The 114235-nt window shown below is 72.9% G+C and carries 100 protein-coding genes and 2 pseudogenes (1 of these 102 cut by a window edge); 68 read left to right on the top strand and 34 right to left on the bottom strand.

Translation table 11 applies throughout. The annotated features are described in order from the left end of the window. The 3 genes from thiC to ACYP53_RS08205 all read left to right on the top strand — a co-directional run. Nucleotides 1–1196 carry the 3' portion of a phosphomethylpyrimidine synthase ThiC gene (gene thiC / locus ACYP53_RS08215; protein WP_189913324.1) on the top strand. Its footprint begins 619 nt before the window's first position, so 1196 of the gene's 1815 nt are visible here — the last part of the coding sequence; its start codon lies beyond the left edge, outside the window; its stop codon occupies nt 1194–1196. 367 nt (nt 1197–1563) lie between these two features. Next, a complete protein-coding gene (locus ACYP53_RS08210; protein WP_459647038.1) occupies nt 1564–2634 on the top strand; it encodes a hypothetical protein in 1071 nt (356 codons plus the stop codon). Further along, on the top strand, nt 2624–4045 hold the full coding sequence (locus tag ACYP53_RS08205; protein WP_459647037.1) for a toll/interleukin-1 receptor domain-containing protein: 1422 nt from the start codon (nt 2624–2626) through the stop codon (nt 4043–4045). The genes ACYP53_RS08210 and ACYP53_RS08205 overlap by 11 nt, the downstream gene beginning before the upstream one ends. A 130-nt stretch (nt 4046–4175) precedes the next feature. On the opposite strand, the gene ACYP53_RS08200 is transcribed toward ACYP53_RS08205, so the two are convergent. Beyond that, nucleotides 4176–4562 (bottom strand): VOC family protein, encoded by a 387-nt coding sequence (locus ACYP53_RS08200; protein ID WP_189913327.1) that lies wholly within the window; start codon nt 4560–4562, stop codon nt 4176–4178. A gap of 222 nt (nt 4563–4784) precedes the next feature. Further along, a complete protein-coding gene (locus ACYP53_RS08195) occupies nt 4785–5621 on the bottom strand; it encodes a helix-turn-helix domain-containing protein (protein WP_459647036.1) in 837 nt (278 codons plus the stop codon). 101 nt (nt 5622–5722) lie between these two features. Between ACYP53_RS08195 and ACYP53_RS08190 the strand changes: the two genes are divergently transcribed. Continuing rightward, entirely contained in the window at nt 5723–6355 is a 633-nt protein-coding gene (locus tag ACYP53_RS08190; protein WP_189913330.1) for an NADPH-dependent FMN reductase, read from the top strand. Between the two features lie 43 nt (nt 6356–6398). Beyond that, the gene (locus ACYP53_RS08185) at nt 6399–7367 is read left to right on the top strand and encodes an aldo/keto reductase (protein ID WP_459647035.1); all 969 of its coding nucleotides are present in this window, start codon (nt 6399–6401) and stop codon (nt 7365–7367) included. A gap of 2 nt (nt 7368–7369) precedes the next feature. Here the strand turns inward: ACYP53_RS08185 and ACYP53_RS08180 are convergent, their stop codons facing one another. Then, nucleotides 7370–7972, bottom strand: coding sequence for a hypothetical protein (locus tag ACYP53_RS08180; RefSeq protein ID WP_459647034.1), 603 nt, complete (start codon nt 7970–7972; stop codon nt 7370–7372). Between the two features lie 263 nt (nt 7973–8235). Here ACYP53_RS08180 and ACYP53_RS08175 point away from each other — a divergent pair, with 263 nt between their 5' ends. Continuing rightward, nucleotides 8236–8736 (top strand): hypothetical protein, encoded by a 501-nt coding sequence (locus tag ACYP53_RS08175; RefSeq protein ID WP_459647033.1) that lies wholly within the window; start codon nt 8236–8238, stop codon nt 8734–8736. A 90-nt stretch (nt 8737–8826) separates the two neighbouring features. On the opposite strand, the gene ACYP53_RS08170 is transcribed toward ACYP53_RS08175, so the two are convergent. After that, on the bottom strand, nt 8827–10296 hold the full coding sequence (locus ACYP53_RS08170) for an alpha/beta hydrolase family protein (protein ID WP_459647032.1): 1470 nt from the start codon (nt 10294–10296) through the stop codon (nt 8827–8829). A gap of 304 nt (nt 10297–10600) precedes the next feature. Here ACYP53_RS08170 and ACYP53_RS08165 point away from each other — a divergent pair, with 304 nt between their 5' ends. Beyond that, nucleotides 10601–10909 carry a putative quinol monooxygenase gene (locus ACYP53_RS08165; RefSeq protein WP_189913335.1) on the top strand — a complete coding sequence of 103 codons (309 nt, stop codon included), beginning with the start codon at nt 10601–10603 and terminating at the stop codon, nt 10907–10909. Nucleotides 10910–10936: 27 nt separating this feature from the next. Here ACYP53_RS08165 and ACYP53_RS08160 read toward each other — a convergent pair whose 3' ends face one another. The 3 genes from ACYP53_RS08160 to ACYP53_RS08150 all read right to left on the bottom strand — a co-directional run bounded on the left by ACYP53_RS08160 (nt 10937) and on the right by ACYP53_RS08150 (nt 14936). Continuing rightward, nucleotides 10937–11839 (bottom strand): hypothetical protein, encoded by a 903-nt coding sequence (locus ACYP53_RS08160; protein WP_459647031.1) that lies wholly within the window; start codon nt 11837–11839, stop codon nt 10937–10939. A gap of 230 nt (nt 11840–12069) precedes the next feature. Continuing rightward, on the bottom strand, nt 12070–13527 hold the full coding sequence (locus ACYP53_RS08155; protein ID WP_459647030.1) for a metallophosphoesterase: 1458 nt from the start codon (nt 13525–13527) through the stop codon (nt 12070–12072). Between the two features lie 251 nt (nt 13528–13778). Continuing rightward, nucleotides 13779–14936, bottom strand: a complete 1158-nt coding sequence (locus ACYP53_RS08150; RefSeq protein WP_189913338.1) for a LacI family DNA-binding transcriptional regulator — start codon at nt 14934–14936, stop codon at nt 13779–13781. A 345-nt stretch (nt 14937–15281) separates the two neighbouring features. Between ACYP53_RS08150 and hisC the strand changes: the two genes are divergently transcribed. The 5 genes from hisC (at nt 15282) to ACYP53_RS08125 (ending at nt 20762) form a co-directional block, all read left to right on the top strand. Then, nucleotides 15282–16361: a histidinol-phosphate transaminase gene (hisC, locus tag ACYP53_RS08145; RefSeq protein WP_189913339.1), complete on the top strand. Its 1080-nt coding sequence runs from the start codon at nt 15282–15284 to the stop codon at nt 16359–16361. A gap of 273 nt (nt 16362–16634) precedes the next feature. Beyond that, nucleotides 16635–18047, top strand: coding sequence for an efflux RND transporter periplasmic adaptor subunit (locus ACYP53_RS08140; RefSeq protein WP_459647029.1), 1413 nt, complete (start codon nt 16635–16637; stop codon nt 18045–18047). A 2-nt stretch (nt 18048–18049) separates the two neighbouring features. Beyond that, nucleotides 18050–18853 carry an ABC transporter ATP-binding protein gene (locus ACYP53_RS08135; protein ID WP_459647028.1) on the top strand — a complete coding sequence of 268 codons (804 nt, stop codon included), beginning with the start codon at nt 18050–18052 and terminating at the stop codon, nt 18851–18853. Beyond that, nucleotides 18850–20064, top strand: coding sequence for an ABC transporter permease (locus ACYP53_RS08130; RefSeq protein WP_459647027.1), 1215 nt, complete (start codon nt 18850–18852; stop codon nt 20062–20064). The genes ACYP53_RS08135 and ACYP53_RS08130 overlap by 4 nt, the downstream gene beginning before the upstream one ends. An 11-nt stretch (nt 20065–20075) precedes the next feature. Beyond that, nucleotides 20076–20762, top strand: coding sequence for a hypothetical protein (locus ACYP53_RS08125; protein ID WP_459647026.1), 687 nt, complete (start codon nt 20076–20078; stop codon nt 20760–20762). Between the two features lie 154 nt (nt 20763–20916). Here the strand turns inward: ACYP53_RS08125 and ACYP53_RS08120 are convergent, their stop codons facing one another. Next, the gene (locus ACYP53_RS08120) at nt 20917–21486 is read right to left on the bottom strand and encodes a DUF6529 family protein (RefSeq protein WP_459647025.1); all 570 of its coding nucleotides are present in this window, start codon (nt 21484–21486) and stop codon (nt 20917–20919) included. 4 nt (nt 21487–21490) lie between these two features. After that, nucleotides 21491–22054, bottom strand: a complete 564-nt coding sequence (locus tag ACYP53_RS08115) for a COG4315 family predicted lipoprotein (RefSeq protein ID WP_229928228.1) — start codon at nt 22052–22054, stop codon at nt 21491–21493. 138 nt (nt 22055–22192) lie between these two features. Here ACYP53_RS08115 and ACYP53_RS08110 point away from each other — a divergent pair, with 138 nt between their 5' ends. The 4 genes from ACYP53_RS08110 to ACYP53_RS08095 all read left to right on the top strand — a co-directional run bounded on the left by ACYP53_RS08110 (nt 22193) and on the right by ACYP53_RS08095 (nt 24987). Beyond that, nucleotides 22193–22732 carry a hypothetical protein gene (locus ACYP53_RS08110; protein ID WP_229928229.1) on the top strand — a complete coding sequence of 180 codons (540 nt, stop codon included), beginning with the start codon at nt 22193–22195 and terminating at the stop codon, nt 22730–22732. A 143-nt stretch (nt 22733–22875) separates the two neighbouring features. Then, nucleotides 22876–23289 (top strand): hypothetical protein, encoded by a 414-nt coding sequence (locus ACYP53_RS08105; RefSeq protein WP_459647024.1) that lies wholly within the window; start codon nt 22876–22878, stop codon nt 23287–23289. Between the two features lie 249 nt (nt 23290–23538). Next, nucleotides 23539–24504 (top strand): methyltransferase domain-containing protein, encoded by a 966-nt coding sequence (locus tag ACYP53_RS08100; RefSeq protein ID WP_459647023.1) that lies wholly within the window; start codon nt 23539–23541, stop codon nt 24502–24504. A gap of 123 nt (nt 24505–24627) precedes the next feature. After that, a complete protein-coding gene (locus tag ACYP53_RS08095) occupies nt 24628–24987 on the top strand; it encodes a YciI family protein (protein ID WP_459647022.1) in 360 nt (119 codons plus the stop codon). Nucleotides 24988–24994: 7 nt separating this feature from the next. Here ACYP53_RS08095 and ACYP53_RS08090 read toward each other — a convergent pair whose 3' ends face one another. Next, complete coding sequence (locus tag ACYP53_RS08090) at nt 24995–25675, bottom strand: DUF4386 domain-containing protein (protein WP_459647021.1); 681 nt, start codon at nt 25673–25675, stop codon at nt 24995–24997. Nucleotides 25676–25779: 104 nt separating this feature from the next. Here ACYP53_RS08090 and ACYP53_RS08085 point away from each other — a divergent pair, with 104 nt between their 5' ends. From ACYP53_RS08085 to ACYP53_RS07980, 22 genes and pseudogenes are all read left to right on the top strand, one after another. Further along, nucleotides 25780–26505, top strand: coding sequence for a TetR/AcrR family transcriptional regulator (locus tag ACYP53_RS08085; RefSeq protein WP_189913349.1), 726 nt, complete (start codon nt 25780–25782; stop codon nt 26503–26505). A gap of 146 nt (nt 26506–26651) precedes the next feature. Further along, a complete protein-coding gene (aspS, locus tag ACYP53_RS08080) occupies nt 26652–27959 on the top strand; it encodes an aspartate--tRNA(Asn) ligase (protein ID WP_459647020.1) in 1308 nt (435 codons plus the stop codon). A 351-nt stretch (nt 27960–28310) separates the two neighbouring features. Then, nucleotides 28311–28775 (top strand): annotated as a pseudogene (locus ACYP53_RS08075) (sigma factor); the annotation flags it as partial. 244 nt (nt 28776–29019) lie between these two features. Next, nucleotides 29020–29808, top strand: coding sequence for a response regulator transcription factor (locus ACYP53_RS08070; protein ID WP_229928230.1), 789 nt, complete (start codon nt 29020–29022; stop codon nt 29806–29808). Between the two features lie 15 nt (nt 29809–29823). Beyond that, a complete protein-coding gene (locus ACYP53_RS08065; RefSeq protein ID WP_459647019.1) occupies nt 29824–31380 on the top strand; it encodes a sensor histidine kinase in 1557 nt (518 codons plus the stop codon). Nucleotides 31381–31553: 173 nt separating this feature from the next. Then, nucleotides 31554–32564: an LAETG motif-containing sortase-dependent surface protein gene (locus ACYP53_RS08060; RefSeq protein ID WP_459647018.1), complete on the top strand. Its 1011-nt coding sequence runs from the start codon at nt 31554–31556 to the stop codon at nt 32562–32564. A 237-nt stretch (nt 32565–32801) separates the two neighbouring features. After that, nucleotides 32802–33413: a Uma2 family endonuclease gene (locus ACYP53_RS08055; RefSeq protein ID WP_189913353.1), complete on the top strand. Its 612-nt coding sequence runs from the start codon at nt 32802–32804 to the stop codon at nt 33411–33413. Further along, nucleotides 33406–34782, top strand: coding sequence for an oxygenase MpaB family protein (locus tag ACYP53_RS08050; protein WP_459647017.1), 1377 nt, complete (start codon nt 33406–33408; stop codon nt 34780–34782). The genes ACYP53_RS08055 and ACYP53_RS08050 overlap by 8 nt, the downstream gene beginning before the upstream one ends. A gap of 386 nt (nt 34783–35168) precedes the next feature. Beyond that, nucleotides 35169–36713, top strand: a complete 1545-nt coding sequence (locus tag ACYP53_RS08045) for a cytochrome ubiquinol oxidase subunit I (protein ID WP_189913354.1) — start codon at nt 35169–35171, stop codon at nt 36711–36713. A 35-nt stretch (nt 36714–36748) separates the two neighbouring features. Further along, nucleotides 36749–37783, top strand: a complete 1035-nt coding sequence (gene cydB / locus ACYP53_RS08040) for a cytochrome d ubiquinol oxidase subunit II (protein WP_189913355.1) — start codon at nt 36749–36751, stop codon at nt 37781–37783. Nucleotides 37784–37787: 4 nt separating this feature from the next. After that, on the top strand, nt 37788–41348 hold the full coding sequence (gene cydD, locus ACYP53_RS08035) for a thiol reductant ABC exporter subunit CydD (RefSeq protein WP_459647016.1): 3561 nt from the start codon (nt 37788–37790) through the stop codon (nt 41346–41348). A gap of 190 nt (nt 41349–41538) precedes the next feature. After that, complete coding sequence (locus ACYP53_RS08030) at nt 41539–43206, top strand: sensor histidine kinase (RefSeq protein ID WP_308437517.1); 1668 nt, start codon at nt 41539–41541, stop codon at nt 43204–43206. 237 nt (nt 43207–43443) lie between these two features. Beyond that, nucleotides 43444–43857 (top strand): YegP family protein, encoded by a 414-nt coding sequence (locus ACYP53_RS08025; RefSeq protein WP_189913358.1) that lies wholly within the window; start codon nt 43444–43446, stop codon nt 43855–43857. Next, nucleotides 43847–44251, top strand: coding sequence for a hypothetical protein (locus tag ACYP53_RS08020; protein WP_189913359.1), 405 nt, complete (start codon nt 43847–43849; stop codon nt 44249–44251). The genes ACYP53_RS08025 and ACYP53_RS08020 overlap by 11 nt, the downstream gene beginning before the upstream one ends. Nucleotides 44252–44710: 459 nt before the next feature. Beyond that, a complete protein-coding gene (locus ACYP53_RS08015) occupies nt 44711–45745 on the top strand; it encodes a PstS family phosphate ABC transporter substrate-binding protein (RefSeq protein WP_459647015.1) in 1035 nt (344 codons plus the stop codon). Between the two features lie 170 nt (nt 45746–45915). Beyond that, nucleotides 45916–46512: a hypothetical protein gene (locus tag ACYP53_RS08010; RefSeq protein WP_459647014.1), complete on the top strand. Its 597-nt coding sequence runs from the start codon at nt 45916–45918 to the stop codon at nt 46510–46512. Between the two features lie 267 nt (nt 46513–46779). Continuing rightward, complete coding sequence (locus tag ACYP53_RS08005; RefSeq protein ID WP_459647013.1) at nt 46780–49464, top strand: hypothetical protein; 2685 nt, start codon at nt 46780–46782, stop codon at nt 49462–49464. 131 nt (nt 49465–49595) lie between these two features. Next, nucleotides 49596–50627, top strand: coding sequence for a phosphate ABC transporter permease subunit PstC (gene pstC, locus ACYP53_RS08000; RefSeq protein WP_189913363.1), 1032 nt, complete (start codon nt 49596–49598; stop codon nt 50625–50627). Between the two features lie 67 nt (nt 50628–50694). After that, a complete protein-coding gene (gene pstA, locus ACYP53_RS07995; protein WP_459647012.1) occupies nt 50695–51924 on the top strand; it encodes a phosphate ABC transporter permease PstA in 1230 nt (409 codons plus the stop codon). Nucleotides 51925–51962: 38 nt separating this feature from the next. Then, nucleotides 51963–53819, top strand: coding sequence for a phosphate ABC transporter substrate-binding protein PstS (locus ACYP53_RS07990; protein WP_459647011.1), 1857 nt, complete (start codon nt 51963–51965; stop codon nt 53817–53819). Then, complete coding sequence (locus ACYP53_RS07985) at nt 53816–54730, top strand: class E sortase (RefSeq protein WP_189913365.1); 915 nt, start codon at nt 53816–53818, stop codon at nt 54728–54730. Before ACYP53_RS07990 ends, ACYP53_RS07985 begins: the two co-directional genes overlap by 4 nt. A 23-nt stretch (nt 54731–54753) precedes the next feature. Then, on the top strand, nt 54754–55686 hold the full coding sequence (locus ACYP53_RS07980) for a phosphate ABC transporter ATP-binding protein (RefSeq protein WP_189913366.1): 933 nt from the start codon (nt 54754–54756) through the stop codon (nt 55684–55686). A 51-nt stretch (nt 55687–55737) separates the two neighbouring features. On the opposite strand, the gene ACYP53_RS07975 is transcribed toward ACYP53_RS07980, so the two are convergent. Beyond that, nucleotides 55738–56583 carry an HAD family hydrolase gene (locus tag ACYP53_RS07975; RefSeq protein WP_189913367.1) on the bottom strand — a complete coding sequence of 282 codons (846 nt, stop codon included), beginning with the start codon at nt 56581–56583 and terminating at the stop codon, nt 55738–55740. A 177-nt stretch (nt 56584–56760) separates the two neighbouring features. On the opposite strand from ACYP53_RS07975, the gene ACYP53_RS07970 reads away from it, so the two are divergent. Next, a complete protein-coding gene (locus ACYP53_RS07970; RefSeq protein ID WP_189913368.1) occupies nt 56761–56955 on the top strand; it encodes a hypothetical protein in 195 nt (64 codons plus the stop codon). Between the two features lie 35 nt (nt 56956–56990). Here the strand turns inward: ACYP53_RS07970 and ACYP53_RS07965 are convergent, their stop codons facing one another. Then, on the bottom strand, nt 56991–57383 hold the full coding sequence (locus tag ACYP53_RS07965; protein ID WP_189913370.1) for a DUF4267 domain-containing protein: 393 nt from the start codon (nt 57381–57383) through the stop codon (nt 56991–56993). A gap of 73 nt (nt 57384–57456) precedes the next feature. Beyond that, nucleotides 57457–58122 carry a hemerythrin domain-containing protein gene (locus ACYP53_RS07960; protein WP_459647010.1) on the bottom strand — a complete coding sequence of 222 codons (666 nt, stop codon included), beginning with the start codon at nt 58120–58122 and terminating at the stop codon, nt 57457–57459. A gap of 93 nt (nt 58123–58215) precedes the next feature. Between ACYP53_RS07960 and ACYP53_RS07955 the strand changes: the two genes are divergently transcribed. Continuing rightward, nucleotides 58216–61590, top strand: coding sequence for a BTAD domain-containing putative transcriptional regulator (locus ACYP53_RS07955; RefSeq protein WP_459647009.1), 3375 nt, complete (start codon nt 58216–58218; stop codon nt 61588–61590). A 142-nt stretch (nt 61591–61732) separates the two neighbouring features. Here the strand turns inward: ACYP53_RS07955 and ACYP53_RS07950 are convergent, their stop codons facing one another. From ACYP53_RS07950 to ACYP53_RS07940, 3 genes are all read right to left on the bottom strand, one after another. Next, nucleotides 61733–62404: a hypothetical protein gene (locus tag ACYP53_RS07950; protein ID WP_459647008.1), complete on the bottom strand. Its 672-nt coding sequence runs from the start codon at nt 62402–62404 to the stop codon at nt 61733–61735. Nucleotides 62405–62499: 95 nt separating this feature from the next. After that, nucleotides 62500–63378 (bottom strand): hypothetical protein, encoded by an 879-nt coding sequence (locus ACYP53_RS07945; protein ID WP_459647007.1) that lies wholly within the window; start codon nt 63376–63378, stop codon nt 62500–62502. Further along, nucleotides 63375–63920, bottom strand: a complete 546-nt coding sequence (locus ACYP53_RS07940) for an RNA polymerase sigma factor (protein ID WP_189913374.1) — start codon at nt 63918–63920, stop codon at nt 63375–63377. The genes ACYP53_RS07945 and ACYP53_RS07940 overlap by 4 nt, the downstream gene beginning before the upstream one ends. 87 nt (nt 63921–64007) lie before the next feature. Here ACYP53_RS07940 and ACYP53_RS07935 point away from each other — a divergent pair, with 87 nt between their 5' ends. From ACYP53_RS07935 to ACYP53_RS07905, 7 genes are all read left to right on the top strand, one after another. Beyond that, nucleotides 64008–64919 carry a serine/threonine-protein kinase gene (locus tag ACYP53_RS07935; RefSeq protein WP_459647006.1) on the top strand — a complete coding sequence of 304 codons (912 nt, stop codon included), beginning with the start codon at nt 64008–64010 and terminating at the stop codon, nt 64917–64919. Nucleotides 64920–64961: 42 nt separating this feature from the next. Next, entirely contained in the window at nt 64962–65849 is an 888-nt protein-coding gene (locus ACYP53_RS07930; RefSeq protein WP_189913376.1) for an LLM class flavin-dependent oxidoreductase, read from the top strand. 163 nt (nt 65850–66012) lie between these two features. Next, complete coding sequence (locus ACYP53_RS07925; RefSeq protein WP_189913377.1) at nt 66013–66624, top strand: hypothetical protein; 612 nt, start codon at nt 66013–66015, stop codon at nt 66622–66624. 107 nt (nt 66625–66731) lie between these two features. Continuing rightward, nucleotides 66732–67763 (top strand): ABC transporter ATP-binding protein, encoded by a 1032-nt coding sequence (locus tag ACYP53_RS07920; protein ID WP_189913378.1) that lies wholly within the window; start codon nt 66732–66734, stop codon nt 67761–67763. After that, nucleotides 67747–68676, top strand: a complete 930-nt coding sequence (locus tag ACYP53_RS07915) for an ABC transporter permease (protein ID WP_459647005.1) — start codon at nt 67747–67749, stop codon at nt 68674–68676. The genes ACYP53_RS07920 and ACYP53_RS07915 overlap by 17 nt, the downstream gene beginning before the upstream one ends. 11 nt (nt 68677–68687) lie before the next feature. Continuing rightward, nucleotides 68688–69605 carry an ABC transporter ATP-binding protein gene (locus tag ACYP53_RS07910; RefSeq protein ID WP_189913380.1) on the top strand — a complete coding sequence of 306 codons (918 nt, stop codon included), beginning with the start codon at nt 68688–68690 and terminating at the stop codon, nt 69603–69605. Between the two features lie 70 nt (nt 69606–69675). Continuing rightward, on the top strand, nt 69676–70392 hold the full coding sequence (locus ACYP53_RS07905; protein WP_189913381.1) for an ABC transporter permease: 717 nt from the start codon (nt 69676–69678) through the stop codon (nt 70390–70392). A 93-nt stretch (nt 70393–70485) separates the two neighbouring features. On the opposite strand, the gene ACYP53_RS07900 is transcribed toward ACYP53_RS07905, so the two are convergent. The 11 genes from ACYP53_RS07900 to ACYP53_RS07850 form a co-directional block, all read right to left on the bottom strand. Next, the gene (locus tag ACYP53_RS07900) at nt 70486–71724 is read right to left on the bottom strand and encodes a CynX/NimT family MFS transporter (RefSeq protein WP_459647004.1); all 1239 of its coding nucleotides are present in this window, start codon (nt 71722–71724) and stop codon (nt 70486–70488) included. A gap of 65 nt (nt 71725–71789) precedes the next feature. Beyond that, the gene (locus ACYP53_RS07895) at nt 71790–72521 is read right to left on the bottom strand and encodes a FadR/GntR family transcriptional regulator (protein WP_189913383.1); all 732 of its coding nucleotides are present in this window, start codon (nt 72519–72521) and stop codon (nt 71790–71792) included. Between the two features lie 160 nt (nt 72522–72681). After that, nucleotides 72682–73539: an HAD family hydrolase gene (locus tag ACYP53_RS07890; RefSeq protein WP_459647003.1), complete on the bottom strand. Its 858-nt coding sequence runs from the start codon at nt 73537–73539 to the stop codon at nt 72682–72684. A 109-nt stretch (nt 73540–73648) separates the two neighbouring features. Continuing rightward, a complete protein-coding gene (serS, locus tag ACYP53_RS07885; protein ID WP_189913385.1) occupies nt 73649–74923 on the bottom strand; it encodes a serine--tRNA ligase in 1275 nt (424 codons plus the stop codon). Nucleotides 74924–75486: 563 nt separating this feature from the next. Beyond that, the gene (pheA, locus tag ACYP53_RS07880; protein WP_189913386.1) at nt 75487–76422 is read right to left on the bottom strand and encodes a prephenate dehydratase; all 936 of its coding nucleotides are present in this window, start codon (nt 76420–76422) and stop codon (nt 75487–75489) included. Between the two features lie 134 nt (nt 76423–76556). Further along, entirely contained in the window at nt 76557–77828 is a 1272-nt protein-coding gene (gene efeB, locus ACYP53_RS07875) for an iron uptake transporter deferrochelatase/peroxidase subunit (protein ID WP_459647002.1), read from the bottom strand. A gap of 29 nt (nt 77829–77857) precedes the next feature. Beyond that, entirely contained in the window at nt 77858–79882 is a 2025-nt protein-coding gene (locus tag ACYP53_RS07870) for a copper resistance CopC/CopD family protein (protein WP_459647001.1), read from the bottom strand. A 13-nt stretch (nt 79883–79895) separates the two neighbouring features. Beyond that, nucleotides 79896–80387, bottom strand: a complete 492-nt coding sequence (locus ACYP53_RS07865; protein ID WP_189913389.1) for a copper chaperone PCu(A)C — start codon at nt 80385–80387, stop codon at nt 79896–79898. Next, nucleotides 80387–81055, bottom strand: coding sequence for an SCO family protein (locus ACYP53_RS07860; protein WP_459647000.1), 669 nt, complete (start codon nt 81053–81055; stop codon nt 80387–80389). Before ACYP53_RS07860 ends, ACYP53_RS07865 begins: the two co-directional genes overlap by 1 nt. An 82-nt stretch (nt 81056–81137) precedes the next feature. Beyond that, nucleotides 81138–81902: a YcnI family copper-binding membrane protein gene (locus tag ACYP53_RS07855; protein WP_459646999.1), complete on the bottom strand. Its 765-nt coding sequence runs from the start codon at nt 81900–81902 to the stop codon at nt 81138–81140. Nucleotides 81903–82086: 184 nt separating this feature from the next. After that, complete coding sequence (locus tag ACYP53_RS07850; protein ID WP_459646998.1) at nt 82087–82920, bottom strand: hypothetical protein; 834 nt, start codon at nt 82918–82920, stop codon at nt 82087–82089. Nucleotides 82921–83150: 230 nt separating this feature from the next. Between ACYP53_RS07850 and ACYP53_RS07845 the strand changes: the two genes are divergently transcribed. Next, nucleotides 83151–83789: an ATP-binding protein gene (locus ACYP53_RS07845; protein ID WP_459646997.1), complete on the top strand. Its 639-nt coding sequence runs from the start codon at nt 83151–83153 to the stop codon at nt 83787–83789. Nucleotides 83790–83860: 71 nt separating this feature from the next. Here ACYP53_RS07845 and ACYP53_RS07840 read toward each other — a convergent pair whose 3' ends face one another. Continuing rightward, entirely contained in the window at nt 83861–85156 is a 1296-nt protein-coding gene (locus ACYP53_RS07840; RefSeq protein WP_459646996.1) for a tyrosine-type recombinase/integrase, read from the bottom strand. A gap of 648 nt (nt 85157–85804) precedes the next feature. On the opposite strand from ACYP53_RS07840, the gene ACYP53_RS07835 reads away from it, so the two are divergent. From ACYP53_RS07835 to ACYP53_RS07810, 6 genes are all read left to right on the top strand, one after another. Further along, nucleotides 85805–86020 (top strand): helix-turn-helix transcriptional regulator, encoded by a 216-nt coding sequence (locus ACYP53_RS07835; protein WP_459646995.1) that lies wholly within the window; start codon nt 85805–85807, stop codon nt 86018–86020. A gap of 223 nt (nt 86021–86243) precedes the next feature. Continuing rightward, nucleotides 86244–87581 carry a DUF3631 domain-containing protein gene (locus ACYP53_RS07830; protein ID WP_459646994.1) on the top strand — a complete coding sequence of 446 codons (1338 nt, stop codon included), beginning with the start codon at nt 86244–86246 and terminating at the stop codon, nt 87579–87581. Between the two features lie 430 nt (nt 87582–88011). Beyond that, nucleotides 88012–88395, top strand: coding sequence for a plasmid mobilization relaxosome protein MobC (gene mobC, locus ACYP53_RS07825; protein ID WP_459646993.1), 384 nt, complete (start codon nt 88012–88014; stop codon nt 88393–88395). A 103-nt stretch (nt 88396–88498) separates the two neighbouring features. Beyond that, nucleotides 88499–90085, top strand: a complete 1587-nt coding sequence (locus ACYP53_RS07820) for a relaxase/mobilization nuclease domain-containing protein (RefSeq protein ID WP_459646992.1) — start codon at nt 88499–88501, stop codon at nt 90083–90085. Nucleotides 90086–90418: 333 nt separating this feature from the next. Then, nucleotides 90419–90679 carry a hypothetical protein gene (locus ACYP53_RS07815; RefSeq protein WP_459646991.1) on the top strand — a complete coding sequence of 87 codons (261 nt, stop codon included), beginning with the start codon at nt 90419–90421 and terminating at the stop codon, nt 90677–90679. Continuing rightward, nucleotides 90676–91653, top strand: a complete 978-nt coding sequence (locus ACYP53_RS07810) for an ATP-grasp domain-containing protein (protein WP_459646990.1) — start codon at nt 90676–90678, stop codon at nt 91651–91653. Before ACYP53_RS07815 ends, ACYP53_RS07810 begins: the two co-directional genes overlap by 4 nt. A 253-nt stretch (nt 91654–91906) precedes the next feature. Here ACYP53_RS07810 and ACYP53_RS07805 read toward each other — a convergent pair whose 3' ends face one another. Continuing rightward, a complete protein-coding gene (locus tag ACYP53_RS07805) occupies nt 91907–93271 on the bottom strand; it encodes a hypothetical protein (protein ID WP_459646989.1) in 1365 nt (454 codons plus the stop codon). A 224-nt stretch (nt 93272–93495) separates the two neighbouring features. Between ACYP53_RS07805 and ACYP53_RS07800 the strand changes: the two genes are divergently transcribed. The 8 genes from ACYP53_RS07800 (at nt 93496) to ACYP53_RS07765 (ending at nt 101058) form a co-directional block, all read left to right on the top strand. Then, a complete protein-coding gene (locus ACYP53_RS07800; RefSeq protein WP_459646988.1) occupies nt 93496–93927 on the top strand; it encodes an ATP-binding protein in 432 nt (143 codons plus the stop codon). Further along, on the top strand, nt 93924–94109 hold the full coding sequence (locus tag ACYP53_RS07795; protein ID WP_459646987.1) for a hypothetical protein: 186 nt from the start codon (nt 93924–93926) through the stop codon (nt 94107–94109). Before ACYP53_RS07800 ends, ACYP53_RS07795 begins: the two co-directional genes overlap by 4 nt. Before the next feature lie 348 nt (nt 94110–94457). Next, nucleotides 94458–96380 carry a nucleotidyltransferase domain-containing protein gene (locus tag ACYP53_RS07790; RefSeq protein WP_459646986.1) on the top strand — a complete coding sequence of 641 codons (1923 nt, stop codon included), beginning with the start codon at nt 94458–94460 and terminating at the stop codon, nt 96378–96380. Continuing rightward, nucleotides 96377–97507 (top strand): hypothetical protein, encoded by a 1131-nt coding sequence (locus tag ACYP53_RS07785; protein ID WP_459646985.1) that lies wholly within the window; start codon nt 96377–96379, stop codon nt 97505–97507. Before ACYP53_RS07790 ends, ACYP53_RS07785 begins: the two co-directional genes overlap by 4 nt. After that, nucleotides 97485–98279: a 3-oxoacyl-ACP reductase FabG gene (gene fabG / locus ACYP53_RS07780; protein WP_459646984.1), complete on the top strand. Its 795-nt coding sequence runs from the start codon at nt 97485–97487 to the stop codon at nt 98277–98279. The genes ACYP53_RS07785 and fabG overlap by 23 nt, the downstream gene beginning before the upstream one ends. Before the next feature lie 43 nt (nt 98280–98322). After that, on the top strand, nt 98323–98754 hold the full coding sequence (locus tag ACYP53_RS07775; protein ID WP_459646983.1) for an NUDIX hydrolase: 432 nt from the start codon (nt 98323–98325) through the stop codon (nt 98752–98754). A gap of 231 nt (nt 98755–98985) precedes the next feature. Next, the gene (locus tag ACYP53_RS07770) at nt 98986–99924 is read left to right on the top strand and encodes a hypothetical protein (RefSeq protein WP_459646982.1); all 939 of its coding nucleotides are present in this window, start codon (nt 98986–98988) and stop codon (nt 99922–99924) included. A 114-nt stretch (nt 99925–100038) separates the two neighbouring features. Next, nucleotides 100039–101058, top strand: coding sequence for a hypothetical protein (locus tag ACYP53_RS07765; RefSeq protein ID WP_459646981.1), 1020 nt, complete (start codon nt 100039–100041; stop codon nt 101056–101058). Nucleotides 101059–101442: 384 nt separating this feature from the next. On the opposite strand, the gene ACYP53_RS07760 is transcribed toward ACYP53_RS07765, so the two are convergent. Beyond that, on the bottom strand, nt 101443–102414 hold the full coding sequence (locus ACYP53_RS07760) for an LAETG motif-containing sortase-dependent surface protein (RefSeq protein WP_308437515.1): 972 nt from the start codon (nt 102412–102414) through the stop codon (nt 101443–101445). A 181-nt stretch (nt 102415–102595) separates the two neighbouring features. Between ACYP53_RS07760 and ACYP53_RS07755 the strand changes: the two genes are divergently transcribed. From ACYP53_RS07755 to ACYP53_RS07740, 4 genes are all read left to right on the top strand, one after another. Continuing rightward, the gene (locus ACYP53_RS07755; protein WP_189913393.1) at nt 102596–102826 is read left to right on the top strand and encodes a hypothetical protein; all 231 of its coding nucleotides are present in this window, start codon (nt 102596–102598) and stop codon (nt 102824–102826) included. Nucleotides 102827–102846: 20 nt separating this feature from the next. After that, nucleotides 102847–104154: an amidase gene (locus ACYP53_RS07750; protein ID WP_459646980.1), complete on the top strand. Its 1308-nt coding sequence runs from the start codon at nt 102847–102849 to the stop codon at nt 104152–104154. Nucleotides 104155–104227: 73 nt separating this feature from the next. Next, complete coding sequence (locus ACYP53_RS07745; RefSeq protein ID WP_459646979.1) at nt 104228–104833, top strand: TIGR03086 family metal-binding protein; 606 nt, start codon at nt 104228–104230, stop codon at nt 104831–104833. Nucleotides 104834–105199: 366 nt separating this feature from the next. Continuing rightward, a complete protein-coding gene (locus ACYP53_RS07740; protein WP_189913396.1) occupies nt 105200–106021 on the top strand; it encodes a protein phosphatase 2C domain-containing protein in 822 nt (273 codons plus the stop codon). A gap of 109 nt (nt 106022–106130) precedes the next feature. Here ACYP53_RS07740 and ACYP53_RS07735 read toward each other — a convergent pair whose 3' ends face one another. Both ACYP53_RS07735 and ACYP53_RS07730 read right to left on the bottom strand, forming a co-directional pair. Then, entirely contained in the window at nt 106131–107090 is a 960-nt protein-coding gene (locus ACYP53_RS07735) for a pirin family protein (protein ID WP_459646978.1), read from the bottom strand. A 171-nt stretch (nt 107091–107261) separates the two neighbouring features. Continuing rightward, nucleotides 107262–107765: an SseB family protein gene (locus tag ACYP53_RS07730; RefSeq protein WP_373313668.1), complete on the bottom strand. Its 504-nt coding sequence runs from the start codon at nt 107763–107765 to the stop codon at nt 107262–107264. 213 nt (nt 107766–107978) lie between these two features. Between ACYP53_RS07730 and ACYP53_RS07725 the strand changes: the two genes are divergently transcribed. Continuing rightward, nucleotides 107979–109808 (top strand): acyl-CoA dehydrogenase, encoded by a 1830-nt coding sequence (locus tag ACYP53_RS07725; RefSeq protein WP_189913397.1) that lies wholly within the window; start codon nt 107979–107981, stop codon nt 109806–109808. 349 nt (nt 109809–110157) lie between these two features. Then, a complete protein-coding gene (locus tag ACYP53_RS07720; protein WP_189913398.1) occupies nt 110158–111465 on the top strand; it encodes a M18 family aminopeptidase in 1308 nt (435 codons plus the stop codon). Between the two features lie 115 nt (nt 111466–111580). Here the strand turns inward: ACYP53_RS07720 and ACYP53_RS07715 are convergent, their stop codons facing one another. Then, a complete protein-coding gene (locus ACYP53_RS07715) occupies nt 111581–113395 on the bottom strand; it encodes an NHL domain-containing thioredoxin family protein (protein WP_459646977.1) in 1815 nt (604 codons plus the stop codon). A 332-nt stretch (nt 113396–113727) separates the two neighbouring features. After that, nucleotides 113728–114219, bottom strand: a pseudogene (locus tag ACYP53_RS07710) (GNAT family N-acetyltransferase); the annotation flags it as partial. Between the last annotated feature and the right edge of the window lie 16 nt (nt 114220–114235).

The following is a 114235-nucleotide window of genomic DNA, read 5'->3' as shown; positions in this document are numbered from 1 at the left end:
CCGCCGTCACCTCCTCGATCGAGGAGGAGGTGGAGAAGATGACCTGGGCCACCCGCTGGGGCGCCGACACCGTCATGGACCTCTCCACCGGCCGCAACATCCACACCACCCGCGAGTGGATCCTGCGCAACTCCCCCGTGCCGATCGGCACCGTGCCGCTCTACCAGGCCCTGGAGAAGGTCGACGGCAAGGCCGAGGAGCTGAGCTGGGAGGTCTACCGGGACACGATCATCGAGCAGTGCGAGCAGGGCGTCGACTACATGACCGTCCACGCGGGCGTGCTGCTGCGCTACGTCCCGCTCACCGCCCGCCGCAAGACCGGCATCGTCTCGCGCGGCGGCTCGATCATGGCCGCCTGGTGCCTGGCGCACCACCAGGAGAACTTCCTCTACACCAACTTCGAGGAACTCTGCGACATCCTCGCCGCCTACGACGTGACCTTCTCGCTCGGTGACGGCCTGCGGCCCGGCTCCATCGCCGACGCCAACGACGAGGCGCAGTTCGCCGAGCTGCAGACCCTCGGCGAGCTCGGCCGGATCGCCCGCGAGCGCGACGTCCAGGTGATGATCGAGGGCCCGGGCCACGTCCCGATGCACAAGATCAAGGAGAACATGGATCTCCAGAAGGAGATCTGCGACGAGGCGCCGTTCTACACCCTCGGCCCGCTCACCACGGACGTCGCCCCCGGCTACGACCACATCACCTCGGGCATCGGCGCCGCGATGATCGCCTGGTGGGGCACCGCGATGCTCTGCTACGTCACGCCCAAGGAGCACCTGGGCCTGCCCAACCGGGACGACGTCAAGACCGGCGTGATCACCTACAAGATCGCCGCCCACGCCGCCGACCTCGCCAAGGGCCACCCCGGCGCCCAGGAGTGGGACGACGCCCTCTCCGACGCCCGCTTCGAGTTCCGCTGGGAGGACCAGTTCAACCTGGCCCTCGACCCGGAGACCGCCCGCGCCTTCCACGACGAGACCCTCCCCGCCGAACCGGCCAAGACCGCCCACTTCTGCTCCATGTGCGGTCCCAAGTTCTGCTCGATGAAGATCTCCCAGAAGATCCGCGACGAGCACGGCGACGGCGCGACCGCCGTGGCCTCCGGCTACGACGCCGAGGCCGAGGCCGGCATGCAGGCCATGTCCGAGGAGTTCAAGGCCCAGGGCAGCCGGGTCTACCTCCCCCTCGCCGACTGACACCCCCGCACGGCCCGAGGATGGGCGCCGCTTCACGAGGCCGACGGCCTCCGGGAGCGGCGTCCGTTCGGTTTCCGGTTCGGGCCCTGACGGCGATCGAGGTGGACGATGCGTTCTGGCGAAGGCCCTGCGCTCCGGAGGTGCCCCTGCCGAGCGTCCGGCCTCTGATATTTCGACAGTGCGTCGCTCCGGCCATCGGTCTCTGCCATGCTGTGGACCGAGTGTGACGAGACGTTGGACCATGCCGGGGCGTGCTGACCATGCGTCAGGCATGTGGGGTAGGAAGGCTGATTCCTTGGCTGATGGGACCGCGCGCGGCGAGGGTTTAGCAGGCCTCGTTCCGCAGTCGAGCAGGCCCGTCGTAGCGGTGGTCGGAAGCACCCCGACGGGGGATTCCGAGCGAGCTGACGGCAGTGTTTCGGCCGCACGGGCCGCCGAGGAGATCGGTGCCGCCCTCGCCGTGCGGGGATGCGAGCTGATGGTCTATTCGAGCTCGCCCGCGTTCCTGGAACACCATGTTGTCACCGGGTACCTCGCCGGGGCGCCGATCTCGGCCCGGTCGATCCGGGTGCGGCCCCCGTTCGACCATCCGCGTATCGACTTCGCGCAGATGGACCAGCACGAGGAGGCCTTCGAGGTCCGCCATGAGGCCGGGGAGGACTGGGAGGTCGCCTTCTACCGGTCGCTGAGCGAGGTGCAGGGGATCGTCCTGATAGGCGGCGGCCGGACCACCCTGGTGACCGCGATGGTAGGACTGGCCTTCGAGATACCGCTGGCGCCGGTCGCAACCTTCGGCGGTGGCGCGCGCAAGGCCTGGGAGACGCTCGGCAGGGTTCGCAACCAGGCTACGGAGGACGAGATCTCCGATCTCGGGGCCGGCTGGCGGCCCGGTTCCGGTGAGCGCGTGGTGGAGATCCTGCTGGAACAGCACCGCCGTCGGCTCACGCAACAGCGGCAGCGGGAGGAAGGCCGTCGGTCTCAGGCGCGGCGCGCGGGTCTGGGCCTCCTGGTCGGAACGGTGATGTTGCTGGCCGCCCTGGCGACGATCCCACTCACCTATGCCACCACGGGCAGCGCTTCGCTGAACCTGACCGCGCTCATCCTGGGCTCCTTGCTGGCGGCCATCTCCGGGGCCATCACCAGGACCTCGGTCGACCGCGGTGGCGACTGGTACCGAGCCTCCGCTCTCGGTATGGCCGCCGGTGCGGTGGCCTTTCTGCTCTTCGTGACGGCGCAGTTGGCCACATCGCCGGACATTCTGGCCGGACCCGGCGCCAGAAGGCTGCTGTTCTTCGTGGTGTCCGTCGGTTTCATCGCGGGATTCACCTCCGATGCGGTCTACGCCAAGCTGCGGCAGCAGGACGTCCTCGACATGTCCGGGTTGAATACGTCAGTGACCTCCCCGACGGCCGCGGAGGAGGAACCGGGTGGGCGCTGACCGCGCACTTGCCGAGCGGCCCACCGTGTTCCTGAGCCACCGCTACCGGTCCGCAGACGTCAACCTCTTCTTCTGGCGCATCATCAGTGAGGTCCAGGAGGTGGCGTTCCGGGTCGACGAGGGCACCATGTTCACCAGCGTCACCCGGCTAGAGCGGCTGATCCGCGATGCCGACGGTTTCGTCGGCGTCTATCCGCTTCCGGGGGATTCCCAGGAGTCCTGGGACCTGGCGGAGTTGCGCCAGGAAGCCCGTTACTTCCTGCTGGAACTCGGCATCGCCATCCGCGCCCAGCGGCCGGCCATCGTGTTCTGCGACCATCGCTATCGGCGTCTGATGCAGTCGCCGCCGAGTGTCATGGTGATCGAGTACGACCCGCAGGAGATCTCGGATGCCTCGGATTCGGCGTTGGTCGCCAGGGTCAGCCGGGCCTACCGGGCCTTCGTCGAACGGCTGAGCCTCGCGATGGGCATCAGGAGGAAGGCGCGGGCTCACCAGGCCGGAAGGGTAGGACTGCTGCTGTCGCGCGAGTACCAGCCGGAGGTCCGCGAAGCCCTGGAACAGGTGCTGAACGATACGGCGTGGGAGCCCGCGCCGTTACCCTGGCCACCGAGGTTCGACCCGGAGCTGATGACCCGGCTGCGTAGGCTCGACTGGGCGATCCTGGCCCTAGACGACCCGGCGGCGCAGATGACGGCGGGCTTCGTCCTCGGGCACGGTGTGCCGCTGCTGCCGATGCTCCACGAGCGGAACGGCCCCCAGGCCGAGACCGCCGAGGAGGTGCTGTTCGGGGAGTCGGAGGTTGGGCACCGCAAGGCGATGCTCCGGTGGGAGTCCGAGGCGGATCTGGTGCCGGCGTTCCGCACGCATCTGAAGGTGATCGGTCAGCAGCCGCGCTACATCCGGGACGCCGGCCAGGCGGCCGAGTACTTCGCGTCGGCCAGCAGGCGCAAAGAGCAGGTCTTCCTCAGCTATGCGCGCGAGGACAGCGTGGTGGCGGCGGAGTTCAGCACTCTGCTGCGCGGCTCGTTCCAGAAGGTCTTCGACTACCGGGTGCAGGGTGCGATACGAGCCGGTGCGAACTGGATGGCCGAGCTCTCCGACGGGCTCTCCACCAGCGCGATCGGGGTGCTGCTGTTCTCGTCCAGTTACTGGCAGAGCAAGTGGTGCACCATGGAGGCGGAACGGCTCTACCGGGCCCACATCGAGGGCCGTGCCCGACTGCTTCCGGTCTGCCTGGAACGAACCGCGGTGCCGGAGCCGTTCAGCGGGCTCCAGTACCGGGCGCTGTACCAGTCGAGCGCCGAGGACATCGTTGCCGAGCTCGTGCGCGAGTTCCCGCTCGCCGAGTCGCTGGAGGCGGTCGCTCTGCCGGACTCCCGGCGGCCGCGCGTGGAGAACTTCGGGGACTGAAGCAACCGATGGAGTCAGTGCCCGGGGCAACCGGCGCTACCTCCCCCTCGCCGACTGACACCCCGCACCACTGAAGCGCCGCCCCGGGGGATTCCCGGGGCGGCGCTTCGGGGTTGTGGGGCCGGGGCGGTCAGGCGGTGGTGTCCTGGGGGTACCAGCGGAGTTCGACGGTGTTGCCGTCGGGGTCGCGGACGTAGAGGGAGGTGGCGGTGCCGCGGGCGCCGTAGCGGGGGACGGGGCCTTCGAGGACGGTGAAGACGCCGGAGTCGATGACCTGCTGCCAGTCGAGGGGTTCGACGGTGAGGCAGATGTGGTCGACGTTGGACTCCTGCCGGGGGCGGCTGGTCAGGTCGATGATGGTGTCGGCGGTGACGCGGACGGACGGGAAGGACACCTTGCCGGCGCGCCACTCGTCGACGCGGACGGGCTCCAGGCCGAGGAGGCCGGCGTAGAAGGCCAGGGAGCGCTCGACGTCCGAGACGTTGAGGACGAGGTGGTCGAAGGCTATGACGCGCACGGTGGGTCCTTGGGTGGGACGGGGGACGGCGGGGGCGGTCCCACGCGGTCGGTGACGGGTTCCATGATCCTCCGGTCCGAAGGTCGGATCAACACATGATGACCGTGCGCTCGTTGAGCGGGATTCGACGATCGAGGGGCGGACGGCGTGCTGGAACGGCTGGAGGTCGAGGTGGGCGGCGAGGTGGGCGGCGCCGGGGGGTGAAGCCGCCCACGGGCGGGTTCAGGAGATGGCGCGCAGGCGGGGCGGGGCCGGGGTGAGCAGGCGGTCGAGGTGGGCGGCGGTCTCGTCGTCGGCGGGGAGCAGGACCAGGAGCTGCTGGGAGTCGTCGGGCAGCTCCAGGGTCTCGCGGTGGAGCCGGAGTTCGGGGCCGGCCGGGTGGTGGAGGCGCAGTGGGCCGCGCCGGGGGACGAGGTGGTTGCCGAGGCGGCGGGTGAACTCGGGGCCGGCGAGCGGGGCGAGGTCGGTGCTGAGCCACTCGGAGGCTTCGGCGGTGGGGCCGATCCAGAGGTCGAAGGCCTGTTCGTCGGCGATGTCGTCCCAGTCGGCGAAGAGGGTGCGGGCGCGCGGGTCGGTGAAGACGTAGCGGGTGAGGTTGGGGGCCGGGGTGTCGAGCAGGCCGGCCGCGCCGAGGACGGTCGCGTAGCCGCTGGTGTGGGCGAGGACGTCGCCGAGCCGGTTGGTGACGGCGGCGATGCCGGGTTCGAGCAGCCGCAGGGTCTCGCGGACGGTGGGGCGGATGTCGCGGGGTGCGGGGACGGGCCGGGTGCGGCCGGCGCACGCGCCGCCGGTGATCTTGGTGAGGTAGCGCAGGTGGTTGCGTTCGGCGGGGTCGAGGCTGAGGGCGTCGGCGAGCGCGTTGACCACGGGGGTGGAGGGGTTGCGGTCCCGGCCCTGCTCCAGCCGGGTCAGGTACTCGACGCTGATGCCGGCGCGGACGGCCAGATCGGAGCGGCGCAGTCCGGGTGAGCGGCGGCGGCCGTGGTCGGGCAGTCCCAGCGTCTCCGGCTGGATGCTGTCGCGCTTGGCGCGGATGAAGTCCCCCAGTGGTGTCCCCATATGACGAGCGTACGACTCGGGCCGACGCGGAGGGTGGCCCTGCGGGGGCCAGCCTGGGCACGGTCTGGTTGGGGCCCGGGGGCGCGCCGAGAGTGGTGGCCATGGAGACGAACGCCAATGAGCAGCAGAGCACGAACAAGCAGCAGGGCGCGCACAAGCTGGTGATCATCCTCGGCAGTGTCCGGGAGGGCCGCTTCGGCCCGGTGGTGTCCTCGTGGGTGGCCGAGCAGGCCGCCGCGCACGGCGGCTTCGAGGTCGAGGTGGTGGACCTCGCCGAGGTCGAGCTGCCACTCGAACTGCCAGCCGCCTCACCGAAGTTCGCGGGCGACGGTTACCCCCGTCCGGCCGGGATGGCGAGGCTGACCGAGGCCCTGGAGGGCGCCGACGCCTTCGTCGTCGTCACGCCGGAGTACAACCACAGCTACCCCGCCTCGCTGAAGGCCGCCATCGACTGGCACTTCACCCAGTGGACGGCCAAGCCGGTCGCCTTCGTCAGCTACGGCGGCGCGGCCGGCGGCCGGCACGCCGTCCTGCACCTGGAGAACGTGCTGACCGAGCTGCACGCGGTGACCATCCGGGACGGCCTGGCCTTCCCCAACTACTTCACCGCCTGGACGGACGGCCGTCCGGACGACCCGCAGGCGCCCGGCTACGCCAAGGTCCTGCTCGACCAACTGGACTGGTGGGCGGGCGCGTTGAAGAACGCCCGGGCCGCCTCGCCGTACCCGGCGTGAAGCCCCGCGAGGGAGGAACGGAAACGAGGGAGGAGCAGGAGCGATGGAGTACCTGAAGCTCGCCGGTACCGACCTGGAGGTCAGCCGGATCGCGCTCGGCTGCATGGGCTTCGGCGGCTCGGGCGGCGGGCACAACCCGTGGGCGCTGGACGAGGAGGCCGCGGCGCCGGTCTTCCGGCGGGCGGTGGAGCTCGGCATCACCTTCTGGGACACCGCCAACGTGTACGGCGGCGGCGCCTCGGAGGAGCTGGTCGGCCGGGCGGTGCGGCGCTACACCCGGCGGGAGGACGTCGTCCTGGCGACGAAGGCGGGCCTGCCGATGCACGACGGCCCGGGCGGTTCCGGGCTCTCCCGGCGGGCGGTGCTGGAGCAGGTCGACGGTTCGCTGGCGCGTCTCGGCACCGACCACATCGACCTCTTCCAGCTGCACCGCTTCGACCCGGCGACCCCGGTCGAGGAGACGGTGGCGGCCCTGCGGGAGGTGGTCGACGCGGGCAAGGTCCGGTACGTCGGCGCCTCCTCGATGTGGGCCTGGCGGTTCGCCGAGCTGCGGCACGCCGCCGAGCGCTCGGGCGGCCCGGACTTCGTGTCGATGCAGCACCAGTACAGCCTGGTGCAGCGGGAGGAGGAGCGGGAGATGTTCCCGTTCCTCGCGGACCGGGGCGTCTCCAGCCTGGTGTGGTGCCCGCTGGCCTCGGGCCGGCTGGCCCGCCCGTACGGGGAGCGGACCGCCCGCTCGGCCGGGGACCCGGTCGCCCGGCGGTTCTTCGGGGACGTGGACCGGCCGATCGTGGACGCCGTCCAGGACGTGGCCGCCGCCCGCGGGGTGCCGATGGCGCAGGTCGCGCTGGCCTGGGTGCTGCGCAACCCGGTGGTCGCCGCCCCGGTCGTCGGCGCGACCCGCCCGGGCCACCTGGACGACGCCGCGGCCGCCGTGCGGCTGCGCCTGACCGACGCCGAGGCGGCGGCCCTGGAGGCGGCGTACACGCCCCGCCTGCCGACCGGTTTCTGAGCTCAACGGGCGGTGCGCCGGCGGTAGTAGTGCACGGTGAGCACCGCGAGCAGCGGCCCCCAGGCGGCCAGCGGGAGGTAGCCGATCCAGAACACCACGGTCTGCCAGCCGTGGGTGATGATCCCGTCCCGGTCGCCCCGGATGGTCAGGCCTTGCGCGAACATCACCATCGCGTACGGGAAGACCATCAGGGCCGCCGAGCCCAGCCCGGCCGGGACGACGGCGGCGAGCACCGGGACGGGGCGGCCGCCGAGGACGGGGAGCCGGCGCGGCCACACCTCGCCCCAGCGGGCGACCAGGCCGAAGCAGAGGAAGGCCAGGGCCTCGCTGACCACGCTGAGGGCGAGGATGTACGCCCAGCCGCCGTCGAAGGAGGCCGGGTCCCGGTCCGGGGGCGTCGGGCCGTGGTCGAGCAGCGGCAGGCCGAGGATGAAGCCGCCGATCCGCCAGAGGCAGGAGGGCAGGACGGCCAGGGTGATGGCGTACGCGGTGCGGACGGCCCAGCGCGGGACGCCGGGCGCGGGTGTGCCGTGCAGCCGTTCGGCCAAGGTCGGTGCCGCGGTCGGTCCTGCAGTGGTCGGTGTCGCGGGCGTCGGTGCGTTCATGGGTCCGCCTCCGGTTCGGGGGGACGTCCGTCGTCCGCCGTCCGCCTTCGACGGTCCCGGAGATCCGGGGCGGGGGCGTCCTCGCCGGAGGTGAACCGGCTCCCCCTGGCGGGGGAACGGGCCGGTGCCGCGCGGGCGGAGGCGGCGGGGGGCCGGGTAGTACCCCGGTATGACGCCGGATCGGGCTCCCCGGTGTGACGAGTGGGAGGGGGCCGGCGCGGGAGGGTACGGGCACCGACCGAACGAGGCTGAAGGAGCCGAGCATGTCCCCGATCCACCGTCAGGTCAGCGCCGACATCCGTGCCGACGTCCGTGTCGCCGTCCGGGCCGGGCTGGCCCTGCCGGCCGCCGCGGTCGGTGCCGTGCTGGTGCTGGCCGGCCGGCCCGGGCGGGCCGCCCGGTGGCAGGCGCGGGTGTCGGGGGGCCGGGGCTGGACCGGCGGCCGGGTGCTGGCCCGGGCGGGCCTCGGGCTGCCGCTGGACGCGCTGGCGCTGCTGGTCACGGGGTACGCGCTGTTCAACTCGGTGCGGAACTTCGGCTACCCGCTCTGGTACCTGGGCACGGACTACCACCAGGCCTGGGGCGGGCCGACCATGGCCGGGGTCTGGGCGGTGCACGCTACGGGCTGGGCGCTCTGCCTGTTCCTGCTGCTGCGCTGGCCGGTGCGGTGGATCGCGCGCGGCCAGCGGGCGCTGACCGTACGGCTGTCGGACGGCGGCTCGCCGGCCCCGGCCGCCCGGGTGGCGGTTCCGGCGACGGCGTGACCGCTGCCCCGGCCCCGGCCCTGGCCCCGGCCCCGGCCCCGGCCCCGGCCCCGGCCCCGGCCCCGGCCCCGGCCCTGGCCCTGGCCCCGGTCAGGGCAGCAGGAGCCCCCAGGACAGGGCCCAGGGTGTGAACAGCGCGGCGGCCAGCAGCAGGGCGCCGAGCCGGGCCCGGTCGAGGCCGGGGGCGGTGGCGAGGGCGGCCCGCCGTCGCAGGGCGGTGCCGGCGGCGACGACGGCCGAGCCCAGGGCGACCAGGGCGAGCAGCTGCACCGCCAGCCAGACCACCGGGCGGCCGAACAGCACCGGGCCGGGGAACATCGCGGCCGTGACCACCAGGAAGAGCAGGTAGCCGAGCCCGCCCAGCAGCGCGGCGGTGCCGGTGGCGGCGGCCCAGCGGGCGGCGCGCGGCAGGGCGTCGGGGCGCGGCCCGCGGCGGATCCGGCGGGCGGCGCCGGTCAGCGCGTAGCCCGCGAAGCCGGTCAGGCAGAGCAGGGTGGCGACGGCCTGGAACCAGGTGGACTCGTACCAGCGCAGCGGGGCGAGCTCCCGGCTGCGGGCGTCCTGGTGCGGGGCCGGGTCCGCGGATGCGTTGGGGAGGGTGGTGGCGAGCCGCTGGATCCAGGCGGCCTCGGTCTCGGCGTAGTCCGCCGGCAGCCGGTCGGGCCGGTCGTACCCGGCGTCGTCGGTGACGTGCAGGTTGTGCCGGACACCGGGGACCGTCCGCAGCGTGTAGTGGGTGTTGCCGGCCCGGTCGAGGGCCTGCCGGATGATCGCGGCGCTCTCCTCGGGGGCGGCCTCGCGGTCGAGTGCGCCCCACTCGGCCAGGACGGGCTGGTGGATCCGCTCCCACACCGGCACCGGGTCGTAGCCGGCCTCGGGGAAGAGCCTGGCGGCGGACAGTACCCGGACCGACGTGTCCGGCAGCGCGGTGCGCAGCGAGCCGGTGACGCCGGCGTGGCGCAGGTACCCGTCGTACGCCCAGGCCTGCTGGCGGGCCGGGGTGAGGCCGACGGCGCCGGCGGTGACCAGGTAGGCGACGTCGGGGGAGCGGGTGGCGGCGAGCGAGACCACCCAGGCGCCCTCGGAGAGGCCCCACAGGCCGACCCGGTCGGGCGCGACCTCCGGCCGGGCGCGCAGCAGCCGGACGGCGGCGAGGGCGTCGTCGGCGAGCTGCCCGTAGTCGCGGTGGGTCATCGAGTAGCCGTCGGTGCGCTTGTCGAAGACCAGCGTGGTGATGCCGCGCCGGGCGTACGCCTCGGTGGCCGACCGCAGTTCGCCCAGCGGGCCGGGGCCGGCTCCGGGGATCAGGACCAGCCCGGGGCCGCGCTGCCCGGCCGTGGCGGTGGGCGGGGCGGTGGGCGGGGTCAGCACCAGGCCGTGCAGGACGGTGCCGCCGGCGCCCGCGAAGTCGACCCGGGTGGCGACCGGGTCGCCGGAGCCGGTCGCGGCGCCGGCCCGTCCCGCCCCGGGGAGCAGGACGGTCAGGGCTGCCAGGAGCGCGGTGACCAGCAGTGTCGTCGGTGCGGTGGTGCGCAGTGGCCCGTGGCGCCCGGTGCTCATCGCGGTCCTCCCCCGTGTCCGGTGTTCTCGGCGGGTCCAGCTTGTCCTGGCCAGGGGTGGTCGGGCGATGGTGGCCGCACCCCGACCGGGGGTGGGGAAATCCCCCGGTCGGTACGGGAACTGACGCTGTGACGGGCGATGACGGGCGGCGACGGGCGGTGGTTGGGCCGTACGGGTGAGCCCGGGAAGATCGGGGCGGTGCCGGTGGTTGGGCCCCGAAGACAGGCCAGGCCAGGACAAGGCCGGGCCAGGCCAGGACAAGGCCAGGCCAGGACCGGGCAGGACTCGACGGACGGGGGACGGGATGTCGGAGCGGATCACGGCGATCGCGCGGTTGCGGGCGAAGGCCGGGCGCGAGGCGGAGATGCGGGAGCAGGCACGGACGATGGTGGGGCCGAGCCTGGCGGAGCCGGGCTGTCTGTCGTACCGGAACTACGTGGACCCGGAGGATCCGGGGGTTCTGGTGGTCGTGGAGGAGTGGGAGTCCCGGGCGGCGTTCGACGCGCACCTGGCCAGCCCGCACCTGGCGCGGTCGCTGGACCGCACGGCCGAGCTGCTGGCCGGTCCGCCGGAGTTGCGGGTGCTGACGGACGTGCCGGAGCCGACGCCGTAGCACCGGGGCCACGGCGGGGGATCGGGCTCAGGTGACGTCGTCGGGCCCGGTGAACGCGGGCGGGGTGTAGCCGGGCCCGGTGAAGTCGGGCGGGGTGAACGCGGCGGAGCGGTGGGTGCGGCCCTCCGGGTCGGTCAGTCCGTCCGGGCCGGGGCTGGTGAAGGAGGGCGAGCTGTAGCCGGGGCTGCTGAAGTCGGGCCCCTCACCGGCTCGGGCCTCCTCACCGGCATGGCTCTCCTCGCCCGTGCGGCCCTCCGCCGCGGCGCGGGGCTCGGGGACGGCGGCTCCGGGCACCGGGGGGAGTGCGGCGTGCAGGTAGGGCAGCAGGCCGCGGTCGCGCAGGGCGGTGCGCCACTCGGTGCGGGCCGCGGCGAGTTCGGCGGCGAGCGCGGGGTCGGTGCCGGCCGGGGCGGCGGTGCCGTCGCGTATGGCGGTGAGGAGGAGGCCGACCATGCCGATGGCCATCGCGGCGACGCCGGCGGCGAGCGCCACCCAGCCGGCCGTGACCAGGGAGCGGGCGAGGACGAGGTCCGGGTCGGCGGCGCGCAGCAGGTAGCCGATGAGCAGCAGGAACACGGCGGCGGCCCAGGCCAGGATCGGGGTGAGCACGGTGAGGACGGGGAAGAGTCCGGCGCCGCCGTTGGCGGAGCGCAGCTGGGTGAGCAGGCCGGGGGCGGTGGGCTCGACGCCGGGTGGTGGTGGGGGTGTGGCGCGCAGGCTGTCGCGCAGCCGGGTGTAGTGCGCGTACTCGGTGGCGGCCGCGGCGTTGACGCCGTCGGCGTCGCGCAGCGCGCGGATGCGCAGTTGGTCGCCGGTGAGCGCGCCGGGGGCGCGCAGGGCGGTGAGGACGGTGCGGTCGCGCAGGGCTTCGGCGAGGAGGCGCTCGTACTCCGGGCGGTCCTCGGCGAGCAGTGGCGGGGGGTTGGACATGGGGACCCCGTTCGTGCGGACCCCGGTCCGCTCCGCCCCGGGGGCGCGGGCGCCCTCAGGACGCCGGAACGGGCCGCGGAGGCGGGCCGCCGGACGGGCGGCCGGGTGTGGTGTGCCTCATGGTAGGGGCGGGTGCACCCGGGTCGACAGTCGGTTTCCGGAATTTCGCGCCCCGGGCCGCGCGCGTGCGACGGCCCGGGGCGCCGGGAACAACTGTTCGGCGAGGGGTCTCAGTTGACGGGCAGACGGGCGACGAGCAGCCGGCCTTCCATGGTCACGCCGCCGTCCATGGCCACCGCGAGGTCGTCCGCGTACACGTACGGTCCGGGGATGTGCGGCGGCTGGCCGTCGTCCGCGTGCACCGCGCCGGTGAGGTACGGGATGGGGCTGTGCCCGTGCACGATCCGGGTGCCGCCGTAGGTGTCGAGCAGCTCGTGGACGGCCATCGGCCCGGCGTCGCCGCGGAAGGCGAACCGCTTGGTGAAGCGGCGGAAGCAGTCCCACCACTCGTCCACGCCGGCGTCGGCGAGCAGGGCGTGCACGGCGTCGTTGACGTCGGGGATGGACTCGCCGTACTCCAGGTACGCGGTGGTGTCGGAGTGCAGCAGCAGGTGGTCGTCCTCCAGCGCGATGGCGGGGAGCCGGGACAGCCAGCTGATGTGGTGCGCCTCCAGGCGGTCCAGGTCGTTCTGCTGGCCGCCGTTGAGCCGCCAGGCGGCGAGGAAGGAGGCGGTGCCGGCGGTGGACTGGACCGGCTCGTCGCCGTACTTGGCGGCGCCGAGGAAGAGCAGTTCGTGATTGCCCATCAGGGCGCGGCAGTAGCCGCCGGCCGCGGCGGCCTCGGCGGCGAGCTGCATGACCAGGTCGATGACGCCGATGCCGTCGGGGCCGCGGTCGGTGAAGTCGCCGAGGAACCAGATCCGGGCGCGGCCGGCCGACCAGTGGCCGTCGGCGTCGATCAGGCCCTGGTGGTGCAGTTCGGTGCGCAGCTCCTCCAGGTAGCCGTGCACGTCGCCGACGACGTAGACCGGGCCGGGCGGCTCGCCGGGGCCGGGGGCCGGGTACGGGTAGGTGGGGGCGGAGGGGTCGGGCAGCGGCGGGCCGAGCTCGATGGTCGGCGGGTCGTCGCGGCCGTCGCGGGCGTCGATCTGGAGGGCCGGGGAGGGCTGGTCGGGGAGGGTCGGCTCGTAGCCGGCGCGGTCGTCGTAGCCGCCGTTGCCGCCGTTGTCCTCGTAGGCCGCGTGCTCCTGGTAGGTCGCCCGGTCCTGGCCGCCGTCGTACCCGGCCTGCTCCTGGCCGTCGTACCCGGCCTGCTCCTGGGCGTCGTACGCCGCGTGCTCCCGGCCGTCGTAGGCCGGGCGTTCCTGGTCCCCGTAGCCGGGGCGTTCCTCGTACCCGGGCCGGTCCTCGTAGCCGGGGTGGTCCTGGTGCGAGAACGCCGCGGACTGGTCCACCGTCTGGCCCTGGGCGTGCACGGTGTGGCCCTGGCCCTCGGCCGTCCAGTGCTGTTCGAGGTAGCGGGCGCCGCCGTAGCCGCTGTACGTCTCGGCGTCGTACGGGGTGCCCTGGTAGCCCTGGGCGGGCTCGGGTTCGTAATAGGTGCCGTAGGGCAGCACGTCGAGGTCCGGCTGGTGGTTGGGGCCCGAGTGGGGGTGCTCGGGCCCGGGGAAGCGGTCCTCGGGTGTCATTCGCCCATCATAGGAAGACCACTCTCCCGGCGTCGTCACCTGGTGGGCATCCAATCCTCCGGAGCGTCAGCCGGGCGGCCCCGCAAGGTCCGTTTTGTCCCGGCTCGGTATGGTCTCGTCAGCTCTGGTCGGGCTGCTTTCGTGCTCGTCCGGCTCCGGTCGGTGTCCGGCCGGGGGCCGTCGGGGTGCCGGCCGGGCCCCGCCCCGGACGCCGGTCGGCGTCCCGACGGCGCCGGCCGGCGACAACGGGTCTAGACCTCGCCCGGGGGGCGGGGCGGGCTGACGGTGGTGCGCGGGCTCCGGCGCTGGGAGGACGCGCGGACGATCAGTTCGGTCGGCATCAGGGTGCCCGGGGGCGGTCCGGTGCCGGCGGTGCGGAACCGGGGCGGGAAGAGCCGGGCGATGTCGACGCCCGTCCCGGAGTCCACGCCCTCGATCGCGTCGATGAGCAGGTTGACCACGGTGGTGCCGATCTTGCGCGGCTTGAGCGAGAGCGTGGTGATCGGCGGCTCGGTGGTCGCGTAGACGTCGCTCTCGCTGCAGCAGACCAGCAGCAGGTCCTCCGGCACCCGCAGGCCGTACCGCCGGGCGGCGGCGAGCAGGTCGGTCCCGTTGGGGTCGAACAGCCCGTAGACGGCGTCCGGCCGGTCGGGGCGGGCGAGCAGCCGGTCGGCGGCGACCGCGCCGGCCGCCGGGTCGTGCGCGGGGTAGGTCTCGTAGACCGGCTCCTGCCCGACCTTGGCGCACCAGCCGAGGTAGGCCTCGGTGGAGAGCCGGGTGTAGGTGTCGGTGCTGGTCCCGGTGAGCAGGCCGATCCGGCGGGCGCCGGCTTCGGAGAGGTGGTCGAGGATGCCGAGCACGGCGGCCTCGTGGTCGTTGTCGACCCAGGCGGTGACCGGGCAGTTGCCCGGCTTGCCGTCGCTGACCACCGGCACGCCGGACCGGTACAGCTCGCTGACCAGGGGGTCCTGGTCGGGCGGGTCGATCACCACGGTGCCGTCCAGGGCGATGTTGCCCCAGACGTCGTGGCGCGAGGAGGCGGGCAGCACCACCAGCGCGTAGCCGCGGCCGAGCGCGGCACTGGTGGCGGCCCGGGCCATCTCGGCGAAGTACGCGAATTCGGTGAAGGTGAAGGGTTCTTCGCCGTACGTCGTGACGGTCAGCCCGATCAGGCCGGACCGTCCGGTGCGCAGGGTACGGGCGGCCGCCGAGGGGCGGTAGCCGAGGCGCTCGGCGACTTCGCGCACCCGGCTGCGGGTTTCGTCGGGCAGGCGGCCCTTACCGTTCAGCGCGTCGGAGACGGTGGTGATCGACACTCCGGCGGCTGCCGCCACATCCCGGATGCCGGCCCGCTCCAGACGCCGTGAGGTGGTGGGTCGCCGACCGCTCTGGTTGGCTGCTGCTGTCATGGCGGACCGATCGTATGGCTCCTGACAAGGGTCTGTGACCGGCGCATCGGGAGCCTTCGGAGATACGTTTCTCCAAGAGTGAGCCTGGGTGCGCCCCTTCGATACCCGCCCGAAACCAGGCTTCTTACCTCTGACATGTGCCAAAGGAACCAGGCAGAATGGCTGATCTGCGTCTGTAACCCGACCGGGCATCTCACTCCTACGGGTGAGGGCGGTCGGTATCGTGCAAGGCACCCGACCGGGGTGGTCCGGGCGCGTCAGGAGATCCCGGGTACGGAGGCGAACCCGTCCGTGGCGGGCGAGCGCACCGGACTGTTGTGCAACTTCTGGAAACGGAGTACGACCGTGAGCAGTGGTACGTCAGCGCAGGGCCCGCGGCTGCGGCCGACCCTGGACGGCATCCCCACCTACAAGCCCGGCAAGCCGGCCGGCGCCGACGCCTACAAGCTGTCCTCGAACGAGAACCCGAACGACCCGCTGCCCGGCGTGCTGGAGGCGGCGGTCGCGGCGGCCGGCTCGTTCAACCGCTACCCGGACATGGGCGTCACCGAGCTGACCGAGGTCCTCGCCGAGCGCTTCGGCGTGCCCGCCGAGCACATCGCCACCGGCACCGGCTCGGTCGGCGTCGCCCAGTCGCTGATCCTCGCCACGGCCGGCCCCGGCGACGAGGTGATCTTCGCCTGGCGCTCCTTCGAGGCCTACCCGATCATCACCCAGGTCGCGGGTGCCACGCCCGTCCCGGTGCCGCTCACCGCCACCGGCGACCACGACCTGGACGCGATGCTCGCCGCGATCACCCCGAACACCCGGCTGATCTTCGTCTGCAACCCGAACAACCCCACCGGCAACGTGATCCACCGCGCCGAGCTGGAGCGCTTCCTGGACGCCGTGCCCGGCGACGTCCTGGTCGTCGTGGACGAGGCCTACATCGAGTTCATCCGCGACCCCGAGGTGCCCAACGGCATCGACCTCTACCGCGACCGCCCGAACGTCTGCGTGCTGCGCACCTTCTCCAAGGCGTACGGCCTGGCCGGCCTGCGGGTCGGCTTCGCGATCGCCCACGAGCCGGTGGCGAACGCGCTGCGCAAGACCGCCGTCCCGTTCGGCGTCAGCCAGCTCGCCCAGAACGCCGCCGTCGCCTCGCTGCGCTCCGAGGAGGCGCTGCTGGAGCGGGTCGAGGGGCTCGTCCAGGAGCGCGCCCGGGTGGTCGCCGGGCTGCGCGCCCAGGGCTGGGAGATCCCGGACTCGCAGGCCAACTTCGTCTGGCTCTGGCTCGGCGAGCGCTCGGCGGACTTCGCCGCGGCCTGCGGCGCGGCCGGCGTGATCGTGCGGCCGTTCCCGGAGGGCGTGCGGGTGTCGATCGGGGAGGCCGAGGGCAACTCGATCTTCCTGCAGGTGGCGGAGGCCTTCCGCAAGTCGCTCTGACCTTCCCGTTCCCGCAGGGGCGTGCCGCTCGTCGGCGCGTCCCTGCGGCGTCTCCGGCCCGCCGTGCGCGGTCGGGCGCCCGTACCCGGCCGGCTCCCGGATGGCTGTGGATCGCTGGGAGCCTGCTGGGAGTTCGGCCAACGGCGGGCCACGAGGCGCCCAAGCGGGCCGCGCTGGGCGGATGTTCTGCCCGTAATGCCCGGATCCGCCCGGTCAGTCTTCTCCCAGCCGGCGCTCAGGGCTCCGCAAGAGCGCCCCGGGAAGCTGTCCGCCATGAAGGTCCTCCCACGGCGGCGCGGTGCCGTCCTCGTCAACTCCGCGCTCGGCGTGGCCCTGCTGGGCGGTGCGGCCCTGGTGTACACCACGGTCAGCGGCAGCTCCGGCCCGGCCTCGGCCAAGCCCGTGACCCGGACCGCGACCGTCGCCAAGGGCACCGTCCTGGCCACCGTGTCCGGAACCGGCACCCTGGTGTCTCCCACCGACGCGGCCCAGGATTTCACCACGGGCGGCAAGCTCACCGCGGTCAAGGTCGCGGTCGGGGACGCCGTCAAGAAGGGCCAGGTGCTCGCCACCGTGGACACCACGGCGGCCCAGCAGCAGGTGGACGCGGCCAGGGTGGCCCTCACCACGGCCAACGCCAACCTCACCAAGGCGCAGGCCGGGGTCACCACCACGACCACCGAGCCGCTGCCGGCCCCGGCCTCCGGGGGGTCCGGCGGCGGGACCGGCAGCGGCACCGGAGGGTCCGCCGGCGGTGGCGGACGCGGGGCGGGCGGGAGCAGTACGCCCGCCCCGCAGACCACCACCGTCACCACCACCAAGGTCGACGACGCGGCCGTCGCCCAGGCCGAGCAGCAGGTCGCCACCGCGCAGACCAACCTCTCCAACGCCCAGACGGCGCTGGCCGGGACCACCCTGACCGCCTCGCTGGACGGCACGGTCGCCTCGATCTCGAACAAGGTCGGCGACACCGTCGGGGCGACCGCCTCCGGCTCCACCGGTTCCGGATCCGCCAAGTCGACCGGCACGAGCACGGGTGCGAGCGCGCCCAGCGGCTTCATCGTGCTCACCAACCCGACCGGCATGCAGGTCACCGCGAACTTCTCCGAGCTCGACTCGCTCAAGCTGAAGAAGGGCGAGGCGGCCACCGTCACCCTGAACGCGCAGTCCGACACCAAGCTCAACGCGACCGTCCTGTCGGTCAGTTCGCTGCCCAGCGGCAGCGGCTCCGGCGGCGCGGCCGGCTCCGCCGCCGTCCAGTACGCGGCCACCCTGCAGCTGAGCGGCGACACCAGCACGCTGCGCACCGGCCTCAGCGCCACCGTCCAGGTGATCACCGGCGAGGCCGACAGCGCGCTGTCGCTGCCCACCGCCGCCCTGTCGGGCACCGGCACCTCCCGCACCGCGACCGTGGTGCACGAGGACGGCGCCACCGAGCGGGTCACCGTCGGGGTCGGCGTCGAGGGCGACAGCACGGTGCAGGTGGTCTCCGGGCTGAAGGAGGGCGACAAGGTCGAACTCCCCACCACCAGCGGCAGCAACGGCTTCCCGAACGGCTCCTTCCCGGGCGCCGGCGGCAACGGCCGGGGCGGCAACGGCGGCGGGGTCTTCCCCGGCGGTACGGGCGGCGGCGCAGGCGGCACCGGCGGTGGCGGCGCGGGCGGCGGCCGGGGCGGTCGGGGCTGAGCATGCGTCACGTCATCGACAAGCGCGTCCCCGAGACGCCCGTGCCGGTGATCCGGATCCGCCGGCTCACCAAGTCGTACGGGCACGGCGACGCCACCGTGCACGCGCTGCGCGGCCCGGACGACCCGGAGACCGGCGAACCGCAGGGCGTCGGCCTGGACATCGAGCAGGGCGACTTCGTCGCCGTGATGGGCAGCTCGGGCTCCGGCAAGTCCACCCTGATGAACATCCTCGGCTGCCTCGACGTCCCGACCTCCGGCCGCTACCTGCTGGACGGCGTCGACGTCGGCCACCTGGACGAGCAGCAGCTCTCGCTGGTGCGCAACCGCAAGATCGGCTTCGTCTTCCAGTCCTTCAACCTGATCCCGCGCACCACCGCCCTCGCCCAGGTCGAGCTGCCGCTCGCCTACGCGGGCGTCCGGGCCTCCGAGCGGCGCCGCCGGGCGCTGGCCGCGCTGTCGCTGGTCGGCCTCGGCGAGCGCGCCGGGCACAAGCCCAACGAGCTCTCCGGCGGCCAGCAGCAGCGCGTCGCGGTGGCCCGGGCGCTGGTCACCGCGCCCGCGATGCTGCTCGCCGACGAGCCGACCGGCAACCTCGACAGCCGCTCCACGGAGGAGGTGCTGGCCCTGATCGACGGGCTCAACGCCACCGGCCGCACGGTCGTGCTGATCACCCACGAGGACGAGGTCGCGCGGCACGCCAAGCGGGTGCTGCGGCTGGTGGACGGCCAGATCGTGAGCGACCTCCGGCAGGCCCCGGTCGACGGACCGCCCCCTGCCCTCCACGACCTGGGAGTGCCCGCGTGATCCTCTGGCAGACACTCCGCTTCGCGGTCGGCGGCCTCGCCGCCAACAAGGTGCGCTCGGCGCTCACCATGCTCGGCGTGCTGATCGGCGTCGCCTCGGTGATCCTGCTGCTGGCGGTCGGCAACGGCTCGTCGGTCGCGGTCAAGGACTCGATCACCTCGCTCGGCACCAACTCGCTCACCGTCAGCTCCGGTTCGGCGGCCGGCGGCGCCCGGGCGGCCTCCTCGGTGAAGAAGCTGACGGTCGCGGACGCCAAGGCGCTGGCGACCGACGCCGGCGCGTCCACCGCGATCAAGTCGGTGGCCCCGGTCGTCACCACCAGCGGCACGGCGCTGTACGGGAACGTCTCGTACAGCCCGGGCTCGATCGTCGGCACCTACCCGGCGTACTTCGAGACCGCCAACCAGAAGGTCGTGAAGGGCGAGTACTTCACCGACGACGACGTGCTCGGCTCGCGCAAGGTCGCCGTGCTCGGCGCCACCACGGCCAAGCAGCTGTTCGACACCGAGGACCCGGTCGGCAAGCGGATCGTCCTCGGCGGCACGCCGTTCACGGTGGTCGGGGTGCTCCAGGCCAAGGGCGGCAGCGGCTTCACCGACCCGGACGACGTGGTGATCGCCCCGCTGCCGACGGTGCAGAACGCCTTCACCGGCTTCGGCGCGGTCAACCAGATCCTGGTGCAGGCCGCCTCGGCGGACACCACCACGGCCGCCCAGTCGGAGATCACCCGGGTGCTGCTCGCGGCGCACGCGATCGCCGACCCGGGCAAGGCCGACTTCCGGATCACCAACCAGGCCTCCCTGCTCACGGCGCGGGAGAGCACCACCAAGACCTTCACGGTGCTGCTCGGCGCGGTGGCGGCCATCTCGCTGCTGGTCGGCGGGATCGGGATCACCAACATCATGCTGGTGACGGTCACCGAGCGGACCCGCGAGATCGGCATCCGCAAGGCGCTCGGGGCGCCGCGCGCGGTGATCCTCGGGCAGTTCCTGACCGAGTCGACGCTGCTGTCGGTGATCGGGGCCGGCCTGGGCGTGGCCGCCGGGACGGCCGGCTCGCACTTCAGCATCGTCGGCATCAAGCCGGTGGTCATCCCCGAATCGGTGCTCGGCGCGTTCGGCATCGCCGTCGCCATCGGACTGTTCTTCGGCAGCTACCCCGCCAACCGGGCCGCCTCGCTGCGGCCGATCGACGCCCTCCGGCACGAGTAGGACTCCACTCCATGAGCAGCAAAGAGATCGCCCCGGTCAGCAGTACCCCGGCCGAGCAGGTCGCCCTGCTCTCCACCCCGCCGGACGCCCGCGACGTCAGCGCGGAACTGGCGGCGCCGCCCCGGCGGAAGCTGCCCTGGCTCAGCCTGGCGCTGGCCGGCGGCGTGATCGCCACGGGGGCGTTCGCGGGGGGCGTCTGGTACCAGCAGAACCACGGCTCCGCCGGGGACAGGTCCGCCCGGCCGACGGCTGCGGCGGGTGCCCAGCGGCCCGCCGGGGGCGGCGGGTACGGGCAGGGCGCCGGGGGCTACGGGCAGGGCGCCGGGCAGAACGGTGGCCGTCGTGGGGGCCAGGGCCAGGGTGCGGGCGCCGGTCAGGGTGGCGGTCAGGGCACCGGTCAGGGCCAGGGCGGACAGGCCGGTTTCGCCCGGGGCACGGTAAAGGCCGTGGACGGAAACATCGTGTACCTGACAGACTCCAATGGCAACACCGTCAAGGTCACCACCGGCGACGCGACGAAGGTCCAGCTCAACAAGGAGGGCAAGGTCACCGATCTCCAGCCCGGCCAGAGCGTGACCGTCGTCGGCACCCCCGACGCCAACGGTGGCTACACCGCGAACCAGCTCGTCGAAGGAGCCGCAGCAGGCGGCTTCGGAGGCGGAGCCGGCGGCGGTAATCGGAACCCGTCCGGCGGCTGACCCGGAGCCCGACGGACGACCGCGAGGCCCTCGCCCCTTCGGGGGTGGGGGCCTTCGCGTGCGCCCGGCGCGGCTCGTCGTCGCGGTTCGTCATCGGTGCGGCGCGGCGTCTTCAGGACCGTGACGACGCCGGGGCCGGCCCGGCATCGGGGGCTCACAGGCCGGGCACGTGAAGGCCGTTCAGTTGCCAGAGGGCGGCGCTGTACCAGAGCAGGGCGATCAGGACGGTCAGGGCGCCGCCCGCCGTGGGCAGGGCCCAGCCGGGGAGCCGGGGGTGACGGACCACGACGACCTTGGTGACGAACGCGCCGTAGAGGAAGCACCCCGCGAACGAGTGCAGCGCGATCCGGCTGTCCGTCACCTGCACGCCGTACGCGGTGAGGCAGTGGTAGGCGACCGGGAGGGAGAGCAGGAACGCTCCCAGGCCGATCAGCCGGTGCCCGGTCCGGACCGACCGGGGTGCGGCGGGCAGGCCGGGCAGCCGGCCGTACATCCACAGCGCCAGCAGGAGCTGGACCAGGGCGAGGCCCAGCAGGGCGGTGCCGAGCTGGGCCTTGAGCTGGTTGGCGTCGGCGAAGCGGCGGCCGAAGAGGCTGCTCGTGTAATCGGGGGTGTGCGCCCGGCCGTACCAGAAGAGGCCGGCCGTCACCGCCACCGGCAGGAGCGCCCACAGGAGGCCGGAGGCCCGCTGGCGGGGACGGGACGGCCGCTCGACACGGTGCATCCGCTCAGTCGCCCTCGACCTTGTCACCCGCGGCGTTGACCACGTACCACTTGGCGCCGAAGGCGCTGGACTCCTCGCCGTTGGTGTCGCCCTGGGCCTTGTCGCCCTCGAAGTAGTAGAGCGGGTGGCCGTTGTAGACGACCTGGGACGTGCCGTCCTTGCGGGCGGTGGTGGTGAGCTTGGCCTGGTCGGCGCCGTGCGCGGCGGTGGGGGTTCCGGTGGTGAGGACCGGCGGCCAGGCGGTGGCGCAGGCGTCGTAGCAGGTCGGGGTGGGGGAGGTGTCCGCCTCGAACAGGTAGAGCGTCTTGCCCTGGGCGTCGACCAGGATGTTCTGGAACTTGCCGATGGTGGCCGCCGCGACCAGGGTGCCCGCGCCGGTGGCTCCGGCGGAGGGGCTCGGGCTGGCACTCGGGCTTCCGCTCGGGCTCTCCGTCGAGGTCGTGAAGGGCGCCGCGGCTGTGGTGCTCGCCGCGGCCGTCGTCTTCTTGCTGCTGGAGCAGCCGCCGCACACCACGGTGATCAGGGCGATGGCGGCGGCCGTGGCGGCCACCGCGCGGGTGTTTCTCATGGGCTTCTCCCGGGCCGGGGTGGGAACTGGTGCCACCACTTCAGCCTGAACGGGCTCGGCCGCTTCACGAGGCACGCCAGCGGGTGGGCAAGTACACCCGTTTTGCTGGGTGGCCGTCATGCGGTAGATCTGACGATCATGACAAATGATCAGGTCAGCAGGCTCATCGGCGGCAGCTTCGGGCTCGCCTTCGTCCAGATGAACGCCGGGACCCTGCCGACGGCCGCCGCCGCTCCCCTCCGGGTGCTCGCGATCCTCGCCTTCCTCCGGATCGTGCTGACCCGGCGACGTCCGGCCGAAGCCGTCGCCGGTGAGGCGAGACCCCCGCGTGGGCCGGGCTTCGGGCGGGGCTACTGGTACGTCGTGGCGGCCGAGGTGCTCGGGCTCGGCGTCGGCCTGTACGTGATCGCCAATGTGCTGAACACGCCGACCGCGTCCGTGGCCTGGATCGCGTTCGTGGTCGGCGTGCACTTCTTCGGGCTCGCCGTCGTCTGGAAGCGGGCCGCGCTGCACGTCCTCGCCGGGTCGATGGCGGTCTGCGGTGTCGTCGGCCTCGTCCTGGCCGCCTGCGACGTCTCCAAGCCGGTCATCGCGGTGGTCTCCGGCATCGTCCCGGGTCTCCTCCTGCTCGGCTCCGTCCTCTGGTCCGGCCGTTCCGCCGCTGCCACCGCTCAGTGACCCTCACCGGTGGCCCCTCGCCCCTCCGCGCGGGGCCGCCGGTGTGTGTGCCTAGCCCCACCCCCCTGTACGGCTGGACCCGTATGGGGGCGCTCGCCCGCTCCGTAGCGTCGATTCCACAACGACCCGGAGGGAAAAGAACCATGGCGACCGTCGCGACCACCCAGTCCACCTTCACCACGATCAAGAAGTGCGTCGTGCTCTTCGGCGCCGTGAGCGCGATCGTCCTCGGCACGGTCGCCGTGACGGCCTTCACCGGCCACGAGGCGACGCCGTTCATGTGGATCCGCGCCGTCATCCTCCTCGGCGCCGCCCCGCTGGTCCACCGGATGGTCTCCCAGGCCGCCGCCGGGTCCTACCGGGCCTTCGACCGGGTCCGCACCCTGGCCAGGGTCATGCCGGTCGCCGTCATCGGGGTCGATCTGATCCCCGGCCTCTGCCCCGCCTGGTACGTGGTCCTCCAGGGGCTCTCCGCCCTCGCCCTGGTCGCGGTCGCCGTCCTCACCCACGGCTCCGCGCTGCGCGCCGCTTTCCCGAAGCCCTCCGAGGGCAGGTGAAGCGTGGGAAGTCGGCCCCGCCGACTTCCTGTGCGGGTGTTCTGCCCGCGTAGCTGTCACCAAGGATTTCTGCGAATTTCCTACTTCCTCGATTCACAAGTCTTGACCCTTTGTTCACAACTTCGGGAGCATCGGGGGCGCCGACCGCGGGGGAGAGAAAGACGGCCGGCCGGTCCTTTGCGGGTTCATCGAGCAGGCGGCCGGGTGTACCCCGACGTCTGTGATCACCCACGAAGGGAACGACCGGGCATGACGACTGTTCTGCACAGCGACCAGCAAGTCCTGCGTGCCAGAGCCGACTTGGCCACCGAGGTCGAGCGAGCGGGCTCGGCGCTCTCCGCCCGGGTGGTCGACGCGTTCCTCACCGTGCCGCGACACCCCTTCGTCCCGGTGTTCTACCGCGAGGAGAGCGGTCTCCATCTCCCCTGGCGCGAGGAGGACTTCGCGGACGACTCGTGGCTCGCGGAGGTCTACGCCGACCGGGCGCTGATCACCGAGGTCGACGGCGTGCACGCCGAGGACGCCGCGCCGGGAGGATTCCGCGGCGGGATCGCGACCTCCTCCGCCACCCTGCCGAGCCTGCTCGCCGAGATGCTCGACGCGCTCGACGTCCGGCCCGGCAGCCGGGTGCTGGAGCTCGGCACCGGCACCGGCTACACCGCGGCACTGCTCTGCCACCTCGCCGGCTCGGCCACCGTCACCACCGCCGACCGCACCGGTCAACTCGTCGACAACGCCCGCACCCGGCTGTACGACAACGGCTTCGAGCCGACCGTCGTCCGGGCCGAGGCCGCCGACGGCTCCGACGGCCACCCGGCCGGAGCGCCGTACGACCGGATCATCGCCACCCGAGGCGTCCGCCGCATCCCCCGGGCCTGGCTCGACCAGTGTGCCCCGGGCGGCCTCATCGTCGCCCCGGTCCGCGGCGCGGTGGCCCGGCTCACCAAGCTGGCGGACGGCCGCGCCGTCGGCCGCTTCCTGCCGAGGAACCCGGGCGAGGCCAGGCCGGCGGAGGCGACCGACTCCCGCGTCCTCGACGACCCCGCCTTCTCCTTCTGGGCCGCCCTCCACCCCCAGGACCTCCAAGCCGCCCACACCTCCTGGCTCGCCCACCACCGCCCCCGCCGCGAGTGGTTCACCCTCGAAGCCGGCCCCGGCGCCCAGCACATCACCCACACCACCCCGGACGGCACCACCCTCACCTGGGCCCTCTGACGCCTCGCGCGGGAAGTCGGCCCGCCCGACTTCCCGCGCGACGGTGCAGGCGCGACCGGCCGGTCGGTGGCGTCCGGTGCTGTGAGCCTCCGCATCCGCGTGGTGCGGTGTCAGGACCGCGGGATGAAGTACCTGGTGCTGATGTACGCGGACCCTGCGGCGACGGCGGCGATGACCGGGGAGCAGCGGGCGGAGGTGTTCCGGCGGCACGAGGCGCTGCACCGGGACCTGGAGGGCTCGGGGGAGATGCTGAACGGGGCGGGGCCGGCGTTTCCGGCGGACACGACGACGCTCCGGTGGACCGGGGAGGGGGTCACGTCCTCGGGCGGGCCGTTGGTGGCGGCCGATGAGCACCTGACGGCGTACTACGTCGTCGAGTGCGCGAGCCCCGGGCGGGCGCGGGAGATCGCGGAGCGGGTGCTGGACCTCCATGTGCTGGCGGCCGAAGTGCGGCCGGTGCACGACCACTTCGGGATGGAGTGACACATGGTCAGGCGGTCGCGGTCGCCGTCGGGGTGAATCCCTTGGTGAGGAGCCGGACGGCCAGGCAGAGTTCCCAGGCGAACACCGGGACGGCGGCGAGCATCCCGGGTCCCGAGACCTGCTCGTAGACCCCGAACAGGACGGCGATCGCGGAGGCGAAGATCAGCGCGCCGCCCGCCAGGCCGAGGACGGCGATGGGGCGCGGGACGAGCCGGCTGCGGTACAGCAGCAGGGCGAGGAGCGCGGTGTTGGCTCCGCAGATGAAGTTGGGGCCGAGCAGGAACGTCCAGTCGTGGACGGCGACCAGGGCCTTGCCGGTGGTGAGGAGCGCGCCCGGATCGGCGCCGGTGGGCGGCTGGCTGCGGAGGGTCACGACGGCGAGCAGGCTGACGATGCCGACGGCGATGACGGCGGCTTCCAGGGTGCGGAGGGCGACGTAGCCGGTGGCGAGGGCTTCGTGGCGGCGCCGGGTGACGGGGTGCAGGGTGACCGCGGTGCCGACGACGGAGAGCGTGAGGAGCACTTCGAGCAGGGCGCCCAGGAGGATCCGGCTGTCGGTGCCGGCGCCGGTCACGTAGTCGGCGGTCTTCAGGAGCGGGCCGTACAGGACGAGCCCGCCGATCGAGGTGACGTGGGTGGCGAGGAAGCACGCGCCCGCTGCTGTCGCGAGCGTTCTCGGTGTGGCCATGGGGGGCTCCTTGGATGCCGGGGCGAATGAGGTGTACGCCGTACACCTTCGTCGGGGACGCTAGGGTGTACCCCGTACACCTGTCAAGGGAGATCGGCGGGACCATGGCCCAACAGGCAGACACCGAGCGCCGGAAGCCGCTCAACCGGGACCGCGTGCTGCGGGCGGCCGTCGCGCGCGCCGACCAGTCCGGGTACGAGGGGCTGAGCATGCGCGGCCTCGCCCAGGAGCTGGGCGTCGTGCCGATGGCGCTCTACAAGCACGTGGCGAACAAGGAGCAGCTGCTCGACGGCATGGTCGAGCTGGTGGTGGGCGAGATCGATCCGCCGGCCGAGGGCCCCGACTGGCGGTTCGCGGTCCGGGCGCGCGTCCTGTCGGCGCGGCGGGCGCTGCTGCGGCACCCGTGGGCGCTGCGGGTCATCGAGTCCCGGGGCACTCCGACACCGGCCGTGCTGGACTACCTGGACTCGGTGATCGGGACGTTCCGGCGCGGCGGCCTGTCCGTCGACCTCACCCACCACGCGATGCACGCCCTGGGCAGCCGGGTCTGGGGCTTCACCCAGGAGCTGTCCGTCGCCTCTCCGGGGGCCGGCGGCGGCAGCGAAGGCGGCGACGTCGACGTCGACGAAAGGGCGTTGGCGGCCATGGCGGCGATGGCGGAGCGGTACCCGCACATCGTCGAGATCGCCACGGCCGGCCGGGCCCACGACGGGGCGTCGGTCGTCGGTGGCGGCTGCGACGACCAGTTCGAGTTCGAGTTCGCCCTCGACCTCCTCCTCGACGGCGTCGCACGGCTCCACGCGCAGGGCTGGACGTCCGAGCGGGGGTGAGCACCGGGCTGCCGGGAGAAACCGCCGGGAGAAATGCGGGCGACTGCGGCGAGCGGGACCGCCTAGGGTGGGCGCGTCCCCCGGGCGGCCGTTTACCGCCCGTCGTCGGCGCGACCAACGCGCCCGCAACCCAGGGAGTTGCCGCTATGTCGCGCACCCTCGTCGCAGACCTCCAGGCCCGGATCGAGGAGACGGTCACCGTCTACGGCTGGGTGAACACGCTGCGGCTGCAGCGGCGCATCCAGTTCGTCCTGGTCCGCGACCACACCGGCCTCGTGCAGGTCACCCATCCGCGCGGTGGTGAGGGCGACGCCATCGAGGCCGCCTTCGAGCGCGTGACGGTCGAGTCGGCCGTGAAGATCACCGGCAGGGTCGTCGCCAACCCGCAGGTCAAGCTGGGTGGTCTGGAGATCGTCCCGTCCCGGGTGGAGATCGTCTCGCTCGCCGAGCCGAAGCTGCCGATCGACGAGAAGACCGGCATCGACCAGCGGTTGGACTGGCGCTTCCTCGACGTCCGGCGCCCCGCCCAGCACCTGGTGTTCGACGTCCAGACGACCGTCGAGCGCGCGATGCGCGAGGTGGCCGCCGAGGAGGGGTTCACCGAGCTGCACACGCCGAAGCTCATGGGCACGGCCTCCGAGTCCGGCGCCGAGGTGTTCGAGGTCGGCTACTTCGGCCGTACCGCCTACCTGGCCCAATCCCCCCAGTTCTACAAGCAGATGGCGATCGCCGGCGGCATCGACAGGGTCTTCGAGATCGGGCCGGTGTTCCGGGCCGAGCCGTCCTTCACCTCCCGGCACGCCACCGAGTTCACCGGCGTCGACGTCGAGATCGCCTGGGTCGACGGCGTCGAGGACGTGATGGCCTTCGAGGAGCGGATGCTGCACCGCGTCCTCACGGCCGTGGCCGAGCGCCACGGTGCGGCGGTCGCCGAGCACTTCGGCACCCCGGTCGTCGTTCCGGAACTGCCGTTCCCCCGGATCACGATGGCGGACGCCCTGGCCCGGCTGCGGGCCGCGGGCTGGGACCCGGCGGGGGTGAAGGAGGACCTCGACCCGGAGGGCGAGCGCACGCTGTGCGCCCTGATCGCGGAGGAGACCGGGCACGAGTTCGTCTTCGTCACCCGCTTCCCGGCGTCCGTCCGGCCGTTCTACCACCTGCGGCCGGAGGACGACCCGACCGTCACCGAGTCCTTCGACCTGCTCTGGAAGGGCGTGGAGATCACCACCGGCGCCCAGCGCGAGCACCGCTACGACCGGCTGGTCGCCCAGGCCCGGGAGAAGGGCATGGACACCGGGCCGCTCTCCGGCTACCTGGACTGCTTCCGGTACGGCACCCCGCCGCACGGCGGTCTGGGCCTGGGACTCGGCCGGCTGCTCATGCTCGCCCTGGGCCTGCCGTCGATCCGCGAGGCGACCTTCCTCTTCCGGGGGCCGCACCGCCTGGAGCCGTAGGGCCGCGGGTACGGATGGCTCGGCGCAGGAAGTCGGCCCGGCCGACTTCCTGCGCTCTCCGCGTCCCTGGCCTTCCTCGGTGTTCCTCAGTACCTGACGGCCTCGCGCATCGTCACGGCGTCGGTGAACTCGGCCTGCGGCGCCTGGATCTCGTGACGCGGTGGCCGGAAGCCGTCGGATCGGGCCGGATCGGGACGCGCCGGAACGGGGTGCGGCGTCCAGGGCGTCACACTCCGGTGTGCTGTCCTGTCGCATGGGTGAGGGGACCACCGAGGGCGAGGCGAAGGGGTGGGGAGCGCGGTGCGGAGCGACGGAGTGAACGGGCTGCCGGAACAGGGTGTGGGCGCGATCATGGGCGAGCGGCGGCGGTTGATCAACCTCGCGTACCGGTTGCTCGGCTCGTCGGCCGACGCCGAGGACGTGGTGCGGGAGACCTACGCCCGCTGGTACGCGATGCCCCGGCGGGAGCGGGAGGCGATCGGTTCGCCCGGCGGCTGGCTGACGACGGTCGCCAGCCGTATCTGCCTGAACGTCCTGGGCTCGGACCGGGTGCGGCGGGAGTGGGCGGGCGCCGGGCCGGTCGCGGCGGCGGATCCGGCGGACGTGATCACCCTGGACGAGTCGGTCGGCATGGTTTCCCTTGTCGTCCTGGAGTCGATGGCGCCGGCCGAACGCGTGGCCTTCGTCCTGCACGACGTCTTCCAGTACCCGTTCGCCGAGGTGGCCGCGGTCGTCGGACGGTCGTCGGCGGCCTGTCGGCAGCTGGCCTTCTCGGCGCGCCACCGGATCCGGGTCGCGCAGGAGGCGGCGCCGCCGGTGGGATTCCTGCCGGTCCGGGGGTGAGGTAGGTCATACCGCTCGGGGCGTGGGGCGGGCACTGTTTCCCGGGGGCGTACTGGGCGTGTTCACGCCCGTCCGCACACCATCGAGCGCCCCTCTATGGCCTTGTCGTCGTAAAACCGACCGATAAGGTGTTAATCCAACATTCATCCATGCCGCATAGCCTCCGAGGGCTAGCCTCATGCTCAACGTCATCGTCCGACCAGGAGGCGAAAGCCCCGTGCAAGGCACTGTCACCACACCAGGCGGCTCCACGGTGGCCGGGGGCCAGGGCGAGGCGTTCCTGCTCGTCGTGGACGACGAGCCCAACATCCGCGAGCTGCTCTCCGCCTCGCTGCGCTTCTCCGGATTCCGGGTCGCCTCCGCCGCCAGCGGCACCGAGGCGCTCGAACTGATCGCCACCGAGCGCCCCGACCTGGTCGTGCTCGACGTGATGCTCCCCGACCTCGACGGGTTCACCGTCGTCGAGAAGCTGCGCGAGCGCACCAGCCGCGGCCAGATAGCCGGGCCGGCCCACGGGCACCCCGGCGACCACCTGCCCGTCCTCTTCCTCACCGCCAAGGACGGCGTCGGCGACAAGGTGCAGGGGCTCGCCGCGGGCGCGGACGACTACGTCACCAAGCCGTTCAGCCTGGAAGAGCTGATCGCCCGGATCCGGGCCATCCTGCGCCGGGCCGGCGGGCCCGCCGAGGACGGCCGGCTGCTCGTCGCCGACCTCAGCCTCGACCCGGTCGCCCACGAGGTCACCCGCGCCGGTACCCCGGTCTCGCTCTCCCCGACCGAGTTCAAGCTGCTGCACTACCTGATGGCCAACGTCGGCCGGGTGGTCTCCAAGGCGCAGATCCTCGACCACGTCTGGGCCTACGACTTCGGCGGCGACCTCTCCATCGTCGAGTCGTACATCTCCTACCTGCGCCGCAAGCTCGACTCCGGCCCGGCGCACGGCCCCAAGCTGATCCACACCGTGCGCGGCATCGGCTACGCGCTGCGCCGCCCCCCGCAGGGCTGACCGGTACCGGCCCACGTGTTCGCCCGCTCCTCCTCACGACAGCCGTCGCAGGGACAGCCGTCCCCACGACGGCTGTCCCTGCGACGGCTGTCGCTGCGCGCCCGGCTGCTGGTGCTCGTGCTCGCCCTGGTCACCACCGGTCTCGCGGTCAGCGACGCCTTCGTGCTCGGCACCGTCCGGGCACAGCTGGTGGAGCAGCTGGACGAACAGCTCCAGCGGTACGGGCCGCCGCTCTCCCGCAAGCCCCCGGGCCGGATGGCCACGCCCGACCCCAACCGGCCCGCCGTCACCGGGCGGCGGGTCAGCCTGCCCAGCCAGTACCTGGTGCAGTACCTGTCCTCGGACGGCAAGGTGCAGGCGGTGATGCGCCAGCCCGTCTCGGACAGCGACCCGGCGCCGCAGCTGGCCGGCCTGGACCCGGCCCGGACCGCCCCCGACGTCCCCTTCGACCTGCCCGACCAGCGCGGCAACCACAACTGGCGGGTGCTGGTGCTGCCGCTCCAGGCGCCCCGCCAGCCCGCCGGCGGCACCAGCGTGTTCGCCTCGCCGGTCACCCCGGCGTACGTCATGGTGGCCGTCTCCCGCGAGGACATCGACGCCACCCTGGGCAAGCTGAACACCTCCTTCCTGGCGATCGGCGGGGCGGTGCTGGTGCTGATCGCGGCGCTCGGCTTCTTCGCCGTCCGGGCCGGGCTGCGGCCGCTGCGGCGGATCGAGGAGGGCGCCGAGCGGATCGCGGCCGGCGAACTGTCGCACCGGATGCCCGAACTCTCCCCGGGCACCGAGGTCGGACGGCTGTCGAACGCGCTCAACGGGATGCTCACCCAGATCGAGGCGGCCTTCGCGGCCCGCGCCGAGTCCGAGGCCCGGATGCGACGGTTCGTCGCGGACGCCTCGCACGAGCTGCGCACCCCGCTGGCCGGGATCCGCGGCTTCGCCGAGCTGTACCGGATGGGCGCGCTGCCCACCGAGTCGGACGTCACGCGCACCATGAGCCGGATCGAGAGCGAGGCCGACCGGATGGGCGCCCTGGTCGAGGACCTGCTGGTGCTCGCCCGGCTGGACGAGGAACGGCCGCTCGACCTCGCCCCGATGGACCTGCGCACCCTCGCCGCCGACGCGCTGCACGACCTCACCGCGCTCGACCCCAGCCGGCCGGTCGCGCTCACCGGCCCCGCCGGCCAGGGGTCGCCCGGCGCGGCGCCCGTCCTCGGCGACGAGGCACGGCTGCGGCAGGTGGTCACCAACCTGGTCGGCAACGCGGTCAAGCACACCCCGACCGGCACCCCCGTGCGGATCGGCGTGGGGGCCGGGCCCGACGGAGTCTGCCTGCTGGAGGTCGCCGACGCCGGCCCCGGCCTCACCGAGGAACAGGCCCAGCGGGTCTTCGACCGGTTCTTCCGGGTCGACGCCTCGCGCAGCCGGGACAACGGCGGCGGCGCCGGACTCGGCCTCGCCATCGCCACCGCCCTCACCCGGGCGCACGGCGGCACCCTCACCCTGGACACCGCGCCGGGCGAGGGCGCGACATTCCGGGTCGAACTGCCCGATCACGGCGACCGGGATTCCTGAGGAAATGTCGACTCGTCAATTCTGTTGCTGAACAGGAAAATTAGGGGCGCGCTCATTGCCGGAATCCGGCATGGAGCGTCAAGAAAGCGTCTGCCTATGATCGGCTCTGCCCGGCCGGCACGACCTGTCCGGACCGAGGCTTCTGCTTTCATTCCGACCCGAAAGAGGTCATCGTGAAACTCCGCCGTTCCCTGGTTTCGGCCGCCGTCCTCGCCGCCGTGCTCTCGCCCGCCGCCGTGTTCTCCGCGGCACCCGCCTTCGCGGGGACGGCCCCGGTGGCGCGGGCCCAGAGCGACAGCGGCTCGATCGCCGAGCTGGAGAAGGCCGCCGCCGACGCCGCGAAGGCCTACGAGGCCGCCGTCGCCAACGAGGCCAAGGTCAAGGCCGAGTCCTCCGCCTTCATGGACAACCCGGAGCCCTACCTCGGCAAGTTCAAGGCGGCCAAGGAGGCCGCGGCCAAGGCCGCCACCGCCAAGGCCGCCGCCGACAAGGAGGCCGAGGAGGCGGCCCAGGCCTACGGCACCGCCAAGGAGGAGGACCTCCCCAAGGCCAGGGAGCGGATGCTGAAGGCGTTCGACGCCGCCAACGCCGCCCTCGCCGTGGTCGAGAAGGCCAAGGCCGCCGTGACCGCGGCCGAGACCGCGATGGACGACGCCAGGGTCGCGGCGTTCATGCGAGGCGTCGACGCCCAGGAGGCCACCAAGGCGGCCCTGGCGGCCAAGACCGCCGCCGACAAGGCACTCGCCGACGCGAAGGCGGCCGCCGAGAAGCCGGTGGAGACGCCGGTCGAGAAGCCGGTGGAGACGCCGGTGGAGAAGCCCGTCGAGCAGCCGGTGCAGAAGCCGGTCGAGAAGCCGGTGGAGACGCCGGTGGAGAAGCCCGTCGAGCAGCCGGTGCAGAAGCCGGTCGAGCAGCCCGTGGAGAAGCCCGTCGAGAAGCCGACCACCGTCACCCCGGCCTCGGACACCACCAAGGCCTCGACCACGACGGCCACCACCACCTCCGCCACCCAGGCGGCCACCACCACCCAGGCGGCCACCACCGGTTCGACCACCGAGCTCGCCGAGACCGGCTCCGGCCCGGCCACCCCGTACCTCGCCCTGGGCTCCGGCCTCGCCATCAGCCTCGGCGCCGCCGCCCTCTACGTCTCCCGCCGCAAGCCGGCCGCCCGCACCACCCGCTGACCCACCCCGGTTCGCGCCCGCTCGGGAGGAGGCCGCGAACCGCCCCGCACCCCACCGGAACCGCAGGACAGGCCCCGCCCGTCCTGCGGTTCCGCCGTTCCCGGCCCCGAAACTCCTCGATCGGGTGAACCGGACCCCGTTCACCCGGTCGGCCCCTCGGTCGTGTGCGACCGTGCAGCCGTTGCTTGTGCGGACTCGCACGGGCTGATCACACTGGACGGGAAGAGGGGTGTCCCCATGAGCGCGCTCGTTGCCGAGAGGACCGTCGTGAACCTGGACCAGCAGCTGTGGCAGGCGTGGAAGTCCATGGACGTACCCGAGGGCTTCCACGCGGAGATCATTGAGGGGACGATCACGTTGTCACCCACCGGCGGAGTTCGTCACTTCACTGTCAACAGGCGGCTGGGGCGGGCTCTGTACGACCATCTGAGGGGTTCCGGGTACGGGCCTGCGCAGGACGGCAACGTCATTGCCGGCCTCAAGGTGTTCATTCCGGATGTCTTCGTGGCGCCGGACGATGTCGATGAGATCGAGCACCCCGAGGGCGTGGGGGTACTGGCTTCCGGTGTACCGCTGGTCGTCGAGACCGTTTCTCCCGGTGCTGAGGCCCGTAAGCGCGACCACGTCCTCAAGGTTCGCGCCTACGCCGCCGCAGGCATCCCGGTGTACGTGATCATCGATGACCATGATGACGGTGGCATCGTGACCATCCTCACCGGACCGGACCGCGAGCGTCGCGCCTACGAGTACTCCGCCCGCATCCCCTACGGCAAGGAGGCCGTGATCCCCGAGGGCCCCGCCAAGGGCTTCGTGATCGGCCCCGAGATCACCGGCGAGCGCCGTGACTGACCGCGCAGTGGCCGACCGCTCGGTGTCGTTCAAGCGGGACCTGTCCGAGTGGCGGATCCTGCTGGTGGCATGGCGGCTGCTGGTGCTGCAGGGGGCGGATCCGGTGGTGGGGGCCGGGATGGCGGAGCACTCGACGTACCGGGCGCATCCGTGGCGGCGGGTGGAGCACACGCTGGGGAGCGGGCGGCGGCTGTTCTACCAGGACGCGGAGTCGCTGGCGCGGGAGGTCGCCCGGCTGGAGCGGGCGCACAAGCGGATCCGGGGGACGGCGCCGGACGGGCGGTCGTACGACGCCCGGGACGCCGGGACCAGGGCGTGGGTGCTGCTGACGCTCTTCGAGTGCGTGGTCGAGATGCGGCGCCGCGGCGGGGACCCGTACGACGCGGGGCAGTTGGAGGAGGCGTACGCGCAGTTCACCGAGGCGGTCGCCGCCTTCGGCCTGCCGGAGGGTGAACTGCCCGCCACGGCGCAGGACTTGCCGGCCTACTTCGCCCGGTACGCCCGGGAGAGGCTGGAGTTCACCGAGGCGGCGCACTACCTGATGGGCGACCTGCTGCGGGAGGCGCCCCGGCCGCGGCGGCTGTGGTTCCTCGGGGACGCCGGGTGGCGGGTGGTGCGGCTCCTGGTGGCCCGGGTGATCCACGACCTGACGGTGGCGGACCTGCCGTCGGCGGTGCGGGAGCGGTTCGGGCTGGCCGCCACCCGGCGCGGCGCGGTGTTGTCCTTCGTGCTGCACCGCGGGGCGGGGGCGCTCGTCCGGATCCTGCCGGACCGGCTGCGCTACCGCTCCGCGGATGAGGAGCGGCCGCCCCGCCGCTACCGTCCGCACCGGGACACCCGCGGGCCCCGGCTGGACCGGTTCTTCCGCGAGGTGCTGGACCAGACCGGCGACGGCTGGGTCACCGTGCACGACCTGCGGGCGATGGCGCACAACGTGTGCTGGCAGCTGGAGCTGGACGAGGCGGGGGAGGCCCGGGTGCACGGGGCCTTCGAGGGCTGGTGGGAGCAGTTGCGCGCGGCGATGGACGCCGACGGTGACGGGAGGGTCAGCCGGGAGGAGTTCGTGGCGGCCACCCTGGCCGGCTGCGACCGGGACGAGGCCTACCTGGAGCAGGGGCTGCTGCCCGCGTTGCGGGCGGTGTTCACCGCGGCGGACACCGACGGCAGCGGCTTCCTGGAGTTCGACGAGTACCGCGTGGTGTTCGGCGGCCCGCGGGTGCACCCGGCCGAGCTGTCGCACGGGTTCCGCCAGTTGGACGCGGACGGGGACGGGCGGATCACCCGGGAGGAGTTCCTGCACGGCTTCACCGAGTTCTTCACCGCCCGCGCCGGCTCCACCTCGGGCACCCAGCTCCTCGGCCGCGCCTGACCGGAGCTGTCAGGCAGTAGCACGCCCCGCCCGCCGACGCGAGCGGGGCGTCGGCCTGTCAAGCGCCGGTTCGGCCAAGAGCGGGACGGCATCCGCCCGGTCGTTCGTTGCCTCCGGCCGGGCCGGTCCGCAGACTGTGCGCACCGCCCGCGAGCCGCCCGCGCACCGCGCCGCGAACCGTGACGTAAACCGTGACGCATCGCACAGGACCGTGTACGCCACCCCACCTGCGGTTCCCCCGTAAGCATGGTGGATACTGAGCCTTGTGAACGTGTTCACGTTCACAAGCGGACAAGCTTGCGTGGTTCGTCGGCGGTCCACGGCTATAGAAGATGTTTGTCCGGAATGCGCCCGTCATCACACGGGCAGGCTGGAGAGAGGGCGACGTGGAACTGGCAATCGCTCACGAGACCATCGCGCGATGGCAATTCGGCATCACCACCGTCTACCACTTCCTCTTCGTTCCGCTCACGATCAGCCTGGCCGCCGTGGTGGCCGGTCTGGAGACCGCCTGGGTGCGGACGAACAAGGAGAAGTACTTCCACGCGACGAAGTTCTGGGGAAAGCTCTTCCTCATCAACATCGCGATGGGCGTGGTCACCGGGATCGTCCAGGAATTCCAGTTCGGCATGAACTGGTCCGACTACTCCCGCTTCGTCGGTGACGTCTTCGGCGCCCCGCTCGCGATGGAGGCGCTGATCGCCTTCTTCTTCGAGTCCACCTTCATCGGCCTGTGGATCTTCGGCTGGGACAAGCTGCCGAGGAAGATCCACTGCGCCTGCATCTGGATGGTCGCCCTCGGCACCGTGCTCTCCGCCTACTTCATCCTGGCCGCCAACTCCTGGATGCAGCACCCGGTCGGCTACGCGATCGACCCGGCCACCGGCAAGGCGCAACTGACCGACATCGCCAAGGTGCTGTTCCAGAACACCACCCTCACCGTCGTCGCCCACACCCTGACCGCCGCCTTCCTCACCGGCGCGGCGTTCATGGTCGGCATCTCCTCCTTCCACCTCTGGAAGGCCAAGCGCAAGCCCGAGACCGCCGACCCGAAGAGGACCGCCTCGATGCGCACCTCGCTGCGGCTCGGCCTGGTGCTCGCGGTGGTCTTCGGCGCCGGCACCGCGCTCAGCGGCGACGAGCTGGGCAAGGTCATGTTCGAGCAGCAGCCGATGAAGATGGCCGCCGCCGAGGCCCTGTGGGACACCCAGGCGCCCGCGCCGTTCTCGATCTTCGCGGTGGGCGACGTCAGCAAGGGCCACAACTCGGTCGAGCTGGAGATCCCCGGGATACTGTCCTTCCTCGCCCACAGCGACTTCAGCTCCGCCGTCCCCGGCATCAACGACACCGCGGCCGCCGAGGCCGCCGCGCACGGTGGGGACCCCAAGGACTACATCCCGAGCATCTTCGTCACCTACTGGGGCTTCCGCCTCATGATCGGCTTCGGGATGACCTCCTTCCTGGCCGGCCTGATCGGCCTCTGGACCACCCGGAGGAAGCTCTTCCTGCGCCCCGAGTTCCGCACCGGCGACACCGAGGTGCCCCGGCTGATGCTCACCCCCGGGCGCGAGCTCAGCCCGCTGCTGACCAGGTGGAGCTGGCGGATCGGCATCCTGACCATGGGCTTCCCGCTGATCGCCAACAGCTTCGGCTGGATCTTCACCGAGATGGGCCGTCAGCCCTGGGCCGTCTTCGGCCTGATGACCACGGCCAGCGCGGTCTCCCCCAACGTGGGCGTCGGCACCCAGATCGGGGCGCTGGTCACCTTCACCACGCTGTACGCGATCCTCGCGGTCGTCGAGGTCCGGCTGCTGGTCAAGTACGCCAAGGCCGGCCCGGTGGTGACGGAACAGCCGCCCACCAAGGACCCCTCGCTGCGCGGACCGTCCCCGGACGAGGACGCCGACAAGCCGCTCGCCTTCGCCTACTGAGGACCACTGCGGAACTGCGGAACTGAGGATCTGACATGCAACTCCACGACGTCTGGTTCGTGCTGATCGCGGTCCTGTGGATCGGCTACTTCTTCCTGGAGGGCTTCGACTTCGGGATCGGCATCCTGACCAAGCCGCTGGCCCGGAACACCACCGAGCGGCGGGTGCTGATCAACACCATCGGCCCGGTCTGGGACGGCAACGAGGTCTGGCTGCTCACCGCCGGCGGCGCCACCTTCGCGGCCTTCCCGGACTGGTATGCGACGCTCTTCAGCGGCTTCTACATCCCGCTGCTGGTGATCCTGGTCTGCCTGATCGTCCGCGGCGTGGCCTTCGAGTACCGGGCCAAGCGGGACGGCGCCCGGTGGCAGCGGAACTGGGAGGAGGCCATCTTCTGGACCTCGCTCCTGCCGGCCTTCCTCTGGGGCGTGGCCTTCGCGAACATCGTGCGCGGCGTGGACATCGACGCGCAGAAGAACTACGTCGGCGGCCTCGGGGACCTGCTGAACCCGTACGCGCTGCTCGGCGGCCTGGTGACGCTCTCCCTGTTCACCTTCCACGGCGCGGTGTTCGCCGCGCTCAAGACGGTCGGCGAGATCCGTGAGCGGGCCCGCCGGGCCGCGCTGCGGGCCGGGCTGGCCGCCGCGGTGCTGGCGCTGGTCTTCCTGGTCTGGACGCAGGGCCACAGCGGCAACGGGCGCAGCCTGGTCGCCCTGGTGGTCGCCGTGCTCGCCCTGGTCGGCGCCCTGGCCGCCAACCAGCTGGGCCGCGAGGGCTGGGCGTTCGTCCTCTCCGGGGCGACCATCGTGGCCGCCGTCGCGATGCTCTTCCTGGCGCTCTTCCCGAACGTCATGCCGTCCACCCTGAACGACGGCTGGAGCCTGACCGTCACCAACGCGGCCTCCTCGCCGTACACGCTGAAGCTGATGACCGTCGTGGCCGCGGTCTTCACCCCGCTGGTGCTGCTCTACCAGGGCTGGACGTACTGGGTGTTCCGCAAGCGGATCGGCGTCCAGCACATCCCCGGGCACGCCCCCGCCGCCCCGGCCGCGCCGCTCGACCGGGGATGACGCGATGAAGCCGGTCGACCCCCGACTCCTCGGGTACGCCCGCACCACCCGGGTCTTCCTCGCCGGATCCGTGCTCCTCGGCGCGGCCGGCGCGGCCCTGGTGGTCGCCCAGGCGAGTCTGCTCGCCGAGATCGTCGTCCGCGCCTTCCAGCGCGGGGCGACGCCCGGCGAACTGACCACGCCGCTGCTGCTGCTCGCCCTGACGGCCGTCGGGCGCGGGCTGGTCGGCTGGCTCACCGAACTCACCGCGCACCGGTCCGTCGCCCGGGTGAAGTCCGTCCTGCGGCGCCGGCTGCTCGACCACGCCACCGCGCTCGGCCCGGCCTACCTGGCGGGCCGGCGCACCGGCGAACTCACCACCCTCGCCACCCGCGGCGTCGACGCCCTGGACGACTACTTCGCCCGCTACCTGCCGCAGCTGGCGCTGGCCGTGGTCGTGCCGGTGATCGTGCTGCTGCGGATCGTCGGCGCCGACTTCACCTCGGCCGCGATCATCGCCGGCACGCTGCCGCTGATCCCGCTGTTCATGGTGCTGATCGGGCTGGCCACCCAGGCCCGGATGGACCGGCAGTGGAACACCCTGGCCCGGCTCTCGCACCACTTCCTCGACGTGGTCGCCGGGCTGCCCACCCTCAAGGTGTTCAACCGGGCCCGCACCCAGGCCGCCACCATCGCCCGGATCACCGCCGACTACCGCCGCGCCACCCTGCGCACCCTGCGGATCGCCTTCATCTCCTCCTTCACCCTGGAACTGCTCTCCACCCTCTCGGTCGCGCTGGTCGCCGTCACCGTCGGCTTCCGGCTGGTGGACGGCACCCTCGACCTGGAGACCGGGCTGCTGATCCTGGTCCTCGCCCCCGAGGTGTACGTCCCGATCCGCCAGGTCGGCGCGCTCTACCACTCCAGCGTCGAGGGACTGACCGCCGCCGACGAGCTGTTCCGGGTGCTGGAGACCCCGCTGCCCGCCGCCGGCACCGTCCCCGCCCCCGCCCTGGCCGGGGCGCGGATCGACGCCGAGGGCCTGGTCGTCCGGCACCCCGGACGGACCGAACCCGCCCTGGACGGCGCCGCGCTGACCCTGCGCCCGGGCACCACCACGGCGCTCACCGGCCCCAGCGGCGCCGGCAAGTCCACCCTGCTGGCCGTCCTGCTCGGCCTCACCGCCCCCGGCGCCGGCACCGTCCGGATCACCGCCGCCGACGGCCGGTCGTACGAGCTGGCCGAGCTGGAGCCGGAGAGCTGGCGGCGGCAGATCGCCTGGGTGCCGCAGCACCCGCACCTGTTCGCCGGGACGGTCGCCGACAACCTGCGGCTCTACCGGCCCGGCGCCACCGACGCCCAGCTGTGGACGGCGCTGCGGGCCGCCCACGCGCTCGACTTCGTCACCGACCTCGCCGCCGGGCTCGGCGAGGACGGCGCCGGGCTCTCCGCCGGGCAGCGCCAGCGCCTCGCCCTCGCCCGGGTGCTGCTCGCCGACGACCGGCCGCTGGTGCTGCTGGACGAGCCGACCGCCAACCTGGACGGCGCCTCCGAGGCGGCCGTCGTGGACGCCGTCCGGGCGCTCGCCGAGGACCCGGCGCGCACCGTGCTGATCGTCGCGCACCGGCCGGCGCTGCTGGCCGTCGCGGACCACCGGGTCCGGCTCGCCGGGGCCCCGGCTCTTCCGGCCACCGCCGTACCGGCCACCGCTCCGCTCACCCCGCTCTCCCACAGCGGCCGCCCGACGCCCGCCCCCGCCGTCCCCGAGGAGCCCGAACCCGAGACCGGCGCCACGCCCCGGCTGGCCCTGTCCGTCCTGCTCGGCGCCCTCGCCCTCGGCTGTGCCGTCGCGCTGATGGCCACCTCCGGCTACCTCATCTCCCGCGCCTCCGAGATGCCGCCGGTGCTCTACCTGATGATGGCCGTCACCTCGGTACGGGCCTTCGGCATCGGCCGCAGCGTCTTCCGCTACGCCGAACGGCTGGTCTCGCACGACGCGGTGCTGCGCACCCTGGGCACCCTGCGGGCCGCCGTCTACCGGCGGCTGAGCGAGCTCGCCCCGGCCGGGCTGCCCGCCTTCCGGCGCGGTGACCTGCTCTCCCGGCTGGTCGCCGACGTGGACGCGGTCCAGGACCACTACCTGCGCTGGCGGCTGCCCGCCGCCGTCGCGGGCCTGGTCGGGCTGGCCTCGACGGTGGCCCTGGCCGCCTTCCTGCCCGCCGCCGGGGCGGTGCTCGGCCTCGGGCTGCTGCTCGCCGGCGTCCTGGTGCCCGCGCTGGCCGCCCGCTGGTCGGCCGGTGCCGAGCGGCGGCAGGCCCCGGCGCGCGGCCGCCTGGCCACCGCCGTGGTGGACGCCCTCACCGGCACCGCCGAACTCACCGTGGCCGGCGCGCTGCCCGGCCGGCTGGCCGCCGTCCGCACCGCCGACGCCGCGCTGACCAGGCTGGCTGCCCGCTCGGCCGCCACCACGGCGCTCGGCACCGGGCTGATCGCGCTGCTCACCGGGCTGACGGTGGCGGCCGCGGCGGCCGTCGGGGTCCAGGGGGTGCGCGCCGGGGCGCTGGCGCCGGTCTGCCTGGCCCTGGTGGTGCTGACCCCGCTGGCCGCCTTCGAGGCGGTCACCGGGATGCCGCTCGCCGTCCAGGCCCGCCAGCGCGGCCGCGCCGCGCGGGCCCGGCTGGACGAGGTGCTCGACGCCCCCGCCCCGGTGGCGGAACCTCAGGGCCCGGCCGAGCTGCCCGAGCAGCCGCTGCCGATCGCGGTGCGCGGGCTGACCGTCCGGTACCCCGGACAGGCGGTGGACGCGCTCGCCGGGGTCGACCTCGACCTCGCGCCCGGCCGCCGGATCGCCGTGGTCGGCCCGTCCGGCTCCGGCAAGACCACCCTCGCCCAGGCGCTGCTGCGCTTCCTGGAGCCGGGCGCGGGCACCGTCACCTTCGCCGACGGTCGTCCACAGGCTGTGGACAGTCGCGCGCTCGCGGGCGAGGACGTCCGCCGGGTGATCGGGCTCTGCGCGCAGGACGCCCACGTCTTCGACAGCTCGCTGCGGGAGAACCTGCGGCTGGCCCGGCCCGGAGCGGGGGAGGACGAGCTGCGCGCCGCGCTCGCCGCCGCCCGGCTGCTGGACTGGACCGAGGGCCTGCCGGACGGCCTGGACACCATGGTCGGCGAGCACGGCGCCCGGCTGTCCGGCGGCCAGCGCCAACGGCTCGCACTCGCTCGGGCGCTGCTCGCGGACTTCCCCGTCCTGGTCCTGGACGAGCCCGCCGAACACCTCGACCTGCCCACGGCCGACGCGCTCACCGCCGACCTGCTGGCCGCCACCGCGGGCCGCAGCACCGTGCTGATCACCCACCGGCTGGCCGGTCTGGGCGACGCCACGGTGGACGAGGTGCTGGTGCTGGACGGCGGCCGGGTGGTGGAGCGGGGGCGCTGGTCCGAGCTGGTCGCCGACCCGGACGGGCGGCTGCACGCCATGTGGCGGCGGGAGCGGGAGGCGGACGGGCTGCTGGAGGCGGACGGCTTGGCGGCGGACAGGCTGCCGGCGGCCGGGCCGGTGGCGGCCGTCGCGCCAAGCTTCATCTGAAAACCGTACAAACTAGGCTTTCTGCATGGACCCCACGCCGGACCTCTCCGAGGCCGCTCCCGAGCCCGAGCCCGAGGCCGCTCCCGAGCAGACACCCCACCGGGTGCCCGAGATCGCCTCGCTCGGCCTGGACACCCTGGTCACCGAGGTCGCCGAGCGCCTGCAGTCGGCCGCCGCCGTCACCGACCGGATGCAGCGGCTGCTGGAGGCGGTGGTCTCCATCGGGGCCGGCCTGGACCTGCACGCCACCCTGCACCGGATCGCCACCGGCGCCGCCGAGCTGGTCGACGCCCGCTACGCGGCGCTCGGCGTGATCGCCCCCGGCGGCACCGGACTGGCCGACTTCATCCACGTCGGCGTGGACGACGGGACCGCCGCCGGGATCGGCGAGCTGCCCGCCGGCCGGGGCATCCTCGGGGTGCTCATCGACCGCCCCGAACCGCTGCGGCTGACCGACCTCGGCGCCGACCCGCGCTCCTCCGGGTTCCCGGCGCACCACCCGCAGATGAACACCTTCCTGGGCGTGCCGATCCGGGTCCGCGAGGAGGTGTTCGGCAACCTCTACCTCACCGAGAAGAAGGGCGGCGGCGCCTTCACCCCCGAGGACGAGCAGGTCGTGCACGCGCTCGCCGCGGCGGCCGGCGTCGCGATCGAGAACTCCCGGCTGTACGAGGAGGGCCGCCGCCGCGAACGCTGGATCGCCGGCGCCGCCGCCGTCACCACCGCGCTGCTCTCCGCCGAGCAGGCCGAGACGGCGCTGACCGTCGCCGCCGAACAGGTGAGGGAGCTGGCGAACGCCGCGCTCGGCATGATCCTGCTGCCGACCGGCCCGGAGGGCGAGGGGGACGGGCAGATGCGGGTCGCCCACGCCTCCGGCGAGGTGGCCGAGTTCGTCCGCGGCGAGCTGCTGCCCAAGGAGAGCTTCGCGGCCCGGCTGCTGGAGGGGGAGAGCGTCCACCTCGACGACATGTCCAGCGACCCGACCGTGGTGATGCGGCTGGCCCGCCGCTTCGGCCCGTCCATGGCGGTGCCGATGGTCGCCGCCGGGCGGGTGCTCGGCGGGCTCTGCGTCTGGCGCCCGTGCGGCGCGCTGCCGTTCACCGACGGCGAGAAGCAGCTCGCCGAGACCTTCGCCTCGCAGGCCGCGCTCGCCCTGCGGCTCGCCGAGGGCCAGCGCGACCAGCAGCGCCTCGCCGTCTTCCAGGACCGCGACCGGATCGCCCGCGACCTCCACGACCTGGTGATCCAGCGGCTGTTCGCCACCGGGATGATGCTGGAGAGCGCGGCCCGGCGGGCGGTCGTCCCCGAGGTGAGGACCGGCATCGGCAAGGCGGTCGACGAACTGGACGCCACCATCCAGGAGGTCCGCACCACCATCTACGCCCTCCAGCACGACAACCACGGCGACGCGCCCGACACCCTGCGCACCCGGGTGCTGCGGGAGGCCAGCCAGGCCGCGGCGGCGCTCGGCTTCAAACCCTCGGTGAGCTTCGTCGGGCCGGTGGAGAGCCTGGTCGGCGACCAGACCGGACGTCAACTCCTCGCCGCCCTCAGGGAGATGCTCTCCAACACGGCGCGCCACGCCCGGGCCTCCCGGGTCGGCGTGGAGATCGACGCGACCGTCCACCTGGGCGACGACGGCCGGCCGGTCGGCGGCGACCCGGAGTCGCTGGACCGGAGCGGGCGGCCCGGCGTGCTGCTCTCCGTGACCGACGACGGCGTAGGCATCCCGGCGGGCGGCCGGCGCAGCGGACTGCTCAACCTGACCCGCCGCGCCGAGGCGCTCGGCGGCGACGCCTGGCACGAGCGCGGGCCCTACCGGAAGGGCACCACAGTGCGCTGGACGGCCCGGCTCTGAGCGCGGTCGCGATTCCCTCCTTTACCAGCGCTTTGATCTCGGCACTTTCCGTCCGGAACCCGCCCGGGGAGGACCGAGGAGGGTTTCGGGCAAGAACAAGTGAAAGTTAAACGAGGGAGAACTTCCCGACCAACAGCGCAAGTTGTGAACGTTCTGGGCTTTCACCGGCTCCGTGTGCACACATAGCTTTGCTCCGTCTCGGAGGGGAACCGGAGGGGCGACCGGACGGAGGGGGCAGTGGAAGCTGCCGGCCGCGGGTACACCGCAGCAGGGGCAAGTCGAGGGGGGTTCCGCACCGAACGGGCCGCGGACGGGCGCTACCGCTGGCAACTGAAGGCGCCCAACGGCCGGGTGGTCGCGATCACCCCGGCCGCGTTCGAGACGGCCGCGGAGGCCGAGCGCGGCTTCGACGGCCTGCGGACCGGGGCGGTCGAGCTGACCGCCCGCATCACCCACGTCCGGGACGGCATCGGCTGGGTCTGGGTCATCCCGGAGTCGCGCGAGCTCCCCGAGGTGCGGTCCAGTCGCGCGTACGAGCGGTACGCGACCTGTCAGAACGCCTTCCGGCGGTTCGTGGTGCTGCTGTCCAAGCAGCAGCCGCGCGAACTGCCCGACCGTGCCGCGCCGTTGAGACGCACCGATGGCCGCTGAACGGCGCGGTCCGCGGCTGCTGATCGTTCCGGCGGCCGACCGCTGCCTCGGCTGGGCGCTGCGCGCCGCCAACGGGCGGCCGCTCGGCGTGGGCGCGCGGACGTACCGCAGCGAGGACGAACTCTCGGAAGCGGTGAGAGAGTTGCTGATCGAGCGGGCCGCGCTCCGCTGCTCGATCGGGCAGTCCGAGGGGCGCCAGTGGGTCTGGGCCGCCTACCTGCCGGTGCGAAGCACCCGGCCGGGGGCGGCCTCCGCCGTTCCGGTCGCCCGCAGCGCCCGCGGCTACCTGCGCCGCGACCAGTGCCAGGCGGGGATCGAGGGGTTCCTGGCCGGACTGCGGTGGGTGGGGCAGGAGTCGCGCCGGTCCGGGCGCGACGGCCGCCGGCCGCTGTAGTCCGTCACCGTCGTTGCCGGGCCGTCGCTCCCGAGCCGTTGTCCCCGGCCGTGATTCGCCGTGCCCCGCGCCGTGATTCGTCGTGCCCCGCGCCGTGGTTCGCCGCCGTAGTGCGGTGGTTCGCCGGCCATGCGTCGTGGACGCTGCTTCGTTCGTGCGTTTCCGGTGAAGCCGAGGTTTCCGGCAACACCCCGAGCAGCTTCCTGGAGAAGAACGTCGACGCTGTTCGGAGGCCCGGTTCCGACCCGGTCGCGTCCGCGCTGACCAGTGCCTAAACCTCGCTGAACCGATGAGTCGACAATCCCCGGCCGGGCTCGGCCTCCCTTCCGGCGGAACCCGCCCGGCGGACAGGATCTGCACTGCCGGACGGGCCGCAGCGGACGCGGTCACCGGCCCCGGACTCCCGACCGGAGTACGGGTTCACGCGATGGACGTCTCTCCCACCGGAGGAAGAGAAACATGCGTAAGACCGCTGCCAACCTGCTTGCCGCCGCCGCGCTGGCGACCTCGCTCGCCACCGTCTTCGCGGGCACCGCCACCGCCGACCCGGCCGTCCTGCCGCACTCCCAGGACATCGTGGGCGTCGGCTCGGACACCACCCAGGCCGTGCTGAACCAGCTCTCCGCCGACTACAACGCGACGGTCACCAACCCGAGCGCCCCCCACCTGTACAGCTGGGACGCGATCCCGGCCGGCACCATCACCACCAAGTCGGGCGCCACCCCGATCACCCGCCCGAACGGCTCCGGCGCCGGCATCACCGCGCTGAACGCCAACACCAGCGCCACCGTGGACTTCGCCCGCTCCTCGCGCGCCCCGCAGCCGACCGACCCGACCACCGACGACTTCGTCGCGCTGGCCAAGGACGCCGTCTCCTGGGCCGCCCCGTCCGGCGGCAACGCCCCGGCGAACCTGACCACGCAGAACCTGAAGGACATCTACACCTGCACGGTCACCAACTGGACCCAGATCAACGCGTCGCTCCCCAACGCCACGATCAAGCCGTTCCTGCCGCAGACCGGCTCCGGCACCCGCTCCTTCTTCCTGACCACCATCGGTGGCGGCACCGCGGTCAACCCGGGCGCCTGCGTCACCAGCGGCACCCAGGAGAACCAGGGCAGCGACCCGGCCCTGGCCGACGTCAACTCGCTCGTCCCCTACTCCGTGGCCCACTACATCGGCCAGGTCTACTTCGGCAAGGGCAGCGGCGCCGACGTCCAGGGCCCGCTGACCATCCGCTCCGTCGACGGCACCGCGCCGGTCGACACCGTGAACAAGACGATCAGCTCCGCGTTCGCGGCCACCCCGTACGCCCGCGTGGTCTACAACGTCTTCCGTGACGCCGAGTGGACCGCGACCGACGTCCACGGCACCACCCTGCGCGCCATCTTCGGCCGCGGTGGCTGGATCTGCGCCAACGGTGCCACCACCATCAAGAGCTTCGGCTTCCTGCCGCTGTCCTCCTTCGCCTGCGGCAGCGTCACCCACTCCTGAACCACCCGCACCACACCGGCGGCCGCGGGGGCCTCGTCCCCGCGGCCGCCGGCCCGGTGGGGCGCCGGAACGGGGGCCCGCGGCGGCGTCAGCCGCGCATGAGCTCCTCCCGAGCTCCGTCGAACCGCACGACCGGCCATCACCCCTCTCCCTCTCCCAAGGAGTTCGGCATGACCCGCATCAGCGCCCGCCTGGCCTCGACCGGCGCCGCCGTCGTCCTCGCCCTGACCGCCGTGAGCGGTGCGGCCGTCGCGGACACCCCCGCCACCACGCCGGCCGCCGGCCAGGCCGTGATCACCACCGACGTGAACTTCCTGTCGGCCGCCGCGCTCAAGGGCATCGTGGTCATCCCGCTCCAGCCCGCCAACCCGACCTTCGACCCGAACGCCGGGCTCACCGTGACCCTTCCGGTGAGCGGCGGCGCCGCGAACATCCCGGCCTTCTACGGTGACGTGCAGTTCGGCGGCGGGCTGCTCTTCCTGAACCTCTCCACGGGCAGGAGCGTGACCTTCAAGCAGTTCGACTTCTCGGTCGCCAACGGCTACTTCACCGCCGTGCCGAACGGCTCCACCACCCCCGTCCCGCTCCTGGACCCGGCCGGGGACAACGTGATCAACCGCAACGGCCTCACCCAGAACCTGAACTCCTCCAGCTTCCAGGTGGACGCCGAGGGCGCCACGTACCTCGACGCCAAGCTCGGCACCACCTTCTTCACCGCCGGCCAGCAGGTCGGTTCGCTCGCGCTCTCCTACACCCCGGCGCACTGAACCGCGCCGCTGTCCCGCACCCCGGCGTACTGAACTGCGCCGCACCGAGCCGTTGACCGGCGGGCCCGTGCCTCGGCGCGAGCCCGCCGCTTGCGGATTTCCCAACTCCGGTACGGAGTCGCCGCGTTGTGGTCTCGTACATCTGGCCGACCGGATCCCGCCATGTCCGGCTGGCCGAATAGTACGCACGGAATGGTCCGTCCCCAGCGCGATCGACGCCCTCGCGCCGCCTCTCCTCGGCGGCCCGCACCTCCCGGAGGCCCCGCCATGAGAAACCGCGTACCCGACCCGAGAGGCCGAGGGCGGTGGCGTCGCCGACTACCGGCGCTGGCGCTCGTCAAGGCCGTGGTGGCGGCGCTCGCCGTCGTTCCGATCGGGTTGGGCGCGGTGCCGCAGGCACACGCCGACTCGGCCATGACGGTGAAGGGCCCGAAGGTCTGGATCCCGGCCACCAAGACGTACGGTCCCGAGGGCAGCGTGTCGGTCTCCCAGACCGCCAACCTGACCAACCAGGTGCTCCAGGTCTCCTGGAGCGGCTTCACGCCGACCGTCTCGCTGGGCTCCAAGGCCCCCGTCCAGGTGGCGGTCAAGGAGTCGAACTTCATCCTCTACGCGGTGCGGATCTACCAGTGCCGCGGCACCGACCCGGCGGTGACGGACTGCTACGGCAGCACCCTCTACGGCGGCGACCCGGCGAAGGGCTTCGAGCAGCCGCCCCGTCCGACGCACCTGGAGACGCCGGAGTGGCCCACCAACCAGGTGATCGCCGCGACCGGGCCGGACGGCTCGGGCACCGCCTCGATCGAGGTGTGGAGCGCCAAGGAGAGCGCCACGCTGGGCTGCGACGCGACCCACCCGTGCTCCCTGGTGGTCGAGCCGAACTACGGCGGCGACCCGCTGGACCTCTTCCAGGTCCAGAACGGCGGGGCCGACTGCGAGTTCCACGACCTGGACGACGATCCGGACGGCTACACCGCCGCGGACGGGATCATGAAGCCCGGCCCCGCCTTCCAGAACTGGAAGACCGGCAACCGGACCAGCGAGCAGTGCGCCTGGAAGCACCGGACCGTGGTCCCGCTCAGCTTCGCCCCCACGGCGGACTCCTGCGCGGCCAGCGACCAGGCCTTCGGCGCGGCCGGACTGGAGCTGGCCAACCGGGCCATGCAGCAGTGGCGGGCCGGGCTCTGCCTGGGCAGCTCGCCGATGACCGTCGGCTACGTCCCGGCCGGTGGTGAGCCGCAGGCCCGCGCGGCCTTCCTGGGCGGCAGCGGCAGCACCGAGGTCGCGCTGACGGCGCGGCCGGACCGCTCCCCGCCCCCGCGTCCGTACGTCTACGCCCCGCTCGCCACGACCGGGATCTCGGTCGCGTACGTGGTCGACGACCCGGCGACCGGCCGGCAGATCCGCGACATGAGGCTGAACGCCAGGCTCCTGGCCAAACTGCTGACCCAGTCCTACGCGTCCCCGGGCTCCACGATCCCCTCCGTGGCCGGCAACCCGACCTGCCTCTTCACCGACCCCGAGTTCCAGCAGCTCAACCCGGAGACCGCGGCCAACGGGATCCACTGGCCGAAGAGCTGCGGCGGGATCCTGACGATCTACCCCGGCGTTCCCGGCGGCACCACCGACTTCACCTACCTGGTGACCTCCTGGGTGGCCGCCGATCCCGACGCGGCCCGCTTCCTCGACGGTGAGCCCGACCCGTGGGGCATGCGCGTCGACAGCTTCTACCTGAAGCCCAAGTTCGCCGGCTACCCGTCGGAGGCCTTCCAGACCCAGGACTTCACCGGGCCCGACCGGGACGGCACGGCCGTGGACCTCCGGCACTGGAAGCAGTACGAGTGGAACCCCTCCCTCGACGGCATCGGGCGGGTGGCCCGCAACCTGATGCAGAGCCAGCCCAACTGCCAGGACCCGAACATCGACCCCGTCACCAACGGCCACAAGCCCTGCGCGGTGCAGGCCGTCGGCCAGCGCGCGATGCTCGCCATCATGGACACCGCCCAGGCCAAGGCGTTCTCGCTGCCCGAGGCCGCGCTGCTCAACCCGGCCGGCTCCTACGTGTCGCCCTCCACGGCCGGCTTCCAGGCCGCCGTCGCCGACATGCCGACCGACCCCGCCACCGGGGTCCAGCAGCTGCCGTACGGCACGCCCGACACCGCGTTCTCGCGGGACCAGCGCGCCTACCCGCTGAGCGTCGTCCAGTACGCGATGGTGCCGACCGGCGGGGTGCCCGCCGCGAAGGCCGCCTCGATCGCGCAGTTCCTCAGGACGGTGACCACCGACGGCCAGACCTACGGCCTCGCGCCGGGCCAGCTCGCCCAGGGCTACCTGGCCCTGAACGGGGCCCAGCGGCAGCAGGCCCAGGAGGCGGTCCAGCACGTCGCCGCCCAGGACGGCAAGCTGCCCGGCAACCAGACCGCGCCCCCGGCCCCGGGCACCGACCCGGGCACCCCGGAGAGCGGGAACGGCGGCTCGGCCACCGGCGGCACGACCGGCGGCACCGGCCCGGTGAACACCGCCGGCACCGACACCGGTACCGCCGGCAGCGGCGGCGGCTCGGCCTCCGGCGGCACCGGCCTCGGCTCCTCCGACGGTTCCTCCGGTGGCTCGTCCGGTGGCTCGTCCGGCGGCCTGTCCGGCACCGGCTCCACCGGCACGGGTACGGCCGGCGGCGCCGCGGCGCCCGGCACCCCGGCGGCCGGCGGCAAGCCCGGCGCGACCGCGGCCCCCTCCGCCGCTCCCTCCGGCGGCCCGCTCGCCGCGGCCCCGGTCGGCAGCCCGGTGCCCGACCGGCCCGGCACCGCCCGGCTGCTGCTGCCGATCGCGCTGATCGCGGGCCTGGTGCTGCTGGTCGGCGGACCGGCCGCGCTCTTCCTGGGCGGCACCCCGGCCGGCGCGAAGGTGCTGGCCGGAGCCCGCACCCAGTGGTCGCGGCTGCGCCGCAAGTAGCGGAGCGCGCTCGGCGGGGCCGTCCGTTCCGGCCCCGCCGAGCGCTTCCCTCCCGCCGAGGCAGCGCCCCGGACCCTCACCGAGCACGCCCGTTCCCGAGCACGTCCGTTCCCGAGCACGGAGAGCACACCATGACATCGGCCGCTCAGCCCGCGGCACCGTACGCCGGGGCGCCACGCCAACCCGGCCACGGGCCCGACCAGGACGTCCCGCGCACCGTCACCGCCCCCGCGACCCCGGGTGACCGGGTGTTCCGCGGCGTGCTGCGGCTGGCCGGCCTCTCGGTCTTCGCGATCATGGGACTGATCGCCTTCTTCCTGATCCTGCGCGGCACCGACGCGCTGCGCACGGTCGGCTGGTCCTTCCTGACCGAGCAGAAGTGGCAGACCGCCGCCCACAACTTCGGCATCGCCGCCGTGCTGCCCAACGGCCTGCTGATCGCGGTGATCGCGCTGGTCATCGCCGTCCCGGTGGCACTCGGCACCGCGATCTTCATCTCCGAGTACGCGCCGGTGCGGCTGCGCGCCGCGCTGATCTCGCTCGTCGACCTGATGGCGGCGATCCCCAGCATCGTCTACGGCCTGTGGGGCCTGTTCTTCCTGCAGCCGCGGATCATCGGCTTCGTCCGCTGGATGGCCAACCACCTGGGCGACACCATCCCCTTCCTCAAGGTGCGCATCGGCGACATCGGCACCTCGTACACCTCCTCGACCTTCATCGCCGGCGTGGTGGTCTCCCTGATGATCATCCCGATCGTCACCTCGCTCAGCCGGGAGGTCTTCTCCCAGGCCCCGCAGGGCGAGCGGGAGGGCGCGTACGCGCTGGGCTCCACCCGCTGGGGGATGGTCCGCGCGGTGGTGCTGCCGTTCGGCAAGGGCGGCGTGATCGGCGCGGTCATGCTGGGTTTCGGCCGGGCGATGGGCGAGACCATCGCCGTCGCGCTGATCATCTCGCCGAACTTCAAGGCCATCACGCACATCCTGGAGAACGGCGCCAACTCGATCTCCGCGCTGATCGCGCTGCGCTTCGGCGAGTCGGACGCGCTGTCGCTCTCCGCGCTGATGGCCGCCGGTCTGGTGCTGTTCGCGCTCACCCTGCTGGTCAACGTGCTGGCCGGGATCGTCATCAACCGCTCGCGCTCCGGCGCCGCGACGGCGGACTGACCATGACGGACCGTCAGCACGACGACGCCCGGGCGAGCCGCCGACCGAACCGTGAAGGGACCAACCGATGACCACGCTCGACCTGCCGCCGGTCGCGGCGTCCGGGCCCGCCGGTGCGCCCGCGCCCGCCGCGGTCGACCCGCCGCGGCCCGAGAAGAGGATCCGGATCGGCGGCGTCACCCGCGACGACGTCCTCACCGTGGCGGGCGCCGCGACCGGCTCGCTCGCGCTGGACTGGGTGCTGTACGAGCGGGTGCTGCCGTTCAGCGGCGCCTTCGGCTTCCTGGTCTGCTGGTACCTGCTCTTCCTGGCCGGCTACTACCTGCTCGGCCGGCTCCAGTGGAACCCGATGATGGTGCGCGACCGGCTGATCGCCGTGGTCGCCTGGAGCTCCGGGCTGCTGGTGGTCGGGCTGATCGCCGACCAGATCGGCTACGTCGGCAGCCGCGGCTGGGAGGCGGCCCAGCACCTCAACTTCTTCACCGAGTCGATGGAGCACACCGGCCCGCTCGACCCGCTCACCTCCGGCGGCGCCCTCAACGCGATCGTCGGCTCGCTCGAACAGCTGGGCCTGGCCACCCTGTTCGCCGTTCCGCTGGGCATCGCGGCGGCCGTCTTCATGTCCGAGGTCGGCGGCCGGCTGGCCCGCCCGGTGCGCACCCTGGTCGAGGCGATGACGGCGCTGCCGTCCATCGTGGCCGGCCTGTTCATCCTCGGCGTCGTGATCATCACCTTCGGCTTCGAGAAGAGCGGCCTCGCGGCCTCGCTCGCGCTCACCGTGATGATGATGCCGATCGTCACCCGGGCCGCCGAGGTGGTCATCCGGCTGGTGCCCGGCACGCTGCGCGAGGCCTCGTACGCGCTCGGCGGCAGCCAGTGGCGCACGGTGTGGAACGTGGTGCTGCCCACCGCCCGGCCCGGCCTGGTGACCGCGGTGGTGCTCGGCATGGCGCGCGGCGTCGGCGAGACCTCGCCGGTGCTGCTGACCTCCGGCTTCACCGCGCAGTTCAACGGCAGCCCCGTGGACGGGCACCAGGTCTCGCTGCCGCTGTACATCTGGAACTACGTCAAGCAGCCGTACGACGGGATGATCGCGCGCGGCTTCGCGGCCGGTCTGACCCTGATGGGCGTGGTCCTGATCCTCTTCGTCACCGCGCGCGTGCTCGGCGGCCGCAGGCCCGGGCAGCTGACCCGGGCGCAGAGGCGCCGGTTCGACCGGGAGGCCCGCCGGCAGAGGGCGGCCGCCGCCGGCGGAGTGGCCCGCCCGTACGCGCTCCCACCGCGGGCCGAGCGCTGATGTCCCGTCCAACCACCCTCCGTACCAGAGGAGTTCACATGTTCCGGGAGGCCGCAAGGCGCTCCATGGCCCGGCTGCTGGCGGGGACGATGTCCCTGTCGCTCGCCACGGCCTCCCTGCTGCTCGGGCAGACCCCGGCCCACGCGGCCTCCGTCTCGCTGAGCGCGGACGGCTCCAGCTGGGCCGGCCCCGCGATCGACCAGTGGCGGCAGGACGTGTCGCCGCAGGGCATCCAGATCAACTTCAACCCGGTCGGCTCGGCGGCCGGCCGCACCCAGTGGTCGATCGGACAGGACGACTTCACCGCCTCCGACGTGCCGTTCCGCTCCGCGCCGGACACCGGCCTCGGGCAGAACGGCCACGCGAACGGCGGCGGCGACCGGGAGAACCCGGTCTACGGCTTCTCCTACGTCCCGATCACCGCGGGTGGCACCACCTTCATGTACAACCTGGTGGTCGGCGGCAAGCAGGTCCGCGACCTGCGGCTGTCCCCGCAGACCATCGTGGACATCTTCACCAACAAGATCACCAACTGGAACGACCCGAAGATCACCGCCGACTACGGCAAGGCCCTGCCCAACCTGCAGATCACCCCGGTGATCCGCTCCGACGGCTCCGGCGCCACCGCGCAGTTCACCCGCTGGATGGAACACACCCACAAGGACCAGTGGGACGCCTACTGCACGTCGGTCAACGGCGTCAGCTGCGGCGACTACACCGAGTTCTTCCCGCCCTCCGGCCGGATGACCGCCCAGAACGGCTCCGACGTGGTGGCCGGCTACATCAAGTCCCCCGGCAACCAGGGCACCATCGGCTACGACGAGTACGCCTTCGCCAAGCGCAGCAACTGGCCGGTCGTGAAGGTGCTCAACGCGGCCGGCTACTACTCGCTGCCGACCGCCTCCAACGTCGCCGTCGCGCTCACCGCCGCCAGGATCCGCGGCGTGGACGACGGCACCCCGGCGGACGACCCGAACTACCTCCAGCAGAACCTCGACGGCGTCTACAGCATGAACGACCCGCGGGCGTACCCGATCTCCAGCTACAGCTACCTGATCGTGCCGCGCGCCGGAGCGGCGCAGCCCCCGCCGCCGCGCTTCAACAACGACAAGGGCTCCGCGCTCAGCCGCTTCCTCTCCTACGTGCTGTGCGAGGGCCAGGGCAAGGCGGACGACCTCGGGTACTCGCCGATCCCGCGCGGCCTGGTCCGCGGCGGACTGCTGCAGACCAAGTCCATCCCCGGCAACGCCAGCCCGGTCGACCCCAACACCCTCTCCAACTGCGCCAACCCGACCTTCAACGCGGCCGGCGAGCTGACCGTCCTCAAGAACGCCCCGATGCCCAGCGAGTGCGACAAGCTGGGCGCCCCGCTCAACTGCGTGGTGCAGGGCGGCAAGGCGACGCCGGCCGGCTCCGGCAGCGGCGCGGGCTCCGGCGGTGCCGGTGGCTCGGGCGGGTCCGGCGGCACCGGTGGTGCGGCGGGCGGCTCCGGCGGCACCGGCGGATCGGGCGGCTCGGGCGGATCCGGCGGCGGCACCGGGAACGGCGGCGGCACGGGCGGTGCCGGCACGGGCGGCACCGGTGGGGCCGACGGCGCGGCCGGCGGCGACCCGAACGCGGCCGGCGCCGGCGGTGCCGGTGACCCGAACGCGGCCGGCGACGCCGGTGACGGCGCCGGGGACGTGATCGACCCGCAGACCGGCCAGGTGGTCGCCCGCGGCCGCGGCGCCGCCGCCACCGAGGTGGCGGCCAACGTGGTCGAGGTCAGCGGCAAGCCCGAGGACTGGACGCTGTCCACCCTCACCGCGCTCGAACTGCTCGCCGTGGTGCTCGTCCCGCCGCTGCTCGGGCGGCGCCTGCTGCGCCGCCGCAACGGCTCGGGCGGCACCTCGTGACCGCCCCGGTGCTGGAGAAGCCGGCCGGGCGGCCGGCGCCGACCGCCGCGCCGGAGCCCACGGCCGACGGGCCGGCGCCCGCCCGGCCCGCCGTCCCGCCCGGGCGGCGGCGGTTCCTCCAGGGCGCCTGGGCGGTCAGCCTGGCGGCCGCGCTGGTGCTGGGCTTCGTCGGCTACCTGTTCACGCTCTCGCACGTGCAGGAGCGGCACTACCAGTCCACCGCCTACAAGACCTTCCGGGACCAGCTGGCCCGGGCCGTCGCCCCGACCGGCGCGGCCGCCGACGGCGACCCGGTGGCGCTGCTGGACATCCCGGCGATCGGCCTGCACCAGGCCGTCGTGGTCGAGGGCACCACCGGCCGGGACCTGATGCGCGGCCCCGGCCACCGCCGGGACACCGCGCTGCCCGGCCAGCGCGGCGTCGCGGTGGTCTTCGGCCGCGGCGCCACCTTCGGCGCCCCGTTCGCCGAGCTGTCCAAGCTGCGGGTCGGCGACAAGATCGAAGCCACCACCGGGCAGGGCAGGTTCACCTACACCGTCAACGTGTACGGCGACGGCGACCACCCGATCGCCGACCCGGCCCGCAACCGGATGGTGCTGGTCACCGGGGACTCCGACTGGATCCCCGGCTCCACCGTCATGATCGGCGCCCGGCTGGAGGGCGAACCCGAGCAGAACCCCGGCGGCCGGCCCGCGACCGTCCCGTACGACAAGGCGCTGGCCGCCGACAAGGGCGCGCTGGCCACCCTGCAGCTGTGGTCGCTCGCCCTGCTGGGCGCGGTGCTCGGCGCGCTGGTGCTGGCCCGGTACTGGCGGCGCTCGGCCGCCTACCTGAGCCTCGCGCCGGTGGTCGGCGCGCTGCTCTGGGCGGTCTACGAGAACGCCGCCGCCCTGCTGCCCAACCTCTACTGACGCGCGCCCGGAGGACCGTACCGATGACCGACGCACCACTGAGCTCTGCCCCGCCGGCCGACGCCCCGCTGGCCGGCCCCTCGCCGGCCGACCCCGTCGCCGACACCATCACCCTCCCCCCGGTCGCCCCCGCCCCGTACGCCGACCCGCGGCACCCGCAGGGCCACCCCGGCGGGGGGTCGCTGGCCGGCCTGGAGACCCGGGACGTCTCCGCCTGGTTCGGCACCCGCAAGGTGCTGGAGCGGGTCTCGCTGGCGATGCCGGCCGGCGGGGTCACCGCGCTGATCGGCCCGTCCGGCTGCGGCAAGTCCACCTACCTGCGGATCCTCAACCGGATGCACGAGATGGTGCGCGGCGCCGCCCTCGCCGGCGAGGTGCTGCTGGACGGCGACGACGTCTACCGGCCCGGCCGGCGCCCCGCCGAGGTGCGGCGCCGGATCGGCATGGTGTTCCAGCGGCCCAACCCCTTCCCGGCGATGTCCATCCAGGACAACGTCGCCAGCGGGCTCAAGCTGGCCGGGATCAAGGTCTCCAAGGAGGAGCGCCGGGACCTCGTGGAGACCAGCCTGCGCCGGGCCGGGCTCTGGGACGAGGTCTCCACCCGGCTGCACACCCCGGGCGGCGCGCTCTCCGGCGGCCAGCAGCAACGCCTGTGCATCGCACGGTCGTTGGCCGTCTCGCCGGACATCCTGCTGATGGACGAGCCGTGCTCCGCGCTCGACCCGACCTCCACCCGCCGGGTCGAGGAGACCATCGCCGAACTGCGGGGGCGGCTCACCATCGTCATCGTCACCCACAACATGCAGCAGGCCCAGCGCGTCTCGCAGAGCTGCGCGTTCTTCCTGGCCACCCACGACACCCCGGGCCGGATCGTCGAGGCCGGGCCGACCGAGCAGATCTTCGGCAGCCCGCGCGACCAGCGGACCTCGGACTATGTCAACGGCCGCTTCGGATAAGGCGGTTGCCGCAACCTGTCGGAGTTGCGGCCGGGGGAGCGAGCGGCCCGGTCAGCCGAGGCCGAGCAGCTCCTCCAGGACTGCCGCGACGCCGTCCTGCTCGTTGCTCACCGTGTGCAGCGGCACCGCCGCCAGCACCTGCGGGTGGGCGTTGGCGACGGCGTACGCGGTGCCGGCCCAGGCCAGCATCTCCAGGTCGTTCGGCATGTCGCCGAAGGCCACCACCTCGCCGCGGTCGATCCCGTGCCCGGCGCACCAGCGGGCCAGCGTGCTGGCCTTGGTGACGCCGGGCGCGCTGATCTCCAGCAGCGGGATCGGCGCCGAGCGGGTGATCTCCGCCAGGTGCCCGGCGGCCGACCGGGCCTCGGTGAGGAAGGTGTCCGGGTCGAGCTCCGGATGCTTGGCCAGCAGCTTGAACAGGCCCCGGACCGGTCCGCCGGCCCCCAGCAGCTCCTCCGCCGGGCCGATCGCGTGCTCCAGGTCGTCGCCCCACATCGGCACCACGTAGTCGGGCTCGCGGGCCCAGCCGTCCGGGTACTCGAAGGCGAACGCCGTCCCGGGCAGCTTGGCCCGCAGCACCTCGACCACCGCCAGCGTGGTCTCCACCGGCAGCGGGAACGACTCCAGCAGCTCCCCGCGCCGCACGTCCACCACCGCGCCGCCGTTCGAGCAGATCGCCACCCCGTGGCCGCCGATGTGCGGGCTCACCTGCTGCATCCAGCGCGGCGGCCGCCCGGTCACGAACACCACCTGCACCCCGGCCGCCTCGGCCGCCGCCAGCGCCGCGGCGGTGCGGTCGGTCACGGTGCCGCCGGAGCAGAGCAGGGTGCCGTCCAGGTCGGTGGCGATCAGGCGGGGAGCGGTACGGGGTTCGGTCACCGGTCCATCTTCGCCCATCGGCGCCGCCGGGTCACCGGCACGGTCGGGACGGACCCCAGGGTCCGCGCCGGGCGCCGGGCGGGGCCGATCCGGCCCTTCGTGCGCCGTTTCCGGCCGAACCGCCCCGGCCCGGGGTGTCCCGGCCCCGTACGGCGGGCAGGACTGCCCACGGCCACCCCGTCGGCAGGAAGAGCCATGCCCACTCGCCAGCTCCGTGCCCAGCCGCCCCCGACCGCCCGCCCAGGCCCCGGCTCCGGCGGCCCGGACGCGACCGACACCTCACGCGACCCGGTCCTGCTCGGTGACGTCCTCTTCCACACCCTCGCGGACCTCGCCCGCCGCACCGAGGCCCCCGCCCTCCCGGCCCAGCGCACCCGCCCGCACCCGTAGCGGCGCCCCCGGTCGTCCAGGCGTGCACCGCCCGCTCAGGCGGCGGCCGGGGCGGGGCGCTCGCGCAGGAGGAGGACGGCGTTCAGGGCGACCGCCGCGGCGGTGAGGCCGTGCACGCCGAACGCGGTGGCGGCCGACCCGTGGTTGCCCAGGACCGTCAGCATGTCGGTGACGGGCGCGAAGGTGAGCCCCAGCAGCATCCAGCCGGCGGCCCTGCGGTGACCGGTCAGCAGGAGGGCGAGGAGGCCCAGGCCGGTCGCGACGTCGCGCCCGCCCTTGACGGTGAGGAAGCCCGTGCCCTCGTGCCGCGGCCAGCTCGGCAGGCCGAATCCGGCCGCGGACCCCTGGGGGTCCAGCAGGTAGATGACGCCGATGTACAGGACGAACAGGACGCTCAGGACGGTGAGGACGGTGGTGAAGCGCTTCATGGCTTTCCTGTCTTTCAGTGCGGAGGGGTTGGTCCGGGCGGAGGGGCGGTCGGGGCGGTTCGGGCGGGGGCGGTCAGCCGCGGACACGGCGGGTGGCGCGGGCGTACCGCGCGCGGCCGACGGCGTGCCAGAGCAGTCGGGCGGGGAGCGGCAGGCCGCCGAGGAGCGCCGAGCGTTCGGCCGGACCGGCCTCCTCCAGGACCATGCCGAGGAAGAACAGCAGCTTGGGCTTGGGCGTGTGGGCCAGGAAGTGCTCGCCCATCGCGTTCCACTCGTGCGCCCACAAGTGCCGTGCCGCGAGCGGGAGCAGTGCGGTCTCCTCCTCGTCCAGGTGCTCGACGAGGACCGCCCGGTGCTCGGCGAGGGCGGCCGTGAGCGTGTCGCGTTCCGCCTCTCCGGCCGCCGGCTCCCAGGCGGCCAGGGCGGTTCCGGCCGCCGCGAGGGTGGCGGCGACCCGTTCGTGCTGGGCCTCCATCCGCAGGACGAGGTCGGCTTCGAGGTCGACCCTGGCCAGCAGGGGAGGCCACAGGAACGCGTCCTCGCCGTGGTGGTGGTTGGTCAGGCCGAGCCGGTAGTCGCGGAAGTGGTCCGCCAGCACACGGGCGCGGACGGTGTCCCCGGGGGCGACGGTGGCGACCAGCTCGATCAGCAGTCGTGACTCGCGGCGCAGGCCGCGGTGGACGACCACCATCTCCCGGGTGTTCGGGCGGTTCTGTACGGGTGCGCTCTCGGTGTCCATGCGAGAAGGCTCGCCGGGGGCTCCTGGAGGGCGTTTGGAAGCGACTTGGAGGAAGGCCGTCCGACGGTGGGCGGGCCGTCTACGATGTGCCCGGTGACGGTCTCCCTACGCGTGCTCGGCTCCTTCGTGGCCGAGCGGGACGGCGGCCCCGTCCCGCTCGGCGGCCGGCGGCAGCGCGCGGTCCTGGCCCGGCTGGCGGTGGCGCGCGGCGCGGTCGTCTCGGTCGACCGGCTGGTCGAGGAGATCTGGCAAGGTGCCCCGCCCGCACGGGCGGTGACCTCGCTCCAGGCGTACGTGTCGAACCTGCGACGGCTGCTCGAGCCCGGCAGGGCACCGCGCACTCCGGCCACCCTGCTGGTCAGCGCACCGCCCGGGTACGCGCTGCGCCTGCCCGAAGGCGCCGTCGACGCCTGGCGGTTCGAGCGGCTGCTGCGCGAGGCGCGCGAAGTCCCGCCGTGGCGGCCGGAGACCGCGCGGAGCCTGCTCGGCGAGGCGCTGTCGCTGTGGCGGGGCACCGCGTACGCCGAGTTCGTCGACGACTCCTGGGCCCGGGCCGAGGTCGCCCGGCTGGACGAGTTGCGGCTGGTCGCACGCGAGCTGAACGTGGTCGCCGGACTGAGGTCGGCGGATGCCGCGGTGACCGTTCCCGAGGCCGAACTGCTCACCCTCGACGAGCCGTTGCGGGAAGAGGGCTGGCGGCTGCACGCGCTGGCGCTGTGGGCGGCGGGCCGGCAGGCCGACGCGCTGGCGACGCTGCGCCGGGCCCGCGCGGTCCTGGCGGCCGAGGTGGGCCTCGACCCGGGGCCCGCGCTGAGCGGGCTCGAAGCGGCCGTCCTGGGCGGTCGCACCGAGGTGCTGCGGGCCGCGACGGAGGTTCCGCGGGACCGGCCGCCGACCCGGCCCGACGTCCGGAGCGCCCCGGCCCCGGCGGACCGGCCCGCCACCGACACCCGCCGACCCGCCACCGACACCCGCCCGTTCGTCGGCCGCGACGCCGAGCTCGCCCGGCTGGTGGAGGCCGCCGGCCGGGCGGCCACCGCCGGGCCCGGGGTCGCGCTGGTCACCGGGGAGGCGGGCCTGGGCAAGTCGGAGCTGCTGGAGCGGTTCGGCGAGCGGCTCCGTGGAGACGGCTGGCTGGTCGCGGTCGGCCAGGCCACCGACGACGAGGGCGCGCCACCCGCGTGGCCCTGGGTGGCGGCACTGCGGACGATCGCCGCCGCCGCGCCGCCGCCGGCCGGGTCCGCCGAGGTCCTGGCCCCGCTGCTCTCCGACCGGGCGTCCGGCCGGGGCCCCGACGAGGACGTGGCCGCCGGCCGGTTCCGTCTGAACCGCGCGGTGTCGCGGTGGCTCGCGGCGGTGGCCCGCGAACGGCCGCTGGCCGTGCTGCTGGACGACCTGCACTGGGCCGACGCCGAGACGCTCGCCCTGCTGACCGGCCTGACCGACCTGCCCCAGGGGACACCGGTCCTGGTCGTGGCCGCCTACCGTCCGAACGAGGTCGAGGGCCCGCTCGCGGACCAGCTCGCCGTGCTCGCCGGGCGCTCCCCGCTGCGGCTGCCGCTGCCGGGGCTGCCCGGGCCGGCCGTCGCCGAGGTGATCAAGGCCGCCGGTGCCGGGCCGGTGGACGCCGGAACGGTCGCCGCGCTCGCCGAACGCACCGGCGGCAACCCCTTCTACGTGTGGGAGAGCGCCCGGCTGCTGGGCAGCGAAGGCGCGTTGGTCGCCCTGTCCGAGGTGCCGGAGGGGGTACGGGACGTGGTGCGCCGCCGGCTCGGGCGCCTCCCCGAGGCGGTGGTGGCAGTGCTCCGGCTGGCCGCCGTCGTCGGGCGCGAGGCGGACGTCGAGCTGCTGGTCGGCGCCGCGGACACCGACGAGGACGGGGTCCTGGGCGGGCTGGACGCCGGCCTGGTCGCCGGACTGCTGACCGAGCCCGCCCCCGGCCGCGTCCGGTTCACCCACGCGCTGGTGCGCGACACGCTGCTCGCCGATCTGAGCGGCCTGCGGGCCAGGCGGATGCACGGGCGGATCGCGGCCGGTCTGGAGCGGCTCGGTTCGAGCGACGTGTCCGCGCTGGCCCACCACTTCGCGAGGTCGGCGGCTTCGGCCACGGCTGCCCAGGGCGTGCACTACTGCCTGCGCGCGGCCGACCTGGCGGCCGCCCGGTACGCCCACGACGCGGCGGCCGATCTGCTCGCGGCCGCGCTGGACTGCTTCGACCGGACCCCGGCCGGCCCGTCGGAGGACCGGGAGGCGGAACGCGTCGACCTGCTGGGCAGGCTGCTGCGCGCCCAGGTGCGGGCCGGGGCGGTCATGTCCGCCCGCGCGACCCGGCAGCGGGCGATCGACTGCGCGGTCGGCACCGGCCGCAGCGAGCTGCTGATCCGCGCGCTCACCGCCTGGTCCGAGCCCACGCCGTGGCAGACCCGGCCGTACGGCGCGGTCGACGAGCCCGTGGTCGCGCTGCTCGGCCGGTCCTTGGACCTGCCGGACCTGGCACCCGCCGCCCGGTGCGGGCTGCTGCTCGCCTACTGCGCCGAACTGTCCGACGAGCGGAACCCGCGGGTGCGGGCCGCGGCCGAGGAAGCCGTCGGACTCGCGACGGCCCTGGGGGACCCCGGCCTTCGCGCGCGGGCGCTCGCGGCGCTGCTCCGCGAACTCGACACCGAGCTCGACACCGAGCGCGAGGGCGGCGAGCTCGCGCCGCGGAGCGAGGAGCTCGTCCGGCTCGCCACCGAGCACGACCTGCCGGCCTTCCGCTGGTTCGGCCTGCTCAGCCTGTCGACCGCCGCCGCAGCCGCAGGCGACGTCGCCGCCGCGTACGCCCACATCGACACCTGCGTCGAACTGGCCCGGACCTACCGGATGCCGGGGCCCGTCGTGGTCGGTCAGACCGCGCTGGCGACCCGGGCGCTGATCGAAGGGCGCGCCGAGGACGCCGAGGAGCTGTACGCCGAGGCCACCGCCGGAATGGCCAGGCAGGGCTCTCCGCACGCCGACGGCTTCCTGCAGGTCGCGCTGGCGACGATCCGGGCCGCGCAGGGACGGCTCGGCGAGTTCGTCCCGCAGGCCCGGCGGCTGACCGAGGAGTTCGGCCCGCTGGTGGCGGACCTGCTCGCGGCGGCCCTGTGCGCCGCCGGCCGGCCGGACGAGGCCCGCGCCGTCCTGGCCCGGGTCGGGCCGCTGCGCACCGACTACCTCCTCACGGTCCTCGCGACCTTCCGCGCGATGGCCGTGGTGGCGCTCGGCGAGCGGCAGCGGGCCGACGAGCTGTACGCCACCCTGCTCCCCCACCGTGACGCGCCGCCGCCCGCCGCGGGCTTCACCCTGGCGATCCGCCCGGTCGCGTACACCCTCGGCGAGCTCGCCCGCCTGCTCGGCCGCGACGCCGAGGCCGCCGCGCACTTCGCGCACGCGGCCGCCGTCGCCGACCGGTGGGGCACCGCCCTGGGGCGCGGCGGCAGCGGCTGACCGGCTGGGCACGCCCGTGACCTCGGTCAAGCCTCGTTCACCCGTCGCCCATCACCCGTCACCCGTCGCCCCTGGGCGGGCGAGCCGCTTCGACGTCCGGGGCCGGCTCCGCCCGGCGGTGCGGGCGGAGCGGGGCCGCCGTTCAGGAGGCGAGGCGCTTCAGTGCCGCGGTGGCGGTGCCTTCGACGGAGGCAGTCTGGCCGGGGACCTCGACGATGGCGACCTTGGTGCCGCTGCGCAGGACCGCGACCCCGCCGGCGGCGCCGCCGTCGCCGTTGTAGGCCGGGTACCAGCGGGCGGTGCCGCCGGTGACGGTCAGGGTGTGGGCCGCGCCGTAGTGCCAGTGGCCGGCGGGCTCGTCCTGGCACTCCTCGACGAGCGCGACGAGCTGCTTCTCCCAGGCGGCGGCGGTGGACCCGGTGGGGGCGCTCGCGGCGGACTCCCTCAGCATGCCGTGGTTGTCGAGGGTCCAGTTCACGGACGCGTACGCGGTGGCCTGGCCCTTGGTCAGGTCGCGCATCGTCGCCTCGCCGGAGCACGCGGACAGCGCCTCGCGTCCGGCCAGCTCGACGGTCGCGCCGACCGGGTTCAGGCCCTGCGGGATGTCCTCGCTCTGGACGAGGCGGGCGGAGCCGAGTCCGGGCGCGGTGGCCGCGGCCGGGCGGGCGGCGGCCGCGTCGCGCTGCGCGGACCCGTCGGCGGCGGCCGACTGGGTGCCGACGACGCCGGCCGTGATCAGTGCGGCGGCGAAGCAGGCCGCGGCGGCGAGCCGGTTGCGGCGGACGGACTTCTGGACGGTCTGGTTCTCGGTCATCTGGTCCCCCTGCTGGTCGGGACGCCTGCTGCGTCCTCGTACAACTGGGGAGATGCCGCCGCCGGAGGGAAAGTCGGAGCCCCTGACCGGCTGTTTCACAGCTGTGACAGAGCGGTCCTGACGACGCGGTCCATCGCGGCCGTCCCCAGGCAGGCCTCCACCTCCAGCACCCCGTAGTGGCTGCCGCTGCGCAGTACGGCGATGCCGCCGCAGGGTTCCTTGCCCTCGGGCGCGGTGCCGGTGGTGTTGAGCGATCCCTGGTACATGCCCATCCATCGCGCGGTGACGTCCGGGCCGAGCTGCAGCGTCGTGGTCTTTCCGTAGACCCAGTGCCCTGGTGTCGACTCCTGGCAGGGCACCTCCTCCAGCAGCAGGCGTTCGCTGTAGTTCTGCGCCAGGGAAGGGCTCTGGGCCTCGGCGGCGACCTCGCGGGCGACCTGGCCGCCGCTCTCGCCGGCCACGGTGGGGTCGTCCGGGCTGCTGCGGCTGGTGATCAGTCCGCGGAAGTGGGCGCCGCGCCCGCCCAGGGTCTGGGTGAGGGTCTTCTCGCCGGTGCAGGCCGCGTTGGCGTAGTTCCCGTCGCCGTACCGGTCGGTGACGTGGATCCGCTCGACGCCGACGTCCGGGCCGAAGGCCGCGGGCTCCAGCAGGTTCGCGGCCGTCACCGGCCCGGTCGCACCGGTCGCACCGGTCGCACCGGTCGCACCGGTCGGTGAGGCGGAGCCGGAGCCGGAGGCCGAGGACGCGGGCGTCGGGACGGACCCGCCGGGCGTCGCGGGAGCGGACGCGCTCTGGGACGCCCCGCTGACCGCGGCACCCGATGGTGCCGCCGGGTGCGCGGTGGTTCCGGGGGGCGCCGGCAGGACGAACCGGCCGGCCGCCAGCCCGAGCGCGGAGGCTGCCACCAGGGCGGCGACGGCGGACCGGGGCCGGACGACGACGCGGCCGCCGCCCGCCGCAGGACGGCCGGTCACAGACCGGTGACCAGGCGCTCGCGCATGAAGCTGCGGGCCTTGTGGATGCGGTCCTTGACGGTGCTCAACGGAGCGTCCAGCATCTCGGCCACCTGGATGTAGGTCAGGTCGCCGAGGTCGCGCAGCACGAAGGCCTCCACCACGGCGGGGTGCCGCTGCTCCAGCGCGGCCAGCGCCTCCATCACGTCGAGCCGGGTCCCGGCGATGACGCTGGTGGTGCGCGGGTCGACGGACTCGGGGAGGTCGTCGTGGCTGTCCTCGGCGCGCCGGCGCATCGAGCGGTAGGTGGACCGGGCGGCGTTCGAGGCGATCACCGTCACCCAGCCCAGGAAGGAGCCGCGGCCGCCGTACTCGCCCAGGTGCCTGCTGATGGACAGCAGCGCGTCCTGCGCGGCCTCCTCCGCGTCGGCGTGGTGGGGCAGGAAGCGCGAGCAGCGGCGCAGCACCACCGGCCGCAGCTTGGCCAGCAGGTGCTCCATCGCCGCCGGGTCCCCCGCCTGAGCGGTCGCCACGAGCCGTTCCAACTCGGCCTCTTCGAACATCCGGATCCCCCCGTTTCGTCCCGCCCGGCACCCCGCCCGTCGAGCGGGAGTTCCGCACTCCCGCCGACTCCGGCAGAATGCTGCCACATGCGCAAGCTCGGCCGTTACCTCCTCCTGGAGCGGCTCGGAGCCGGCTCCTTCGCGACGGTCTGGAAGGCCTACGATCCGGAGCTCGACACCGAGGTCGCGGTGAAGGTGCTGGCCGAGAACTGGGCCGCCAACGCCGATGTGCGCGAGCGGTTCCTGGCGGAGGCGAGGCTGCTGCGCCGGATCGCCAGCCCGCGGGTGGTCCGGGTGCACGACGTCGGGGTGCAGGAGGAGCGGCCCTACTTCGTCATGGACTACGTGCGCGGCGGCACCGTGGCGGACCGGGTCGGGCAGTGCGACCCGCAGGAGGCGCTGCGGCTGGCCGCGGAGGCGGGCTACGCGGTCCAGGTCCTGCACGAGGCGGGCGTGGTGCACCGCGACGTCAAGCCGTCCAACCTGCTGCTCGACACCGGCCCCTCACCCGCCGCGGTGCTGGTGGCGGACCTGGGCAGCGCGAAGCAACTGGCCGACGCGTCCGGGCTGACGGTGACCACGGGCACGCCCGCGTACATGGCACCGGAACAGGCCTTCCAGACCGGTGGGTTCGACGGGAGGGCCGACGTGTACGCGCTGGCCGTCGTGGCCTACGAGCTGCTGACCGGGCAGAAGCCGTTCGGCCCGGGCGGGCGCGCCACCGCCCTGATGACCGGCCAGCCGACCGCCTCGACCCTGCCGGCGCTCCCGTCCGGAACGGAGCTCCCGCCGAACGTCGCCCTGCTGCTCCGGGCCGCGATGTCCGTCGAGCCGGCGGACCGACCGCCGACCGCCCAGGCCTTCGCGGACGCGCTGCTGGCTCCGGTCCCGCAGTCCCGGCCGCTGGAAGGCCCGAGGTGGCTGACCCGGCGCGCGGTCTGGCTGGCGTCGGGCACGGTGTTCACGGCGGCGACCCTGCTGAGCTGGCTGCGGCGTTGAATCGGCCGGGGAGCCGCTGACGGCTGCCGTAGGGTCGGCGGTATGCGACTGAGCACGGTGATCCTCCCCATCCACCGGTGGAGCGAGGGGCAGAAGATCTGGCGGCGGGCCGAGGACCTCGGGTTCCACGCCGCGTACACCTACGACCACCTCTCCTGGCGGTCCTTCCGGGACGAGCCGTGGTTCGGATCGGTCCCGACGCTGACGGCCGCCGCGACGGCGACCGAGCGGATCCGGCTCGGCACGCTGGTGACCTCGCCGAACTTCCGGCACCCGGTGACCCTGGCGAAGGAGCTGATCACGCTGGACGACGTGTCCGGCGGGCGGCTCACGCTGGGCATCGGGGCCGGCGGGACGGGGTTCGACGCGACGGCGATGGGCCAGGAGGCCTGGTCGCCGAAGGAGCGGGCGGACCGGTTCGGCGAGTTCCTGCCGCTGCTGGACGAGCTGCTGCGCACCGACGCCACCACCCGGGAGGGCACGTACTACGAGGCGGTCGAGGCCCGGAACATCCCCGGCTGCGTGCAGACCCCGCGGGTGCCGTTCTACGTGGCCGCGACCGGCCCGCGCGGGCTGAAGCTGGCCGCCGAGTACGGGCAGGGCTGGGTGACGTACGGCGATCCGCGCGGCCCGGCGGACGTGCCGGTGGAGCAGGCGCCCGAGGTGATCGCGAAGCAGATCGAGAAGCTGACCGCGGCCTGCGAGGCGCAGGGCCGGGACGTCGCCACCCTGGAGAAGGTGCTGCTCCAGGGCTCCACGGCGGAGAAGCCGCTGGCCTCCCTGGACGCCTTCGTCGACTGGGCCGGCCGCTACCGGGAGCTGGGCATCACCGAGCTGGTGATCCACTGGCCCGTCCCGGACTCGATCTTCGAGAACGACCTCGCGGTCTTCGAGCGGATCGCCACCGAGGGCCTCGCCCAGCTGGGATGACCCCCTCCCGCCGGAGCGCCCGACGCCCCGGGCGCTCCGGCGTCCGGGGCGTCGGGCTTTGGGCTTCAGGTGTCAGGGTTCCCGGGAGGGTGTCGGGGCGAGGCGCTAGTCTGTCCGCCGCACCGTCCAACTGATCATGCGTCACCACGGGGGTTCGTTCACCATGTCTGCTTCCAGGAGACTGCTCGCCACCGCTCTGGTCGCCACCGCCGCGCTCGGTCTCGCGGCCTGCGGCCCGGACGACTCGTCGGACCAGGGCGCGGGGAGCGGGTCGGGCACCGCGACCGCCGCCCCGACCGCCGCGGCCCCGACCACCGCCGCCCCGGCCGGCACCGGGAAGCCCGCCGCCCCGGGCGGCACCGCGAAGCCCGCGCCGAGCGGCACCCCGGGCGCCTCCGGTGAGCCCGAGGAGGGCTTCTGCACCCACGGGCCGCTGCCGGCCGGCCAGAAGTGGATCTACCCGGGGAAGGGCACCACCGCGGCCACCCTGGTGTACAAGGACACCAAGGACGTCTGCGGCGTCAACGACGTCGGCTTCGACCCGGTGGGCGCCGACAAGACCGCCGCGTTCGCGCCGACCGCCAAGGGCCACCTGAGCTCGGTGCTGGCCCCGCCGAAGGACGTCAACGTGGCCGACCTGGTGAAGCACATCAACGAGTGCATCGCCAACCCGCACAACGAGAAGGGCTCGTACCCCTGCTCGACGGGCGACTACAAGGTCGCGATCGACGCCTCCGGCAAGGTCACCGAGCTGTGGGAGCGCGCGCACTCCTGAGCCGCGACCCCTAGGGGGGCGGGGCCCGGGCGTCATACCGCAGCAGCAGACCGGCTCGTCATTCCAGCTCATGTCCCCCGCCGGGCAAGGCCGTTACGTTGGTCGGCGTGTCCACAGCTGTCATCAAGACGGACGGCCTCACCAAGAGGTTCCCCCGGGTCACCGCCCTCGACCAGCTCACCGTCGAGGTGCGGCCCGGGGTGGTCGGCCTGGTCGGGTCCAACGGAGCGGGCAAGTCCACACTGATCAAGATCCTGCTCGGGCTCGCCCCGGCGACGTCCGGCCGGGGCGAGGTCCTCGGCCTGGACATCGCCACCCGGGGCTCCGAGATCCGCGAGCGGGTCGGCTACATGCCCGAGCACGACTGCCTGCCGCCGGACGTCTCGGCCACCGAGTTCGTCGTGCACATGGCCCGGATGGCGGGCCTGCCCGCCACCGCCGCCCGTGAGCGCACCGCCGACACCCTGCGGCACGTCGGCCTGTACGAGGAGCGGTACCGGCCGATGGGCGGGTACTCGACCGGCATGAAGCAGCGGGTCAAACTCGCCCAGGCCCTGGTGCACGACCCGAAGCTGGTACTGCTGGACGAGCCGACCAACGGCCTCGACCCGGCCGGCCGGGACGAGATGCTGGGCCTGATCCGCCGGGTGCACACCGACTTCGGCATCTCGGTGCTGGTCACCACCCACCTGCTCGGCGAGTTGGAGCGCACCTGCGACCACCTGGTCGTCATCGACGGCGGCAAGCTGCTGCGCTCCTCCTCCACCGCCTCCTTCACCGAGGCGACGGCCGTCCTCGCGGTCGAGGTCACCGACTTCCCGGAGGACCACTTCCCGGAGGACCACGGCCGCGCACCGGGCGAGGCGGTCCGCGAACGGCTGGCCGCCGCCGGCGTCGAGGTCCAGCCCGAGGGCACGCACCTGCTGCTGGTCCGGCTCGCGGACGAGTCGACGTACGACACCATCCGCGACACCGTGGCCGGCCTCGGCCTCGGCCTGGTCCGGCTGGAGCAGCGGCGGCACCGGGTCGCCGAACTCTTCACCGGTGAGCGGGACTCCGGCCGGAACGACCAGGACGGCGGAGACGACCAGGACGACCAGAGCAGCAGGGGAGGTTCGGACGATGGCGCAGCCTCCTGACACCAGGTCCGCCGACACCAGGTCCGCCGACACCGGGTCCGCCGACACCGGCGTCATCCACGACATCGGCTACCGCGGCTACTCCGGCCCCCGGCTCGGCCGCGGCTACGCCACCCGCTCGCTCTTCACCCAGAGCCTGCGCGCCGCGTACGGCCTCGGCCGCTCCGGCAAGTCCAAGGTGCTGCCGATGCTGGTGCTGGCCGTGGTCACCGTGCCCGCCGCGATCGTGGTGGCGGTCGCGATCACCATGAAGCGCGACCAGCTGCCGGTCGAGTACGCCGGCTACCTCGCCAGCGTCAACCTGGTGATCGCGGTCTTCCTCGCCTCCCAGGCGCCGGTGCTGCTCTCCCGGGACCTGCGGTACCAGACCGTGCCGCTCTACTTCTCCCGCCCGATCACCCGCACCGACTACGTCCGGGCCAAGTTCGCGGCCATGGTCTGCGCCCAACTGCTGCTGATGGCGGCCCCGTTGCTGGTGCTGTACCTCGGCGCTCTGCTCGGCGGGATGGACTTCTCGTACAACACCGGGCACTTCCTGTACGGCCTGGTCGCGGCCGTGCTGTACGCCCTGGTGCCGACCTCGGTGGCGCTGGTCATCGCGGCCGCCACCCCGCGCCGGGGCTTCGGGGTGGCCGCCATCATGGGCTACCTGGCGGTCAGCGCCGCGGTGGCCGCCGTCGCGGTCGGCATCAGCAACCCGGGTACGACCGGCTCCGACGCCGCCCAGTGGACCTCGCTGATCTCGCCCACCGAGCTGGTGGAGTCGCTGGTCAACGAGGTGTTCGACCTGGGCGTCGGCCTCGACCGCCGGTACGCGCCGGGCGGGCTCGGCATCGCGGTGTTCGCACTCGTGGCCCTGGCGCTGGTGGTCGGCTCGTACCGGCTGCTGCTGACCCGCTACAAGAAGGTGTGAGGGAGGGCGGCATGGCCACCATCAGCATCGACAAGGTCTCCCGCTGGTTCGGGAACGTGGTCGCGGTCAACGACGTCACCATGGCCATCGGCCCGGGCATCACCGGCCTGCTGGGCCCGAACGGCGCGGGCAAGTCCACGCTCATCCACATGATGAGCGGCTTCCTCGCCCCCTCCAGCGGCTCGGTGACCCTGGACGGCGCGCCGATCTGGCGCAACCAGCAGGTGTACCGGCAGATCGGCCTGGTTCCCGAGCGGGAGTCGATGTACGACTACCTGACCGGCTGGGAGTTCGTCCTCGCCAACGCCGAACTGCACGGCCTGCCCCAGCCGGGCGCCGCCGCCCGCCGGGCACTGGACCTGGTGGAGATGGACTACGCCAAGGACCGGCGCACCGGCACGTACTCCAAGGGCATGAAACAGCGGGTCAAGATGGCCTCCGCGCTCGTCCACGACCCGGCCGTCCTGCTCCTGGACGAGCCCTTCAACGGCATGGACCCGCGCCAGCGGCTCCAGCTGATGGACCTGCTGCGCCGCTTCGGCGCGGACGGCCGCACGGTGCTCTTCTCCTCCCACATCCTGGAGGAGGTCGAGCAACTGGCCCGGCACATCGAGGTGGTGGTGGCCGGACGGCACGCGGCCTCCGGCGACTTCCGCAAGATCCGCCGGCTGATGACCGACCGCCCGCACCGCTACCTGGTCCGCTCCAGCGACGACCGCCGGCTTGCCGCCGCCCTGATCGCCGACGGCTCCACCACCGGCATCGAGGTCGACGAGCGCGAACGGGCGCTGCGGATCGAGGCGGTCAACTTCCAGGGCTTCACCACCCTGCTGCCCAGGGTCGCCCGGGAGGCCGGCATCCGGCTCTACACCGTCTCCCCGGCCGACGAGTCGCTGGAGAGCGTCTTCTCGTACCTGGTGTCCGCGTGACCGCCGCCGTGACCATCGCCGTGGTGACCGCCGCCGTCACCGTCGCTGCCCAGGAAGGGGCCGTCCGACCATGAACCCCACCGTCGCCAGGTTGACCCTGCGCGGGCTGCTGGGCCGCCGTCGCGGCCTCCTGCTGCTGGTGGTCCCCGCGCTGCTGCTGCTCGTCTCCGCCATCGCGAGCGGATCGAGCGCCGACGCGCACGGCCTCACCGTCAAGATCCTCGGCCAGCTCGGCCTCGGCACCCTGGTCCCGATCCTCGGCCTGGTGGTCGGCACCGGGGTCATCGCCACCGAGATCGACGACGGCTCGATCGTCTACCTGCTCGCCAAGCCGCTCCCGCGGTGGCGGATCATCACCACCAAGCTGGCCGTCGCGATCGGCGTCACCTGGCTGTTCTCGGTCGTCCCGACGCTGCTGTCCGGGCTGCTGCTGTACGGCACCCGGGACGGCATGGTGCTCGGCTACACCGTGGCGGTCCTGGTCGCCGGCGCCGCGTACAGCGCGCTGTTCCTGCTGCTCGGCGTGGTCACCCGGCACGCGGTGGTGGCCGGGCTGGCGTACGCGCTGATCTGGGAGTCGATGGTCGGCAACTTCGTCGAGGGCGCCCGGACCCTGAGCGTCCAGCAGTGGGGCCGGGCGGTTGCCGAGGCCGTCGCCGGGGACACCGCGATCGGGGCCGACGTCTCGTTCGGCGCGGCCGTCCCGCTGCTGCTGGTGGTGACCGTCGGGGCGACGGTGCTGGCCTCGGTGAAGCTCGCCGGGCTGACGCTCGCCGGCGAGGAGTGAGCCGTACGGCGGGAGGCCGCACGTAGAGCGAACCGAAACGGCGCTCCGGACCACCGCTGGTGGTCCGGAGCGCCGTTCGCCGTACGGAGGGCCTCAGAGCACCCGGTTGCGGCCCGCGCCCCAGCCCGCCGCGCCGACCACCAGGACCAGCACCAGCATCAGCACCAGAGTGGTCTCCCAGCCGCCGGTCAGCTGGTGCAGCGCGCCGGCGCCGACCGGTCCGGCCGCCGCGACCAGGTAGCCGATCGCCTGCGACATCCCGCCCAGCTGGGCGGCGCCGGCCGCGCTGCCGGTGCGCAGCACGATGAACGCCAGGCCCAGGCCGAGCGAACCGCCCTGTGCCACGCCCAGGATCGTCGCCGAGACCCACGCGGCGGACACCGGCGCGACCAGCAGCATCGCGATGCCGAGCCCGTTCAGGGCGGCCATCGTCACCGCCAGCCCGCGCTGGCTGGTCATCCGGCCGGCCATCAGCGGCACCAGGAAGGCGCCGGCCACCTGCACCAGGTTGGAGAAGGCGAAGACCAGGCCGGCCTGCCCGCGGTCCATGCCGTGGTCGGCCAGGATGGTCGGCATCCAGGCCACCAGGGTGTAGACCAGCAGCGAGGAGATGCCCATGAAGAGGCTGATCTGCCAGGCCAGCGGCGACTTCCAGAGGCCCTCGATCGGCTTGCCCGGCACGGCCGCCGCGGCCGCCGCACCCCGCTCCTGACGGCTGCGCAGCACCTGCGGCAGCCAGGCCACCGCCGCGATCAGCGCCAGCAGCGACCAGGCGCCGAGCGAGGCCCGCCAGCCGCCGCCGAGCACGTGCTCCAGCGGGACGGAGGTGCCGGCGGCGAGGGTCGCGCCGACCAGCATGGTGGTCGAGTAGACGCCGGTCATGGTGGCCGCGCGGTCCGGGAACTCCCGCTTGACCAGGCCCGGCATCGACACGTTCAGGACCGCGATGGCCACGCCGATCACCACGCAGCCCGCGTACAGGGCCGCCACCGAGGGCAGCACCCGCAGCAGCACGCCCGCGCCCAGCACCAGCACGGCGCCCAGGACGACCCGCTCGGCGCCGAAGCGGCGGGTCAGCCGGGGGGTGAGCGGGGCGCCGACGCCCTGGAACAGCACCGGCACGGTGGTGATCAGGCCGCTCGCGGTCGCGGAGAGGCCGAAGGTCCGCTGGATCTCGCCGACCATCGGGGAGATCGCGGCCAGGCAGGCGCGCATGTTCAGCGCGACCAGCACGATGCCGGTCAGCAGCAGGGCCGGATGGGCCAGCCGGGCGCGGACGGGGAGCTGGGCAGGGGTGGTGACAACCGGCTGCGGGGCACGGGTGACGGCCATGGGGGTGCTGTTTCTTTCCTGGATGTGCGTGGATGCGGGCGGGAAGGGCGGAGGCTCGCGCCGTCCTACTTCCGGGCCGCGATGGCCGCGAGCAGCTGCTCGACGGCCGCGGTCGGGCCGGCGAGCAGCGCACGACACGCCGCCTCGGCCCGGTCCGGGTCACCGCTCTCGATCGCGTCGACCAGTGCCTCGTGGGTGGCCACGACCGCCTCGGGCATGTCGTGGTCGCCGAAGGCGGACGTCATGGCCTCGCGCACGGAGGCGCCGAAGTAGCGGTACACCTCGGCCAGCGCGGGGTTGTGCGCGGCCTCGACGACGGCGGTGTGGAACTCCAGGTCGTGCTCGACGGTGGCCTCGCGGCTGGCCCGCTCGGGGTGCGCCGCGAACACCTCGGCCTCACGGGCCAGCGCGGCCCGCATCCGCCGGACGTCCTCCGGGGTGTGCCGCAGCGCGGCCAGCCGGGCGCCCTCGGTCTCCAGCGCCGCGCGGACCTCCAGGACGTCCCGGATGCCCGAGCGCTGGACGCCGCGCAGTACGGACGCCGGGTCGCTGGTGGAGCGGACGAAGGTGCCCTCGCCCTGCCGGGAGACCAGCATGCCGGCGTGCACCAGCACCCGGATCGCCTCCCGTACGGTGTTCCGCCCGACCTGCAGCCGCTCGGCGAGCTCGTGCTCGGTGGGGATCCGGGACCCGACGGGCCACACCCCACCGGCCAGTTGCTCGCGCAGCTGGTCGATCGCGGTGTCGACCAGGGATCGCCGCCCGGCCGCCTGCAGACCGTTGCCGTCGCCGCTCATTCCGGGCCTCCCTTCGCCACGCACGTACCGGACCAGTCATCGGTCATCCTACAACCGCTTGCCCGGTCATCCTACAACTGGTGGAAGAACACTCCGTGAACGCCCGACCGCCGACGCGCCGCGCCGTCCGCCGGGCCCGGCGCCCGGGCCGCGAAGGCGGTCAGCGGGCGGGGTAGAGCCGCTCCAGGACGACCGCGACGCCGTCCTCGTCGTTGCTGGTGGTGACGGCGTCGGCGACGGCGAGGAGTTCCTCGTGGGCGTTGGCCATGGCGACGCCGTGGGCGGCCCAGCCGAACATCGGGACGTCGTTGGGCATGTCGCCGAAGGCGATGGTGTCGGCGGCGCGCAGGCCGAGGCGGCGGGCGGCGACGGCCAGTCCGGTGGCCTTGGAGAGGCCGAGCGGGAGCAGTTCGACCACGCCGGGGCCGGCCATCACGACGCCGACCAGGTCGCCGGCGGCCCGGCGGGCGGCTTCGGCGAGGGCGTCGTCGGTCAGGGCGTGGTGCTGGATGTAGAGCTTGCTGACGGGGGAGGCGAGCAGTCCGCCGCGGTCGACCCGGACGACGGGGAGGTCGGAGCCGATCAGCAGTTCGTAGCCGGGACCGGCCAGGACCTGGCCGTCGAGGCCGTCCTGGTTGGCGGCGACGGCGAGCGGGCCGGTCTCGGCCTCTATCTTCTCGATGGCGAGGGCGGCGAGCCGCCGGTCCAGGGTGAGCGAGGTGAGCAGCTTGTGCGCGCCGGCGTCGTAGACCTGGGCGCCCTGGCCGCAGACCGCTATCCCGGTGTAGCCGATCTCGTCGAAGACGGGGCGGGCCCAGACGGCGGAGCGGCCGGTGACGACGATGTGCACCGCGCCCGCGCCGGTGGCGGCGGCCAGGGCGGCGCGGGTGCGCTCGGAGACGGTCTCCTCGCTGGTGAGGAGGGTGCCGTCGAGGTCGGTGGCGACCAGCCGGTAGGGCAGGTCGCCACCGTTCCGGGTGTCCTCGGGGGAGACGGGGCTGGGGCTGGTGGTGCTCATGGGCCGGACGTCTCCCGGGAGTTGCGGGTGGAGCGGGTGGAGCGGGTGGTACGGGTCGAACGGGTCGAACGGGTGGAGCAGGTGGCGAGGTGCCGGCCCGGGACCGGTCCTACTTGACCGGCTCCAGGACGGAGCGTCCGCCGAGGAAGGGCCGCAGCGCCTCCGGGACGACGACCGAGCCGTCGGCCTGCTGGTGGTTCTCCAGGATCGCCACGATGGTGCGCGGGATCGCGACCAGGGTGCCGTTCAGGGTGGCGAGCGGGCGGGTCTTGCCCTCCTCGCGCATCCGGATGGAGAGCCGGCGGGCCTGGTACTCGGTGGTGTTGGAGGTCGAGGTGACCTCGCGGTACTTGCCCTGGGTGGGGATCCAGGCCTCGATGTCGAACTTGCGCGCGGCCGAGGCGCCGAGGTCGCCGGAGGCGACGTCGATGACTCGGTAGGGCAGTTCGAGGGCGTTGAGGAAGTCCTTCTCCCACTGGAGCAGGCGGCGGTGCTCGTTCTCGGCGTCCTCGGGAGTGGTGTAGACGAACATCTCCACCTTCTCGAACTGGTGGACGCGGATGATGCCGCGGGTGTCCTTGCCGTAGGTGCCGGCCTCGCGGCGGAAGCAGGACGAGTAGCCGGCGTAGCGCAGCGGCAGCTTGTCGGCGTCGAGGATCTCGTCCATGTGGTACGCCGCGAGCGGGACCTCGCTGGTGCCGACGAGGTACCGGTCGTCCTCGGCGAGGTGGTACACGTTCTCGGCGGCCTGGCCGAGGAAGCCGGTGCCGTCCATGGCGGCCGGCCGGACCAGCGTCGGGGTGATCATCGGGGTGAAGCCGGCCGCGGTGGCCTGGGCGATCGCCATGTTGACCAGGGCGAGCTCCAGCAGCGCGCCGACGCCGGTCAGGTAGTACGAGCGGGCACCGGCGACCTTGGCGCCGCGCTCGGTGTCGATCGCCTTGAGGATCTGGCCGAGCTCGACGTGGTCGCGGGGCTCGAAGCCCTCGGCCGCGAAGTCGCGCGGGGTGCCGATCTCCTCGATGGTGACGAAGTCCTCCTCGCCGCCGATCGGTGCGGCCGGGTCGATGAGGTTCGCCAGGGAGCGGAGCAGGCGGTCGGCCTCCTCCTTGGCGGCGCTCTGCTCGGCGTCCGCGGCCTTGACCTCGGCGGCCAGTTCCTTGGTGCGCTGGAGCAGGGCGGTCTTCTCGTCACCCTTGGCCTGGGCGACCTGCTTGCCGAGCACCCGCTGCTCGTTGCGCAGTTCGTCGAAGCGGCTGCCCGAGGACCGGCGCCGTTCGTCGGCGGAGAGGAGGGCGTCGACCAGGTCGACGTCCTCGCCACGGACGCGCTGCGAGGCGCGCACTCGGTCAGGGTCCTCACGGAGCAGGCGAAGGTCAATCACAGGGCAAGCGTACCGGGCGGGCGTTCCTCCACCGGTACCGGTTTTCCCCTGGGGATAACCACCCGGATCCTGTGGATAACTTCTGTGGGGAACACGCGGGGAGCGGGTTATCCACAGGTCGGGGGCCGGGCCTGTGGATCGAAGGGGAGGATCACCCTCCGGGCGACCGAACCAGGGAATTGAGGTTTCAAACCTCAATCAACCTTCTCGACTGAGGGAATTGAAGCACTCAGACGGGTGATTTGCTGGCAAGCGGGTGACTCTGGTCGGATTAGTCATCTCTGCGACGCAAACCGATGATCCGACCAGTTCTGGGCAATGGCTATACCGGTTTGTCGACTCGTCCCCAGGTCTGTGGATAACTTCCGGCTGTGGACAGCGGAGGGGCCTGTGGACAGCGGCCCCGGTGCCGGGCGGCCCTGTGGACGACGGGTGGGGTCACCCGCCCCCGCCCGATCGGCCCGGTCCAAAACGGTCGGAAAAGGTCAGAAAGACAACAGATGTCGTCCGGATGAAGCACCGGCCCGGGTCACTCAGATGCCCCGGGCTCAGAAGTCCCGGGCTCAGATGTCCCCGCGCCCGTCGAGCGCGCGCGAGAGCCAGTCCGCGGCCGAGGTGAAATCCGTGTCCGAGGTCCCCGGCCGCCGGTGGGTGGACACCTGCCGATCGGCGCGCGGATAGGAGCCCAGGAACCGCACCTGCGGACAGATCCGCTTGAGCCCCATCATCGCCTCGCCCACCCGGCGCTCGGACAGGTGGCCCTCGCAGTCGATCAGGAAGCAGTAGTTGCCCAGGCCCTCGCCGGTCGGCCGGGACTCGATCCGCATCAGGTTGATCCCGCGCACCGCGAACTCCTGCAGCAGCTCCAGCAGCGCGCCCGGGTGGTCGTCCGGCAGCCAGACCACCATCGAGGTCTTGTCGGCGCCGGTCGGCGAGGAGACCCGGCCGGGGCGGCCCACCAGGACGAAGCGGGTGGCCGCGCTCTTGGCGTCGGCGATGTCCTTGACCAGCGGGTCCAGCCCGTAGATCGGCGCCGCGAACTCGCCCGCGAACGCCCCGTCGTAGCGGCCCTCGGCGACCAGCCGGGCGCCGTCCGCGTTGGAGGCGGCCGACTCCCAGGTGGCGTCCGGCAGGTTGGCGGCCAGCCAGCGGCGCACCTGCGGCTGGGCCACCGGGTGGCTGGTCACCGTCTTGACCTCGGACAGCTCGGTGCCCGGCCGCACCAGCAGCGCGAAGGAGATCGGCAGCAGCACCTCGCGGTAGATCATCAGCGCCGCGCCGGCGGCCAGTTCGTCGTTGGTCGCGGTGACCGCGCCCTCCACCGAGTTCTCGATCGGCACGAACGCCCCGGCGGCCTCCCCGCCGCGCACCGCGTCCAGCGCCAGCGCCACCGAGGACAGCGGCACCAGCTCCCGGGTCGCCGCCTCGGGCAGGGTGTGCAGCGCAGCCTCGGTGAAGGTGCCGGCCGGGCCGAGGTAGGTGTAGCGGGTGGCCGACATGACGCCTCCGGGGTGCTCGGTGCTGCGCTTGCGGGGTGGTGCCGAAGCAGTCCACCCTAACGATTCCGCGCCCCGGCAGGAAAGCGTTCCACTGGCCGGGACCGCCTGTGCTACGGCCCGTCTCCGGGCCACTGCTACCCCTCCAGCAGCTGCTGCCCGAGGTAGCCGCCCGTCGGCGCGGCCGGCGGCAGCGCGTACAGGCCGCTCGCCTCGTGCCGCAGGAAGCGGGAGAGGCCGTCGCCCCGGGAGAGCTTGCGCTGCACCGGGGTGAAGCCCTTGCGCGGGTCGGACTGGAAGGCGAGGAAGAGCAGTCCGGCGTCCGGTGAGCCGTCCGGCAGCAGCCCGTCGTGGTACGAGAAGCCGCGGCGCAGCATGGCCGCGCCGCCGTTGGCCGCCGGAGCGGCGACCCGGACGTGGGCGTCGGCGGGGATCGCCAGGGTGCCGTCGGGGCCCTGTGCGGACAGGTCGACCGGGGCGTGCTCGCCGGCCCCGGCGGGTGCGCCGAGCGGGGCGCCGTCCGCCTTGCGCCGTCCGATCACCCGCTCCTGCCGCTCCACCGGCAGCGCCTCCCAGTGGTCCAGCAGCATCCGGATCCGCCGGAACACCAGGTAGGAGCCGCCGGCCAGCCAGGCCGGCTGGTCGCCGCCGGGGGCGCAGAAGACCTTGGCGGCGAAGCCGTCCTCGCCGGGCTTCGGGTTGTTGGTGCCGTCGATCTGGCCCATCAGGTTGCGGCCGGTGACCGGCCGGGCGGCGGCGCCGGGGGTCCGGGCGAAGCCGGCGGACTGCCAGCGCAGCGCCGCCGTACCGGTGGCCAGCCGTTGCAGCACCCGCAGGGCGTGCACGGCCACCAGCGCGTCGTCGGCGCCGATCTGGACGAGCAGGTCGCCGTCGCCGCGGGCCGGGTCGAGCGCGTCGCCGGGGAAGGCGGGCAGCGGTTCGAGGCCGGGCGGGCGGTGGTCGGCCAGGGCGGCCTTGTCGAAGAGCGCGGCGCCGAAGCCGACGGTGAGGGTGAGCGAGCAGGGCCCGGCGTCCAGCGCGACCTGGTTGTCGAACTCCTCGGCCGGTTCGCCGGCGGTCAGCCGCTCGGCGGCCCTGGTCCAGCGTTGCAGCAGGGCGCGCAGCCCGTCCCGGCCGGTGCCCTCGGCCAGGTCGAAGGCGGCGAGCTGGACCCGGGCCTGCTGCGGTTCGAGGATCCCGGCCTGGTGCTCGCCGCGGAACGGCACCCGGGCGGCGCCGAGCGCGCCGGCGGCGGGTGCCGCACCGACGGGGCGGTCGCCGCGGTCCAGGGCGACCGCCCCGGCGACGCCCGCGCCGGCGCCGGCCAGCAGCCCGGCGCCGGCGGTGCCGAGCAGCGCCCGGCGGGTGACCCCGCTGCCGCCCGCGGCGGCCCGGTCCGTCGTCGTCATGTCGTCCGTCGTCACATCGCCCACCGCCGTCAGCCGATCTTGAACTGCTGGGTCGGCGTGGTCTGGTCGATGTCGGAGGAGCGGACCTGCACCGACACCACCCAGGTGCCCGCCAGCGGGAGCTGCGCGGTCCCGCTCCAGCGGCCGGTGCCCTCGGGGGTGAGCGCGACCGGCAGCGGGCCGAGGTCGCGGTCCGGCAGGGTGAAGGCCAGCTGCACCTCGGGGACGTCCACCGGCTGTCCGTCCGGGCCGTCCAGGGCGAGCTTCACCTCGTTCGGGCCGGTCCGGGCCGGGTTGAGGGTGACGGTCGCGGTGCCCTTGGCGTTCGGCGTCCGGCCCTTGGTGTCGTACGGGAGCTTGAGCTCGACGGTGCGGCCGGGCTCGGTCTGCGGGGCCGGTGCGGCCCCGCCGGCGGCCGGCGCGGCGGCCCCGGCCGTGACCTCGCTCGCCACCCGCCCGGGCGGGGAGTTGGTGAGCATCGTGGTGACCACCAGCACCGCCACCGCGACCAGCGCCTCGACCAGCACCGAGCGGCGCAGCCCGGCCCGGGTCGGGGTGAGCCCGCGGTCGCGCCCGGCGCTCTCCCGGGCGGCCCGCTGGCGGGCCAGCTGGGCCCGGCGGACCGGGTCCTCGCCGTGGGCCGCGACGCCGACCGGCTCCGGCACCTCGGCCGGTTCGGTCTCGGCGCGTTCGACCTCGGCGGCCTCGGCCGGTGCCGACCGCAGCCGGGCCAGCCAGGAGCGGGACATCCACGCGACGCCGAGCATCACGGCCACGCAGCCGCTCTTCACCAGCAGCAGCCGCCCGTACTCGGTGCCGGTCAGCGCGCCCCAGCTGCCCAGGCCGCGCCAGGACTGGTAGATCCCGGTCGCGGCCAGGACGGCCACCGAGGCGAAGGCGATCCGGGAGAAGCGGTCCACCACCTCGGCGCCGACGCCCTCGCGCAGCCCGACCAGCAGCGCGGCCAGCCCGCCCAGCCAGAGCGCCATCGCGATCAGGTGCAGGATGCCGAGCGGCAGCGCCAGCCAGACCTGGATGCCCACCGAGGCGTGGTCGGCGCCGACCCAGGTCGCCGCGAGGGCGACCGCCAGCACCAGCCCGGCCACGCCGAGGCCGAGCCGGGCCTCCCGCTGCGGCCGTTCGGCGGCCCGCAGCTCCAGCGCGCGCAGCTCGGCGGCCTCGGCGTCCCCGTCCCCGACGGCACCGCCGTCGTCCTCGGCGGGCTTCGCGGGGAGCGGCCGCGGCGGTTGCCCCAGCTGCCCGACCAGCAGCGACAGGAACACCCCGCCCGCCGCGAGCAGCAGCAGCCGGGCGGCCAGCGCGGTGCCGATCCGCTCGTCCAGGGTGGCGCGCACCAGCGACAGGTCGAGGGCCTGCCCGACGCCCGAGCCGCGTTCGTACGGGCCGCGCAGCATCAGCACCGCGACGGTGGAGACCAGCAGCGCCGTCCAGCCGGTCATCAGCAGCCGCTGCACCGGGCGCCGGGCGGTGCCGGCCGGCCAGCAGATCAGTACGAAGGCGGCGACGCCGGCCAGCAGCGCGAACGCCGCGTAGGCGACGGTGCGCCCGGTCCCGTACAGCGCGGCGACCAGGCCGTCGGCCTTGGCGCCCTGCAGCGCGGTGGCCGACACCGAGGTGTCCGAGGGCGCGCCGATGGAGAAGGTGAACGCCCCGCCGACCGGGTGCGAGTCGTCCGAGACGGCCCGCCAGGCGACGGTGTACGTGCCGTTGGCGAGGCCGCCCTTCAGCCCGACCCGGGCGGTGTTGCCCTTGCCGTCGGCGTGCCCCGGGTCGCCGGTGTCCACGGCCTTGCCGGCCGGGTCGAGCACCCGGACGGAGTCCGAGGAGAGCGAGACGGACTCGCTGAAGGTCAGCGTCACCGCCTGCGGCGCGGTGGCGACCACCGAGTTCTGCCGCGGGTCGGTGGAGTCCAGGGTGGCGTGGGCGGAGGCCGGTCCGGCGCCCGCGAGCATCAGCGCGAGCAGCGCGCCGAGCACTCCGAGCACCCCGGCGATCCGGCGGTGCGAGGCCTTCTCCAGGCCGGCCGACTGCATGGTGGCGGTCCCCTTAACTCTGGCCGGGGCGGTAGGTGAGCTCCTTGACCGGCACCTTGACCGAGATGGTGCCGGACTTGGCGAAGGTGAGGTCGAGCTCCAGCTCGTCGCCGAGGGCGGGGGCCTTCTGCCAGCCCATGATCATGAGGTGGGTGCCGCCGCGGGCGAACTGCAGCGCGCCGTGCGCGGGCACGTCCAGACTGGCGACCTGCTCCATGCTGGACGGGGTCGAGCGGTGCATGGTGACCGATTCGGCGCCCGGGCTGCTCACCTTGACCAGCTCGTCCTGCCCGCCGTCGTTGCGGACGGTCAGGTAGCCGGCCGCCATGCCGCCGGCCGGGGGCAGCGGGATGTAGGAGTCGGCGACGCTGAGCCTGGCCGGCCCGGCGGCGGCACCGTCCTGGCCGCCCGTCCCGCAGGCGGCCAGGAGGGCGCCGCCGCCGAGGACGGTGGCCAGCACCGCGCCGGTGAGGGCCGTCCGCCGGAAGCGCGTCCCGGTCACCATCACGCCGCGACCCCCTTGGCGAGCAGCGGCAGGTCGTGCTCGTAGGTCTTCTCCTCGGTGCCGCTCATGTAGAGCACGTGCGCCTTGTCGTCCGAGGGGAGGAAGGCCAGCACCTGCGCGCCGTGGGTCGAGGTGACCGTGCCGTCCGGGTTGACCACCGGGTCCTCGATCATGATGCCGAGCGACTTGGCGGCGGTCTTCACCTTGGCCAGGTCGCCGGTGAGGCCTATGAAGTCGCTGCCCATCGAGTCCAGCCAGGTGCGCAGCACCTTGGGGGTGTCGCGCTGCGGGTCGGTGGAGACGAAGACGACGTTGACCTTCTGCCGGTCCTCCGCGGGGAGCGCCTTCATCGCGACCCCGATGTCGCCCATGGTGGTCGGGCAGACGTCCGGGCAGCTGGTGTACCCGAAGAACAGCAGGGTGGCCTTGCCGTTGGTCTGCTGCCGCAGGTCGTACGGCTGGCCGGAGGTGTCGGTCAGCTGGAGGTCCGGCTTCTCGAAGTTCTTGGCCAGCTTGGTGCCCTGGTACGGGGTGTCCTCCTTCTGCCGGGTGACCTTCGCGGCGTCGGAGCCGCCGCCGGAGGAGCCGCAGGCGGACAGCGTCAGGGCGGCGGCCAGCGCGAGGGCGGCCGCGCCGGCCAGACGGGTGGTGCGGGTGGTGCGGGACATGCGGGGATCCGATCCGATCGTGCGCGGTGGACCGCCGGCGGGGCCGTACCGGGGTGCGGGTACGGCCCCGCCGGGGCTGGGGTCAGGAGGCGGAGCCGGCGTTCTTGCGGCGCAGGCCGAGCACGCCGACGGCGGTGCCGATCACGCCGACCACGATGCCGACCACGCCGAGGGTGCGGGCGGTGGAGTCGCTCGCCTTGCCACCGCCGTCGGAGGAGGCGGCGTGGTCCGAGCTGTCCCCGTGGGCGGCGACGGTCGGGGAGGCGGTGGCGCCGTGGCTGTCTCCGTGGCCGTCGCCGCCCTCGGCCTTGGTGAGCTTCAGGACGGGCGCGGGCTTGGCCGGCTCGGGCTGGCCGTCCTTGGACTCGTCGATCCAGCGGACGACGTCGCCGTTGTCGTAGGTCTGCAGGGCCTTGAAGACCATGCTGTCCGTGTCGGTCGGCAGCGGGCCGAGCGAGACCCGGAACTCCTGGAACTGGCCGGGGGCGATCTTGGTGCCGGCGTCGGCGGTCCAGGTGATCTTGGAGACGGCCTCGTTGACGTCGTTGCCGTGCACCTTGATCGGCTTGTCGAGCTTCGACTTCTCGACCGTGGCGGTCCAGCCCGGCAGCGGCAGGGTCCGGACCGAGGCCAGCGGGTGGTCCAGCGGGAGGTTGACCTCCAGCTTCACCGTGCTCGCGGCGTCGCTCTCGTTCGGCACCCGGAAGTCGACGGCCGTGTAACCGCCCTGGGCGGCCGCACCCGGGTTCACGGTGACGTGCGCGAAGGCGGGGCCGGCCAGCGCCACCACGGAGGCGGCGGCGGTGAGGGCGACGGCGGCGAGACGGCGGGTGGGAAGGGAACGCATGATGCGGGGTCTCCGATCGGAGCTCGGTGGCAGGCCGGGACCGGGCGGCGGACGGAGCCGCGCCTCGGGGGCCGCGCGTGGGGATGTGGGGGCGGAGCCTCGGGGCCGGACCCGGTGGTCGGGGGAACGGCCCGGACGGTGCGCACGGCCGCGACCCGGCCCGTAGACGGCCGGGAGAGGCGGATCAGTACGCGAAGGCCCCGCGCGGCGGCCCGCGCCGCACCACGCTGTGCCGCAGCACGGCACCCGCCGGGAGCGGGCTCTCCCCGCCCCTGGCGCCGAAGCGGCGGACCGGACCGGCCACCTCGAACAGACCGCGCAGCAACGCGGCCACCAGCACGAACACCGACCGCAGCGGCGCCGCCCACTGCTCCCGGGCCACCGACGCGGCCACCCGCAGCAGCCGCCACAGCGCCGCCTCGCCGCGCCGCAGCCACCAGCCCGCCACCAGCGCGGCGGCCAGGTGCCCGGCCAGCATCGACGGCGTCATGCCGAGCACGCCGCCCTGCCACCAGGGCGCGGCGGCGAACGCGTGCGGATCCAGGCCCGCCGAGGAGACCAGCTGCTCCGGCGACGGGCTGCCGGGCAGACCGTCCAGCGTGCCCGGCCGGGCCTCGTTGCAGATCAGCCGGCCGGCCACCTGCGGCACGGTCAGCGGGCCGGAGCCGCCGTGGTGCATGCCCGCCATGCCCGCCATGCCCGACACGGAGCCGCTGAAGCCGTGGAACAGGCAGTGCAGTCCGAGCTGCCCCGCGCCCAGCGCCCCGGCGATGGCCGCCAGCGAACGCTCCCGTCCGCCGCAGACCGCCGCCAGCGCCAGCACCGCGGCGAAACCCGCCGCCAGCGCGGTCGGCGGCACGTTCCCGCCACCGGCCAGGGCGTGCCCGGCGGCCGCTATCAGCGTGCAGACCAGCGCGAACGGGACGGCCCGGGCAAGCCGCAGGTCCCAGGCGGCGGCCCGTACCGGCTGGGCCGGTCCTGGGGCGCCCGGGAGCGGGGCGGCGGCGAGGGCAGTCATGGCCGGGCCATCCTCTCATTGCGTACGACGCCGACACGGGCAGGGTGGGAAATCCCTACGAATGCCTCTTTCGGCGGCGGCGTGCGGGTTCCGGTACGCGCCGCCCGGCACAGACCCCGTCCCCCAGTCCATCCGCCGAACGGGCGGTAGCGCCCCCCGGGCACGGTTCACCGCCGAATCGCCCGGAGATACCTAGTTGTATGTGGAGCCGCAGCCAGGAGGGACCTCCCGTGGACATCTGGTGGACTCTGCACCTCAAGCGCGACCCGGCCAGCGTCCCGCTGGCCCGGCGCATCCTGCTCGGTGCCATGGCGACCGCGGGCGTCGACCCGCAGATCGCCGACGACCTCGGCGTCGCCCTCAGCGAGGCCTGCGCCAACGCCGTCGAGCACGGTGCCGCCGGGCGGCCCGACGACGGCTTCCAGGTCACCGCCTCCATCAGCGGGGACCGGCTGCGGATCGAGGTCACCGACTCCGGCCCCGGCCTGCCCGCGCCCACCGCCCCGCCGGTCCGCCGCCCGGCCGCCGCCGCCCCGGCCCGTCCGGTCCCGAGCGGCCGGGGGCCGCACCGCTCCCGCCGGGGCCGCGCCACCGTCCCGGCCCGCGTCCTCACCGCCCACCGCCCCCGCCGCGACGGCCACCCGTACGACACCCACGTGCTGCCCTGCCGGCCCACGGCCCCCACCCTCCGCCCGGTCGACCTGGACACCCTCCCCGACCTCACCGCCGAATCCGGCCGCGGCCTCTTCCTCATCCACGCCCTCACCGACCACGTCCAGCTCCGCAACCACCCCCTGCGGGGGGCGATCGTCAGCTTCGACAAGATCCTCAAGTGGCAGGACGGCGCGCTGCTCCAGGCGGCGTCGTAGCGTCGGTATCCCTCTGACCTGCACGAATGGCCACTATCAGGGCCCGGGTCGAAGCAGGTATGAGGTAGAGATCAGGCCGCCAGGGCACACGTGGGGCACATGCCCTCGGATTTCGGCGCGCTGTGCCCCGCCTTCGCACCAGGAAGCACCCTGTCGATCGCCGAGCGGGTCCGCGACTCGCTCGTCGGCATCAGGTGGGTGTAGGTCCGAAGCGTGAAGCCCGGGTCGCTGTGGCCGAGGTAGGCCGCGAGCGCCTTGATCGTCTCTCCGGCATCCAGCAGCACCGAGGCGTAGGCATGCCGCAGGGCGTGCATGCCGTCGTCCGGGGCCGCCTGGAAGTACTTCGCCCCCTTCTCGCGCGGCGGGATCACCCCGGCCGCGACGAGCGCGAGCTTCCAGGCGCCCGCGTTGAAGACGCTGCGGTGGTACGGCTTGGCGTTCTCGTCGGTGAAGAGCAGGTTCGCCGTATGGTCGTCGCCGTCGGCGAGGCGCCAGGGGAGCGTGACCCGAGTCGGCGGAAACTTCTTCATGTGGGCCTTCAAGGCCCTTGCCAGCCCATCGGGTAGCGGGACCTGTCGGACCTTGCCGCCCTTCGGCAGCGCGAACACCATCGTCTTCGCCACGAAGCGCACCTGCCGACGTACCGTCACCATGCGGCGGCGGAAGTCGATGTCGTCGACGGAGAGAGCGAAGACCTCGCCCTGTCGGAGCCCGCAGCCGAACGCGACGGAGCCGCCGGCCTGGAAGCGCTCCGGCAGACCGTTGATGACCGCGTGGACGCGCTCCACGGACCACGGGACGACCGGCTCCTTCTCCACCTTCGGGAAGCTCACCGACTTCGCCCGGCAGGGGTTGGTGGCGATCGCGCCGTCGTCAACTGCCGCATCCAGCATCATGATCAGGACGGAGCCGTACCAGCCGATGCTGGACGAGGCGAACCCTTCGTCCTGAAGCCGCCTTATCCAGCGCTTGATCGTGGTCGGCTTGAGCGCCCGAAGCTCCAAGTTCCCCAGGCGGGCCACGATGTGGTTGCGGACCACGCCGTCGTAGCGCTCCAGGGTGGTCGGGCCGGGAGTGACGGCCTCCAGCCACGTCTCGGCGTACTCGGCCACGGTCGTCTTGCCCGCGTTCGGGTCGATGTAAGTGCCGTCCTTGAGCGTGACCTTGAGCTCGGCGGCGCGGTCATCGGCCTTGGTCTTGAGCTCGAAGTCCTCCTTGCGCTGGACGTCGTCGGGGTCGCGGTAGCGAACCTGCCAGCGCTTGCCCTTGCCGTGGTCGGCGGTCGGGTACTTGCCCTTGTGCTCGCGGCAGGGCTTGTCAGTCGGGCGGGGGTAGGTCTTGTGCCAGGTGTCGTAGACGGTGGCCATTCGACTCCTTCGGTCGGAGACATGGAGATACGCGGCCGATGGGCGGCGGTGGGGCAATGGGGGATTTTTCTCGCGGGCGAACCGCAGATCCGATAAGCCGAGATCAGCGCTGGCTTCGGGCGGGTGTTGGATATTCATCGACCGGCGGGCTTTTGTCAAATGGACGGTGCTCGATCGTCCCGCCAGTGGCCGATAGTGCCAAATAGTGTCAGATAGTCCCGGGAAATCCGCGAACCTTCGCGAGAGAGGCATGCGGTAGTGACCTGGGTCACGCGCCCTCGCCGGGGGGCTGCTGGTGACCCAAGCGCGCTGGCCGGGCGCACTCAGCAAGATCTTTTCCGCGATCTTCCCGAAGTCCTTGCACGGAAGATATTCCGGCTCCTACGGTTTCAATGGGCGCCGTCACCTGCGGGCGGCGACTTCGTGCACCCAGCCAGGGTGGGCGATGCTCGGCCCTTTTTAGGTCGCGAGCCGCAGGCCGGGCATACTGCCCGGATCGCGTTCGCAGGAGGCTCTCGCAAGGGGGTCTGGCGGCCTTTTTAGGAAACTCTCCGATCTCCTGTTGAACTTCCACCGCTCACCCGAGCAGGCGGCCCGAAAGGGACCGCCTATTTCGGCCTGCCCTTGTTCCCTGCCCATCGGAGATTCGTGACCAAGCCCTTCCGCGCCACCACTACCGACCGCCGCCCGCTGGCCACCGCCCAGGAGCTCGCCGACCACCTGCAGGTGCCGCTCGACACCATCTACGGGTGGAAGCACCGAGGGCAAGGCCCGAAGGCGATCAAGGTCGGCCGGCACCTGCGCTACCGCTGGACCGAGGTGGAGGCATGGCTGGACGACCTGAGCTCAGGCCGCGCCGCCTGAGCACCGCCTGCACGGTCAGCTTTCGTCCCCGTCGCCCAGCGCGTCGGCGGACCGTACGGCCCTTCCTCACATCACCGCTCAACTCGGCGGTCCAGGACTCCACGGTCCGGGACCGCAGTTAGGAGACTCCTTGGAGAGCATGCCTTCTACACCTTCGACGGGACCGGTATCGGCTGCGGACTCTAGGGACGGCCATGGTCCGTCCGCTGCGGACGGTCCGAACATGGGGACCAGTCCTGGGGACGGTCCGCAGCATGTCGCGGAACACGGGGACCGGTCCCGGACCATTCCGCCGGACGGGGACGGACCGGCGGACCGGCCTGCGGGTTCGTCCCGGACCGCCGGTCCGCAGAAGGGGACCGCCGTCGCGGACGGTCCGGTCCCGTCCGGTCCGGACGACGGTCCGGTGGTTCCGTCCGGTCCGGAGGCGGTCCCGGTGGTCCATGTGGACCCGGGCGCGGTGCTGCTGGACGAGCTGCGGTCCACGCTCGCCCGGTTCGTCGTGCTGCCGTCCCCGCACGCGCTGGACGCGGTGACGCTGTGGGTGGCTGCCACGCACGGACAGCCGGCGTGGCAGCACGCGCCCCGGTTGGCGGTGGTCGGTCCGGCGAAGCGCTGCGGCAAGTCGCGACTACTGGACATCGTCACCGAGACGGTCCACGACCCGCTCATCACGGTGAACGCCAGCCTGCCCGCGGTCTTCCGCTCGATCACCGAGGACCCGCCGACCCTGCTGGTGGACGAGGCCGACACGCTGTTCGGCACGTCGAAGGCCGCCGAGCGGAACGAGGAACTGCGTGGGGTGCTGAACGCCGGTCACCAGCGCAACCGTCCGGCGATCCGCATGGTCGGCAACGGACCGGACATGAGGCCGGGCAAGTTCCCGACCTTCGCGATGGCCGCCCTGGCGGGGATCGGCGATCTTCCCGACACGATCATGGACCGCTCGGTGGTCGTCCGGATGCGCCGCCGCGCACCGGGCGAGACCGTGCAGCCGTTCCGCTCGGCCCTCGACACCAAACCGCTCCACGACCTGCGCGACCGCGTCGCCGACTGGCTCCGTCCGCTGCTGCCGAAGGCCGTGGGGATGCTGCCCGCCATGCCGGTGACCGACCGCGCCGCCGACACGTGGGAACCACTGGTGATCGTCGCCGACCTGGCCGGCGGTCACTGGCCCGCCACCGCACGCGCCGCGTGCGCGGCGATGTGCGCCCACGAGGCCGGTCTGGACGACGACGGGGACGGCGCCAAGATCCGGATCCTGCAGGACATCCGGACCGTGTTCACCGCCCTCGGTGATCCGCCGGCGCTCGCCACCGCCACCCTCCTCGCCCAGCTGCGGGCGTTGGAGGAGGCGCCATGGGCGGAGTTCGGCGTCAGCGGTCTGACCGCGCGCGGACTGCAGCTCCTGCTCAAGGACTTCGGCGTCTCCTCGTCCAACATCCGCTTCCCTGACTCCCGGCAGGCGAAGGGCTTCGTCCGCAACGACTTCCTCGACCCGTGGCGGCGCTACTGCCCCGAGCCCGCACCGCCGCAGGGCGAAGGCAACTGTGCGGCTTGACCCCGGCCCGCCGACCCGTCCCACTCGTCCCACCCTCTGCGCTCGCGCGCCCGTCCTGCTTGCCCGGGACGAGTGCGACGAGTGCAACTGGTCCGCCGCTACCTGCCGCCGTACCGCGGCCCTGGCGCCGAGTAGGCCGGGGCGGCACCCCGACTACCTTCCGACTCGTAAGGACCCATGAGTGCACCGAGACACCGACCCGACCATCGACGTCAACTCCCCATCGCAGCAAGGAACCGAGGGCCGCGTGGCAGCAAGTTGGGCCGTGTGGAGTCCACACGGCGCCGCCGCCCCCGAGGGGGCGCCGGCCGTCGCCGCTTCCGCCCCAGGGGTGGCGGAAGCGGCGACCGGTTCCGGCCCAGGGGTGCCGGTGGAAGATGTGCCGCAGCCGGTCGGTTCCGTCAGTCGCGCCGAGCGCGATTCGGGCGTCATGCCCGGGATTCGGCACCGCCAGTACCTGAAGATTCGCCGCCGCAACCGCTGCCATCCGGTCTTCAGCGACGAGGAATGGGCTGACGTCCAGGCCGCTGCTTCGGCGAGCGGCCTCAAGCCCGGCGGCTACGCCGCCGCCGTCACCGTGGCCGCAGCCCGCAGCGACAACCCCGAGGCCGCCGTCGCCGACATCCGCCGCCTCCTGGAGGAGCTGATGGAGGCCGACCGGCAGGCCGCCGCCATCGGCAACAACCTCAACCAGATCGCCCACAACCTGTGGGTCGGCGGCACACCCCCGCCCCACCTGCAACACGTCTTCGACCGCGTCGTGCAGACCCTGGAGGGCATCGACACGGCCGCCGCCTCGATCATCGGAAGGTGAACGCGAGCTGATCCCCAGCATCGACCACAACCCCGGCGGCACCTACGCCCTCATCCAGTACCTCTACGGGCCGGGCAGGGCCGACGAGCACGAGGACCCACACATGATCGCCTCGTGGAACGGCTTCGCCCCCGACCCCGCCCCAGACCGCAAGCGCGGCCCCAGGGACACCATCGCCAAGCTCGCCGCCCAACTCGACCTGCCCGTCAACGCCCTTGGGCCCGAGAACCGGCCGCCCACGACCGTATGGCACTGCTCCGTGCGGGCGGCACCCGAGGACCGCATCCTCTCCGACACCGAGTGGGCCGCCATCGCCCGGCGCATCCTGCGCGCCACCGGAATCGCCCCCAATGGCGACACCAAAGCGTGCCGCTGGGTCGCGGTACGGCACAACGCCGACCACATCCACATCGTCGCGACCCTGGTGCGCCAGGACGGGCGCACGCCGGAGAACGGCCGCGACTTCACCCGCGCCCAACGCGAGGCCCGCAAGATCGAAGTCGACTACGGCCTCCGGCGGGTCCGACCGGGCGACGGGACCGCCGCCAAGCGCCCCACCCAGGCCGAGCAGCACCGCGCCAAGCGAATCGGCCACACCACCACCGTCCGCGAACAGCTCCGGACGAAGGTCCGGCTGGCGGTTGCCGCCGCCAGCAGCGAGGAGCAGTTCTTCCTCGCCCTCGAAGAGTTCGGCGTCCAGGTCAAGCCGCGGCGGCTGCCGTCCGGCGACATCGGGGGCTACAGCGTGACCTTGCCGGGCGAGACGGCATGGTTCAGCGGCAGCACGCTCGCCCCTGACTTGTCCCTGCCCAAGATCCGCCAGCGCCTCGCGGGCATCGAACCCACCACCGGCGCCAGTGACTGGGCTGGCGCCTGGCAGCGCGCCGCCCACGCCACCGAGGCCGTCCCCCACGCCCTACGCACCAGCGACGACCAGGCCGGCCAAGCCCACATCGCCGCCCTCGGCGAACTCCTCGACATCACCGCCGCCCTCGGCCCGCCCCCGCTCCGCCCACAGCTCCGAGCCGCCACCGAGGTGTTCGAACGCGCCAACCGTTCCCGCATCACACCCCACCACCGCAAGGCCGGCGCCCTGCACCGCGTCACCCGCGAACTGCTCTACACCGGCGGCACCAAGGACGACGAAGTCCTCGCCCTGGTCCTGTTCGTGATCGCCGCCGCGGTGGTCGCCGCCGCCCGCTGGCACGCCCAACACGGCCACCAACAGCAGGCCGAGGCCGCCTGGCAGACCGGTGCCCACCTCAACGCTGCCTACCAGCAGGCCGCCGCCCAGCCGCTGGCCGACCTTGCCCACCGCACCCCCGACACCTACACCCTCGCCCGCTACCAGCACACCGTCCAGACCGTGCTGCCCGACCACGCCAAGAGCATCACCACCGACCCTGCCTGGCCCGCCCTCGCCACCGTCCTGGCCGACGCCGAACAGGCCGGCCACGACGTGGGTGACACCCTCGCCCAGGCCGCCCAGCCGAACGACCTCGCGGGCGCCAACTCACCAGCCCAGCACCTCCTGTGGTCCGTGAAAGCCCGCAGCCGCAAGGGCACCACCGGCGAGCGCACCACCGCGGCCCGGACCAAGACCACCACGGCACGCGCTACCGCCACGCCCGCCGTCGTCCCTACAACGGCCACCGGCCCGGCCCTGAACGCCCCCACCCACCGACGCTGACTCCGGGAAGGGAGAACCTGCTGCCCCGAGCCCCGCCCAGCAGCCTCAGCCCCGACCAGCAGCACGGCCCCGGCCTGCGACACCACGGCCCGGCCGCCCTCGATGTGGACATGCGTTAGGACCCGATACGCTTCTTCGCCTGGAAGTGCCTCCGACGTGCGGGAACAAGGACCTCGACAATCCCTATTCTCGCTGGTCAGGGGCACTCTCTGCTGACATGATCACCTGCCGGACGGCAGCTCACATGAAAGCCCGAGCGGCCAGAGTGCGCCGAACTCTTATCGGTGGTTTCGTGGAGTGTAAGAGCGAGACTCCCAAAGCGAGGTGAGTACCATGGCTGGGTTCAAGCTCGGCGATCCGATGGATGCGTTTGGGGATGACGTCGTCGTTAAGATGCCGCCTCCCATCGTGTTCCGCGTGCAGCCCGACAGCTATGTGCGCTTGAATACCCCTGAACAGCTCAGGGCCTGGGAACGAGCGGTTCGGCAGACTACCGGGCTCGAGATCGTAGCTGACAATCTCGAGGGCGCCTCTGAGACCGGGTGCTCGGACGGCTCGTCAAGTATGTCCGACGATTGTGGACTGTCAGCGTGATACTGGCCGTCACGGTGCACGATGACCTCCACGTAATTGCTGTCCAGCATGCGGTGCGTAGTCGAGGCCACACCCAATTCCACATCGTGGAGTGCGATACGATTGGAGGCAGGAATGCCTTATCCTGGCGCTCACACAGCGACCATGAGGACTCCGGCTCCGGTACCACTACGGCAGCCGTTCTGACGTCCGAAGGTTTCGTTGTCGATCCCGGTGAGGCCGTTGTCCTGTGGTGGCGCCGGGCCAGGGCTAACCAGGAGATCACTGCGCATTCCGGCAATACCCACGAGGGCAGTCTGGTCAACAACGACTGCCGTGGTGCACTTGATGGGATCCTTGCTTCCGCCTTTCACGGTCAGTGGATCTCGCCACCCGAAGCGACTGACCGAGCCACCGATAAGGTGTACCAACTCGGGGTGGCTCGGGACGCCGGATTCCGGGTGCCGCGCACCCTGATCTCGCAGTCACGCGAAGACGTCATAGCATTCACGCGGCAGGTCGGGCGAGCCATCGTCAAGCCCGTCGTCGGCGCCCGGGGCCCCTCGCTCTGGACGGGTTGGATCGACGATCCGGAATCGATCCCGGCGACGTCGTTCGAGGTGTGTCCCGCCACCTATCAGGAGTACATCAAGGGTAGTCAACACATCAGGCTCAACTGCTTCGGCGAGCATATGTACGCTGCGCTCATCGAGACCGATGAACTTGATTGGCGCCCCGACCTCCAAGTGCCCATATCACCATGGCCGGTTCCCGAGGACCTCCGCCAACATGTGGGCACGGTACTGGGGCGTCTGGGGCTACGCATGGGTGTCGTGGACCTCAAGCTGACACCGGAAGGGCAACCGGTCTGGCTTGAGGTGAACCCGCAGGGTCAGTTTCTGTTCCTCGAGCCGCTCACGGGTGTGCCGCTGACAGAGCATTTCGCGGACTTCTTGCTCTCTGCAGCTGATGGGCTACAGGGCATGGAGCACTGAAGGTGCTTACAGAGGACACCCTCGTCGCCGCGGACTCCGAAGCCACCGTTGGCCACCTCACAGTAGATCCTTCGTAGCAGTCGCGGCAGGGGATATCCAACAATTGCCTCGAACTCGACTGGTGCTGGCGGGGGGAGTTCGTTTGCCTCGGCGAACGAGGCATCCTCGCTGGGACGACCTGGAACGACGCCTGAGTCTGGCGGGCCCGCCCACGACTGGATGGGCGGGCCCCGCAGGGACGATGACGAGAGCGTCAGGCCAAGAAGGTGGCTGCCCGCTCATCGAGTTCCTGGGCGGCCGAGACGCCACGGCTCTTGAACTGCGCGAGGCTCTTGCGCATCTCCATCACCGAACGGCGGGTGCGGACGGACTGCACGCCGGCCATGGCGTCGAGCGCGCGGTTCCAGGTGCCGCATGCCTGCTCGATGCCGCCGTCTGCGAGTTCCATCTTGGCCTGGGCCACCAGGTCGAGCGCGAGGATCCTCGTGTAGGTCGTGGCCGGGCGGTTGGCCGCCGCCGCCGCGTAGTTCTCTGCGGCGCCCTTCCGGTCGCCGAGCCGGGAGAATACCTTGGCACTGCGGGAGTTGACCGTGGCGCGTGCCGGGCCCCAGGAGAGGGCCCAGTACGGCATCGCGTCGCCGTTGGCGACCTCCAGCAAGTCCCGGGCCCGCTGGACGGCCTGGACGGCGGGGCGACGCTGGTTGGTGGCCGCCAGGCCGTGGGCGTGGGTGATGGTGAACAGGGCCTCCGTCGAGGCGTCCACGCGGCCGACGACGCGCGACAGAGCGGTCTCCGACAGCGCGAAGGTCTTGGAGGGGTGGCGGAGCTTCATGCCCTGCTGGGCGAGCGTGCGCAGGACGAAGGCATCGTGGCCGACGATCCCGGACTCGACGGCGAGGGCGTACGACTGGTGGTAGTAGCGCTGGGCGAGGCCCTGCTCGCCTGCGTCGTACGCCTTCCAGCCGGCCAGGTGCACGCCGACCGCTGCGGCGGAGAGCATCTGCTGGCGGTCCTCGTGGGTGCGGAAGGTGCCCCGGCACAGGGCGGCGACGTCGGAGCGCAGGTACTGGATCAGGGCGGAGCGGCCGTGTTGGCCACCGTGGCGCTCGTCGATCTCGGTGAACATGCTGATCATGTCGCGGACGGCAGCGACCTCGGCGGCTCCGGCGACGGCGCCGCCTCGGACGGCTGCGGTGCGTTCGGCGCTCTCGCGGACGTAGTCCAGCGGCAGGTGCATCGCGGCGACGGAGTACGCCGAGGCGGCCATGAACTTTCGTCGGTCCAAATCAGCTCTCCACACCCGTGCGAGGACGCCCACCGGGTCGGGGCCGATGGACAGCCCGAGGCCCGGATCGGATCCTTCCACCGACCGTAGCCCGAGTTCGGCTGGGGTGTAGAGCCGTCCCGTCTTACGGAACAGGGCCTCACAGATGAATGCGGGAGTGTCGCCCTCCGGATCGGCGCCACGCAGCCACTTGTGGACCGTCGACGGGTTCGTCCGCAGGTGGACACCGACCTCGGCCGCCACGCGGACGACGCCCCGGGCGAGAGCATCGAAGGTCATGTCAGCGTCGTTGATGGCCGCTTCGAGCTGGTGGTTCGTCACAGGCTGTGCCATGACCACTCCCTTCCTCGGCGCCGGGCGGCGGTAAACACGGTAAAGACAACCGACCCGCCGAGACAGGGACTTGGACGAAGGAAGGACGGTTGACTTGATGTCAGCCGCTCGGGTCGCGAGTCGACACCGACTCCGGGGAAGCCCCGGGCGGCTGACTCCGACCGCTGCCGCCCGGACAGCCCCCGCTGTCCGGAGCAGGCGGCCCTGGCGACCAGGAGCGGACCGTGACCACCGAGACGCTGACCAGAACGGAACCACTCGCACGACCCACCACGGTCGAGTTGCCGTACGCGCCGCAGTCCGCCTCAACGGCACGTCGACTGATCCGCGACGCGCTCGCGGACTGGGAGCTGGGTCACCTGGCCGACGACGCCGAGCTGGTCGCCACGGAGCTGGTCTCCAACGCGGCCAAGACCGGCTGCCTGACCACCATGCGGGTCGGCGTCGCCCGGGTGACCAACCGCGCCGGCCAGGCCGTGCGGATCTCCGTACGGGACGGATCCCGTGCCCTGCCGGTCCTGGTGGGCGCCGCCGCCTACGACGCGGAGTCCGGCCGCGGCCTGGCCCTGGTCGACTGCTTGGCCGTTGTCTGGGGCGTCGACTTGGAGCCGTACGGCAAGACGACGTGGGCGGACATCGCCGTGGAGCGGGCGTGAGCGGCCGGCACCGCAGCGCGGACCGCGACCCGGTGAGCGACGTACTCGCCGGGCTGTGGCTGCTCGGCCACGCCGTCGTCCTCGGACTGCTGTCGATTCCGATCCAGCACGCCGTCGAGGCGGACGCCCTGGACCGGGCTGGTTCCTCCGCGTCGGTGCCGGACCCGCCGCCGCCCGCCTGACCCCAAGACCCCCGCCTCGGCATCCGCCGCACACCGGCCCGAGGCGGGACCGGCGGCTCCAGGTGAACCCCCGCAGCCGGATCCGCCCACATTCGCCGGCCTCGGCGACCCGCCAGGCCGGAACCCGTCACGCCGAAGGGAGATTCGCCGTGCCGCAAACCGCCGCTCCGATCTTGGAGGCCCCCTAGCCTCCGCCGCCCCCGCCGCCTCCGCCCCCGGCCCCGCCGACCCCGCAGCCGCCGTACCCGGGCCGGTAGCCCGATCCGGCCCTCGGCCGGGCGCCCTTGCGGCGTCCGGCCGAGGGCCGCCCACCGCCCCACAGACATTGCGCAGCCCTCGGAGGAAATCGTGTCCATCTCTCCTGAGCAGGACCCCACGCCTTCCCAGTCCGTGACGATCGCGATCAGCGGTCCCGACAACGTCGGCAAGACCAAGCAGATCGGCATTCTGGCTCGCCGCCTCGGCTCCGCCGCCCACGCCACCGGACGGCTGGACGACTACGACCCGCGCTGGGACGGCATCAAGGCCACGGGCATGGGCGCCTGGTGGTTCGAGCGCGGCCCGATCGAGGAGGTCGCCGACGTCCTCGCCAGCTCCTACCTGGAGCGCTCCCGCAGGCCCGCCGCCGCGCCCGTGCGGCTGATGGACCGGGGCATCCCGATGCTGGAAGCCTCGCTGGCCGCCACCGTCGCGGTGCGCGAGCGTCTCAACCCCGACGAGGCCGCCGAGCGGGCTGGCAAGCTCCTCGATCCGTACGCCGCCGACGTGCGAGCCGCCGAGGCGGCCGAGTACGGCATCGTGCTCCTTCACGACGAGGACCCGGTGATCGGCACTTCCCGTAGCCTGTCCCACGAGCGGCACGTCACCCCGGCCTACGCGGACTACCAGCGACACCTCCACCTGCAGATGCACCGGCTCATCGCCGAGGGCAGGTGGGCGGAGACCATCGTGGTCGGCGAGCGCCGGGTCATGGCCGTCCAGGACGAGATCCGCCAGCGCTTACACCCGGTCGCCCCGCTCGTGCCGCCCCGCGCCCTGCCCGGGGTGCGGGTGATCGCGCTCGGTGGCATGTCGGAGAGTGGCAAGAGCACGGCGGGCGAGTACCTGCGGGTCAGGCACGGGTACGCCCGCCTCAAGATCGGCTACCTGATCGAGGACGCCGCCCAGCGCGCCGGCACCGCCGACCCGTATGAGCTCCCGGCTGTGGTGCGGGCCGAGCTGCTGGTCGACGGCCTCGACCGCTACTGCGCGGCCCACCACTTCCTCGACCACGTCACCATCGAATCCCTGCACGACCAGGACGCGACCGCCGAGCTGCGACGGATGCTCGGCGAGCAGCTAACCGTCGTGTACGTCGACGCGACGCCGGAGGTCCGTGCCGAACGCGGCACCGCTGGGCCTGAGGACGTGGTCGAGCGCGACGCCGTCAAGGCCCGCCGTGGCGCAGCCGGGATTGCCTCGCTCGCGCAGGAGGTCATCGACAACAACCACACCCGCCTGCACCTGGAGCGCCGCCTCGACGGGATCGCCCTGGCCCGCCGGTGGTCGCTGCGCAGGCCGGCCACCACGCCGGTGAACACGCTGGGCCTGCCCGTCCACCTGGAGTCCTACCTGTCCGAGCTGCTCGACCGCACCACCGTCCAGGTGCCGCCCGTCATCGACCTTCTCGCCGTGACCGGCAGCGGCGCCCGAGGCAAGTACCAGCACGGGTGGTCCGACCTGGACGTCTTCGTCGTCGCCGAGCAGGACAGCCTCCCCAGGCTCCGGCAGGCCCTCGCCGAACTCGAAGCCGAACTCGCTGGCGTCAAGCTCGGCCTGACCGTGCTGACCCAGGACGAGTGCCGCACCGGGGCAGTCACCTCCCGCCTGCTGCACGTCCTCATGCTGATCGGCTCCGGCTCCCTCGTGCCGCTGTGGTGCCGTCCCGGCCTGGCCCTGCCCGCCCCGGACGCGGCCGGCGACGTGGCGACCAGCGTCGAGGCCGGCGTGCAGGCCGCCATCGAGATCCGCCGCCAGCTCCTCAAGGGAGCCCCCGACCTGCGCGCCCTGTTCAAGATCACCGCTCTGCTGGCCAAGGTGATGCTGCGCTTCGAGGGCACCGAACGTGCCTCGGACGACGACGCGCTGGGCGTCTTCCTCGACCGCGAGCCCCTCGCTGACGCCGACCTGCGCCGCCAGGCCCGCGAGGACCGCGAGAAGGCGGTGGAGCTGGCCAACATCGTCCTGGGCCACTGGCTGGCCACCATCGCCTTGCCGACGAGCCGCGCATGAACGGCCCCGTCGCCTCGGTCCCGGCCTTCCGCAAGATCCTCGTCCCCGCCGCAGCGGAGGCCGAGGTCCAGGGCTGGCAAGCCACCGCACGCACGCTGCCGGTGCCCCAACTGCTGGGCCACAGCCGGGCGGCCGACAGGCACGTCGTGGCCTACGAGGACGTGTTCGCCACCGGCCGGTGCAGCATGCTGCTCGGCGACGTCATCGCCACCGCGGACCGGTACCCGAGCGCGCTGCCCCGGGTCACCGCGCTGATCGACGCCGTCTGCGACAGCCTGCTCACCGCAGTCGCCGACAGCGTTCGCGCCGCGCCGCTCTCGGACTGCGTGACCGGCCTCTACCTGGACCGCATCCGCCCCGGCGGGCGGATCGACACCTGGTACCTGTCCGGCCAGCTCACTGTCCCCGCCCCACGCACCGACCAGCGGCTGCCCGTGCTTGCCCTCACCGGTCACATCCTCGTCGTCAACGGCGTCCCGATGCGCCTCGACCTGCCCGCCATCATTTGGGAAGCCCGCGAAGCGCTCTGCTCCGTCCGTACCTGGGTCACTGCGCTCACCCAGGGCGACCCGACCGAACCGAACATCGCCGACCCGCTGTGCTGGCTCGACTTCCAGTACGCCGGCCGCAACACGGTCGCCGGGGAAATCGCCATCCTCCTCTGGTACTTGCTCGGCATGGGCGGCTGGCTCGTACCGACCTACCAGCCCGACGTGTACGCCCGCACCCTCCCGCTGCACCTGCCGCCGGTCAGCACCCCGCACCTCGAACACGTCGACTACGACGAGCGCCACCGCCGCCTGGAAGTCCGCTACACCTGGGCGGTCGGCGCCGGGCGCCGGGCCGCAATCGATCGCCTGCTGAAGCGCGTTCGCGCCGACCTCGCGCCCTCCGCCGGACTGGCCCCGGACCGCTTCCTCGCCCAGATCCGCCACTTCCTCACACTGCGGATCCTTGGCGTCATCCCGCCCGGCCGCCTCACCGGCCACGACCTCCTCCTGCTCCTGGCCAAGCTCGCCGAGACCCAGCAGCCCGAGACCGTCTGCGAGACCTTCACCCGCACCCAGCCCGCGCCGGCCACCGGCCCCGACGATCGGACCGACGATGACCACACCCACGCCGCTTGAACTGCCCATCGTCGCCCTGCCGCTCCAAGGTCGGGTCGCGCTGGTCACCGGCGGAGCCACCGGGATCGGCGCCGCGATCGGCCGAGCCCTGGCCGCCGCCGGAGCTGCCGTCGCCATCAACCACCTCGCGCAGATCCGCCAGGCTCGCACCGTGCTCGCCGACGTGCGGCGCGAGGGCCGCAGCGGCATCGAGGTCAGTGCCGACCTGACTGACCCGAACGCCGTGGCCGCGCTGGTCAGTCAGGTCGAGTCCGAACTCGGGCCGGTCGACGTCCTCGTCAACAACGCGGGCGCCTACCCGCGCATCCCGTGGGACAGGCTCGGCGAGGACGACTGGGCGCTCGCCATCGAGTCCAACCTGACCATCCACTACCGCACTTGCTGGGCCATCACCCCGGGCATGACCGAGCGCCGATGGGGCCGGATCGTCAACATCGGCAGCGTCAATGCCCGCGCCGGCCGCCCCGGACTCACCGCCTACAGCACCGCCAAGGCCGGACTCCTCGGCCTCACCAGGTCGCTGGCCAGGGAACTTGGACCGGCCGGGATCTGCGTGAACACTGTCGTACCCGGGGCCATCCAGGTCGAGGCGGAGAACGACCTGCCCGCCCACCACCGAGCCCGACCCGAGGACCAAATCCGCCGCCAGTGCGTCCAGCGCCGGGGCCGCCCCGAGGACGTCGCCGCTGCGGTTGCCTTCCTCGCCGGCCCCAGCGCGTCCTTCATCACCGGCCAGTCGTTGCACGTCGACGGCGGCTGGCTCCTCCACTGACCCGCCTCACACCACCGAGACCACCGAGAAGGAAGAGATCACCATGCAGCACCGCGTCCGCGCCGTCCTCCTCACCTCGAACGACACCATGCTGCTGATCAAGCGCATCCGCCCCGGCATCGACCCGTACTGGGTGATCGTCGGCGGAAAGATCGAACCGACCGACGCCAGCCCCGAGGAGGCCCTGCTGCGCGAGGTCCGCGAAGAGATCGCGGGCGAGGCCGAGATCGTCAGCCTCCTCCACACCATCGAGACGGACGATGAGCGCCAGGACTTCTACCTCGCCACCATCGAGAAGTGGAACTTCGAGGACCGCACCGGCCCCGAGTTCAGCCAGGAAGGCCGAGGCGAGTACATCCTCGAAGAGATCCCCCTGACCACCGACGCCCTCGACACGGTCAACCTCCTGCCCCAGGACTTCGCGGCCGTCCTACGCGACGCCGTCGAGCGAGGGGAACTCCTCGCCGCCCGCTGACCGCGAAGGCGGCCGGGTCGGCTCGGCCACCCGACATTCGCGCGCAACCCACGAAGGCCACCACATACGGCTCCACCGAAAAAGTGCAGCCCTTGCTGTGATCAAGACCGCTGCGGCAAAAGGGCCTTGGTGTGGCGGGTGACGTGGTACGTTCCGTGATCCAACCAAAAATAGGCGACCCCGGCAGCGCGCCAACGCTCCGGGGTCCGGCAACAGGAGTACGACCTCCCGATGCGCGTCCATCGTACCGAACACGTACGTAGCTTCACCGTGCTGCCCAACGGCCTGCTGCAGGATCGGCGGCTGTCCTACACGGCCCGCGGCCTGCTCGCCGACCTCCTTTCCCGCCCGGACGGCTGGCGCGAGGACGGCCGGCACATGGCCGACACGAGCCCGCAGGGGCGTGGGGCGATCCGCAAGGCCCTGAAGGAACTGACCGAGGCCGGGTACTACGGGGTCGAGAAGATCCGCATGCCGGACGGGACGATCCGAACCGAGACCCACGTCTACGACACCCCGCGGCTGGCAATGCCGGGTGTCACCCGTCCGGTCTCCGGTGAGGCGAATACCGGCCGTGCTGGCGTCCCTCTTGTAAAGAACCGGTACCAAGAACGCTCCCACCCCGTCGAGCAGGCCGACCAGCAGTCGGCCGCTGTCGGGGACACCGCCGACCGGCTAGAAGGGCGGGAGGAGGGCCAGACCATCGACCAGGAGACTCCGGCCGTACCGGACGAACAGGTCCGCGAGGCGGTGGCGACCCTGTTCCGGGTGGTCCGCCCGGAGCCGCGCCTGCGGCTGGGCGAGGCCGAGGCCACCGAGCTGGCGCCGCTCGTCGCCCAGTGGCTGGAGCGCGGCAGCACCGCCCAGGACTTGGCCCAGGCCCTGCTGCCCGGCCTGCCCGTGCCCCTGCACTCTCCGGTCGGCGTGCTCCGCAGCCGCCTCCAGCGCAAGCTGCCGCCCGTGCAGGCCCCACAGCAGCCCGTGAAGCCTCGATACGCCGAATGCGCCAAGTGCCATGACCCGGTCCCGCAGCCGGGCATCTGTGCCGCGTGTGCGGGCCTGGGTGGACGAAGGCCCCAGGTCGATAATGGGGCGGTCGTGGCCGCTAACGGAGCCGCGCGGGTCCGGGAAGCCATGCGCGCTGCCAGTCTGGCGTTGAGCGCCGCGTAGCTCGCCCTTGCAGGTGCCAGGTAGGCGGTTGATGTTGTGAATTCAGACGCCAATTCTCCCGGCGCCTCCTATGCTCCCGCTATGACAACCCGGTCCCGTAGCGTGTGGCAACAGATGCCCGCGAAAGAGCGACACGCCATCAGCGCATCCGTTGGTAACGCAGGTCTCCCTACCAGAGCGCTGGCTCTGTATGCCCGATGGTGGCAGCTTGAGACCTGGCTGCGGTCGTTGCTCTATGTCGAACTCAGAGCTGCTCATGGCGTGGACTGGGCGTCACACATTGGCCAGGGTGCTCTGTCTCGTCAGGAAAAAGACAAGCTTCGGACATACATGGCCAGTCCAGACTGGGATGACCCGCTGGCCTATCTCGATGTGGGCAAGCTATTCCCCCTCCTGGATAGCTCCTGGGACTTGGTGGGGCCCAGCCTGTTTGAACGGTCCGCTTTTCAGGGGCGAGTGAACGAACTCTTGGCGATCAGAAACAGAATTGGACATCTTCGCCGCCCCCACGCTGATGACCTGAGTCGACTCGAACAAACATTGCGGGACTTGGAGAAGGGGGCGTTTGAGGCGCTAGCGTCCTACAATCGTGAAACGTACATCGACGAGGACCTTCAAGACCCAGTAGTTGATTCGTGGATCGTTGGCAACCATCGGACGGCTCGGCGCCTCATCAATCATGCGCAGAGTCAGTACGATACGGACATTCGGGTAACGTACACCCGACGCCCGTGGGCCGGGCCGCGCGATTCTGGAGATCCAATTAGTGGATCGTGTGGCTACCTGTGGAGAGTCGACTTCGTCACGCGCGGTCGCTACCTGGACATCCCTGCCCTTTGGCGTGACTCCTACCTGGACCGTCACGCGCGCAAACTGCTCGTCCATCTTATCGTGCGTCATGCCAGTGGCGTTTCTGTCGTTTTCCCGGCTGTTGACAATTCGGCGGAGATTTCGGATGCCATCGGCGACGTCTTCGACGCAGTTCTGACCAATTCGTCGGCCTTCCCCGCAGGGGTGTCGCTGAACAGCGAAGATCTCGCTCGCGTTCCGCCGCTTGACCCCCGGGTCCAGATGGGCACTGGCTGGACGATCGTCGACGACACAACTGTGCCGATTTCAATTTTCGCCGCGTAGCGCCTATGTGGCGTAAAAGTGCCGGGAGTAGTGATGAGATAGATCGTGCTCCCGGCGCTACCCCGCCTGGGTTGGCCTGATGGCTGAGCGCCAGGGCAGGTCTCACGGGAGTTGACCTGGTCGGCCACCAGGATGCCTCGCGCGCGGGGGGCACATCTGGGGCACACGAGGGCCAAAAGTGCCGCTGACCAGTGCGGACTACTGAAGGTAGTTTCGCCTGGTCAGCGGCACTTTTATGGTCGAACTCGCAGGTCAGGGGCTTGCGGGGATCAAAAGATCCTCAAATGGCAGGACGGTGCGCTGTTGCGGGCCGCCTCCTGAGGAGCCGGGAACGCCGAAGGGGCGCGGGCCGACGGCCCGCGCCCCTTCGGGTTACCCGTGGGGTCAGCTCTGGGCGGCCGACTTGCGGCGGCGCAGCGCGACCAGGGTGCCGGCGCCGACGGCGAGGACGGCCGCGCCGCCGAGGGCGATCGGCAGGGTGTTGGAGCTGGAGCCGGTCTCGGCCAGGTGCGGGCCGCCGGAGGGCGACGGGGCGGCGGTGCCGACCGGCGCGGTGGTGGTCGGGGCGGTGGTGGCCGCGGTGGCGTCGGCCACCTTGAAGAGGTCGTCCACGCGGTAGTCGCCGCCGTAGGACAGGCAGAGGTCCGCGGGGGCGCCCGGCACGTCCTTGCCCTCGAAGGTCTCGGAGGAAGCCCCCAGCTGGGCGAAGTAGTTGCCGGTGACGGCCTTGGCGGTGGCCGCGAGCCGGACCTGGAAGGTGAGCTTCCCGCCCTTGGCGATCTTGTTCTCGCCGAGGTTCACCATCAGGTACGACGAGCTGCCCGTGACCGTGCTCGGCTCGGGAGCCTTCCACTCCCCGCCGGGCAGCTTCACCTGGATGGTGAAGGACTCCTTGCCCCAGGTGACCGGGTTGGTCACCGGGGCCTCGACCACGTCGGTGAAGAAGAAGTAGGCGCTGACCTTCTTGAGGTCGACCGGGCTGTCGTTCTCGAAGGTCACCGTGGCCTCCTGCGCGGCGCCGCCCTTGACCAGGGTGGTCTTCGCGAGGCCGCTGCCGGTGACCTTGATGTCCTTGTGCAGGTTGCTGCGGCACGGTCCGCCGCTGGGCGCCGGCACCGGCGGGGTCGGCAGGTTGGTCGGCTTGGTGGTGGCAGTCGGGGCCGGGGTGGTCGCGCCGGCGCTCGGCGAGGCCGAGGTCGGGGCCGGGGCCGACGGGGAGGCGGCGGTGGCCGTGGCGCTCGGCGGCGGGGTCGGCGTCGGGGTGACGCTGACGGCGCCGGCGGTGGCGGCGCCGACGGTGGTGCCGAGCGAGAGCGCCACCAGCGTGGACGCGGCCAGGAGGCGGGAAGTGCGCACGGTGAAAGTCCCCCACTTAGGATGAAATATGGCCGAAATCGGACGACTTGGGACCTCGGCGTAGGCCGTCGGCACTGGTCGCGACCGCGCACCCTACCCTGCCGTGGTGGCCGGATTTCGACGGGGGGAGCGTTCCCGCCCTCCGGTTGCCGGGGGTGGGAGGGGGCCGGACGATGGGGGCATGATGCACCAGATGCGAGCCGAGTACGGCGCCGGCGGTGAGGCCGAGGGGGTGCGGCTGTGGCACGTGGTCCGGGGCGAGCAGAGCGTGGCGATGTGCGGGCGGGAGCTCGATCCGGGGGCGCGGGTGCGCGAGGCGGTGGACTGGGGGAAGACCCCGGAGCTGTGCTGCCACACCTGCGGGGCGTACTTCCTGCGTGAGGCGCCGTACCTGGCGGCCGAGCACCCGTAAGCCCGTCTACTGTGCTCGGCATGGATGAACCCCTCGTCCGGCCACGGTCGTTGACCCGCGAGGCGGCCGCGCTGCGCGCGGGGGAGCCGGGGCTGCCGGAGTACGTCGACCGCCTCTGCGGGGCGGTGGAGCGGGTGGACCCGCTGATCCACGCGTTCGTTCCGGAGCCCGGGCGGCACGACCGGCTGCTGGCGCGGGCACGGGAGCTGGCCGCCCGGTACCCGGAGCCGGCCGGGCGGCCGCCGCTGTACGGGGTGGCGGTGGGGGTCAAGGACATCGTGCACGTGGACGGGCTGCCCACGCACGGCGGTTCGGCGCTGCCGCCGGGGGTGCTGGCCGGGCCGCAGGCCGCGGTGGTGGACCGGCTGCTGGCGGCGGGGGCGCTGGTCGCGGGCAAGACGGTGACCGCGGAGTTCGCCGCGACCGCCCCGGGCCCGACCCGGAACCCGCACCATCCCGGGCACACCCCGGGCGGTTCCAGCAGCGGTTCGGCGGCGGCGGTCGCGGCGGGCCTGGTGCCGCTGGCGGTCGGCACCCAGACGGTCGGCTCGGTGATCCGCCCGGCCGCGTACTGCGGGGTGGTGGGCTTCCGGCCGACGTACGGGCGGATCCCGTTCGACGGCGTGCTCCCGAACGCGCCGAGCTTCGACGCCCTGGGCCTGTTCACCGCCGACCTGGCGGGCGTCGCGCTGGCGGCCCCGCTGCTCTGCGACGACTGGCGGCCGGTGCCGGAGGGCCCCGGGCCGGTGCTCGGGGTGCCGGAGGGGACGTACCTGGAGCAGGCGGAGCCGGCCGCGCTGCGCGCCTTCGAGGAGCGGCTGGACCGCTTGGCGCGGGCCGGGCTGACGGTGCGCCGGGTCGAGCTGTTCCCCGATTTCGCCGAGGTGAGGCGGCAGTTGCAGGCGATCAACCGGTTCGAGCTGGCCCGCAGCCACGCGGACTGGTTCGCCCGGTTCGGCGGCCTCTACCGGCCGGAGACGGCGGCGAGCATCCGGGTCGGCCGGGGGATCGCGCCCGAGGACCGGGCGGCGGCGCTGCTGTTCCGGGAGCGGCTGCGCGAGCGGGTGGCCCGGGCGGGCGCGGCGGCCGGGGTGGACCTGTGGCTGGCGCCCTCGGCGACCGGCGGCGCGCCGGAGGGCCTGCACAGCACGGGGGACGCGGTGATGTCGCTGCCGTGGAGCTTCCTCGGGCGCCCGGCCCTGAGCCTGCCGGCCGGGTGGACCCCGGCGGGGCTGCCGCTGGGGCTGCAGGTGGTCGGCGCGGAGGGCGGGGACGAGCTGCTGCTGGCCCAGGCGGCCGTGCTGGAGCGGGTGTTGACCGAGCCTTAGACGAGTGCCCCGGGCCGGTGGGATTCCCCGGTGCGGGCCTGTAGGTGGCGGCCGGATGGGTACTGTCGGTCGGATGGACCTCGTCGAACTGCACGCACGCTCACTGGAGTTGGCCGCCGAGGTGGTGGACTCCGTACGGCCGGACCGGCTGGACCTGCCCACCCCGTGCGCGGGCTGGACGCTGCGGCACCTGCTGGAGCACGAGATCGGGCAGCGCCGGGGCTTCGCGGCGGCCGCCCGAGGGGCCGGCCCGGACCTGGCACTGTTCGCGCCCGCCCCGGTCGGCGCGGACCCGGCGGACGCCTTCCGGCGGACCGGCGCCGACCTCACCGCCGCGTTCCGGGAGGCGGCCGAGGCGGGCCGGGCGCTCTGGCTGCCGGAGATCCGGGACGGCCGTCCCTTCCCGCTGGCGCAGGCCGTCGGCTTCCACCTGCTCGACACCCTGGTGCACGGCTGGGACGTCGCCGCCGCGCTCGGTGCGCCGGACGGGCTGGTCGCGGCGGTGGAGGGCGACGAGGACCTGCTGTCGGCCCTGGTCAGGGTGACCGAGGCGGTCCCGGACACCCCGGAGGCCCGGGCGCCGGGCCGGGCGTTCCGCCCGGGTCTGCCGACCGGCGGGGCCGGCCGGTTCGAGCGGGTGCTGGCGCTGCTCGGCCGCGACCCCGCCTGGAAGGCGTAGGGCCCGCCGCGCCGGGGCCGCTCAGGCCGTTCGCCGCGCCGGGGGCCGCTCAGGCCTGGTCGCGCCGCTCGTCGGGGAAGCGCGGCCCGCCGATGAAGAAGAGCAGTGCGGCGGTCGGAAAGCCGAGCGAGGCGGCCAGCACCACGATGAACTGCCAGAACATCTTCCGCTCCTCGTCAGTCGCGGGCCGTCCGGCCACCCGAAGGTGGTCCCAAACCCAACCCGCCCCGATTGGCCGAATTGTCCGGTCACTTCCCGACGGTATGGCCGAATCGCCCCGGCTGCCACCGGGCGCCGGGCCCCGGCCCGCGCCGCACCGGCGCACGGGTCTGGGCGCGGGCCGGGGGCGGCGTCCACACTGTCGGGATGCAGCTACAGCTCGCAGGGGAAGCACGGCGGCCCGACCGCGAGAGCGAGGACTTCGCGGCGGCCTCGCCGGAGGCGCTGGTCCTGCTGGACGGCGCGAGTTCGCCGGCCGGCCTGGATTCCGGGTGCCGGCACGGAACGGCCTGGTACGTGCGCCGCCTGGGCGTGCACCTGCTCGCCCGGCTCACCGACCGGGCGGACCGCTCGATCGCCGAGTGCCTGGCCGACGCCATCGTGGAGACGGCCGCGCTGCACGGCGGCCGTTGCGACCTGGCCCATCCCAACACGCCCGCGGCGATGGTGGTCGCGGCCCGACGGCACGGCGAGGCGCTGGAGTACCTGGTGCTCGGCGACTCGCTGCTGGTGCTGGAGTTCAAGGACGGCCCGCCCAAGGTGATCGGGGACAACCAGCGCTTCCCGGGCGGGGAGGGGCTGCGCCGGCAGGTCTGGTCGACCGTCCCCGGCTCGGCCGAGCGGGCGGCGCTGCACATGGAGTACGCGCTGGCCGTCCGCGCGGCCCGCAACCGGGGCAACGGCCCGTGGATCGCGGCGGCCAGCCCGCGCGCGGCCGAGCACGCCGAGACCGGCTTCGTCCGGCTGGAGCGGCTGCACGCGCTGGCCGCCCTCACCGACGGCGCCTCGCGCTACACCGAGCGCTTCGGGCTGGGCAGTTGGGGCGACGTGCTGCGGTTGCTCGCCGAGTCGGGCCCGGGCGAGCTGATCGCCCAGGTCCGGGCGGTGGAGCGGTCGGACGCCGGCTGCGAGCGCTGGCCGCGCGGCAAGACCCACGACGACGCCTCGGCCGTGTACGCGCTGTTGTAAGGGGAGAGTCGTCAGGGCCGTTGCAAGGGGAGAGCCGGACGAACGGACGGCGGGGGCGGTCACGGGTCGGGACCCGTGACCGCCCCCGCCGTCGTGCCGGAGTCCGGACCTACTTGGCGTCGGCCGGGACGGTGCCGAGCCGGCCGGCCTGGAAGTCCTCCATGGCCTGCTGGAGCTCGCGGTGGCTGTTCATCACGAACGGCCCGTACCAGGCGACCGGCTCGCGGATCGGGAGGCCGCCGAGCAGCACGACCTCGAAGTTGGCGTTGCGGGAGTCCTGGCTCTCGTCGGCGCGGATGGTGAGGGAGTCACCGTCGCCGAACAGGACCGCCTGGCCCATGTGGAACGGGCGGCGCTCCTGGCCCGCCGAGCCCTTGCCCGCCAGACCGTACGCCAGGGCGTTGAAGTCGGAGCGCCAGGGCAGGGTGATCTGGGCGCCGGGGCTGATCGAGGCGTGGATCATGGTGATCGGGGTGTGGGTGGCACCGGGGCCCTGGTGGCCGTCGAGCTCGCCGGCGATGACGCGCAGCAGGGCGCCGCCGTCGTCGGTGCTGAGGAGCTTGACGCTGCCGCCGCGGATGTCCTGGTACTTCGGGGCGATCATCTTGTCCGAGGCGGGCAGGTTCACCCACAGCTGGAGGCCGTGGAAGAGTCCACCGGACATCACCAGCGACTCCGGCGGGGTCTCGATGTGCAGCAGACCGGAGCCGGCCGTCATCCACTGGGTGTCGCCGTCGGTGATGACACCACCGCCGCCGTGCGAGTCCTGGTGGATGAACGTTCCGTCGATGATGTAGGTGACGGTCTCGAAGCCGCGGTGCGGGTGCCAGGGGGTGCCCTTGGGCTCTCCGGCCGCGTAGTCCACCTCGCCCATCTGGTCCATCATGATGAACGGGTCGAGGTACTTGGTGTCGATCTTGGCGAAGGCCCGGCGGACGGGGAAGCCCTCGCCCTCGTAGCCCTCGGGGGCGGTGACCACGGTCCGAACCGGCCGGGCGCTCGTGACGGCGGGGTCCGGCGTGGTGACGCGCGGGAGGGTCAGCGGGTTGTCGACGGTCACGGCGGGCATGTCGGCCTCCTTCGAGGGGGTGTCTGCGGCCTACGTGCACGAGGTTAGTTCAATCCTCAACAACAAGCAAGTTGAAAGTTGAACTATATGGGGACGGAGAAGCGCGGGGCTCCTCTCTCCAGTGTGGCCCGGCCGCCCACGGGGCACCGGCCGACGGCCGCGAGGCGGTCGTCAGCCGTACATCCGGCGCATGGTGAAGTCGACCATCTGCTCGACGGCCTTGGCGTCGAACACCATCCGGTGCTCGCCCTCCATGTCCAGCGCGAAGCCGTAGCCGGTCGGCAGCAGGTCCAGGACCTCGGCGCCGGTGACGGTGAAGTGCTTGGAGTCCTTGCCGGCGTAGCGGCGCAGCTCCTTGAGCGAGCTGAACATCGGGATCACCGGCGTCGGGGTGTTGTGCAGCGCGAGGAAGCCGGGGCGTTCGCCGCGCGGGCAGTGCACCTTCGAGGTGATGAAGATGGCCTGGAAGTCCTCGACCGCCATCGACCCGGTGGTGAAGGCCCGGACGGCGTCCGCCAGCGACGGCGGGGAGGGTTCGGGATAGAGCGACTGCTGGTTCGCCTGCGACTGCGCGCCGTAGGCGTCCGGTCCGGGCATGCCGTTCATGCCCGGCTGCGGTCCCGCCTGCTGCTGGTAGGGGTCGCCCGGGTATGCGTTCTGGTCATATCCGTACACACGGACAGGCTAGCGGGAGCGCACCCGCCCGCGCTGGCGCGGATCCTGACAAGGAGTGGTCGCCCGGACTGTGGGACGTGACCACGTTCATAGCGGATTCACCGCCGAGGGCTTGCCCAAGTTACCGCTGGGTAGCATCATGATGCCTACTGGTGGGTACGGGACGCCCGAACGCGGCGGTCTCCCGGAAGCGACGAACCGGAGAAAACGGCCATGGGTCACTACAAGTCCAACCTGCGGGACGTGGAGTTCAACCTCTTCGAGGTGTTCGGTCGCGAGCAGGTCTACGGCACCGGACCGTTCGCGGACATGGACGTCGAGACCGCGAAGAACATCCTGAGCGAGATCGCGCGCCTGGCCGAGAACGACCTCGCCGCTTCCTTCACGGACACCGACCGCAACCCGCCGGTCTTCGACCCGGAGACCAACACCGCGCCGATCCCGGCCACCTTCAAGAAGAGCTACCAGACCTTCATGGACGCCGAGTGGTGGCGTCTGGGCATCCCGGAGTCGATCGGCGGCCAGGTCACCCCGAACTCGCTGATCTGGGCCTTCGCCGAGCAGATCCTGGGCTCGAACCCGGCCATCTGGATGTACTCCTCCGGCCCGGCCTTCGCCGGCGTCATCGCCGAGGAGGGCACCGAGGAGCAGCTCGAGGTCGCCAAGCGGATGACCGACCGCCTGTGGGGCTCCACCATGGTCCTCACCGAGCCCGACGCGGGCTCCGACGTGGGCGCCGGCCGCACCAAGGCGATCCAGCAGGAGGACGGCTCCTGGCACATCGAGGGTGTGAAGCGCTTCATCACCTCGGGCGAGCACGACATGTCCGAGAACATCATCCACATGGTGCTGGCCCGCCCCGAGGGCGGCAAGCCGGGCACCAAGGGCCTGGGCCTCTTCATCGTCCCGAAGTTCGACTTCGACTGGGAGACCGGCGAGCTCGGCGAGCGCAACGGCGTCTACGCCACCAACGTCGAGCACAAGATGGGCCTCAAGGCCTCGAACACCTGCGAGATGACCTTCGGTGCCAAGCACCCGGCCAAGGGCTGGCTGCTCGGCGAGAAGGTCGACGGCATCCGCCAGATGTTCAAGATCATCGAGTTCGCCCGCATGATGGTCGGCACGAAGGCCATCGCCACCCTCTCCACCGGCTACCTGAACGCGCTGGAGTACGCCAAGGAGCGCGTGCAGGGCGCCGACATCTCGCAGTTCCTGGACAAGAGCGCCCCGCGCGTCACCATCACCCACCACCCGGACGTGCGCCGCTCGCTGCTGACCCAGAAGGCCTACGCCGAGGGCATGCGCGCGCTGGTGCTGTTCACCGCGTCCACCCAGGACGACATGATGGCCGCCAAGCTGCGCGGCGAGCGCGACGAGGCCGCCGAGCGCCTGAACGACCTGCTGCTGCCGATCGTCAAGGGCTACGGCTCGGAGAAGTCCTACGAGCAGCTCGCCCAGTCCCTGCAGACCTTCGGTGGCTCCGGCTACCTGCAGGAGTACCCGATCGAGCAGTACATCCGGGACGCCAAGATCGACACCCTGTACGAGGGCACCACCGCCATCCAGGGCCAGGACTTCTTCTTCCGCAAGATCGTCAAGGACGGCGGCCAGGCGCTCACCGCGCTGTCCGAGCAGATCCAGAAGTTCATCGGCTCCGCCGCCGGCGGCGACGCCCTGGCCGCCGAGCGCGAGCTGCTCGCCAAGGCCGCCGGTGACCTGGAGGCCATCATCGGCAAGCTCCTGGCCGACCTCTCCTCGGTCGAGCAGGACGTCAAGAACATGTACAAGGTGGGCCTCAACACCACCCGCCTGCTGATGGTCTCCGGCGACGTCGTCGTCGGCTGGCTGCTGCTGCGCCAGGCCGCGGTGGCCCTGGCCAAGCTGGAGGCGGGCGCCTCGGAGAAGGACGTCCCCTTCTACCAGGGCAAGGTCGCGGCGGCCCGCTTCTTCGCCAAGAACGTCCTGCCGACCGTCACGCCGCAGCGCGTGATCGCCGAGGGCATCGACAACGAGATCATGGAGCTGGCGGAGGAGGCCTTCTAAGGCCCGCTGCTCCTCCTGACCGCCTGACGAAACCCTCACACCGAAGGGCCCGGCTGCCACCGGGCCCTTCGGTGTCCTCCCGTGCTGTTCCGTGCTCTCCCGTGCTTTTCCATGGCGTTGCGTGGTGTTCCGTGGCGTTTCCGGAGCGCTGCCGGATCGCCCGTCCGCCGCCCCGGCAGGCGGTGCCCGACCAGGGCTGATCCGCCGTCCGGGCGGCGTGTGTCGCGGGTGGTTCACGGTTGTGTCCGGGTTGAGAGCTTCCGAATGCCCTGTCCGTGTACGGGCATATGCTCAAGGTGCGAAGCCGACTCCCCATCCGGCTTCGGCCCTCCCTCGACCCAGGAGCAGTATGTCGACCGCCGCCCGCCAGGCATTCTTCGACCGGACGCACAGCGACGATCTGATCGCGTTCCTCGGCACCTCGCCGTCCCCGTACCACGCGGTCGCGAGCGCCGCGGAGCGGCTGGAGAAGGCGGGCTTCCGGCAGGTCGCCGAGACGGACGCCTGGGACGGCGCCGCCGGCGGACGCTACCTGATCCGCGGCGGCGCGCTGATCGCCTGGTACCTGCCGGAGGGGGCGGGCCCCGAGACCCCGTTCCGGATCGTCGGCACCCACACCGACTCGCCCAACCTGCGGGTCAAGCCGCTGCCGGACACCGGCTCGGCCGGCTGGCGCCAGGTCGCGGTGGAGATCTACGGCGGCGTGCCGCTGAACACCTGGCTGGACCGGGACCTCGGCATCTCCGGCAGACTCGCGCTCAAGGACGGAACGGCGCGGCTCGTCCAGCTGGACGAGCCGCTGCTGCGCGTGCCGCAGCTCGCCATCCACCTGGACCGCCAGGTCAACGACGGCATGAAGCTCGACAAGCAGCGCCACCTCACCCCGATCTGGGGCCTCGGCCCGGTCGACGAGGGCGCGCTGATCGCCTACGTCGCCGAGCGGGCCGGCCTGGCCGCCGACGACGTGGTCGGCTGGGACCTCATGACGCACGACGTCCAGCCCGCCTCCTACCTGGGCCGGGACCGCGAGCTGCTGGCCGGCCCGCGCCTGGACAACCTGCTCTCGGTGCACGCGGCCACCGCCGCGCTGGCCGCCGTCGCCTCGGCCGAGGGCGCCGCCGGCCTGCCGTACATCCCGGTGCTGGCCGCCTTCGACCACGAGGAGACCGGCAGCGAGTCCGACACCGGCGCGCAGAGCCCGCTGCTCGGCAACGTCCTGGACCGCACGATCCACGCGCGCGGCGGCACCACCGAGGACCGCGCCCGGGCCCTCGCCGGCACCGTCTGCCTCTCCTCGGACATGGGCCACGCCGTCCACCCGAACTACACCGAGCGGCACGAGCCGGGCCACCACCCGATGCCGAACGGCGGGCCGATCCTCAAGGTCAACGTCAACAACCGCTACGCCACCGACGGCGTCGGCCGGGCGGTCTTCGCGGCCGCCTGCGAGCGGGCGGGCGTGCCCTGGCAGAGCTTCGTCTCCAACAATGCCATGCCCTGCGGTACGACCATCGGCCCGATCACGGCGGCGCGCCTCGGCATCAAGACGGTCGACTGCGGCATCGCGGCGCTGTCCATGCACTCGGCCCGCGAGCTGTGCGGCGCGGAGGACCCGTACCTGCTGGCCAGCGCGCTGAAGGCGTTCCTGGAGGGCTGAGGCCTCGGCCCGACGCGACGGGCGCGACGGGCGCGCCGTTACGGGCCTGACGCGACGGGGCCCGGCGGACGAACGGTCGTCCGCCGGGCCCCGTCGTTATCGCGGGCCGCGGGGGCTACTCCATCCCGGCCAGGACCAGCGGCAGCCGGCGGGCGCCGTCGGCGACCAGCTTCACCGGCACGCCCCAGTCCTGCTGGTGCACGTGGCAGGCCGGGTACTCGATCTCCGGGTCGTCGTCGCAGGAGGCCGCCATCGCCGAGACGTGCAGCACGCCCTCGGTGACCTCGTCGGAGAGCACCAGCTCGCGGGAGAGGTCGCTGTCCGCGCCCGCGCCGGAGACCAGCAGCTCGGGCGGGGTCGAGCTGACCAGCAGCCGGGTGGACGGGCCGTAGCGCTCGTCCAGCTTCTGGCCGCTCGGCGCCGAGAAGACCACGTCCAGCCGGAAGGCGCCCGGCGCGACCTCGGTGGCCGCGCGCTGGGTGCGGTGCGCCACCGACTCGACCCGGACCGCCTCCTCCGGGAGCCGCAGCCTGGTCAGCCGGTGCCGGGCCGACTCGACCACCACGATGTCCTCGTCCACCAGCACCGCCCCGGAGGGCTCGCGCAGATCGGTGGCCAGCGTGCTGACCTCGCCGGTCGCCGGGTCGTAGCGGCGCAGCGCGTGGTTGTAGGTGTCGCTGACGGCCACCGAGCCGTCCGGCAGCACGGTGACGCCCAGCGGGTGCTGGAACAGCGCCTGCTCGGCGGCGCCGTCCCGGTGGCCGAAGTCGAACAGGCCGGTGCCGACGGCGGTGGTGACCGCCCCTGTTTCACGTGAAACCGAGCGCAGCGCGGAGGTCTCGGAGTCGGCGACCCAGAGCCGCTCGCCGTCCGCGGAGACCGCCAGACCGGACGGCTGGGCGAACCAGGCCTCGGCGGCCGGCCCGTCCACCAGGCCCTCGTTGGTGGTGCCGGCCGCGACGCCGACCGTGCCGGTCGTCGGGTCGTACGCCCACAGCTGGTGCACGCCCGCCATCGCGATCCACACCCGGCCGTCGAACCAGGCGACGTCCCACGGCGAGGACAGGTCCACCTCGCGGGCCGGGCCCTCGGTGGCCGAGCCCTGCCACCACTGGCGGCCGGTGCCGGCCAGCGTGGTCACGCTGCCGTCCGCCAGCCGCAGACCGCGCAGGGCGTGGTTGACGGTGTCGGCGACGACCACGTCGTACTCCGAGCCCTCCGGCAGCAGCGCGAGGCCCTGCGGCTCGCTGAACCGGGGGCTGGTGCCGTCCACCAGACCGCGCTCCCCGTCACCGATCCGGCGCACCACCGTCTCGCCGTCCTCGGCCAGCTCGACCAGCGAGTGGTGGCCGGAGTCGGCGACCAGGAAGTGGCCGTTCGGCAGCCGGACGGCCTTGCCCGGGAACTTGAGGTCCCCCGCGGTCGGCTCCGGCGCCACGTACGGGCCGTCGCCGCGGCGCAGCGTGCCCTTCGCGGCGTGCTCGGCCTCCAGCTCCTCCACCAGCCGGGCGATCGCGTGGGCGTGCCCCTCACCGGCGTGCTGGGCGACCACGTAGCCCTCCGGGTCGATCACCACCAGCGTCGGCCAGGCCCGCACGGCGTACTGCTTCCAGGTGACCAGCGCCGGGTCGTCCAGCACCGGGTGGTGCACCTCGTACCGGGCGACGGCGTCCACCACGGCCTGGTGGTCGGCCTCGTGCACGAACTTCGGTGAGTGCACCCCGACGATCACCACGGTGTCGCGGTGCTTCTCCTCCAGCTCCCGGAGCTCGTCCAGGACGTGCAGACAGTTGATGCAGCAGAAGGTCCAGAAATCCAGGATGGTGATCTTGCCCCGGAAGTCGGCGAGCGTGAGCTCCTTGCCGCCGGTGTTCAGCCAACCGCCTGCCCCGACCAGCTCGGGGGCGCGTACACGTGCACGAGATGCCATAACCCCATCAAACCGCACGCCCGGTGTCCGCATTCCTGGCGTACCGGGTTCCTGGCGTACGGGGTTCAGAAGGTCGGTGTGCGGGCCTCGCTCAGCTCGACGATCTCGCGGGCCGTGCGGAGGGAGGTCCCGGCCCAGCCGAGCAGGGCCTTGGTGACCATGATCGCGGGGATCACGCCCACCCCGCGCTCGGCCAGCAGCGACTGGACCGCGGCCATCCCCTCGTCCGCGAGCACCGGGTGGCACTCCTCGACCAGGGTGGTCAGCCGGGCGGCGTACTCGGCGGTCAGACCGGCGACGTTCGGGAAGAAGTCCGGCCGGGTGAGGTCGGCCTGCCACCGGGTCTCGCCGTCCTGGGTACGGGCGGTGGGGCGCAGGCCGAGGGTGCGGGCGACGGCGGCGGAGGCGCGGTGGTCCGGGTGGATGTGGGCGACGGCCGTGGTGACGCCGGCGGCGGTCAGGTGGTCGAGCAGGGCGCGGGCGGCCTCGACGGCCAGGCCGCGGCGCTGCCACGGGGTGCCGACCACCCAGGCCAGCTCGGTCTCCTCGGGGCCGACGGTGGCCTGCACGTAGCCGGTGAGGACGCCGTCGGCGCGCAGCCGCAGCACCCAGTTGCCCCAGCGCTCGGCCGGGTCGGGGGAGCCCGCGGCCAGCCGGGCGCAGCGGGCGCGCATCTCCTCCGCCGTGGCCGGGCGGCCGCCGGTGAAGGCGTGCAGGGCCGGGTCGGCGAGCGCGGCCGCCAACTCCTCGGCGTGACCGGGGGCGATCGGCAGCAGGTCCAGGCGCTCGCTGCGCAGCGGGGTGGTGGTGGGATCGGGGCGCATGGCGGTATTGAACGCC

The sequence above is a fragment of the Kitasatospora sp. Ki12 genome, assembly GCF_054601375.1.
This window is presented reverse-complemented; position numbering and strand designations above follow the sequence as displayed.

Bases quoted from the DNA above. Each gene is read 5' to 3' on its own strand.
- ACYP53_RS08180 (WP_459647034.1), bottom strand. From the start codon at position 7,972: ATGAACGCACCGACGCCCGCGACACCGACCACTGCAGGACCGACCGCG.
- aspS (WP_459647020.1), top strand. From the start codon at position 26,652: ATGTCGCGCACCCTCGTCGCAGACCTCCAGGCCCGGATCGAGGAGACG.
- ACYP53_RS07840 (WP_459646996.1), bottom strand. From the start codon at position 85,156: ATGGCCACCGTCTACGACACCTGGCACAAGACCTACCCCCGCCCGACT.
- ACYP53_RS08120 (WP_459647025.1), bottom strand. From the start codon at position 21,486: ATGCACCGTGTCGAGCGGCCGTCCCGTCCCCGCCAGCGGGCCTCCGGC.
- ACYP53_RS08005 (WP_459647013.1), top strand. From the start codon at position 46,780: ATGAGAAACCGCGTACCCGACCCGAGAGGCCGAGGGCGGTGGCGTCGC.
- ACYP53_RS07905 (WP_189913381.1), top strand. From the start codon at position 69,676: ATGAACCCCACCGTCGCCAGGTTGACCCTGCGCGGGCTGCTGGGCCGC.
- ACYP53_RS08085 (WP_189913349.1), top strand. From the start codon at position 25,780: ATGGCCCAACAGGCAGACACCGAGCGCCGGAAGCCGCTCAACCGGGAC.
- ACYP53_RS07740 (WP_189913396.1), top strand. From the start codon at position 105,200: ATGCAGCTACAGCTCGCAGGGGAAGCACGGCGGCCCGACCGCGAGAGC.
- cydB (WP_189913355.1), top strand. From the start codon at position 36,749: ATGCAACTCCACGACGTCTGGTTCGTGCTGATCGCGGTCCTGTGGATC.
- ACYP53_RS08095 (WP_459647022.1), top strand. From the start codon at position 24,628: ATGAAGTACCTGGTGCTGATGTACGCGGACCCTGCGGCGACGGCGGCG.
- ACYP53_RS07715 (WP_459646977.1), bottom strand. From the start codon at position 113,395: ATGGCATCTCGTGCACGTGTACGCGCCCCCGAGCTGGTCGGGGCAGGC.
- ACYP53_RS07970 (WP_189913368.1), top strand. From the start codon at position 56,761: ATGCCCACTCGCCAGCTCCGTGCCCAGCCGCCCCCGACCGCCCGCCCA.
- ACYP53_RS07830 (WP_459646994.1), top strand. From the start codon at position 86,244: ATGGGGACCAGTCCTGGGGACGGTCCGCAGCATGTCGCGGAACACGGG.
- ACYP53_RS08195 (WP_459647036.1), bottom strand. From the start codon at position 5,621: ATGGGGACACCACTGGGGGACTTCATCCGCGCCAAGCGCGACAGCATC.
- ACYP53_RS08015 (WP_459647015.1), top strand. From the start codon at position 44,711: ATGCGTAAGACCGCTGCCAACCTGCTTGCCGCCGCCGCGCTGGCGACC.
- ACYP53_RS07765 (WP_459646981.1), top strand. From the start codon at position 100,039: ATGCCCGCGAAAGAGCGACACGCCATCAGCGCATCCGTTGGTAACGCA.
- ACYP53_RS07720 (WP_189913398.1), top strand. From the start codon at position 110,158: ATGTCGACCGCCGCCCGCCAGGCATTCTTCGACCGGACGCACAGCGAC.
- ACYP53_RS07965 (WP_189913370.1), bottom strand. From the start codon at position 57,383: ATGAAGCGCTTCACCACCGTCCTCACCGTCCTGAGCGTCCTGTTCGTC.
- ACYP53_RS07745 (WP_459646979.1), top strand. From the start codon at position 104,228: ATGGACCTCGTCGAACTGCACGCACGCTCACTGGAGTTGGCCGCCGAG.
- ACYP53_RS07990 (WP_459647011.1), top strand. From the start codon at position 51,963: ATGTTCCGGGAGGCCGCAAGGCGCTCCATGGCCCGGCTGCTGGCGGGG.
- ACYP53_RS07975 (WP_189913367.1), bottom strand. From the start codon at position 56,583: ATGGGCGAAGATGGACCGGTGACCGAACCCCGTACCGCTCCCCGCCTG.
- ACYP53_RS07890 (WP_459647003.1), bottom strand. From the start codon at position 73,539: ATGAGCACCACCAGCCCCAGCCCCGTCTCCCCCGAGGACACCCGGAAC.
- pstC (WP_189913363.1), top strand. From the start codon at position 49,596: ATGACATCGGCCGCTCAGCCCGCGGCACCGTACGCCGGGGCGCCACGC.
- ACYP53_RS08170 (WP_459647032.1), bottom strand. From the start codon at position 10,296: ATGAGCACCGGGCGCCACGGGCCACTGCGCACCACCGCACCGACGACA.
- ACYP53_RS07895 (WP_189913383.1), bottom strand. From the start codon at position 72,521: ATGAGCGGCGACGGCAACGGTCTGCAGGCGGCCGGGCGGCGATCCCTG.
- ACYP53_RS08105 (WP_459647024.1), top strand. From the start codon at position 22,876: ATGGCGACCGTCGCGACCACCCAGTCCACCTTCACCACGATCAAGAAG.
- ACYP53_RS08125 (WP_459647026.1), top strand. From the start codon at position 20,076: ATGAGCAGCAAAGAGATCGCCCCGGTCAGCAGTACCCCGGCCGAGCAG.
- ACYP53_RS08160 (WP_459647031.1), bottom strand. From the start codon at position 11,839: ATGTCCAACCCCCCGCCACTGCTCGCCGAGGACCGCCCGGAGTACGAG.
- ACYP53_RS07735 (WP_459646978.1), bottom strand. From the start codon at position 107,090: ATGCCCGCCGTGACCGTCGACAACCCGCTGACCCTCCCGCGCGTCACC.
- mobC (WP_459646993.1), top strand. From the start codon at position 88,012: ATGCCCGGGATTCGGCACCGCCAGTACCTGAAGATTCGCCGCCGCAAC.
- ACYP53_RS07805 (WP_459646989.1), bottom strand. From the start codon at position 93,271: ATGGCACAGCCTGTGACGAACCACCAGCTCGAAGCGGCCATCAACGAC.
- pheA (WP_189913386.1), bottom strand. From the start codon at position 76,422: ATGTCGGCCACCCGCTACACCTACCTCGGCCCGGCCGGCACCTTCACC.
- ACYP53_RS07940 (WP_189913374.1), bottom strand. From the start codon at position 63,920: ATGTTCGAAGAGGCCGAGTTGGAACGGCTCGTGGCGACCGCTCAGGCG.
- ACYP53_RS08165 (WP_189913335.1), top strand. From the start codon at position 10,601: ATGTCGGAGCGGATCACGGCGATCGCGCGGTTGCGGGCGAAGGCCGGG.
- ACYP53_RS07725 (WP_189913397.1), top strand. From the start codon at position 107,979: ATGGGTCACTACAAGTCCAACCTGCGGGACGTGGAGTTCAACCTCTTC.
- cydD (WP_459647016.1), top strand. From the start codon at position 37,788: ATGAAGCCGGTCGACCCCCGACTCCTCGGGTACGCCCGCACCACCCGG.
- ACYP53_RS07750 (WP_459646980.1), top strand. From the start codon at position 102,847: ATGGATGAACCCCTCGTCCGGCCACGGTCGTTGACCCGCGAGGCGGCC.
- ACYP53_RS08055 (WP_189913353.1), top strand. From the start codon at position 32,802: ATGAGCGCGCTCGTTGCCGAGAGGACCGTCGTGAACCTGGACCAGCAG.
- ACYP53_RS07935 (WP_459647006.1), top strand. From the start codon at position 64,008: ATGCGCAAGCTCGGCCGTTACCTCCTCCTGGAGCGGCTCGGAGCCGGC.
- ACYP53_RS07755 (WP_189913393.1), top strand. From the start codon at position 102,596: ATGATGCACCAGATGCGAGCCGAGTACGGCGCCGGCGGTGAGGCCGAG.
- ACYP53_RS08010 (WP_459647014.1), top strand. From the start codon at position 45,916: ATGACCCGCATCAGCGCCCGCCTGGCCTCGACCGGCGCCGCCGTCGTC.
- ACYP53_RS08135 (WP_459647028.1), top strand. From the start codon at position 18,050: ATGCGTCACGTCATCGACAAGCGCGTCCCCGAGACGCCCGTGCCGGTG.
- ACYP53_RS08155 (WP_459647030.1), bottom strand. From the start codon at position 13,527: ATGACACCCGAGGACCGCTTCCCCGGGCCCGAGCACCCCCACTCGGGC.
- ACYP53_RS08110 (WP_229928229.1), top strand. From the start codon at position 22,193: ATGACAAATGATCAGGTCAGCAGGCTCATCGGCGGCAGCTTCGGGCTC.
- ACYP53_RS07925 (WP_189913377.1), top strand. From the start codon at position 66,013: ATGTCTGCTTCCAGGAGACTGCTCGCCACCGCTCTGGTCGCCACCGCC.
- ACYP53_RS08090 (WP_459647021.1), bottom strand. From the start codon at position 25,675: ATGGCCACACCGAGAACGCTCGCGACAGCAGCGGGCGCGTGCTTCCTC.
- ACYP53_RS08020 (WP_189913359.1), top strand. From the start codon at position 43,847: ATGGCCGCTGAACGGCGCGGTCCGCGGCTGCTGATCGTTCCGGCGGCC.
- ACYP53_RS07815 (WP_459646991.1), top strand. From the start codon at position 90,419: ATGGCTGGGTTCAAGCTCGGCGATCCGATGGATGCGTTTGGGGATGAC.
- ACYP53_RS07910 (WP_189913380.1), top strand. From the start codon at position 68,688: ATGGCCACCATCAGCATCGACAAGGTCTCCCGCTGGTTCGGGAACGTG.
- ACYP53_RS07870 (WP_459647001.1), bottom strand. From the start codon at position 79,882: ATGCAGTCGGCCGGCCTGGAGAAGGCCTCGCACCGCCGGATCGCCGGG.
- ACYP53_RS07960 (WP_459647010.1), bottom strand. From the start codon at position 58,122: ATGGACACCGAGAGCGCACCCGTACAGAACCGCCCGAACACCCGGGAG.
- ACYP53_RS07865 (WP_189913389.1), bottom strand. From the start codon at position 80,387: ATGGTGACCGGGACGCGCTTCCGGCGGACGGCCCTCACCGGCGCGGTG.
- ACYP53_RS07855 (WP_459646999.1), bottom strand. From the start codon at position 81,902: ATGCGTTCCCTTCCCACCCGCCGTCTCGCCGCCGTCGCCCTCACCGCC.
- ACYP53_RS07850 (WP_459646998.1), bottom strand. From the start codon at position 82,920: ATGACTGCCCTCGCCGCCGCCCCGCTCCCGGGCGCCCCAGGACCGGCC.
- ACYP53_RS07980 (WP_189913366.1), top strand. From the start codon at position 54,754: ATGACCGACGCACCACTGAGCTCTGCCCCGCCGGCCGACGCCCCGCTG.
- ACYP53_RS08030 (WP_308437517.1), top strand. From the start codon at position 41,539: ATGCAGCGGCTGCTGGAGGCGGTGGTCTCCATCGGGGCCGGCCTGGAC.
- ACYP53_RS08185 (WP_459647035.1), top strand. From the start codon at position 6,399: ATGGAGTACCTGAAGCTCGCCGGTACCGACCTGGAGGTCAGCCGGATC.
- ACYP53_RS07950 (WP_459647008.1), bottom strand. From the start codon at position 62,404: ATGACCGAGAACCAGACCGTCCAGAAGTCCGTCCGCCGCAACCGGCTC.
- ACYP53_RS07770 (WP_459646982.1), top strand. From the start codon at position 98,986: ATGCGCGTCCATCGTACCGAACACGTACGTAGCTTCACCGTGCTGCCC.
- pstA (WP_459647012.1), top strand. From the start codon at position 50,695: ATGACCACGCTCGACCTGCCGCCGGTCGCGGCGTCCGGGCCCGCCGGT.
- ACYP53_RS08100 (WP_459647023.1), top strand. From the start codon at position 23,539: ATGACGACTGTTCTGCACAGCGACCAGCAAGTCCTGCGTGCCAGAGCC.
- ACYP53_RS07775 (WP_459646983.1), top strand. From the start codon at position 98,323: ATGCAGCACCGCGTCCGCGCCGTCCTCCTCACCTCGAACGACACCATG.
- ACYP53_RS08115 (WP_229928228.1), bottom strand. From the start codon at position 22,054: ATGAGAAACACCCGCGCGGTGGCCGCCACGGCCGCCGCCATCGCCCTG.
- ACYP53_RS07785 (WP_459646985.1), top strand. From the start codon at position 96,377: ATGAACGGCCCCGTCGCCTCGGTCCCGGCCTTCCGCAAGATCCTCGTC.
- fabG (WP_459646984.1), top strand. From the start codon at position 97,485: ATGACCACACCCACGCCGCTTGAACTGCCCATCGTCGCCCTGCCGCTC.
- ACYP53_RS08175 (WP_459647033.1), top strand. From the start codon at position 8,236: ATGTCCCCGATCCACCGTCAGGTCAGCGCCGACATCCGTGCCGACGTC.
- ACYP53_RS08150 (WP_189913338.1), bottom strand. From the start codon at position 14,936: ATGACAGCAGCAGCCAACCAGAGCGGTCGGCGACCCACCACCTCACGG.
- ACYP53_RS07820 (WP_459646992.1), top strand. From the start codon at position 88,499: ATGATCGCCTCGTGGAACGGCTTCGCCCCCGACCCCGCCCCAGACCGC.
- ACYP53_RS07860 (WP_459647000.1), bottom strand. From the start codon at position 81,055: ATGTCCCGCACCACCCGCACCACCCGTCTGGCCGGCGCGGCCGCCCTC.
- ACYP53_RS08140 (WP_459647029.1), top strand. From the start codon at position 16,635: ATGAAGGTCCTCCCACGGCGGCGCGGTGCCGTCCTCGTCAACTCCGCG.
- ACYP53_RS07930 (WP_189913376.1), top strand. From the start codon at position 64,962: ATGCGACTGAGCACGGTGATCCTCCCCATCCACCGGTGGAGCGAGGGG.
- ACYP53_RS07915 (WP_459647005.1), top strand. From the start codon at position 67,747: ATGGCGCAGCCTCCTGACACCAGGTCCGCCGACACCAGGTCCGCCGAC.
- ACYP53_RS07900 (WP_459647004.1), bottom strand. From the start codon at position 71,724: ATGGCCGTCACCCGTGCCCCGCAGCCGGTTGTCACCACCCCTGCCCAG.
- efeB (WP_459647002.1), bottom strand. From the start codon at position 77,828: ATGACGACGACGGACCGGGCCGCCGCGGGCGGCAGCGGGGTCACCCGC.
- ACYP53_RS08190 (WP_189913330.1), top strand. From the start codon at position 5,723: ATGGAGACGAACGCCAATGAGCAGCAGAGCACGAACAAGCAGCAGGGC.